This is a genomic window from Lentibacillus juripiscarius (genome assembly GCF_042685205.1).
Taxonomy (GTDB): domain Bacteria; phylum Bacillota; class Bacilli; order Bacillales; family Amphibacillaceae; genus Lentibacillus; species Lentibacillus juripiscarius.
Map to the genome: position 1 here is coordinate 57,672 of NZ_JBHUNA010000038.1, position 81,076 is coordinate 138,747.

The following is an 81,076-nucleotide window of genomic DNA, read 5'->3' on the forward strand; positions in this document are numbered from 1 at the left end:
GATGTTAAAGAAGAAAACAGCGAAACATTTGAGCAGGATTTTTCCACCTGGCACAGTGAAAATGAAAACACTGAAAAGCAGCAAAACTTTATGCAGTTCGAGCTGGAAGAGGGAACCCGTTCCAGCCTGATGGGAGAAGGCGCGCGTGAAACGGAAGAAGGCGACCAGGCGATGGCGTCGATTCAGGGATCCTCGGGAAAAAGTGAACAAAACGACTATTCCGACATGGAGGCAATGGAAAAAAGCCAGGACAATCAGGATGAAGCATCCTCCGGCGGCAAATTCGGACGGGAAAACAAATATGCCGTCAGCATCGTTAAACTCGCCGAAGCCCCCTCCGAGGAGGAAGAAAATCGCTACCGGATGTATGCCGAGGAAATCGCCCCATATCAGCGGCGGCTGTCCAAAACCATTGAGAAAGTGCTGGAACATAAACAGACAGCACCTCGCCAGAATTTGGCTGCCGGACGGCTTTCCAAAAAGCTGTTATCTGCAGTGACGGACGAATACCCGCGGCTGTTTTACAAAAAAAATGAGGAATCAAAGGAAATCGATGCCGCATTCACCCTGCTCGTCGACTGTTCCGCATCGATGATGAACAAGATGGAAGAAACCAAAAAAGGCGTCATCTTATTCCATGAGGTGCTTAAGGACTTGAAGATTCCACACACAATTATCGGGTTTTGGGAGGAAGCCACAGAAGTAAAAGACAACTATAAACCCAATTACGCGCATGTCATTCATTCGTTCAGCGACTCCCTCTACCAGCATCATGGCGCCAAAATTATGCAGCTGGAAGCACAGGAAGACAACCGTGACGGATTCAGTATCCGGACCGCAGCAGCAGAACTTGAAGCCCGTAACGAGAAAAACCGTTTCCTGCTTGTATTTTCCGATGGCCAGCCAGCGGCCTCAGACTACACGGATAACGGCATTATCGACACAACCAAAGCCGTGTTTGAAACACGCCGGAAAAACATCGACGTTATCGGCATGTTTTTGGCAGAAGGAGATATCAGCGAACAGGACGACACCCTCATGCGCAATATATATGGGCGCGAACGCATCATGGTCCCAACCGCCACCCAGCTGCCCGAGCACTTCTCCCCCCTGCTCAAAAAACTGCTCCTCCAAACCATCTAAAAAGGGGGGCGGGACGCGGGGAAGGCTCCTTGTCCCGGTTGCGGCGGCAAAGTGCGAGATGAGTGATCGTGCGGAGCGCCCTCTCCCCTGCCCGTCCGGTCATCCGGATAGAGCTCCACCAATCCGGGAAAACGGCTGAACCCTTCGCCCCGCCGCGCCCACACCTTTAGTTTACATTTTCTGGTGGGACAGCAGCGGGACCGTCCCCACGTCCCCCTAAAATCAGGTGTTCAAGTTCTTTTCGTTCGATTTTGTTGAATTCTGGTCCTTTGAGGATAAAAAAGCCAGTACCCAGTGCAATCCAGATGAATAGCGCAATTAGTGATGGTATTCCCATAAATGCTGGTGATACAGGAATGAGCAATAACGCAAGAAAAACAAACCCGATTATTGCCCCCAGTAGGCTGAATGTCTTTTTTACCGGTGCTGCCACAGATGGAAGCGCCCTAAATTGATCAACGAGTGAAGCTTCATTCGACCATTTAAACAACTTAAACGCAACCACACATGTATAAATATAGGCGATGGTGACACCGACAGACGACATATCGACAACCCATGTCAGCACTTGCCGACCGAACCAGGGGGAAATTAAACATACCGCACACGTGAAGAGAATGCCTGCATGAGGGGTTCCATGCTTTGGGTGAAGTTTTGCAAAAACATGAGGTATGATTTGTGCACGGCCCATTGCAAACAGAAGACGGCTGCTCGCCACGAAAAATCCATTAAGCCCGGTACAGACACCCATGGTTAATGCTGTGGCAAGAATGATAAGACCAAAAGTCCCCATAATACCGGTCATCGCATCCCCAGTGCCCCACTGCAAATTGGCCAGGTCCTGCCATGGTGCCGCAAGAGCCGTTGCCGTAATCATAAATATATACACAAGACCTGCACAGATAAGGGACAGAATGATCAGCATAAATCCTTTCTTAGGGGGAAAATTGAATTCCTCCGCTGCCTGGGGAATATTGTCAAAGCCAACAAAAGCCCAGGGCGCAATAGCCACAATCACGATAACGCTTGACCACATCGATACATCCGGCTTAAAAAGAGGATCAAGGTTGCTGAACGACGCGGACGGATGAGAAACTGCACCAATCGTTAAAATGCCAATACCTACAAGCATACAGATGACAAAAATAAACTGCATTCTTCCCGAAATTGTCGTCCCGCGAATATTCAAATAAGCAAACACCACTAAAGCAACACTTGCAATAATTACCTCCGCCAGATAAACATCCCAGCCTGCTAAGCTGTACATATACCCTTGTTCAGCAACGCTAGGCAGAATATATTTAATTAACAGTGACAAAGCGGATGCATTTAACGCAACAATACAAATATAGCCTAATACTAAAAACCATCCAGCTACATACGCGTGATTACGATTAAAACCCAGGAAAGCATAGGCAAATTCACCGCCGGATACCGGAAAATGCTCAATCAGAAAACCGTAGCTGACCGCAATAATCATCATCAGCGCAGCACCAATACCAAACCCAATAATGGCTCCGAGCGGACCGGACCCTTGCATCCATACAGAAGGCTGGACAAAGGCCCCCCAACCAATGGCCGATCCTAATGCAATCGCCCATACCCATTGAGGCTTTAACGTTTTTGCAAGCTGTTTTCTTTCCTTCATGCAAAAGTTCCCTCCAAATTTTTAATTCGACATCCATACTTCAGCCTCAGATCTGCTTCTAACAAGTCTGCAACAAAACTCCTGACGAAAAAGACTTGCTTACGAGATTCTTTTTCCTAACCTGCGACCGCCACCCTTTGATAGCGTTTACAATAACTTGTTTACCAACAAAAGGAAAACTTCACTTTCTTCTTGTTAAAATCTCTCTGCCGGAACATTCCAGCAGAGAGATTGGCTATATAACGCTTATTTCCCCCAAACGTTATAATCAAGGTGTTTATATTTAGCCAGCATGCGAGTTGGCATCTTCAATGCGTCTTTACGGAATGGCGGGGCAAGCTGTGTGCCATCGACGTAAATGTTTAGAACGGTCGGTTTCCGCTGTTTCATGGCATCTTCAATCGCCGGGGCAATGTCTTCCGGTTTGTCAATGCTGTACGCAAGTGCCCCCATCGATCGTGCCACTTCCGCAAATTCCGGCCCCTCAATATTGGAACCAATGTAACGGTCATCATAGTAATCGACCTGGTTTTTCTTTTCGGCAGCCCATGCCTCATTATTGAACACACATGCGATGACAGGGATGTTCTGTTCTACCGCCGTACTAACTTCATGAAGACTCATGCCCCATGCACCATCACCCACAATGGCGAATACTGGTGCATCCGGTTCCGCCAATTGAGCACCAAGCGCAGCTGGATAAGCGAAACCAGTATTACCGAACGTCAGCGCAGCGATATGACGACGAGTTTGCGTAAACTTCAGGTAAGCATTGGCCGTCGACGACACGTTGCCGATATCAGACGAAACAATCGCATTTTCCGGCAATGCTTTCGTCATTTCCAGCAGTGCACGGCGAGGATTGATTGGGTTTCCGTCCACCATGGCCAGATCAACCAGTTCCTGCTCCCAATCTTCTTTGCGCTTAGTGACGGCCTGCATCCGTTTCTCATCTTTTCCAGGCGAAGGAAGCGCCGACTGCAGCTGACGGAAAATTTCATCACTGGCTGCTTTGGCATCCCCAATAATGCCCACCTCAACAGGATGTGTGCGTCCAATCTGACGCGGGTTAATATCCACCTGAATGATGTCGGCATGTTTCGGGAAGTAATCAATGTCATAACATGGCAGTGTTCCGAATTGTGACAGCCTTGTACCGATTGCCAGCACTACATCCGCTTCCTGCAGGGAATACATTGCCGCCTTGGAACCCATATAGCCGATCGGACCAACTGCCAAAGGATGATCCGCCGGGAACGCGTCATTATGCATATAGGCGCATGCTGCTGGCGCTGACAGGTATTCGGCTATTTTCACGACTGAATCTACCCCATCGGCATCAACCGAACCACGGCCAGAAATAATCGCAGGTTTCTTAGCATTTTTCAATAGCTCCACAGCCCGTTCAATGGACTTCGGATCACCGCTTCCCCTTTTATCCGCACGGTATTGGTTCGGCTTTAGAATATAGTCCTCTGTTTCCCCGTAGAACAGATCGCGCGGAATATCAAACAGTACTGGACCACGCTCAGCATAAGCAATCCGGAAAGCCGTCCGCAGGCAATCCGCAACACGATTGGTGTGTGTCACCCGAACCGTCTCCTTGGTAATATCTTCAAAAATGGACACCTGGTTAGCTTCCTGGAATCCATCCATGCCAATAGCCGGTGTACCAGCAGACGGTGAAATAACGACCATCGGGCTGTGCGCCTGATTGGCTGCGGCTACGGATGTTACCATGTTGGTGATACCCGGGCCATTTTGACCAACAATCACTCCGGCCGTTCCAGACACACGCTCCTTCGCATCCGCCATATGTCCGGCCGATTGTTCGTGCCGCACCGGAACAAACCGAATCCCTGCCGTCGGAAATAAATCCAGCATATCCATGAATGCAGAACCGACAATACCGTATACTTCCTTCACATTTTCCGCCACGAGGGTTTCAACAATTGCCTCACTCGGTGTCATTTTCTGCTTTTGCTTGGCTACTACCTGCTGCATTTCTTCTTTTTGTTTTACCATAAATGAATACCTCCTAAAAATTCTATTATTCCTACAAACTGTCACCCATGCACAGCGAATCAGTCTATTATCACTTCTTCTTTCGCAATACTCCTTAATGTTTCCAGAAATAGCTCGGTTGCAGATTTCAGCACATGCTTTTCCCGGTATGTGATATAGAAGTTACGCTTCATCTCCAGGCCACTGACGCGATAAGCTTGCAAGAGACCCAATTCCTTTTCTTTCTGGATGGCATTTTTGGAAATGAAGGAAACCCCTAACCCTGATTCCACGACAGCTTTAATGGCCTCTGTACTTCCCAGTTCCATCACTACATGTAAATCATCTTCTGTCAGCCCCGCTTGCTCCATATAGTAATTGACGACCGCCCGTGTGCCTGACCCCTCCTCTCTAAAAATTATCGGTGTCTGTTGAATTTGTTTCAGCGACAGCTTATTATCCGTCATAAAATAGCCAGGGGGCGCAATCAGAACCAGTTCATCCTGCAAAAATGGCTCCATTCGCAGCTGATCATCCTCAATTGGCGTTTCAATCAATCCAACATCAATCAATTGGTCCTTCACCTGACTTACAACCGAATGAGAGTTGGCAATGCTCACTTGAATTTGTATCAATGGGTATGCCTCTTTAAAACGTTTCAGAAACGCCGGGAGGTAATACTCACCAATTGTCAGACTGCACCCCATGCCCAAATCACCATAGAACTCCCTTTCCAATTGGGTAATTTCTTTATGCGCGTGCTCATTCATCTGCACAATTTCTCTGGCGTATTTCAGTAAAATTTTTGCTGATGGTGTCATCTCTACTTTTTTAGTTGTTCGTTCAAATAACCTTGTATCCAATTCTTCTTCCAACGCCTTGATGTGGGACGTAATCGTTGGCTGTGTGACAAACAGCCTTTTTGCTGCTTCTGAAAAACTATTTTTCTCCGCAACTGTTATAAACGTTTTCAACCGATCATAATTCACATGTATACCCTTCCTATCTATTTAGTTGGCCATTAAGCAGACGGATTATTACATGCTGTGAATCACCGATTGGACCGTTTCTATAATAAAGTTCAGGTCCTCCTCTGTACTGGAAAGCGGTGGTGCAATGATGAGAATGTTATTGCCGCCGGGGACTGTCGCACCGTTTTTGCCGATGATAAGCCCTTTTTGTTTACACTTGCCAACAATTTCGCCCATTTTTTCCTCGGACAATGGAGTTTTGGATTCCTTATCCTCCACCATTTCCATTCCAAGTAAAAATCCGGCTTGGCGAACTTCCCCAACATTTTTGTGATCCGCTAAATCGTGCAGTTCTGATAGTTTTGTTTTTCCAAGCTGTTTAACACGGTCTACAATATTTTCTTCTTCAATAATTCTGATATTTTCCAAAGCCACCGCACAGGCTGCCGGATGACCCCCATAAGTGGAAACGTGCCGGAAGTAGTTGTCATTCCCCTCTTGCTTAAACTCTTTATATATTTCATTTCTTACTGCTGTCGCTCCAAGTGGCAAATATCCGCTGGTCAGCCCCTTTGCCATGGTCACGATATCCGGTTCCACACCGTTGGCATGCTTGAACCCAAACATTTCTCCCGTCCTGCCAAAACCAGCAACAACCTCATCCATAATGAGCAGCACCTGATGCTTCTTGCAGATTTCAACTACACGTTCGATATATTTCATGGAGGGGATAATAACGCCGCCACCCGAAATGAATGGCTCCATAATCACAGCAGCAACGGTTTCTTCCCCTTCCCAAGTAATCTTCTCTTCCAGTTCATCCGCAGCGCTCAAGTCCTTTTCCTCCGGCGTTCCGGCATAGAGCGAACGGTAACTATATGGCGGTGACACATGCAGGAAACCTGGTGCAGGCGGATCATATTTCACCCGGCGGTTCGCTTGCGCCGTCGCACTCATTGCACCTAGCGTTGACCCATGATAGCCCCGGTATCTAGAAATTACCTTATACTTCGTCGGATTCCCTGTCTGTATATGATACTGCCGGGCAATTTTAAAAGCAGTTTCATTCGCTTCTGAACCACTGTTGGAGAAAAATGTCTGGTAATCTGAACCAAGTAGATCACTTATTTTGTTAGCCAGCTGAATGGCTGGTTTATGGTTCATCGTCAGTGGAAAATAGGAGAGCTGTTTCATTTGCTCCGCCGCTGCATCAGCAATTTCCTGTCTTCCATACCCCAGATTCAGACACCACAGACCTGACACACCATCCAGATACTGATTCCCCTCTTCATCCTGAAACCAGGATCCCTTACCTGACTCCGCCACCATTGCTTTGGCATCGGGATCATGCTTGTGCATGGCGTTCCAGAGATGCGAATTCTCTGCAGCTGAAACACGATTCATCTCCGCTTCTGTTTTCATATTCAAATCCTCCTTTTTTCGTATACTTTTCAATATGCATGGAAACAGGTGCCTGCCCTGACAGAACCGATTGGTCCATAACTGAATATACGGCAAAACCTGTTTAGCATCAGTGGGGAAATCGCTTACAGTTCTAGCTAAAATTGTAGTTAAACGATCATGATGCGGGATTTTTAAAATGCATCTAATGGAGGAAAAAAGCAGCATGTCATTGTAACAGTTTTTACTACGGCTGGTCATAAAGTCAATTTTCCATAGGTACAGCCAGTCGAACTTTTCGACATCATGACGTCCGTACCAGTGATGAATGGATTTAATTTTAGTATATGTGAAGTCGGCTAGGATTTCAACAAAATTTTGTTAATTCTGTAATTTGAAAAGACAATGGCGGTTATAAGATTTTTTAATAAATGGCAAGATGGATGTTGGAAGAAGGAATTGGCAGGATGTTCCGGCGGGCTCTCGAAGTGGGTTAAATCCGGATCAGACGGGGGAAGGGCGGAAATTGAGAGCAGGGAGTTTTTCCGTTAGCCCTGCTGTTCTTCCGCATATAGATTTCACCCAAATTTTCGGGATAAATTGATTTTAAAATTGTACATATCACTTCGGTAATAAGCTTTTTCCAGCTCAATGATGGTACCTTCTATATCTTTAATCATGCGTTCTGCGTGTAACACAGGGGAGTTGGCTGGAACTTGTAAATACTTTGCGTCCTCTTCAGTGATAATACTGGTCCCAATCGTCTGACTCGCTTCCGCAAACCAAATGCCAAGTTCTTTTTCCTCAATTTCGTAGAGCGTCGCATTATCTAAATCATACTGGACAAGTGCTTCTCCTATGGAAATTGGATAATAATGACACTCTACACCAATCGGCACATCGTCTGCATAACGCACACGCTTGATAAAATAAGCTTCCTCAAAGCCAGTTTTTTCTTTAATGGAAGGCGAAGGTGTCATTTTGTAATGCGTGATTAATTTTGCACCCGGTTCCATGCCCATCTGTTTAATCGTTTCTGTCGTACTGCTGAGGTTTCCTAGCCATTCATGGATTGGTTTCAGGGAAACAAACGTCCCTGTTCCATGCCGTTTTTCCAATACGCCTTCCCGCACAAGTGCGCTCACAGCCTCCCGCACCGTACTCCGGCTGACATGGTAGGATTCCATAAAACTGCGCTCACTCGGAATCTGACCTGTAAGCTCCCCACTTTCTACCTGTTTCTCAATAATTTGTTTTAATTGAACATGCAGCGGTACAGTACCATCAAAATCTAGCTCCACGATGACAAAACTCCTTAGGGATGCGGGTACAGGCTCCTTGTCCCACTATCTTGGCGGGATAATGGACCTATCCCCATGTCCCGGTTTATTCGATTGCTTCCTTAACTTTGGTAGCGACTTCTTCAGGTACCCATTCGGTCCATAGTGCTTCTTCTTCTTTCAAGAACTTTATCGCGGCTTCATGTGCTGATGCGTCCTCATTTTGCATATAGTCGAGCGCATTATTGGCAATTTCACTGGTTGTTTGATAGTTTTTGAGGAATTCGGTTACCTCTGGCGCTCGTTCGGGCAGGCTTTTGTGGGAGACAATTTCGACGTTCTGCGTTGCAACAGTCGATAATGGTGTATCTTTCTTCTCAAGTAATGGTGTCATATCGTATTTTCCCATCACCCAGTTTGGTTCATAGTTGTATCCGACCCATGGTTCGCCATTTTTATACGCATCGGCCAGCGACGTATTAATGGCTGCTTCTGAACCCGGACGGAAATAGTTAAACTGCTCGTCCAGACCATACTCCTTCATCGTTTCGAATGTCAGCTCACTGACTTCCCATCCCGGGATAGCCCCGATGATACGACCGTTTTCTTTATCACCCGGATCCTGAAATAAATCCTCGTAGTCAGCCAGATCTGGAATATACTTTAAATTCGGTGCCATTGGTTCGATTCCTCTTTCCGGATCGCCTTCAATCACATATGTAGGCACGTACAGGCCCTGATAGTTATCATCAAAGTTGACCGACAGTTTGACGAAATCGCCGCTTTCAATACCATCATTATAAGTTTCTATATTATTTTGCTTCCATATTTCCATATGGACATCAATATCTCCTTCTCGAAGCCCAGTTAATAAGGCAGATGCGGAGCCTTTCCGCTGTTCTGTCTCATAACCATAACCGGCCTCAATGATGGTCCCGGCAATTTCATTATGGAAACGAAGGCTGGCCCAATTCTCATCCGCAAAAATAATTGGTTCTTTTTCATCACCCGATGCCTGACTGTTACATCCGCCAAGCAACATCATAGCAATTAGTAGCAAAATACCGCTAAATAATAGTGTTTTCTTTTTCAAAAAAACTCCTCCTGCTGTTCGTAGTCGATAAGCTGATGACAGGCGGTTTGCGAATGGTTCCGCAAACGCATTATACGCTTTAGCGATTTCCTCCCCTTTCAACTTATACTAATCATAGACCAAACAGAAAAGTCAGACAACCACATCTTCCCGTATCATACCGCCGAAAAGAAGAGGATCCATCAGCTATCAACAGATAACAACAATATACAGCAAAAAATCAGTTAATTCGCAGGACATGGCTATTTCAATGGTGGACGGGAACATGGGATATGGGGATAGGCGCAATCAATGACGCTTTTAGAGTTTCCGGTGATTCATGATAACTGCCTTACTGTCACCCCACCCAGGCTCTTTTTCAGTTCCATTATAACTGCAACACAACACCACAGTGAAGCCAAAAATAACTTTCCACCGAGTTGAAAAAAAGTTATGATAGAGGGACGCAGGGACTGGTCCATTGTCCCAACACGAAACTGTACAACTATGACAAAGGAGCATCCAACGTGATTGAAGTATACACAGATGGCGCATCAACGGGAAATCCGGGACGAAGCGGTGCTGGGGTTTTTATTAAAGCATATGGAGAAACGTACGAGTATTTATTTTCATTAGGCGAGATGTCGAACCATGAAGCTGAGTTCCATGCGGTCTTGAAAGCGATGGAAATTTGTGGAGACCATTTTCAAGGCGAAATTATTTCATTGCGGTCAGACTCCAAACTGGTCGCTGACACCATTGAAAAGGACTACACCAAGAACAATAAATTCCTTCCTTTCCTTCAAAAGTTTCGGGAAGCCGCGAATTATTTCCCACATGTTTTTATTAAATGGATCCCCGAAAAACAAAATACCCGGGCTGACCATTTAGCCAGAAAAGCACTTCGGGAATCGTGACCGGATGGATACCTTCAAACCGAATGGGACGAGGATCCCGTCCCCAGTCCCGTTAATGTGCTCTTTGTCGCTTGGCCAGGTTGTCTGCTGCGCCGGTGCCGAGGAAGATACCACATAGGATAAGGAGGAATCCGGCGATATGGTGAACAGTTATTGTTTCATTGAGGAATACGGCTGCACCGGTGATAGCAAACAGGGTGTTCATGTTGAGGAAAATCGCTGCCTCGGCCGGTCCTGCCTTTTTAATGGCGTAATTATATGTCATATGTCCAAATGCGGTGGCAAATACTGCACTAAATAAAAAGACGGATCCCAGCCGCCAGTCAGCTAGTTTCGTTATTTCCTGTATATTCGCCCCAAATGCCTGGCTCAGCAGGAAAATAAAAACCGATCCCACAACCAGCATATACCCTGTCACCAACCGCGGATCAAAAGTAGGCCGCAATTTACTAATCAGAACAAAACTGAATCCTTGCACAACAACACCCAAAAATACAATCAAATCCCCCGGCGAAACAGCTTTTATACCTCCTGCACCAGCCAGTGTCGTCACTGCTACACCCACAAATCCCAAGATGAAGCCAAGTATGCGCAGCCATCTTACCCGCTGGCGCAGAAAGATAACTGTCATCATGACCGTAACGAGCGGCACCATTCCAAGAATCAGCCCGGCATTGATTCCGGATGTTTTTGTCAACCCAACCGCCACAAACGAATGGTGCAAAATGACATTAAAAATTGCAATGAAGAAGATGGTAAACCATTCATCTTTGCGCGGCAAGCGGAATATCCCCATCGCCAAACAGATGATCAAAACCGCCACACCTGCCGTCATAATCCGAAAAGCCGTTAGAAGAATCGGATCAACAGCCCCCACAAGCACCTTCAATGCGGAAACGTTTAGCCCCCACATCAACATAACCAATAACAGCAGCATATAAATTCGCAGCATACATCCATTCCACCCTTTTTAGACTGAGTATTCCCAACTTTACACCAAAAATCTCCACCTGTCATCACCGGGGCTCGGGGACAGCGATTGTCCCATGCAAATCAATAGGAACTTAGTGGAAAAGACGTTATACTGAACCTAATATAGATGGAAAAGAGGGATCTACATGAGCAGTGGTATGGATGATGTCGCTCAGGGCTGGCTGCAGCATCGGATGGTGCTGGATGAGTTGCTCGCCCAGACAGAAGATGAGTATGTGGACTACAGACCGTGGGACGGCGCCATGTCGCTTGGAGAACTTGCCATTCACATTGTAACGGCGACCGACATGTTCATTAAAGGAATCAAGCAAGGTGAATTCGGGGCTCCGGCTGTTGAAAATAATTATAAGACTATTAACGACGTTCGCACGATTGTCGAACGATACACCGAACAGACAAGAGAGGATATCAAATCCATTTTTGACTTTCAGCTAAAAGGCTACATCCTGTTCAATGGTGTCCGGGCACCAGGTACATACTGGCTCTCAAACGCCATCGATCACGAAATCCATCACAAAGGCCAGCTATTCACCTATGTACGCATGACCGGCGCACAAAACCTGCCATTCTTCATGCGGCAGCCAAACGAAGTATAGGGACACGTGGACAGCGATCGTCCCTTTTTTATGGGACGCAGAGCCTTTCCCCCGCGTTCCAACACGTTATTTCATGGAGGGTTATGGATGTTTGAGTATATGGATGCAATTAGAAAACAGCTTGGGCTCTTGGAGGACAAAAATAAAGAAGAGCTGGAAAAGGTTTCGAAGCTAATTGGTGATGCGATAATGGATGATAAGCTGATTCATGTATTAGGAACCGGTCATTCGCATATGATTGGCTTGGAGCTTTTCATCCGTGCTGGCACCCTGGCCAATGTCAACACCATTCTTGATTCAACGGTTACGACAGCTGATGGCGCCATCCGAAGCAGCAAACTGGAAAGAATCAGCGGGATTGCCGATGTGCTATGGGAAGAACAAGCGATTGAAAACGGCGATCTGGTCATTGTTATATCGAATTCGGGCAGAAACGCACTCCCAATTGAATTTGCTATGCGCGCGAAAAAAGAAGGCCATACTGTCGTCGTTCTCACGTCGCTGGAACAAAGCAAAAAATACCCAAGCAGACACAGCAGTTCCAAAAAATTATACGAATTAGGCGATATTGTACTGGATAATTGCGTCCCTGCCGGTGATGGACTGCTTGAAGTAAACGGAATTCAGACCGGGGCACCTTCCACCATATCGGGTATGGCATTATTACATACCGCCGTTACAGAAGGAATGAAAATAGCTGCCAAAAACGGCGCTAAACTCCCCGTCTATGCCAGCCAAAATATTGACGGCTACAGCAACAGCGAACTATACGAGAAATATCAAGGAAGAATTAAACACATGTAAAACCGAACAGGCCATCGGGACAGGGGGACAGGCTTACTGTCCCGCTAAATTTTGGAAGTCAAGTTCAAACCTGGATAAATTGCCACCCAAGTAAAAGCAGCATGCCACCCTGCCCAAAACAAGCTTTCTTCGTTCTGCCTTTCCAAACCAGGACAATATCTGTCCCCACGTCCCATCTTGACGAATTCACTTAATTTTGATATATTTTAGAAAATTATTGTAAAGTGGCCGCTTCCTGTTGCGGAAATGGGGCGGTGCTTAGACCAGTAATAAAGGTGAAGGGATATTCTGCCGCTATGACTGTTTTTTAGACACAGTTATACCAAGTATCCAAATTACAAATGGGCCACCATTTTACGGAAGCATTACCATTGCAGATAGTTATATCAAGGCAGCAGCACTAGCCCTCCCCATACAGTCAATGTCTCAAAGTGGATGCTGCTGTTCGCACACACTTTTCGCCTGAACGGCATATTTCGTAGTACGTTATTTTTAGCGGGGGAGTGAGCATCCGATGCGAAAAATTTTTGTGAACGGGAATTTTTATACGTTTGATCCGACTAAGCCACGCGCGGAGGCTGTTGTCGTGGAAAGTGGCCGTTTTATTGATATGGGAGCGGCCGATAATATGCTCCTGCATTGGAAAAATCCGGATGCGGAAACGGTGGATCTGGATGGGAAGACTGTTACGCCAGGGCTGATTGACAGTCATCTGCACTTATCAGCAATTGCGCACAATTTCCTCAATCTCGATCTGACTGGTCTCACGTCTAAACGAGAGATACTGGAAAAAATACGCAATCACGCGAGAACGCTGCAGAAAGGAGAATGGCTGGTTGGTGAAGGCTGGGACGAGAATCTTTTCACGGATAGTGGCATTCCCGATATAAGCGAATTGGACCACGTTTGCCCGCACAACCCGCTGTTCATGCCACGCATCTGTCATCACGCATTTTTGGTCAACAGTAAAGCTTTGGAATTAGCTGGCTATCATCCGGAAATGTCCACCCCTGAAGGCGGGAGAATTGAGCTGGATGATGCCACCGGAAAACCGACTGGGCTGCTGCTGGAGTCAGCATCAGAGCTGATCACCCGTCACATTCCGGAACGTACATATGACGAGCTGAAAGATGCACTCGGCCAAGCGATTTCCTATGCGATGGCGAGAGGACTGACCAGTGTGCATTCGAATGACCCGCGTTTTTTAGGCGGACTCAGCCGGACATATAACCTTTATGATGAGCTTTTAAATCATGAACAACTCGGGCTCCGCTGCAATCTTTTGATTGATTATGATTTTCTTGATGACCTGCGAAATGAAGGTATGTATGCGGGTTTTGGCAATGAGACGCTGCAAATCGGTGCCGTGAAATTGTTTGCCGATGGTGCCATGGGACGACGGACGGCCTTGTTGTCCGAACCCTATAGTGATGCCCCGGACGAATATGGGGACGCGGTTTTGGACAAAAAAGCACTGCAGCAGATTGTTCAAAAAGCAAGGACGCTATCCATGCCCGTTGCCGTTCATACTATCGGTGATCAAGCGCTGGAAAACGTGCTGGACGTCCTCGACCAGTTCCCCTCAGTTGCGTACCGGGATCGGCTCATTCATGTTCAAGTGCTGCGGGAGGAACTTATTAAGCGGCTTGCTGCCCCGGACCGAATCGCTGATATTCAGCCGCGTTTTGTGGCCAGTGATTTCCCATGGGTACAGGATAGGCTTGGCCAGACACGGGCCGGACGTTCCTACGCATGGAAAACGCTCATGAATTCCGGTGTCATTTGTGCCGGCGGGTCAGATTGCCCGGTAGAGCCTATCGATCCGCTGTTTGGCATTCATGCTGCCGTTACAAGAAAGGCACCCGGACAATCCCATGCAGGCTGGAATCCGGACGAACGGCTTTCTGTTAACGAGGCTTTCCGCCTGTTCACGGAACTGGGAGCCTACCCAACCAATGAAGAAAAAATAAAAGGAACCATTTCACGAGGAAAACTGGCCGATATGACCGTTTATTCACAAAACCCATTCACCCTCAAACTCCCGGATCAGCTCACCGAAACCGAAATTGACATGACCATCATCGGCGGCAGCATAAAACATCAGCGATAAGCCGGAAACGAGGCAGAATGAGACGCGGGGACAGGCTCCTTCTCCCACACAAGAAGGGATTTTTATACATTGACATAAGTATCTGTTCCAGCAACAATGTGGAGGCACCAAATAGCCTCCACTTTTTTCTATGATGGAATGACGCTGACAGTCTTTCCCCTTCCGATAAACTGCATAGCAAGGATAGATATCTCAAAACTTCAGCCAACATTTTTTCCATCAGCAAAAGTAAGGCACCCCTTATGTCTTATCATCATTTGCTCTCCGGTGAATATTTTCTAAAAGTGCGTTTTATTAAATCACGTAAGTTACTTGCGTCCACCAGCATGAAACTGTAAACTCATCATAGAATTTCACGTTTGATTCACAGACAATCATATAGACTTACTGCTCGCACAGGTTTAATTTTTATCACGCCGGGAATCATCGGGCTATACAACAACGGTTTGTCGTCCAGCGATAAGCCGTTTTAATGATGTACATTAAGAAAGACGAGGAGCTGAAAATGATGACGAGACTATTGAAAGACATCCTTATGATTGTCGCGGGCACACTGTTATACGCCCTGGCACTCACCTTTTTGGCCATTCCGAACAACCTGGCCGATGGCGGTTTACCGGGATTGTCCATTATTCTGCACTATGCATTTGGCTGGTCACCGGGCATCGTGAACTTTATTTTAGCATCGATTATTTTACTGATTGGCTATCGTGTCCTGCCAAGGCGAACCATATTTTTGACGGCTATCACGGCTCCGCTTATTTCCTTTTTTATTTACATTACGGAAGGCAGGGCTGAGTCATTGGGCGATCCACTCGTGTCTGCTATTTTTGCTGGATTTTTCATTGGCATTGGTGCCGGGCTGATTTTCCGCACCGGCAGTTCCATGGGCGGAACGAGCGTCATCGCCAGAATGTTCAACCATAACCTCGGCTGGGATTTGACACGAACGAATTTTGTCCTTGACGCAGCCGTAGTGTCATCCGGACTGTTCATCATCGGTCCGCTCCATACGATGTATACGATTGTTTCCTTGTTTGTCGGAAAAAAAGCGACCGACCTTATTATCGAAGGGCTAGACACACGAAAAGCAGTCAGTGTGATCTCTGCCTATGCGCCAGAAATAACCGATGAAGTTGTATTGCAAATGAAAACAAGTGCAACCGTTTTTGAGGGATACGGCGGCTATTTAAAAGAAAACGCCGACATGGCCTATATTATCATTAACAAATATCAAATTATGAAACTCAAACGCATCATCAATTCCGTCGACGACAAAGCCTTCGTCGTCATCCACGACGTCCGCGACGTATTCGGCGGCAGCTTCTCCTGGCCAAAAAAATCCTGATGATCACTTTGGAAGTACAAGTGGGAGAAAGTATAAAATTGACATTGATAAACTGCCGATTCGCTAAAGTTCACAATGGATTCGCCAAAGTTCACAGTAAAAATGATAAAGTTCACAAGCGAATCCGCTAAAGTTCACAAATAAAATGATAAAGTTCACAATTGTCGGCTGAAGTTTTTCCCATTGACGTTTGAATCCCAGTCCAACTTAAAAAAATTTTAGTGGGGCAGTCAACCTGCCCCACTTCACTCTAATGCCCAGTATTTAGATTGGACTTGTTTTGCACGCTGGATGGCATCCATTTGATTCTGGTATAGCGGGCCCTCGTGCAATCCTTGATCAAACGGGTCGTTCACGCCGCTCTGTTTTCCGCTCAACGCTTCTAAAATCTTTATCGTACAAAACGGAACATAAGCTGTGCTGTAACCACCCTCATGACAAGCGACAAGGCGCCCGCTGCAATGTTTTTCCGCCAATGCTTTCACTTTTTCTGTGAGCTGATAAAACCCCTCCGCCGTCATCATCATACGGCCAATCGGGTCGAAGCGGCTCGTGTCCTGCCCCGCCGAAATGAAAATTAGCTCAGGACCAAATTGATCGATAACCGGCACAATCAGTTCCTCAAACGTCTGATTATAGCCCTCGTTTCCAGTCCCGGCTGGCAGTTCAATATTCACGTTAAATCCTTCCCCCTCACCTTCACCGGTATACGTTATCTCCCCGCGATTCCTTGGGAAAATATTTTCCTGGTGCACCGAAATGAACAGAACATCGGGGTCATCGCAAAAAGCACTTTCCGTTCCGTTGCCGTGATGAACGTCCCAATCGATAATAGCAATGCGCTTTAGGCCGTATTGGGCTTTTGCATGCTTGGCAGCGATCGCTACATTATTGAAAAGGCAAAATCCCATCCCCTCATGTTTTTCGGCGTGGTGCCCCGGCGGACGTGTCAGTGCATAGGCGTTTTTTGCCTGGCCTTGCATGACAGAATCCACCGAGCTTATCGCGCATCCAGCAGATGTGAGCGCAATTTCATACGAATCAGGACCGACAATAGCATGTTCTCCCGCATTTCCGCCGCCACGATCACTTAGGGATTTAACTCTGTCCATGTGTTCCCGGCCATGATTCATAGCAACCTCATCATTTGTAGCCGGACGCGGTTCCACTTGCTGCAATTGTTTCATAAATTTTGACCGATCAAGTAAATTTTTCACGCGCCGTTTTGATTCCGGACTTTCCGCGTGCACATCCTCCTGGACCCAGCCTCCGGAATCAATATTCAGAGCACCATTCCCCGTCTGATGCCAAAAACAACTCTCATCCCAAATAAATGCCGTCTGCTTTTCCAACTCCCAACCCCTCCAAAAATACATAATAATTGAATTCAACTTATCAAATATTCAAAATATAGTCAATTGAGACATGGCACAGGCCCACTGTCTTAAGCTCACGGTGTACAGAGAAACGTACGCGCCATACTACGAGAGTATTCAGTTTTCGTTTGTCCCCTTTTGTTCCGGCCCAGCCCTTAAATCGACTACTAAAAAATGGTGGGTATTTCATCACATGCAAGACACACGAACGGTTTACGGTAATGATGGCCTTTGCTTAACCAGTTTTAAATTAAACGTATACATAAAATGCACCAAATGATTGCGCTCTTCCATAATCTTGTACCTCGTATACTGGTAACGAGTGAGCGGGCTTACCAATACCTGGCAGACCACTACGGCCTGAAAGAAGGCTTTGTCTTTGAGATTGATACGGAAGAAAACGGAACACTAAAGCAAATCAAAAACCTCATATCCTTTATTGAAGACAATGATGCTCCAGTGTTATTTGGCGAATCAAACGTTGATCCAAGACCAATGGAGACCGTTTCCGAGGAATCAGGCGTTCCAATTTATGACAAACCGATTTATTCCGATGAAATTGGCGAACAGGGCGAGGAAATAGATACGTACGTGAATTATTTAAACTATAACCTGGAAGTGCTCTATGATGGCCTGACCCGGTAAAAACCAAACGCCTCTTTGCATATTTGTATGCAGAGAGGCGTTTTGCTAGTTCAAGGTGTATGAGTGGACATCCTTTAAACACTTTCTTTGACATCCCTAGGTTCATTCTATTTAATGGAAGGTATCGTATTGAAAACAATTCCTGAGGAGGTAAGCCTATGCCTACGGATACAAACGAGAACGACTTTAAACTTTCCGTTCTCGATTTGGCAACGATATACAATAATGAATCGGTAACGCAAACATTACAGAATTCGACCGAACTTGCTCAATTGGCGGACAAACTCGGATACACCCGTTACTGGTTTGCCGAACATCATAATACGAAACACCAGATAAGTACATCACCTGACTTGCTTGCAGCCCATGCCGCAGCACTGACAGAAAATATCCGCATCGGTTCCGGCGGTGTTATGCTGCCGAATCACAGCCCACTTAAAGTAGTGGAAAACTTCTCTCTATTAGAAGGACTGCACCCGGGCCGGATCGACCTTGGAATGGGCCGTGCGCCGGGAACCGACGGGATGACTGCATTAGCATTGCGCCGCTCCCGTGAGGCAGTCAACAGTGATCAATCCGGTGAGTTGCTGAATGAGCTACTTGCCTATTTTACAGGTGACTTTCCAGATGACCACCCATTTGCAACCATCACCCCGACACCGGATCGCTCTCTAAGACCTGAGCTATTCATGCTCGGATCAAGTGACGGTGGAATGAAAATTGCATCCCAACTTGGACTCGGCTATGCATTTGCCGCGCAAATCAATCCGGATTGGGCGGTTCCTGTTTTGCAAAACTACCGAAAACAGTTCCAACCGTCAGCATTCATGGCCGAGCCGTACAGCATCCTGTCCATAGTCGTCGTATGTTCCGAAACAGATGAAGAAGCGGCTTATTATGCAGGACCGGCCGAACTGCAATGGGTACGTTGGGGCACCGGCCAATTCCATTTTGCCCCGCCGACACTGGAAGAGGCAGCAGCCCATAAGTATACGCAAGAAGAAGAGATGGTACGCCAGCAAAACAAAGGACGTTTTATCATCGGCAGTGCAGATACGGTAAAAGAACAGATTCTACAACTGAAAGAAGATACGCAAATCGATGAGCTGATGGTTTTGGATATGATTTCCGATAAAGAAGCAAGACATAAATCCTTTTCATTACTTGCGGACGCCTTTCAATTGACCAATAACTAACATCCAGCTTGAGGAGGAATCCAGCCATGCAAACAATGAAAGCATTCGTACGAACTGATGCCACTAGCGGTAACGTAGAAATCGCTGACGTCCCGATACCTGCCGTTAATGATGACGAGGTTCTGGTACAAGTGGAGGCATTTGGCGTTGGTATTCATGACAGATATTTTATCCCAAGAAATGTAGACTTCCCCTTCCCAATCGGAATAGAAGGAGCAGGCAAAATTGTTCAATTGGGTAATCAGGTTACTGACTTTGCAGTCGGCGACCGAGTGATTTTTACGACCAGCTTCCAGCCAAAAGGCGGTTCATGGGCGGAATATGCTGCTGCCAATCAGGCGACACTCATTCCCATGCCTGATCATCTCACCTTCCAGCAAGGTGCAGCGGTTCATGTCGCCGGAAAAACAGCACTGGAAAGCATGCGTGCCCTCGACCTCAACAAAGGTGACAGTCTGTTTATCGCCGGCGCATCCGGAGCGGTTGGTACTTTTGTCATCCAGCTGGCAGCAGCCAAAGGCATTCATGTAGCCGGTTCAGCTTCAGCCAGAAATCATGACTACATGACATCCCTTGGCGCGGAAAAAACAGTCGACTACCATGACGCTGACTGGCAAAAGCAAGTCAACGAATGGGCAGATGGCGGCGTCACAGCAGCCTTAGCCATTCAACCAGGCACAGGAAAAGATAGTTTGCCCGTTGTCAAAGATGGTGGCAAGGTCATTACCGTGTCAGGTGATCAACTGGAGGGCGAACGGGGGATTACCGTCCAGCAAATGAGCCACCACCAAGATACCCATAAAGACGTCATCCAGCTTGTACACGACATTGCTGACGAAAAAATCAAGCTTGTTATCGAAAAAGAGTACCCGTTCGAGCAAGGCTTAGAGGCACTCAAGAAAACCGAAACAAGACATGCAAGAGGAAAATTAGTCGTTACAACGCCTTAGCAGGCAGGGATATTGGGGACAGGCGCCTTGTCCCTCTCCCCTATTTTGCCGAGCAATAGATCCCGTATCATGCCTTTTTCAACATTTGGAACCAATGGACCTGTCCCCGCGTCCCAACAAAATGGGAACGGGTTACGACTGCGATTTAATTTCCCTGGGTACCACTTGGAACGAACATCGCCTTTTCCTTTCCAAGCTTGTCGGCTGCCAGTTTCCCCAGCTCGATAACAGTTGGATCTTCTTCATACACATCGTCTCCAACCACCTCACTACGCAAATCAATCATGCAATTTCCCTCCAAAGCTACTATTATATTTACTAGCAGTCTAGCGTAAAATACGAGGTCCGGAAAGGGAAATGGTTTTCTGACCGGCATGCTTGTACAAAGCATACGTCGAATAGTATTATTTTAACGAAGACCAATTTTCCGGTTAAAATAATACCGAGACAAATGTTTAGCTTTAGCCGGCATTACGCCAACAATCGATATATTTGGAGGAAGAAAAATGAGCGAAACTGTTTCATTACGTGCGTTAAAAGCTTTGGTGGAGAAGAAAATGAAGAAGAAGATTCTTGTAAAAGTGATCTGGAATGAGCAGGAAAAATTGACGCTGTTCATAACACCGAATAGGAAGATCCAATCGTTTATTTATGACGAAAAAGAAGGCTATATTTTCTACGATCAGGAAGGAAAGCTCGTGACGCATGACATCCCGCTTATTGTGCCGGAAAATAATTTGGCTGACGGGAAAGTGCTGCTAAACGAGACCGGAAACCGCGGCTTATTACTGAACCAGCAGCCTTTATCCCATGAGGATAGATTATTTTTACAAGAATATTCGTTGTAGTAACATGAACAAAGAGTATTAACTTAAGGAGGAATTAGCTTGCGTTCATTAACAGTTATGGCCTTTCTATTGGTATTCGTTTTAACCGCGTGTACGGATGAATCGGCACCGGAAACAAATCCTGACAAGAAAGGCGATGCAACTATTGTCAAAGCGGATTTAACAAACTTTGAAAAACAATTAATGGACCTGTCCAATTACACGGCATTTGCCTATGACATTAATCTCCATAACCAGAAAGCAAAAGGACTACAAGTAACGGTGGATCACTATGAAAATGGCGAAAAAGTCAACGAGGTCATCAATGTTGAATCTGGATTAAAAGGGGTAAAACCATCTGATCATCTGAGGGTCGTATTTTTGCGGCAAAAGATGAATCAGGGAAAAGAAAAATGGATTGGCTCCATTATAACGGATAATGGCTATGGCAGCTCTGAAAACATCATTGATTCGCCATCCGCCGATTATACGAGCGTCACTTCGGGCGGCATCGGTTCTAAAACGTCATTTAACATAGGTAAGCGGCAGTACGCAGCAACCATTAAACATACAAACAAAACTAGTGTTTCACAACGGACCAATTTGAAAACAAAAGAAGACATCAAAAAAGCAACGAATTATGAACAGGTTTATTTGCTATCGGTAAAATTGAATGAAAAAACACGGGACGATAAAAAAAGTGGGAAATGATAATTCCGCCAAAAGGTGCAGTCACTAATAAACGTACACTCCCGCCAAAGTTCCTACATAGGATAATATCATCACCATTGAAAGGAATGGCAGAAAATGTACAATTATTCTTATTCTTACATGTACCCCTATCCATATAGTGTGAATCAGCCAATGTATCCTGCTGATATGCAGTACGCACGTTGGGTTTACCCGGGGATGGCTAAGCATAGTAGCTATTACCAGCCTGTGTACGGAACATATGACGCAGCTTTTGCCGATTTTGGCGGACAGCCGTATACCGTGAATATTAACCAGGCTTCTAAACAAAACAACACATTCCGTACCGCGATCTGGACTGGTGAACATTTACAGGTGACATTGATGAGCATTCCGATCGGGGGCGACGTCGGGTTAGAAATGCATACGGATGTGGATCAGTTCCTGCGTATTGAAGAGGGGCAGGGCTTTGTCCAGATGGGCGATCGTAAAGACCACCTGTATTACCAGCAGTATGTCTGTGATGATTCTGCCATTATGGTTCCGGCACGAACATGGCATAATATCACCAACACGGGGCATAAGCCGCTCAAATTATATTCTATCTACGCCCCGCCCGAGCATCCATTTGGCACAGTTCACCCAACCCAGAATATCGCTTTTGCCGAAGAACATCATTCATAGCAGGACGGTGTCCCCCTATATTTTGACATTCCCTAAGACGAGACCGTTTTCATATGGTTTTATATGAAAACATTTAGCAAACTTTAACCAAGAGGGTGTGTTTATGTATTATGTAAATGGGCCAGGGCATTACTATCCGCATCATTATCCTCACATGCCATACTGGTCGGATCGTCCGCAATACCCTACTATTGATACATCCCTTCTCCATCAATCAGCAAACGAAACAAAAAAGCTTATGAATGATGCAAACATTATTATTGACAGGCTGGCAGAATCACAACAATTTAGCACGGAGGTCATGAATGCTGCACAAATGTCCGATCACGAAAAAGTTAAAAGCTTAATGCATTCCACAGGTATTGCCTCTGACGTAGAAACCCAGTTCAATCCAGACGGTCTCCGTTTAATTTTTAAATCACAAATTGACGGCAAAGACTGCTGCAAACTAAGGATTGCATTACGCTGGCGATGATGGGGCGCGGGATAGGCGTCTGTACCACGCATTTTTACAATAGCGGGATGTTAAACCTATCCCTATGCCCTGGGCTAAAAATTTACATTGTGTGATGATTAAATAACACTCTTATTGTCCAAGTTCATTCAGGAGCTTATGCGGAAGAATTTCACCAGGATTATTTGGGAAAAATCCAAATTGCATGCTTGAAGATTTAGATGTTTTTGACGTGTACATGACCGTTACGCTTATACAAAACAACCCATACATGATACCATAAGAACGAAAATCTAAATCACATTTGCTATGGAGGTCTCATGCTTACATTTGAAGAAAAACTGACTATTATTGAATCCTTTCCTGAATTAACGCGTAACGACATCTCCCTTGGTCGTGTCAACTTCCACTTTGAAGAAAGTGTCAAAGATAAAAAGGTAGTCGTGTATCGCCTGCACCCAAACGGTAATGGTTTTGTCTATGCTGGAGAAATAGAGAATAGCGATTATGTAACTGATTCAAAAGGAATGGTCAACATACGTGACTTTACCGAAAAAGAGCTTCGTGATGTTATACAACAATCGATTGCGTCTTTATCGGAATCCGAGACTGTTACCGAAACATGGATAAACAATGAAGGCCAGACGCTTAAGTTAATAGAAACGTCTGGCGTGTGGAATATTTATGCAGGCGATGACTTAGATGCTACTCACGCAACATATCATGCAGCAGCTGATTACCTGTATCAAGAAGGTTTCCGGCTTTTATAAGTTACCGGGCTTTTTGAACAACCTTTATAAGAAAGAAACGTGCACCTCAACGATTCGAGGTGCACGTTTTATATAGATTCTGATTCACCAAGCAAGTCTGTTCGAATGATTATTTTCCTGCCTTTGTATGGACGATCGACCTGTCCCCCTGTCCCTATACCACACAGAATTCGTTTAACAGGTGTTTAGTGGTCTGCTTTACTAGTATTGGCAGTGTTTCAAAGGAATACGGTTTATACACGCGCTCCGTCCATTTATGCCCATCTTTTCCATATACGCCCATGTTGATCGATGGCAGGTTAAATTCTTTGATCGTTGCAAAAGGAACATTATAAAGTTTTTCCCATTCCGGCAGATTTTCCAGCAATGGCGTGAGCTGCTCTTCTGTTTCATGGCTGGAAAGAAAACTTCCATCAGCCAGGTAAGGAAAGAATTTTTTCACGGCAAATGTTTCGCCAGTTTCTTCACCGACAGCCTCTATGACGGATTCAACTGATTTTTTGATATGCTGGTCTCTTGTGCTCTCCTCTTTTAAATAGTTATGTGGCAAAAATGGCGGTGCAAAAAACAAGATGACGCGGGCTTTTTTGTTTGGATCCAGTTCCTGCAGTGCGCTGACAATCTCGAAGTTCAGCTCCCGCAATTCACTTGTCTCACTGTCCGCTAACACTTGATTAATGGCGGCACGTGTATCAATTACTTTATCCTCCAGGTATGCTACAAACTCACTGTACGTTGTTACCTCAATCTCCCATGATAAATCACGCGTCGGATAGCCTGTTTTTTCAATAAATGCATGAAACTGTTTCTGCAGGTATTGTTCGGCTTCGCTGCATACGTTTTGCGTTTCCGACAGCAGCTGGTCAAGAGCTTCTTCAGGTGTCGCTTCAAACAAAAAATAATTGAAATAAAGCTGACTGCTCGACGCTGTTTGTACCGTATACTGCTGTTTCGTATCCCGCTGATACAGGCATGTCGGCGGAAGCACGTACTCACCGGGGATTGTTTCGGCCAGTTCATAATTGTTATGGATTCGTTCGGTAATTTTTGCCGCGATAAAGTTTGGATCAATCCCAGCAAGTGTATCTCCGACATGTGCTTCTCTTCCATATATGAAGAAACTTGGCAGTATTTTACCCGCTGTGCCAGTGTACACATATTTGTTTACATCGCCATCGTATAGCGGAGTCGTAAAATCTGTATTAATAGCCACTATATACTCCAGCTGGTGCTTGTGCTGGATGCGCTTCAGTTCAGAAAGCGCGCCTGTAATCCCTTTATGCTCGCTTTCTTCATCACCATTGATAACCAGTAAAATATTTCCGCTCAATTCTTCGGGGTGTTCAGAAAAATAAAGCAGATTCGCAATGTGAACCGCTGCACCACTTTTCATATCGAGTGCCCCGCGGCCGAATAGCCAATCCCCTGATTGTGCCTGCTGTTTAAGTTCCTCATCATATTCATAGGAGCGAAAGAATGCTTCCAATGCATCTGGTGAAAAAGCCTTATCTTTCAGTAACCCAAAATCCTCCACCCCAACGGTATCGATATGGGCCTGATAAATAACCGTTTCTTTCGTTTGAGCGGCTCCTTCCACAAAAGCAAACAGATTTTTTCTTCCAGACGAATCTCCTTTAACATCCTGGATCCATAAATGATTGGCATGCTGCTGAAAATACGGAAAAGTATCCAGCAGTCTTTTAATCTCCTCCACAATAGCTGCCTCACCATCCGTACTATTAATACTGTTGATTCCAACCAAGTGTCTCGTTATCTTTTCTACCTGCTCCTTGGTCGAAAGAGATCGTAGTTGATGATACATAGCTGTTCCCTCCAGTAATTTTTAAATTATGTTTTGTTTTTTGCCAGCCGTCTGTTTATGATTCTTCTTAAAGTAGTCGTCTGTAATCGACTTCACCTGTTTGCTGAGTAGAACGACAGCGATCATATTTGGCAGTGCAATCATCGCTAACAATAAATCCAGGAATTGCCAAATGAACTGCAGGCCGCCAATCGCACCCAGCACAATGGCAGCTAAATAAACCCCGCGCATCACAATGGAAAACCTGTGCCCAAAGAGAAATTCCGCTTGTTTTTCTCCATAATAAATAATGATTAACACCGTTGTAATCACAAAGAAAAATAGAATAACAGATATCAGACTTCCAGCCAGCGAAGAACCAAACAGACTTGCGAAAGCGTTTGGCACCATGTCCGCCGCGTTATCTGGTCCGACTTTTGTCCAGGCGCCGGTGGTAATAATAACCAGTGCTGTCATCGTACAGACAACCATCGTATCGATAATAACTTTTAGAAAAACTCGGCATTTGCCCAACAAATGCCCTAGTTTTTCTTATAAGGTCATCCATTATTTATACTCTGTGACGTTACAAAGATTCCCCAGAACCCCTGCTTTGCTGGATGATTATTTTTTGCTGCGGAGTGTGCAATTGGCGCTGTTCCCATACCTGCCTCATTGGAATACAGCCCGCGCGCAAGCCCCCAGCGAATCGCAGCCGCTACCCCAGCTCCCAGGAATCCACCAGCAGCGGAAATCGGCTGGAATGCATATTCGAAAATCAGCCCGAATGCCCGAGGCACGTCTCCGATATTTACAGCCAAAACACTGATGACGCCAATCATATAAACAATCACCATAAACGGAATTAACTTTTCGGTTACGCGTCCAATCAGCTTGATTCCACCAACGATTACCATCCCAACAAGCAGCATGACAACCAATCCTGTCCAAACCGGCGCTATACCAAATGACCCATTCACCGTTTCTGCCACCGAGTTTGCCTGCACCATTGTACTAGCTACTATCTCCAGCATTAAAGCGAAGGCAAAGAAATAAGCAACCTTCTTCCAGCCCAGTCCCTTTCGAATATAGTACATGGGCCCGCCAACATATTCGCCTTTTCCATTTTTTTCACGGTAATGAATGCCCAGTACAACTTCCGAATACTTCGTGGCCATTCCAATCAGTGCCACAACCCACATCCAGAATATAGCACCCGGACCACCCAAGGCAATGGCTACCGGAACCCCGACAATGTTTGCTGCTCCCATTGTAGATGCCAGTGCACTTGTCGTAGCCTGAAATGGTGATACCGACCCCGGCGCATTACTTTTTGTAAATATTTTTCCAAAGGTTTGGTTAAGTATATGTGGAAGATGCTGAATTTGAAAAAAACCAAGCCTGAATGTCAGGTAAATCCCTCCGCCCAACAATAATAAAATCATTGGCAATCCCCATATAACTTCCGTAATTTCAGCTATAACTTGCGTGAATTTATCCATCATTACCCCCCTCTAACAAGGTCAACTAATTTAGAAATCGCCTTCAATATCGTGTAAAAATAAATAATTCCACATTGCGGATGTTTATCCGTATAATGAAATCATTGATTACTAATTATTTTATGTCATCTCTAATTATCTGTCAATATAGAAAATAAGTAACGTTCAATCGCCTTTTGAATCTCATTCCTGTGCTGGTATGTTAAAATAAAGATTAATTATTTGATAGAAAAGGGGGCTTGTTATGATTCAATCCATTGATCGTGCCATGAAAATCATTTATACACTGTCTTCTGCACCAAATGAACCATGGAATATTACGGACATAGCGGAGCACACAGAATTGCCGGTCAGTACTGTTTACCGGCTGATCGATACATTGGAAGCACACGACCTGATAACACCAATCCCTGATACCAAACAATTTAAATTGGGCTTCACATGGATAGAACTTGGGATGAAATTGTTCGAGAACCTCAGTTCAAAAGAAGTTGCCCGGCCCAGCCTCGAAAAACTGGCAATGGATGTGGAAGAAACAGTCTATCTCAACATACCTGCCAAGCGGGACTCCATTATCATTGACCGGGTAGACAGCCCAAGAAAAGTGAAGGTTATTGACTCGATTGGGGAACGGATTCCTTTTAATATTGGTGCTGCCAACAAAGCTATTCTGGCCAATATGGATAGGCAGAAAGTAATACCAGTATTGAAAGATTTATCTACTGGCGGAAAAGATGTGGAAGAATTAATCAAACAGCTAAACCAGACAAAAGTGGATGGCTATTCCACCAGCTACGGTGAGAAAACAAAAGGCACCATCGCAGTCGCAGCACCAGTTATTGGATTCCAAAACAAACTGCACGGAGCAATCAGCATAGAATTTCTTGAATACGAAACAACAGAAGAGGAAATCCAAACCATGGCCAAAAAAGTAAAACAAACAGCCCATACGATTTCCCAACAACTCGGAGGTGCATAGGGAGTGGGGACCCCGGGCTCCTTGTCCCAGTTTTGTGCGGCTAATGCAGGGTCCCAAGGCTTTCTGTCCCGGTTTTTTGCGACGGGGCATGGAGTTTGCCTAGCCGGGATGCGGGTCTTATGATTGGAGGTCAACACATGATTACGGTTATTTATAATGGAGAAATTTACGCTCCGGAGCCACTTGGAGTAACGTCCATTCTAGTTATCAATCAAACGATTGTTAAGATAGGGGATGCCAATGAGGAAGCTTTGAGGAATTTAGGAATTGAATATGAGGTGGTTGATGCAAACGGGTCGGTCGTCGTTCCGGGATTCATAGATCCTCATGTGCATTTAATTGGTGGTGGCGGAGAAGGCGGATTTGCTACCCGAACACCAGAAATACAGCTCAGTAACATGATCAAATCAGGTATAACGACAGTCGCGGGACTCCTGGGAACAGATGGCACCACCCGTCACATGACGTCCCTGCTGGCAAAAGCACGCGGACTTGAGGAAGAAGGAATGACGACTTTTATCTATACCGGGAACTATGCCGTCCCGACTCCTACAATCACATCAAACGTGAAAGATGACGTCATTTTGATCGATAAAGTTATTGGTGCAGGAGAGATAGCTATATCCGATTCCCGTTCAGGCCAGCCTTCTCTGCATGAATTAGCCAAACTGGTCGCTGAAGCGCGAGTCGGGGGTATGTTAAGCGGAAAAGCAGGTGTAACTCACTTTCACACTGGTCCAGGAAAAGAGTATTTATCGCTATTGCATCAACTGCTCGAAGACTACGAAATTCCGCCATCCCAGCTTTATGCGACCCACATTACCAGAAGCCGGGCACTGCTCGATGATGCTATTGCTTTAGCAAACAAGGGATCGTACGTGGATATGACAGCAGACAGCGAAACAGGCGAATCTATTCGGTATTACAAAGAGAATGGCGGCGACATGAGGAAGCTGACCCTATCCTCTGACGGGAATGGAAGTCTTCCTAAGTTTGATAAAAGCGGGGAGTTAATAGGCTTTGATGTAGCCAGCACCCAAACACTGTATCAGCAAATGACTTCTGCCGTAAACGATGATGGCATGGCTTTAGAGGAAGTCTTGCCGCTTGTGACAACGAATACATCAGATGTATTGCGGCTTACAAAAAAAGGAGGAATCCAGGAATCCAACGATGCCGATATAATAATTTTAGAAAAAGATTCCCTTTCCATTCAGCATGTGTTTGCCAAAGGACATCACATGATGAAAAATAGAGAACTGCTTGTAAAAGGTACATTTGAAAGTTGAATATCTAAGCGGGACGCGGGGACAGGCTTTCTGCCCCGCCGCTCCAACTCATTTCTAAAATTGGCGGAACGATGGACCTGTCCCCCCTGTCCCAACTCAAACCACGGCACAGAGTGATTTGCCGCCGTTCAGCACGCGTATGACTTCCTGTGCAATGAGCATGGCTGTCCGTGATTGCGATTCATCGGTCAGCCCGGCGATGTGCGGAGATAGATGGATAGATTCAATCTGGGACAGCAATGAATCCCTCTGGACAGGCTCCGTTTCGAGCACATCAAGGTAGGCACCAGCAATCTTTCCGGATTGGACAGCTTCAGCCAGATCCTGTTCATGTATGATTCCGCCTCTTGCTGAATTAATTACATAGGCATGAGACTTCATCAATGAAAATTTCTCTTTGTTGATCATGTGCCTGGTCACTTTGGTCAGCGGAACATGGACAGAAACGAAATCCGCTTCCGCAAGCATCTCATCAAGGGTTTCCACCGGTCTAACTCCAGTTTCTGCCAGTATATGATCGAAAGGTGTGACGAACGGATCATAGCCGATTGTTTCCATTCCGAAAGCGTTGGCCCGCTTGGCAACGCGGTGAGCGATTTCCCCCATCCCGATAAGACCGAGTTTTTTCCCATTTAATTCATACCCTGTAAAAAACTTGCGATCCCAGTTACCCCGGCGAACATCGGCATCCGCCTCAGCCAAAGGACGATACGCATCAAGCATTGCCGCCATCACATATTCCGCGACAGATGTCGCATTCGCATGTATCGCGGGAATGACCGGCATATTTCTTTCTTTTGCCGCCTCCAGATCAATGTTATCCAGCCCAACACCAAGACGGCCAATCACCTTGGCGTTTTTCGCTGCATCGAGCAGTTCAGGATCGACTTTTGTTTCATTCCGGACAATAAGCGCATCATAATTCGGCGCCAATTCCAGCAGCTCTTTTCTTTTCCGCCCCAGCTCCATATCATAATCCACGGAATAACCATTGCGCTTAAGCTCTTCCATCCCATCATTCCACATCAACTCCGTCACAAGCACCTTCATTGGACTTCACTCCCTTTTTTATAATAGTTCGCTTACCTATGTACCTATTCCTGACATCCCCGTCACATAAACACTTCTTGCCATTAGGCGCCGCACCTAACTGATTATATGCAAATCATGGCACCGGAATGCTCATGCCAGCCGGGACGCGAGGAACTGTCTCGCTACAACAATAGCTGGATGACGCGTTTTGTCAGGTTGGGGACGATTTCGAAAGAATAGGTCATTTCGGTTCTTTCCAGTTTTTTATGTGCATCCAAGCCATAAGGACCGATATTAATGACAGGAACGTCCAATTCCCGAATACCTTCATAATTAACATAATGTTTTGTTTCCCAGCCAGGATTATTATCAGAAACGGCTTGAATGTCTTCCTCGCCATCACTTATTGCTACAAAACTCATATCGGAAATATGCGGGAAAAAATTTCGTACGACAATCGGGTGTTCATACATAGGTGTCATCTCTTCAATCGCCTGATGCAACGCTCTCATTAATTCTTTTTCTCCCGGTTTTTCGCCTGTCATTTCAACCCTTGGTGAGTATAAAGAAGAATAAAATAGAATAATAGTCGGGCTTTTATCTTCCATCCACTTCCAGGCTTCTTCCACCACTTTGACGGCGAACATACGTGTATCTAATTGTTTATCCTGCAGAAGCGAGTCTTTGAACGCAGCCATATGCGATTGAAAGGATTCACCATTTTCCCTGATCAGCATATCTTCCATCTCTTTGTATATCAGCACTTTCGGTTTCCACGGGATACCCGGATATGTTTCACCACGAATGGTACAGTATTTCTCATATCTGTCCTCCAGTGTTGAAAGGGCATTTTCAAAAGCCAGATAAGCCTGTTTTTTCAATTTGTCCAAAACAGTTTTAGGGGACCAGGAGTAGATAAAAAAGTTATAATATACGAACGTGGACAGAGCAGTCTGGACGGTATAACTCGGTTTTAAATCCGCTTGTTTCAGGGAAACCGGGGGAACGGTCATTTCACCATGGGCTTCATCAGAAAGTTCCGGATTATAACTTATTTGCCTTGTCAATTCACTAGCGATAAAGTTTGGGTCTAACCCTTCAAAAGGGGAACCAACATGTGTTTCCGCCCCTGTAATAAAAAAGGTTGGCAGCAATTTTCCAACGGTTCCTTTATAAATATACCGATTTTCATCATTTTTATTGTCCGGGGAAACAAAGTCTGCATTAATAGCCGCCGTATAGGAAAAGCCATGTTCTTTTTCCCAGCGTTTCAGGATTTCTAAAGCAGACAAAATGCCGTGTGAACTGTCTTCCTCATCACATTCAGCAAGGAATACAATATTTCCATCCAATTCTTCAGGATGTTCAGCAAAGTATTTTAAAAGGTATAAATTGCTGGCAACACCGCTTTTCATATCAAGGACACCGCGGCCGAAAAGCCAATCGCCTGATTCCAAATGAGTCCTGGCCGAAGCAGTAAGTCGATCTTCCTTAAGACTTTCCATTAATTGATCAGGAAAAAATGCCTGATCTTGAAGAGAATTAAAATCACCAACCCCGACTGTATCCAAGTGACCCATCAGAATCACCGCCCGCTTACTTGTTCCCTTCGTCCCCTTAACAAAGGCCAAAACATTGTACCTTTCTAATTCATCAGCCGTTGTCTGAGCCAACACGACATTGGCAGGATTATTTTTAAAATAAGACCAGGAAGAAATCATCGAATAAAGCGATTCAGCAAGGGCTTTTTCCCCGTTCGTGTTCACGATACTTGCAGTTTGCATTAACTGCTTTGTGAAAGCCAGCATATCGTCCCGGCATGCCAACATAAATGCCACCCCCATATTAAAAAATACTTGACAAAAATATAACAATAGTAAGAAAAATAATCAAGCAGCACGCGGTGACAGGTTCCTTGTCCGAGATACAGCACAAGCTTGTTGGAGAGGTTTTTTTGCCGATACTAAAGCCCAGGGCATCAGTTGCAAAATCCCTTCCTGGTTCATCGATTTCCAAAACTTGGTGGGACAGTAAACCTGTCCCCTGTCCCAGAGTTGACGCACATTATAATTTTTGTTATATTTTAAAAAGTTAAAAAGTAATTTACAAGCCGCTTCTACAGACCTACATTCCTCTTCCAAAATAAAAGCTATCATCGAACATGCATAACCCAGCCCCAACAATTTATGGCAGCATCGCCTAATTAGAAAGGAGTATTTTTTATGGGGGAATTATTGGAATCAATTGCAGCATTTCTTTGGGGGCTTCCTCTCATCATTACCATTTTCGTCACCGGTATTTATTTGACGATCAGAAGCAAATTGTTTCAGTTTGTCCATTTGCCGCATATTCTGAAACAAGCATTTACAAACATGTTCAAAAAGAAGGATACCGATGATAACTCCAAAGGGATCATTTCGTCATTTGAGGCAGTGAGTACAGCGGTTGGCGGGTCGGTGGGAGTCGCAAACATTGGGGGTGTGTCCACTGCAATTGCTGTCGGCGGACCTGGCGCCGTGTTCTGGATGTGGGTATGTGCTCTGTTTGGCATGATTATTAAAACGGTTGAAGTAACGCTTTCTGTCCATTATCGGAATACAGACGAAAACGGGGATCCTTATGGCGGGCCGACCTACTACATGGAAAAAGGGCTCGGAGAAGAAAAAAATTTTACCTATTGGATGATACCTGCCATTCTTTTCGGGTTCGGGATTTTTATTACATTCTTTTTCACCCTGCAAAACTACACCATTTCGGAAGCGGTCAGCTCCACTTTTGATATCAGCATGATTCCCATCTCTATAACATTAATGCTGCTGACATATTATGTGATTTATGGCGGAATTAAACATGTTGGCAAAGTCGCATCTAAACTTGTACCGTTTATGGTGCTTTTTTACATTTTGGCTGGTATTTACATTATTGTAAGTAACTTCACACAAATTGATGATGTGCTTGCCGCCATCTTTCAGGGTGCATTTGGAGGAACAGCTGCGGCTGGCGGTTTTACCGGTGCGGCTGTGGCCCAGGCAATTCAAATGGGGATGGCCCGGTCTGTTTACAGTAACGAGGGTGGCTGGGGAACATCACCTATGGTTCACTCAACAGCTAAAGTCAATCATCCGGTTAAACAAGGTGTTTGGGGTGCTTTTGAGGTTTTTATCGACACTATCGTTGTCTGCTCCATCACGGCATTCGTTATCATCATTACTGGACAATGGTCAACAGGCCTATCCGGTGCACAATTGACCCTTTCCGCTTTTGAAGTCGGAGTCGGCGAAATCGGTCGCATTATAATTACGTTAGCCGTTTTCCTGTTCGGTTTAACAACCCTTACAGGCTGGTATGTCTATTATGAAGTTCTGCTTCGTCACTTGTTCCGAAACAAAAGTGCAAAACTGAAAAGTCGTTTCCTGACGCTCTATAACTGGATTTACCCCATCCCGGGCACACTCCTGGTTATCTACGCCGTCATTCAGGGTATGCCAGGTCAGACAGTCTGGTACTTCGCCGATGTTGCATCGGCCATCCCCACCTTTATCAACGTTGTCGTCATTCTGATTTTAAGCAAAAAATTCTTTGCACTACTAAGCGATTACAAAGCAAGATATATGGGAATCGGTGAAATCGACCCAACTATAGACATATTCTATGAAGACAGGGATGCGGGGTTGGGCTCCTTGTCCCAAGCGCCGCAAGACAAGGCACAAGAGGATGACAAAGCTAAGTGATGCTGCCGTGCAGGTTGTACTTCCCGCTGCTTGGGCCAGCCGGAACCCGTACGCACCGTGAAATCTTGTTAAAGAAAGGCTTCAGCTTCCACATAAGCCCGCCCCCTGTCATTTGTAAAAAACTGGTGGGACGAGGGACCTGCCCCCACGTCCCTCATGTCTCGGTTAGGCTTCTTGCAGGATGCTAACGGGGTTGAAGATTTCGTAATGGGTTTGTTCGTTTGGGATGCCCCAGTCGGTTAAGGCGCGGTCGACTGAGTTCATGAATGGGGCTGGTCCGCAGCAATAGAATTCGGCTTTGCTGTCATACTGTACAATGGACTGAAGCCACGCAAGGTCGACAAACCCTTCTTTATGGTAATTTTTCAGTGCCCGGTCCTCCGCGCTTGGGCTGTCATAGCAGACAAACGAGGAAATGTTTGAATGTTTCCGGGCAAGCTGTTCCACACGTTCTTTCATCGCGTGTGACGAACTGCTCTGTGTCGCATGAATAAACGTCACTGGCCGGTTAGGATTTGTTTCGGCAAGCGTCTCCAGCATCCCCATTACCGGTGTTATTCCAATTCCGCCACTCAGCAGAACGAGCGGGGCATCGTTGTTTGTTAGGACAAAATCACCAGCTGGTGCGGAGAATTCCAGCACATCGCCTTCCTTGACTTGGTCATGCAAATAATTGGAAACAATCCCATCCGGATGAAAGCCATCTCCTTTTTCCCGTTTCATACTTATTTTATAATAGTCTTTCCCGGATGGACCGGACAGGCTGTACTGACGCATATGTGTATATGGTTCTCCGGCAATGTCCGCTTTGATTGTCAAATACTGACCGGCCTTATAGTCTGCAATTGGGCCTCCGTCTTTCGGTTTCAGACATAATGACACGACATCAGCGGTTTCCTGAATTTTTTCATCCACTATAAATTCGCGGAACCCGTGCCATCCACCGGCTTTTTGTGCTGTATCCTGGTATTTTCGCTGTTCCAGTTCTATGAATAGATTGGCAATGTGATTATAGGCGGCTTTCCAGGCATCAATTACCTCATCCGTCGCGGAGGATCCCAGCACATCTTGGACCGCCTGGATGAGCACCTCCCCAACGACTGAATATTGCTCAGGCTTGATCCCAAGGGATACGTGCTTTTCCGCAATACGTTCGACCAGCTGCTCCAAATTCTCCAATTGGTCAATGTTTTCACCTGCCGCATACACGGCATAAACCAATGCTTCCTGCTGCAGGCCTCTTTTTTGGTTGGTCTGGTTAAATACATTTCGCAGTTCCGGAACCTCGGTAAACAGCAATTCATAAAAACGTCTCCCAATCGCTGTGCTATGTTCCTTCAAAACTGGTGCACTAGCCTTTACAATGGATAGCTTTTCAGAATCAAGATGCAATTACATTCCCTCCAGTATTGTTGTTTGTCACCAATTCCTAAGATGTTCGCAGGAATTAATTCCATAAACAACATGTTAATAGTATAAACACCTTTGCACCGTGATCTGTATCACACCAGCACGTGACAATTATGTGAAGGGACTTGTGGAGGGGGCGATTGCGGGGATAAGGGATACTTGCTGCTTGGGTTGAGCCTGGTCTCGCATGGTTAAAAGCCAGCCATGAATGCAACTGCATCCGGACGAGTAAAATCGGCGGACAGGTTCAGTGTCCCACAAAAATTTTCCAATGGTGGGAGCGAAGAACCTGTCCCCATGTTCCGCTCTCGTTTTAAAGCTGCTTCCAGCTGACAGGAGAACGGGTCATTATTTTTAAACGCTATCTAAGTATACACCTTAAATACTGTACGGTTTCTTTCCGATTGCGGGTGTTTATTTTGTGGTAAATAGCGCTGATGTAGTTTTTAACCGTCCCTTCGCCGAGGTACAGCTTCCGGGCGATGGTTTTATTCGTATCACCATTGATCATTAGATGAGCGATGTCCAATTCCCGTTTCGTCAAACTCATCCCGCGATTCTCCAGGCGCTTTCCAAGAATTTGTTCTTTATCGAGGGTTAATTCCCTTATATGGGTGACAAGAATTCTCGCTGCCTTCCCCGAAAGTACATACTGCCCGCTGGCGGCATTTCGTATTGACCGGGTCAGGTTGTCCGGATCCAAATCTTTCAGCAAGAACCCGTCCGCCCCGACATTGATTCCGCGTATTATAAGTTCATCATCAGCAAATGATGTCAGCATTACCACCTTGACCGATGGATAAAACTCTTTAATATGGACGGTCGTTTTAATCCCATCCATGCCAGGCATATGAATATCCATCAGAACAACATCCGGTGACTCGTTTTCAAGCGTCTCTATGGCTGATTCACCGCTATCCGCCACTCCAACCACCTGGATGTCCCCTGTTTCCCTAATTAAAGCTTCTACCCCTTCACGAAATAACCGCTGATCATCTACAAGCATCACCTTTATCAAAAAACCATCCTCCATCAGAACCTGAACGATTTATACACCCATCCTAACACAAACCCTGCACAAAAAAGTGCACACCCGGCGTGGGATGTAGGGACAGGTCCATTTTCCCAGTCGTGCGTGATGCTTGTCCAGCCCTAAAACTTTTTCAGCATTCCCTTCGAAAAAGACAGCATTGGCACGCGTTCCTCACTTTTGGGTAAAATTACCTATCTCCTCATTATAGCAGGTACATGAACAATATCGTAACCGTTATAAAGTAATTAAAAACTCACAACAAATACCAAAAAGTAATATATATGGGTTTTTTTGACAAAAGCCGATACCGGGATGCAAGGCCTGCTGCTGGGACATGGGGACAGGCACCTTGTCCCGGCAACAGGGCACTCCCAAGGTAAACGCGTTGCATCGAATGGAGCCAGCCATTGTTTTGGCACGGGCTTCACTTAGTAGGATCCCCCTTCTAGTAGGGCCTCGCTTACTTTTTTCCTATTTCTATTGCGGATTCTATCAAATTATGTGGGACTATGATATAATAGAATTACTTTATTTTTCTGAATGGGAGGGGAAGATATGGCGAATAGGAAGCTGATTATGTCGATGACCGCCAGTGCTGCGGTGGCGTCCGCGTTTGTCGCAGCGGATGATACTGAAGCACAAGCGTACAATGTAAAAAGCGGGGACTCGTTATGGTCAATCGCTCAGCAGTTTGATACAAGTGTTGCTGGCCTAAAATCGCTGAACGGGTTATCCGGAAACATTATTTATCCGAATCAAACATTGCAAACATCCAAATCATCGGAAAATACAAGTACATCCAGCAAACAGACCACGGATTCAGCCAGCAGCCAAACGTCTACATACATCGTAAAGCGCGGCGACACCTTAAGCGGGATAGCCGCAAAACACAATATTGCCTTGACTGATCTGATGAAATGGAACAATCTTGATTCAACGCTGATTTATCCGGGAAACGAATTTGTCGTGGTCAAACAAGACAGCTCCAGTAATGGAAACCAAAATACCGGCGGCACAACAGAAGATACCAGCCAGCCGAACACGAACCCGGCACCGGATAACGATGTAGCAGCGGCAAAAGTCTATACCGTTAAATCCGGTGACACGCTTTCAGCAATTGCGAGCAAGCACAATGTTACCGTAAGCGATTTAAAAAATTGGAACGCCCTGAAATCTGATATAATTCTAATTGGTCAAAAACTGAACATTGGATCGGATGCACCTGCGGACGAGCCAGGATCAGCCAGCAACGGCAGCAGTACCTCGCCCTCCGATATCGATTATGATGTTGATAAATTAATCCGTGTGGCGAAAGATATGAAAGGCGTTGGCTACGCGTGGGCAGGATCATCACCAAGCGGCTTTGACTGCAGCGGATTTATCCATTATGCTTACCGTCAGGCTGGAAAAGACCTTGCACGTCACTCCAGCGCAGGCTACTACAACCGCGCCTATTACGTAAACAAGCCTAAAGTTGGCGACCTCGTCTTCTTTGAAAATACGTATAAACAAGGAATTTCTCATATGGGGATCTACCTCGGCGGCAAGCGCTTCATTCATGCCGGCGCCGATGGAGTGGAAATCTCCAATTTGAACAATTCCTACTGGAGCAAACATTTCGACGGATACAAACGATTCTATTAATTCAAAAACCCCCGACACAATTGCAGGGGGTTTTTTGATTGGGACACGGAGCCTGTTTCCGCGTCCCGGCCTCTTGCTAGGCAGCTTCAAGGTCCATTTCAATTTCGTTGGATTTATTCTGTTTAGCTTTCCGGAAGAACCAGATGGCAAAGACGATGGTTAAGATGATACCGCCAATATGTGACACATCCAGTGAAAGGTTAAAACCAATTTGTGCGTTCAATATATAGACAAACACCATATCGGTAATAAACAATGCCGGAATAAGAGAAATCCAGTACCGCTTCCCTTTAACAAGCAGATACATGGTTGCAATCCAAAGCGCGAGTGATGCAGTCGTCTGGTTGGCCCAAGAGAAATAGCGCCACAGAATATCGAAATCAATTTGCGTTAGAATAAGAGAAATAACGAATAAGGGAACGGCAATGATTAAGCGATTCGTCACTTTCTTTTGATTGAATTTAATATAATCCGCTATAACAGAACGTGCTGCACGGAACGCTGTATCTCCAGACGTAATAGGAAGAACAATAACCCCAAGTACAGCAATTGTTCCGCCGACTGCACCAAGCAGAGTCGTAGCTGCCTCATTGACAACCGCTGAAGGTGTACCAGCATTAATCAGTTCGTTTAGCTGTTCCCCGTGGAAAAGGCTCATGGAAGCAGCAGCCCAGATCATAGCAATAACAGCCTCTGCAATCATCATCCCGTAAAAAATGTACCGCCCTTGGGACTCTTTTTGAACGGTACGAGAAATAATAGGTGTCTGCGTCGCATGGAAACCGGATAAAGCACCACAAGTTATCGTTAAAAATAACATGGGAAAGATTGCTAGTTTACCCGGATGCATATTTTCCAGTGTGAGCTCAGGAATTTCTGAACCATAACCAGAAGTAAACATGGTAATACCGACACCGAGTGTACCGATTAAAAGTGTTGCGCCAAGGATTGGATATATTCTCCCAATGATTTTATCAATAGGCAAAATAGTAGATAATAAGAAATAAAGAAAGATAATACCTATAATAATCCATAACGTTACCTGACCATCAAGTAAAACATGGAGCAAAGAGCCGGACGTTGTCGCAAAAACTGTCCCTACCAAAAGAAGAAGCAACAGTGCAAAGGCATTAACCAAATGCTTGGAAAAATTCCCTAAAAACTTTCCGGCTAGTTCTGGTATATGTGCCCCTTTGTTTCGAATTGAAATCATACCAGTTAAATAGTCGTGAACGCCCCCTGCAAAAATGGACCCCAAAACAATCCAAAGAAATGCAACAGGCCCAAATAATGCTCCCATAATCGGGCCAAATATGGGTCCTGTTCCGGCAATATTCAGTAATTGAATCATAGCGTTATTTTGTTTTTTCATAGGAACAAAATCCACACCGTCCTGATTAGCAATGGAAGGTGTTTTGCGTGAGTCATCTATTCCGAATGTCTTTTCAACAAATTTTCCGTAAATAAAATAGCCAAAAATTAATACAACAATGGATATGAAAAACGTTATCATGTCTCTGTCCCCTTGTTTAATCATGATGTGCAACCGGTTACATAAAGATTATACCACTATTTAACGACAAAAAACAACCATATTTTTATAGGGACGCGGTGACGGCCCACCAAATTTTATAGGTACCCATCAGGCAAAAGGAACGCGGGCTACCCGCGTCCCTACTCAAGTTGTCTACTGATCTGGTCATAAACGTCTTCTGTTCCGATTCCTGTCAAGAGTGACACGCCATCGATAACGGTTGCCTGAATGTGGTCTGGTACAATGGTTGTCGATATAATAAAGTCATAGTCATTCCATTTATGGGTTGTATCATTAATTTTCCCCTGATGAAGTTCCACTTGGTTCATCAGGTCATTTTCCAGCAGCCAATTTTTTACTTTTCCCGTGACGATGGTCGATGTCGCAACGCCCGTACCGCAAACGACCAGCACTTTTTTCATTATTTTCCCCCTCTGATTTTATTAACGTACACTAATCCGCTGAAAGCTAGTACACCAATGATTCCAATGCCGTACCAGTTTAATAGTTTTCCCAGTCCGGCAAATAATCCTGTCGTCCAAACGGCTCCGTCCACAAGTGCGGAAATGCTGGTATAATCCTCCATATCAAAGTCAGCAGCTGCTGCCATGTCTGTAAATAATGGTGTGATCCATGTTGCGATATACAATCCAACACCAATGTAGATCGTTGCTGCTATGACCGTTCGCAGTATATTCCCTCGAAAGACAGGCACCATCAGGCATACGAGAAATGGAATTGTCGCCAAATCACCAAATGGCAACACGGTATTGCCAGGCAACATGACCGCCAAAACCAATGTCACGGGGACCATGACGAGTGAAGCCGATAAAACAGCCGGGTGCCCGACCGATAAGGCGCTGTCCATGCCAATGTATAAATCCCTGTTTGGAAACCGCTTTTTAATCAAGTCACTTCCAGCCTCAGAAATAGGATTCAATCCTTCCATTAGCAGCGCCACCATTTTCGGCATTAATAGCAAAACCGCTCCTGTTTTGATGGCTAATTGCAGCGTATCCGTTACGTTATAACCTGCCAACACACCAATAATAAGACCAAGCAACGTCCCAATAACAGTTGAATCCCCCAAAAATCCAAACCGCTTTTGAATCGTTTCCGGACTAGCCTCAATCCTGTTCATTCCTGGAATGCGATCAAAAACAGCATCAAGCGGTTTTGCCAAAAAATAGGAAGGTGCAGAAGCCGCATGCGGAAAAGTAACCCGTTTAAACCCAAAGTATCCTTCAATATCTGATGCCAGCAAATCTGCTAACAAGAAAATAACGAGAACATGTACCACTATGGTAAACAGCCCTAAAGCAAAATCATTCGTCATCGCAAAAACGAGGGACCCGGTAAACGCACAATGCCAATAGTTCCAAATATCGACGTTTAACGTTTTCGTCAACCCGACTATGAGCAGTAAAAAATTGACCCCAAGCCCAACTGGAATAGCCAAACTTCCTAAGGCAGTCCCATAGGAAATAGCCGCAGCTGCCGGCCAGCCGACATCAATGGTATGCAGATCAAATCCAAAGTGGTCGACCATCGATTTTGCCGCCGGCCCCAAACTGGTGGTCAATAACTCGATAATCAGGTTCAATCCAACAAAACCAATCCCGACAGTCAGGCCCGAATAGAATGCATTTTTGGGCTTTGTTCCCAATAGCAAAGCAAAGATGAAAATAATAATTGGGAGCATGACACTTGCCCCCAAATCGACAAACCACTGTAAAACTTCCAAAGACTACCCCCTCTCAGCATTTTCTTCAACCAACTCCACCAGCCCCTTGCTCGTTTGAACGTTTTTTAATTCCCGGACAAACGAACGGTTCTGCAGGCATCCGAGTATGGTTTGCAGCAGTGTCAGGTGGGCATCCGCATCCTGCAAAGCAAGCATAAAAATAAAGGTAACCTGAATTTCACGGCTGCGATTGCCCATCTCCTGAAACACTACCGGATTCTTTAAAGAAGCAAATGCGAGTTGTGGCTTTAAAACATACGTTCCGTCTGTATGGGGGATGGCCACCCCATATGGAGTCACCGGCAATCCTGTCGGGAATTGCGCTTCACGCTGCAAAATAGCTGTGGTGTGCATGTCTGTCACAGCCCCTTTTTCCGCCATTAGCCCTGACAGGTGCCGCAATGCTTGTTCTTTTGTTTCAACATGAAGGTCTGTGGTCAAAAAATCAGCCGGATCCATCATCGTTGCTCCCCAATCTAACCAAGAAACCTGTGGTAAAGAGACCTCGCTTCCGCTGCATCATTTGTCCCGTGCACAAGCACACGGCCGTCCTTAAATAGAACCAGTCGATTTTTATCCGTTTTAAACTGGAGTAAAAATGCATTCTGTTCTACTTTTCCAAGTTTGGCTAAGTTGGCAGCAGTTACTTCCAGATCTCTTGTTTCTTTTGATGGCGGGCGGATCTGTACTGTATCCCGCCCGCAGAGCACTTCCGTTTTCGTGTGATCGTGATAAGCCAAAAATGGGTACATGGCTTCCGGTCCGCACGACGGACAAGCATCTTTTTTTAGCTTTTCGACGTTAATGGATGAATGGTGATTCGCCCATACATCGAAAGAGATCAGCTCCTGCCGCAAGTGACTCCAGTTTTCAGTAAGGATTTTCAGCGCTTCAGCAGTCTGATGCCCGACCACCAGCTGAACGACCGGACTGATGACCCCGCCCGTGTCACAGGTCAGCCCGCCAATGGGAATGTCACCCAAGAGACAATGCAGGCACGGGGATTTCCCCGGAATGACGGCATAACTCACACCATAACTGGCGACAATCGACCCATAAATCCACGGAATGCCGTATTTTTGAGCCGCGTCATTGATTATCATGCGGATTTCAAAATTATCGGTAGCATCCATGATTAAATCAACGCCAGGGACAAACTGCTCCATTTCAGCCGGCGTGATATCAACAATATGCGCCTCGATTGTCACATCAATGTTAATCGCTTCCAATCGTTCTTTAGCGGAAATGACTTTCGGGATATGGTTTTTGGCATCTTCCTCCGTATACAATTGCTGCCGCTGCAAATTGCTCCACTCCACGTAATCCCTGTCGACAATGGTCATTTTGCCGACACCGGAACGAACAAGCACTTCCGCATTTCCAGTGCCAAGTGCACCGGCACCAATCACCAGGACATGCTTGTTCCCGAGCAGGACCTGCCCCTCTTCCTGAATACCGGAAAATAAAATTTGCCTGGAATAGCGTTCCACCATTAGACACTGATTCCTTCCATTGGACTGCTCGCTGTGGCGTATCGTTTTGTTGGAATGCGCCCTGCTTCATAGCCAAGCCGGCCAGATTCTGCCGCAAGTTTCATCGCCTCAGCCATTTTGACCGGGTTGGATGCAGCAGAAACGGCCGTGTTCAGCAGCACCCCGTCCGCGCCAATTTCCATTGCGGTCACCACATCTTTCGGGGAGCCGATTCCAGCATCGACAATGACAGGAACCGTTAATTGCTCGATGATTAAACTTAAATTAAGCGGATTTATAATTCCCTGCCCGGATCCGATTGGGGAGGCACCCGGCATCACAGCATGTGCACCCAATTCCTCCAGCCTTTGCGCCAGCACTACATCATCGGACGTATACGGGAGCACCGTGTAGCCTTCTTTCACCAATTCCTCTGTCGCTTTTAATGTCTCCACCGGGTCAGGCAGCAATGTTTTATCACAGCCAATCACTTCTACTTTAATCATGTCACAAAGCCCGGAAGCATTAGCCAGCTTGGCGGTGCGCACCGCTTCTTGTGCTGTTTTGGCACCAGCCGTATTTGGCAGCAGACTGTATTTTTCTACATCAAGTTTTTCCAGAAAATTCGGCTGAGAAGGCTCAAAAATATTCATCCGGCGCACCGAAAACGTCAAAACATCTGTTCCAGAGACATTTACCGCTTCTTTTTGTACATCAAAGTCAGGGTACTTCCCTGTCCCCAAAAATAACCGTGAGTTAAATTGCTTTTCACCAACTGTTAACATTCAACCGCCTCCTACAAATTGTACTAATTCAATCTTATCTCCATCGGCCACTTCCTGTTGTGTGTGGTAGTCCTTATCCAGAATGTCGCCGTTATGTTCCACAATCACAACAGATTGGTCGATATTAAAATACCGCTTCACATCTGAAATGGTTTTCACTTTTTCCGGCACTTGAGCGCTATTGCCGTTGACAATGAGTCGCATACGTTCACCTCCTTAATAGATTGGCAGACAGTCACATGCTCCCCGAGCTGGCACACAAGTGGATTGTACATCCAAGTCAAAACACCCTCGCCCGCCAGATGCAAGCCCATCACCACACCGCTTTTTCGTCCCCTACAGCTGCTAATTGACGCCGGTAGCTCCTGACAGCTTCCAATGGGTTCCTCGCCAAAAGCACCCCAGATAGAACCGCAATACCACTGGCGCCGGCTGCCAGGACATCCCGTGTGTTTTCAGGCGTTATACCACCAATTGCAATAACCGGAACCGTTGTACTCTCGGCGACGTCCTGCAGATTTTTCAGTCCTCGAGGTGCCAACCCTGGCTTTGAACCGCTTTCAAAGATGTGTCCATACACCAGATAATCCGCCCCATGATCCGCGGCGTTTATCGCTTCATCTGTAGAATGAACCGAACAGCCTATCCGCAAGTGATCATAATAGTTTTTGACTTTCGGCAGGCCAATGCTTTGATGGGTCAGCTGAACGCCCCGTACTCCTGTGACATGTGCCACCGCAATCCGATTGTTCACAATAATCTTCTCGCTCGGTACGCCTTGGGACAAAAGTCTATCGATGGCTTCCACCATTTCTTTATCCGTCCACGTTTTTTCACGAAGATGGACAAAATCAATATACGGATGTATCTGTTTAAGAATAGAGACCAACTCACCAGCGGACTGCTGCCCAGTCGAAATAATATGGAATTCCCGAATCGCGCATCCCCCCTTTTGGCTTTGGATTGGGTTTGGATCTGGCCCGGCTAATAGTTTTCTGACAATACAAAAAACCACTTTCCATAGACGTCGGAAAGTGGTTTTCACGCTTATTCAACCATGAATGAAACGCTGCTCAACTACTTGCCACTTCCCTACGCCGGCCTTAACCGTCTCAAGTTCAAAGGGTCTCAAAGTCCATCACTTCGATCTCAGCCTTTTTAAAAGGCACCCCTAGTGGAATCTAAGGTTATAAAATTTTGTAAAAACAACATAGCACGAAAATTCAAAACTGTCAACGGGACGTGGAGGGGCCCCGCATCCCTTAACTTTTCTTCTTACCGAAGTACAAGAGCCCCATCAGCAGGCCTAAGAGGCACATGACGGCTGAAATAATGAGAAATGGAATCGGGCCGAATTCAAAGATGAGCGGTACGGACAGCGATGTTACAAGTCCGCCGCCAAGCAGTGGCTCAAAGACTAATTGTTTATAGCCAAAGCTTTCAAACGCGGGCGAATCATTTTTCGGATCAACCACACGCATAAGCAATAGTCCTGTTGCTGTTACACCCATTGATTGCCCGAAGTCCCCCATGGCACGTTCGAACCAATAGGTCGGAATAATACGCGGTGCTAACACAAGCACACCGAATATATTCCAGGTAATTCCCAATGCAGCTAGCAACAGGAATGGAATAATGTGGTTACCGATGACATCAAGCGAAATCGTACCAATTGCCGTCACGACTAATATATCCAGCGCAAATCCCTGGATACGGCTGATCATCGGCCGGTCCAATATATGGTTCTGGTCTAGTTTGCTGAAAATCAGCTGCACAATAATACCGCCTATCATGGCCAAAGGAAACAATGGAATATACGTCATAAATTCCGAGCCTGTCATAGCGCCCCAAGTGACGCTTTCCAGCCAAATCAAAAATTGCAGTATGAGATAGCCGACTAACACAGCAAGTCCAACAAGCGCAAAATGCAGTGACAGCGGTTCAATCGATTCTGTCCTGACCGTCATATTAGCGGCAGGTTCCCTGTTCTGAAATTCCATAATCCCTCGTTTTCGCAGATCAGAGAAACCTTCGACGTTTTTGATTACTTGTGTCTTATTTCTTCTGACACCCCAATTGATCAAAATAATGCCGGCAACGACACCGGATATTAAACCGACTGTCGCCAAGCCAATGGACAGATCATATGCTTCCTCAAAGCCAAGATCCTTGAACGTCTCGCCCATGCCTGCCGCTGTTCCGTGACCACCTTCGAAGGCAATTTCAATTAAGGCTCCGGTCATCGGCGGCAGTCCGAAAAGCGGCGATAAAACAAGAACAGCCAGCAATATCCCTAACACATATTGGCCCCAGCCCATCGTCCAGCCAAATGAAAGCTGTGCACCGGCTAAGCGCCAAATCTTTTTGATGCCGGGGATGGTCGTACCGAGGAATAAGGATGCAAACACAACATTAATCATCAGTCCGGGCAGCGTTCCCCAAACTTCTGTCACTTGCGGAGGGATGAGCCCATTATTTAACAATGAGTCACTACCGGCAAACATTCCTAAAATCTTCCCCAACACTTGAGGACCGACCAATAACGCCAAAAAACCTCCAATAATAGAAGAAGGCAAAAATAGATTCTGCGTCCACTTCACCCTGACGCGAATCCATTTACCAAGCAGTAAAAACAAACCGAGATAAAGCAATGTAAAGCCAATCTGTTCTGCTGACAAAATAAAAACCCCTTTATGATTGCTCATGGTGTTATCGTGTTACAGAGGGATAGGAAAACTAATCACAATTTTATATTATACCACGTTTCTACCAGATATGAAATCGTTTCACTAGATTTCTGGGACATGGGGACAGGCTTACGGTTCCACCAAATTTTGGAATCGAAACATAGGGGCGGGGTCATTTTCCCAGCGGCGCCATCACAGTCAGGACTGGCAGGTTGGGACAGATGCCGGATTGGCCGGGTCCCAGACGCCTCGATCAAGCCGGGACAAGGAGCCCGTCACTGAGCCCGTCCCCGCGTCCCGGTGCGCTGTCAGCTACCTGTTACATGCGGCCGGAGCGGATGATGGTAATGACCATGAGGATGAACATGAGTGTTGCGATGACGGCTCCGATTTCAATGATGGGCAGCTCCCAGATGACGGTGCTCTGGTCGGTGATGGCCGATCCGATAATTAAACCGGCCATCAGGATGCTGAATGCGAGCATAATAATGCTGAACGACAGCCGGTTGCTGATTTTATCAAAACGGTGAAGAAATCGCTCTGCCTGCTTCACATTGATATCAAGCCCAACACGGCCCCGCTGCAAGGTCGACATGACCTCCTTCACATCACGCGGCAGGCCAGTAATAATTTCGAGATTTTCTGCAATTTCACTCATGGAATTGCGCAGTATCCGCCGTGGGCTGTACCGTCGCTTCAGCACCTTGCGCGCATAGGGCTCGGCCGCTCGCATAATGCTGAAGTCCGGGTCCATTCGGCTAATAACCCCTTCCAGCGTCAGAATTGTTTTGCTGAGAATCGCCATTTCAGACGGAATATCAATATAATGGTAGTATGCAACCTGAAAAATTTCGATAATAATTTTTCCAAGACTCATATCCTTCAGCATAACGTTCGCATAACTGTCATGCAGCGCCTCCAAATCGCGCTGGAACGCATTGATATCGGTTTTTTCGCCAATCAGATCCATTTTAGAAAAAATCTTGATCAGGGCCTCCGCATTGCCGTTATGCAGATGGACGATAATGGAGGCAAAATGGTACGTCATCTCATCACTGATCCGTCCAACTTCGCCAAAATCGAGAAACGTAATCGTGTTTTTAGGCAAAATATACACATTGCCAGCGTGCGGATCCGCATGAAAAAAACCTTTATCAAGAATCTGCGCGAACATCGCATCGGCCAGCCGCTTAGCAATCAGGTGCCGGTCATAGCCTTCCGCATCAAGCGTGTCAACATCGGAAACTTTAATCCCGTTCACTTTTTCCATCGTCAGCACTTTTTTGGTCGTATAATCCCAATAGATCGTCGGCACACGTACGAACATCTGCTGCTGAAATTGCTTGGCGATCCGCTCGCCGCTGCGCCCTTCCATCAAGTAATCAAGCTCATTCCTTAATGAAATGGACAACTCATGAATGATGTCTTGCACCCGGTAGCGTTTCGCCCAGACCGTGCGTTCCTCCAGCATTTGCCCGATTTTTTCAAGTATCTCAAGATCCGTTTCCATCACAGGCTTTAAGCCGGGGCGCTGCACCTTGACCACCACTTCCTCCCCGGTAAAAAGCCTGGCCGTATGTACCTGCCCAATCGACGCCGTGGCAATCGGTTCCGGATCGACATGGTCAAACACATTGTCAAGCGAATCCTCAAGCTCTGACTCAATCGTGTTTTGAACATGATCGAACGAAAATACTGACACATGATCCTGCAGCTGCTCCAATTCCGTAATAATCTCCCGCGGAAGCACATCATGCCGTGTACTGGCAATCTGGCCAAGCTTAATGAACGACGGCCCAAGCTCCTGCAGCGTCAAGCGCAGCCGCCTTCCAATGCTCTGCAGATTGACATCAGCATCGCTAGGGACCTTCCCCCTCGACAAATCCCGGTCCGTAATCCCAACGCGAAACAAAAAGTAACCAAACCCATACCGAATAAACGCATTCACAATCTCCTGATACCGCCGCGTATGCCTCAACCTCCGCTCAAACACCCAAATCAGCTCCTCCGGGACACGGGGACAGGCTCACTGTCTTAGCCCCCACACGTGCGGGGACGTGGGGACAGGCTCCTTGTCCCAGTCATAAGTTCGTTACGAATAGTATACTATCTTAGCATAGTAAAAATTACGCTGCCACGCCACGAATTCCCTTTTAGAGGTAGATTCTAAACGGAAATGAATTGAGAAAGTGCCTGTCACCGCCCGAATTTTGTCGAATTTATTGAGTGGTATTGAATGGAATGAGTTCAAGTAAAGTCTGCTCGATCGATTTGGGTCGCGCGCCGCACAGGTTCAGCGACTGCGCTCTCACAAATTAAAGCCACTCCCCCCCTCATCTCAACAACCCAATTTTCTTTAATCCATGCCAAATTCCATCATCATTCACGTCTCTTGTAACTGCACTGGCTGAATCCTTCACAACATCGGGAGCATTGCCCATGGCGACGCTGTTTTCAATCGACTGAAGCATTTCGATATCGTTCAGCCCATCGCCAAATGCATAGACAGCCTCGGGAGAAATCTGCAGATGCTCAAGCAAACGATCGATGCCCGCTGCTTTGGAGCCGCCGGCGGGAATGACATCAACAGAGTAATCGTGCCAGCGGATAAACTCCAGCTGCTCGAATCGGCGCACGTACTCCGCTTCACTTCCATCCTCACAAAACAATAGCGCCTGATATACATCGCCCGTCTTGTAAAACGCCGGGTCATATATCACTTCCTGCTCAATCTTCAGCGAATCAATCGCCGTCTGAATATATGGGTGATGCTCTGTATTCGAATACCAATTATCATGGCTCAGATAAATCAACGGATGAGCCCCAGCCGCAGCATGGCTTTCCAGTTCACCCAGATCAGTTGCATACAGCGGATTTTTGTAAATAACCCGGTTATCATGCACCACATACTGGCCATTAATACTCACATACGTGTCCACATTCAGCTCGTCCAGCAGCGGCCCAAACGTAAACGGTGCCCGCCCTGTCGCAAACGTCACCATATGCCCTGCCAGCTGCAAATCCGCAATCGCCTGTTTCGTGGATACCGGTAGCTTTTTTTCATCATCAAGAAGCGTTCCGTCAATATCAAAGAAGATTAACTTTTGTGTCATATGCAACCTCGCTTTTAAAACTACTATTTTCCTACCATTCTATCACATTTCCCGGAACGCTGGGACAGGCAACTTGTTCCCGCATCCCGGCAGCGGAAAAACTGAACCTGTCCCCACGTCCCAAACAACTATGGCCACCACATAAAAGTGATGGCCATTAAATAGCTTACAAAACAAATCCACCATACACTAGAGTACCTAATATCACAAAAGCTGGATGGACTTTGAAACGTTCCATTAATAAATAACTGGCAACTATAAGAAACGCTGATTGCCATATCCCGATTCCTTCATATGATTCCGCAAAGAACCGCCATGCCATTAAACCGAGCAAAATGGCGATGACAGGCCGTACATATAAGGTCAATCTTTTCACTTTCGGGGAGTCCTTATATTTATATAAAATACCTAACAGGAAAATCATTAGTATCAGGGAAGGGGCTACGGTTGCAAACACACCTACGATCGCACCCGGAATACCGCCTACCTCATAACCAATATACCCCGACATTTTTGTGGCGATCGGTCCGGGCAGCGAATTTCCAAGAGCCAGTACCTCACTGAACTCCTGTACCGTCATCCATTCATAACGCTGGACAACTTCATTTTCAATCAGGGGAATGGAGGCAGGACCTCCCCCGTAACCTAGGATTCCGGGGATTAAAAAGGCAAGAAATATGTTCCAGTACAGCATCATGCTTGCTCACCTTCCCTTGAACGGCCAGGATCCCTTTTGAATAATGCCATGACTATCAACGCGGCTATGACAATTCCTGGATGGATGCCCGCAAACTGTAATAGAATCAAAACAACTGCACTCATTATAATCGTTTGTTTCCATCCCATACCCTTACCTGCTTTTTCAAAAAACTGCCATGTCAATACGGCCAGCATCACACCGACGACCGGGATAACAGCGGCTGTCATTCCCTGCACCCAATCAAAATCTCTAATGGAAGACAGCGACATCAGCAGGACAATCATTAAAATAATGGTCGGTAAGATCGTAGCAAATATAGCGTTAAACATGCCCAATAACCCGGATACACGGTGACCAATATAACCTGCCAATTTTGTCGCAATAGGCCCAGGGAGTGTATTGCCCAATGCCAGTATATCGCCAAACTCCTCATCACTAACCCATTTATATTTATCTACCACTTCTTTATGAATAAGTGGAATGGAACCGGGTCCTCCCCCATATCCCAGAATTCCCACTCGAAAAAAAGCCAGAAAAAGATGGAATTGATGCCGCTTGTTATTCTGATTTTCTTCGAGCGAGTCTTTATCTTTTACCAACACGAAACCGCTCCATCCGTCCGTGACTCCGTACCACCGATAAGCACACCAGTTTCCGTATCCCGCCAAATGATCTGGCCCCTTCCGAAACTGTTCGGCTCCAGCTGAATCGTCACGTCATGCATTTTTTCCGCCAGTCTTTGAGCTATGTGATGTGGGAAGCGATTTTCCACTTCGACTTTTCTGTCCTTATGCCATTGCCATCTTGGTGCATCCAACGCTGCCTGTGGGGTCAGATCAAAATCAACCGTATTCATCACAACCTGAACATGACCCTGTGGCTGCATGAAACCTCCCATAACCCCAAACGGTCCAACAGGCTGCCCTCCCTGACTCATGAAACCCGGAATAATCGTGTGGTAGCTTCTTTTGCCACCTGCTAGTGCATTGACATGATCAGGATCCATGGAGAAATTATGACCACGGTTCTGCAGCGCAATGCCCGTTCCCGGAACAACCAGCCCCGAGCCAAATCCCATATAATTACTCTGAATGAACGACACCATATTCCCTTCATTATCTGCTGTAGCAAGGTAAACCGTTCCACTCAAGGCAGGCTCTCCAGCATCCGGTATTTGGGCGGTCTCTTCGATTAGCTGTCTTCGATACTGAGCATATTCTTCACTTAGCAAAAACTCCGTAGAAAACCGCATGTGCTTTTCATCTGTAATATGAGCCTGACCGTCGGCAAATGCTAGCTTCATAGCTTCAATTTGCTTATGGTAGGTATCCACCGATTCTTTTTCGTTGAATGTAAATCCTTTCAAAATATTAAGTGCCTGCAATGCCACAAGCCCCTGACCATTTGGAGGGATTTCCCAAACATCATATCCCCTGTAGTTCACAGATATCGGCTCCACCCATTCAGACCGGTGGGACGCTAAGTCATCAAGAGATAAGTATCCCCCATTTTGCTCGGAAAACGAACGAATTTCCTCTGCCAGTTCGCCGCGATAAAACGATTCCGCATTGGACTCGGCAATCTTTTCTAATGTCCTGGCATGATTTTCAGATGACCAAATCTCGCCAGGCTCCGGTGCCCTGCCCTCGGGAGCAAATGTCTTAAACCATTCTGAAAACATTTCATCGGTCAAGTTTTCCCGAAAAACATTGTAAGCCCTCTTCCAAAACTTACTTAATGTCGGGGAAACTGGAAACCCTTCCCTGGCATAATCAATCGCCGGCTGCAAAATAGAACGAAACGGAAGCCTGCCAAACTTCTCCGACAGTTCAGCCCAAGCATCCGGAACGCCCGGAACGGTTACAGGAATCCAGCCATATTTGGGTATTTCCTGATGTCCTGATTCTTTTACACCATTGATCGAAATCGTTTCCGGAGAACGTCCGCTGCCATTCAGTCCATGCAACTTCCCCTTCGTCCAAACCAGCGCAAAAGCATCTCCTCCAATCCCGTTCGAAGTTGGCTCCACTACAGTCAGGCAGGCAGCTGTTGCAATGGCAGCGTCAATCGCATTGCCACCTTTTTTTAGAATATCAAGCCCAGCCTGGGAGGCGAGTGGCTGGGAAGTAGCGACCATCCCATTCTTCGCAAAAGCTGAGTTCTTCGTGGAAGAATACGGATAGTTAAAATGATTGAGATTTTTCATTCCAATCTTCCTTTCTGTTGAACTTCGTGACATGCCACAAAATGATTTTCCTCGACCTCTCTCCATTCCGGTATAACCTCTGCACAGTGTGCTTGGGCTATCGGGCAGCGGGTATGAAATGGACACCCTTTTGGATAGTCAGACGCACTGGGCAAATCCCCTTGTAATTTAATCCGCTCTGACTTATGTTTTGGGTTGGTCCGAGGGATAGCAGACAACAAAGCCTTTGTATAAGGGTGCAGCGGATTGTTGTAAATTTGCTGTGAGTCCCCCATTTCTACCTGTGCCCCGAGATACATCACAAGAACCCTGTCACTCATATGCCTGACCACACCCAAGTCATGAGAGATAAATAGATACGTTAAATTGTATTTTTCCTGCAGTTTTTTTAGAAGTTTCATAATTTGTGCCTGAACTGACACATCAAGGGCGGACACCGCTTCATCGCAAACAATCAGGGAAGGGTTAAGTGCCAGTGCACGTGCTATGCCCACCCGCTGTCTTTGTCCACCACTGAATTCATGAGGAAACCTGTCATAATGTTCCTCTTTCAACCCGACTTCCTTTAAGAGTTCTTTTACTTTCGATTGTCGTTCCGTTTTATCCATTTCGGAATGAATAATAAAAACCTCTTCCAGCGCATCACCTATTTTTTGCCGCGGGTTTAGGGATGCATACGGATCCTGGAATATCATCTGCAAGTTTCTTTTGTATTTTTTTAGTTTCCGATCCGGCAAATCACCGATAGACTCTCCATTAAAGAAAATCGTACCTTCTGTTAATTTTTCCAAACCTATGACAAGTCTTCCCAGTGTGGACTTTCCGCACCCGGATTCTCCAACAATGCCTAGCGTTTCTCCCTCAGAAACGGTCAAATCAACACCATTTACAGCCTTCACAAACGACTGTGGTCTCTGCAAAATACCACCTTTAATAGGAAAGTGCTTTTTTATATTTTTAACTTCGAGTAATTGCGCCTGAGTTTCCATCCTGTTTCACCTCCTGGAGCCAGCATTTACTGGAATGATCAGATGTAACTTCGAATAAAGGCGGTTCTTTTTGCTTGCATGTCTCCATTGCGAACGGACAGCGAGGGTGAAACCTGCACCCAGTGATTTCTTCATCAAGCCCTGGCATGGAACCTTGAATGACTTCCAGTTCCTGTGTTTCATCATCTACGTCCGGAACAGAATTAAGCAGACCCTTCGTATATGGGTGCTGCGGATTTTCAAATATGCTTTCAACATCCGCAATTTCCACGACCTCACCGGCATACATAACCATAACCCGGTCAGCTATTTCCGCAACAACGCCCATATCATGCGTAACAAAAACCACACCCATACCGATTTCTTCTTTAAGTTCATTCATTAAATCCAATATCTGGGCCTGTATCGTGACATCCAAGGCTGTGGTCGGTTCATCTGCAACCAATAATGACGGTTCACACGCCAATGCAATGGATATCATCACCCGCTGTCTCATTCCCCCGCTCAGTTCATGCGGGTATTGGGCCATCTTTTCCTTAGGATTCGGAATGCCGACCTTATCCAATAGTTCGATACTTTTTTTATTGGCTTCTTTTTTAGACATTTTTTTATGAATGATTAATGGTTCCCGTAACTGATAACCAATTGTCAGCACAGGATTCAATGCAGTCATTGGCTCCTGAAAAATCATCGAAAGCGTGTTGCCTCTTAATTTCTCCATTTCCTCTTCCGTTTTTTCAGTAAGATTGTCACCGTCCAAAAGAATAGAACCACTGGAAATTTCACCGTTTGGCGGAAGAAGCCCCATAATAGATAACGATGTAATACTTTTTCCACTTCCAGATTCTCCAACAATACATAACGTTTCCTCTTTATCCACGGAAAATGATATATTTCGAACAGCCGGCAGTTTGCCGTCGGCTGTTCGAAATTTGGTTTCCAAGTTCTCTACTTGCAATAATTGCGACATATCAACACCTACTCCCTTGTTACCGGATATAGAGACCACATACCGGTTGGATCAACAACGAGCCCTTCAACCGATTTATCATAAGCTAACGTCACCATGCCATGCTGCATTACGACCCATGGTGCATCCTTCATAGCGAGTACATTTGCTTCATGCAGCTTCTCTTTTCTTGCTTCCTGATCCACAGAAGTTCGGGATTCCTCTACCAGCTTATCAAATTCACTATTGCTGTAACGGGAATAGTTAGATGCCCCGATATTATCAGAATGAAGATTTGGATAGAGCAACTCACTTCCATCAGCAGTACTATTGGCCCAGCCAAGGAAAGTCATCTCGTAATCTCCCTGTCTGGCAGTGTCCAAAAAGCTCGCCCATTCCATCGTTTCTATCGATACATTTAACCCTATCTCCGTTAATTGCGATTCAACAATTTCAGCCATTTTCATATAATTGTCCCGATTGGCTGAAAAAAGCGTTATTTCCTGACCATCGTACCCATTTTCCTGAATGATCTGTTTTGCTTTTTCCGGATCGTATTCATAAGCTGAAGATGTTGCTTCTTCATTGTATCCAAATACTTTCGGGCCGATGATACTTTCGTTGTGGACGCCAATGCCGTTAAGCTGGGACACATATGCTTCCTGATTTATCCCGTAAGCGACAGCCTTTCTAAACTCCAGTTCATTGAAAGGTTCCTTCTCCATATTGAACCCTAAATAAGAAACCCTTGTACCTTCTGATTTTTGGACCTCCACATTACCAATTGACTCGACACGGCCTAAATGATCGGATGGTATCGCGTCAATGAATTGAACCTCACCTGTTTCGAGCATAGAAATAGCTGTAGACACTTCCGGCACTACTTTATAAGTAACGGTTTCAATCTCAGCAGGCTCTCTCCAATAATCTTCATTTTTCGTCAAGGTAATATGATCGCCTTCCACCCATTCTTCAAAAACGAATGGACCAGTTCCAACCGGTTCTTTGTTTATATCCCCTTCCTTATCCGCTGTCGGGCTTACAATCGCCGCATTGGTATGACTAAGTGCTGCTAACATAGGCCCATAAGGTTCTTTTGTTTTCAGTACAACTGTATATTCATCTTTAACTTCAATAGATTCAACCGGGTCAAGCAATGATGCACGTGGAGCAGCTCTATCCGGATCTTTCATCTGGTCAAATGTATATTTTACTGCTTCTGCATTAAATGGTGTCCCGTCATGGAATGTAATACCTTCTTTCAATTTAATGACCCATGTATTTTCATCAGGTGTCTCGTATGATTCGGCCAGCAATGGTTCAGGCTCAAGTGTTTCCGGGTTTTGAGTAAACAATGTTTCATAAACCTGATAGGTAACATTGGACGATACGGAATCATTCGTATCAATTGGCGACAGACCCGCCGCATCCGACGTAGTGGCGTACGTTATCTCGGACGGTGCATCACTTCCCCCGTCACTCTTACCACTGCTTCCCTCACTGTTGCAGCCGGCCATCACAAGTATTCCTGTAATGAAAAGTAATACCAGTCCGACAAATTTTATTCTCTTCATTTCATATTCCCCTCTCCATATTACGTATTTAAATCCATATTAGGATCCAAGGCATCCCTTAACCCATCACCGACTACATTAAAAGCAAAAACGGTCAGCATAATCGCTACTCCGGGAATGATTGCTAGATGTGGTGCTTCCCACATGAAATCCTGTCCCGCCGCTATCATGGCACCCCACTCTGGTGTTGGCGGCTGTGCTCCCAAACCAAGATAACTTAAAGCAGAAGTGGACAAAATTGCAGTCGCCATCCGCATGGTCCCATATACGATTAGAGGAGCAGTACAGTTCGGGAGTATATGTTTAAATAGGATCCTCCAATCACTCGCCCCTACAGATTTCATAGCGAGTATATATTCTTGCTTTTTAATGGATAAAACACTTCCTCGAACAATTCTTGCACAGCCCGGAATAGACCAGATACTAATCGCGATAACGACATTTATAAGACTTGTCCCAAGCATGGCAATAATCAGCATAGCTAATAAAATGCCAGGAAAAGCAAACAGTAAGTCCACAATTCGCATAATAATTCCGTCGAGTTGCCGATAATATCCGGCTAATAGACCAAGTATAATACCACCAATTAAACCAATTCCTACTGAACATATGCCAACCAGCAACGATATACTTGCACCATTCACGATCCTTGACCACATATCACGGCCGTAATTATCCGTGCCCAGAAAGTGACCTTCCGAACCTACTCCTAACTTCGTGCTTTGCAAATGTTGCTCATTAGGCCCGTAGCTGGAAAGGACTGGTGCAAATATTGCCGCAATTACAATTAAAAAAATAATAACCAAACCCACCGCTGCCAGTTTATTTTTGATGACACTTTTAACCGTTTTAATAAATCGGTTCTCACTGGACTTCTTTCTAGCCTTTTGTTTATCATCCGCAACTGTTGCAGACATGTAATCCCCCCCTTTTTCACTTAATAACCAATCCGTGGATCAATTAGCGCGTAAATAATATCCACAATCAAGTTAACAACGACAAACACCGCCGCCACCAACAAGACTGTTCCTTGTACAATCGGAAAATCACGTGCTGCAATCGCATCAATCATTAATCGGCCAACACCATTTATCGCAAACACCTGCTCCGTTATGATTGTGCCTCCAAGCAGCGTTCCAAAGTTAATCCCAATGACGGTCACAACCGGAATCATGGCATTTTTCAGTGCATGAATCCAGATAAGAGGTCTTTTCCTGACGCCTTTTGCCTTAGCAGTACGAATATAATCTGATCGAACAACTTCAAGCATGGACGATCTTGTCATTCTGGCAATTAAAGCCGCTGAAGCTGTACCCAGTGTAATGGACGGCAAAATTAATTCCTTTAATCCCTCTAACGTATAAAAAGGAGCATTCAGCCCTCCTACAGGCAATAGTTGCAGATTTACTGCAAAAACCAGAATCAGCATAGCTCCCAGCCAGAAGTTAGGGATTGAGACACCAGCTAATGCAAACGTTGTGCTTGTCACATCAATCCAGGAATTTTGTTTTCTTGCGGAAATGATTCCTGCAATAACGCCAATGATTATCGCAACCAGTGTACTGGATGCGGCTAACTTCACTGTAGTCGGGAATCTAGTAAGAATTGCCTCTGTCACTGCTTGTCCAGTTTGATAAGAGTAACCGAAATCACCTTGCAAAATGCCACCAAGATAATCGAAATATTGCACTAATACCGGACGGTCAAGCCCTAATTCTTCCCGGATAGCCTCTAAATCGGAGGATGTAGCATTTGGCCCGCCGATTATAGTAGCCGGATCCCCTGGAGCAAAATGCATGCTCATAAATACCAAAAACGAGATACCGAGCAAAAGCAAAAGTAATTGGAAGAAACGCCGGATTATTAAACTAATCATTTTCTCACCTCCGTATGGAAAATTTTCATATAATTCATTATAATTTAAAGATGATTTTACTTGTGAATTGTGGCAATGTCAATATAAATTTAAACAATTGTAAAAAATATTTCTGAATTCGCTTACACATATAAAGGTTTTTGGTAAAATTAGTTTCACAAGTAAAAAGTATGATATAATATTTTAAATATTAAGTAACCTAATTGTGGAGGAATAATATGGATATTGATGAAATAGATAAAAAATTGTTAGAAGAGCTAGTCGAGGATGGCAGGTTATCGTACGTTGAACTGTCCAAAAAGGTAGACATTTCACGTGTTGCTGTAAAGGAAAGGATAAAAAATCTGAAAGAGAAGGGAGTCATTGAAAAGTTTACAGTAATTATTAACTCAGAAAAGGCAGGAAAAACCGTGTCTGCATTTTTTGAGGTGGATGTTGAGCCATATCATTTTCAAGAGATTGCACAAAACCTGGCCGATCATCCAAATGTCGCCAGTATCTATCAGATGACTGGACCAAGCACCTTACATATGCACGTATTGGTCGACAACTTCTTAATGTTGGAAGACTTTATTAATGGTGAATTATATTCAGTAAAGGGGATTACAAGAGTAGAGAGCAGTGTTATCCTAAAACGCTTCAAAAGCAGGACAGGTTATAAACTATAGTTTCGTAGTGTATATCTGTTAAGGTATGTGACGCGGGGACAGGCGCCTTGTTTCAGTCCTCTGGCCCGTAAAGTGAGACTTCATTCAGTGGGGGTTCCCTCCCCCACTGAGTATTAGTTGACGAATCGGGAATTTACGACGCCCGGGACGTACTAGTGCAGGCGTTGCGACAGAACAAGGAAAGCTGCGACAGCAAAGCATCTTCGTGAGAAAAAATGCTTTCCTTTTTCGAGGACGTCGCGTTATTATCGGCCGGGCTGTTTATCCCCCACCTTCACGTATGGCTTGTCCAAGTTTAGAAGCGGATGTATTACAGCCCATTAAACAAACAAAGGCCAATTATACTTTTCCGCAATCTCTTTCATCCCCTGATCCGGATTAACAACAATAGGATATGTTACAAACTGAAACAGCGGGATATCGCTTTCACTATCGGCATAAGCCCAGACTTCAGTCGCCTCTTCGTCCGTCAGTTTCCCGGTCTGCTTCTCATATTTCATCCATTCCTGCACTTTTTTCACCTTTTCATTCCCGTTAATAATCGGACCAACTTTTCCTGTGCACTTGCCTTTTTGGTTGAACTGCAATTCCGTACTGATCACATGCACATCTAGCGCCAATTCTTTTGTAAAAGCTTTTAAAAATGGGTGCAGTGCACCGGACAAAACAATAATTTTATTTCCTTGGCGTTCATGTTCGCGGATTTTATGTATCAAGTCATGATGGGCATCCTGCTTGCCCAACGCCACCAACTTCTGGAAAAAATCATCTAACTCGCTGCTAGTTTTCCCTTTAAATGACTTGGCGAACGCTTTGAAAAATTCCAGCCGAAACGCATTCTTCCCTTTCAACATGCCTATGGCCGCTGCCTTTACGATGCCAGTGGCAACCACTGCCCACTGCTTCAGACCAAACTCCTTGTTCGCCGTCTGAAACATCAACTTAAACGAATTTCCCTGATAAAGGGTACCATCAAAATCAACCGTTACAACTCCCATTTGTTTCACCTCCGCATTCATTGTAAGCTAGACAGGAAGAGGTGCAAAGGCATACCCCTATCCTCTAATGGAAATTTTTACACGCGATAAAAGTGATTCAATCCCCGCCCTCAATTTCGAATGACGTTCTTTATATGCAGCATCGTTTCACTGTCAAAATTGTTAGAGAAACTTTCATTTACCCGAACAGCTTTTCCAAAATGATATTGTTCAGCAGCCAGCTTGTGATGAATATCTGCAATTGTCGCGGCATCAAGTCCTCCTCCCGGCATGATGCGCGGCCCACCGATATCCTTCTCCATTTCCGCCAGCATTTGAAGATGTTTCATACCAGCCATACAATCTTTTTTTCCGCCGGATGTGAGGATCCGCTTAATGTTCTTTTTATATTTTGCCAAAGTCTGGTAAGCATCTTTTAGCGATGGAACCTCGTCAAAAGCCTTATGAAACGTGATATCCAGCTGCGGAAACCTAGTAATAATAGCTTCCAGAGCGGTTTCATTAATGGTACTATCACGATTTAACGCGCCAAAGACAATCCGTTCCCCGCCCATGTCGATTAACGCCTCGATATCTTTCCAAATAATATCCAAATCACCCTTGGAATAGCAAAAATGAAAACTGTGCGGACGTATCATGACCTGAACCGGAATAGTTACATGCTCTAGAACTTGTTGGATGGTACCGTAACTGGGGGTCAATCCCCCTTCCGCAATTGCGGATACAAGTTCCACCCGATCCGCGCCTAATTTCTCTGCCTGTTTTGCTTCTTCGCCATTTTGAACAATCACTTCCAGTGTCATATGAATCTCCAATCTCTAGGTAATTTATTTCGCTGCAGGTTAGCGTATAGAACTGTTCGTTTTGCCATAGCATTGTTTCTCCCCTTTTTCCGATGTATGCCTGCTTACACTATTCAATATAACATAATTGAAGGGAGCGGGACGCGGGGACAGGCTCCTTGTCCCGGTCAGATGCGAAACCGGCAGGCTGAGCAGCCCGAACATCAAACCTCCTTCGCCATCATTGAACACGGTCATGCAAACGTGCTACACTTAAGCTCCTATTACTTTCGCCCCTGATGGGATGGTGTGTACATGAAAAAATTATGGGTTGGTATCGCCGCCTTAATCACAGTCATTATTGGTGTATTAGGCAAAGTGTATCGTGACACATATATATTCAAACAAGAGAAAGTGGCATTTCATAGCGGCAAATTGCCAAAAAACGCTACTTTTACCATTATGCAGATCAGTGACCTGCATAATCGCGTGTTTGGTTCCGACAACAGCCGTCTGGTTCGCATGGTGACAGCTGCGAATGCCGATATCATCGTGCTGACAGGTGACCTTATTGACCGGAAAACGAAATCTTTTGAGCATGTCTTTTCCCTTGTCGAACAACTGACGGCCATTCATCCGCATGTTTATTTTGTCACTGGTAATCACGAATGGGGCAATCCCGCCACCAGCATCTTTTTGCACGGCCTGCGCGAGCGGAATGTAACTATCATGGACAACCGGAACGTCCAATTCACAAAAAATGGCATCAGCGTAAACCTGGTCGGTGTTGCCGACGCGTCCGCCGAATTCGAGAATCTCGATGAGGCATTCCGCCAGATGAACACCGACCACTATACAGTTCTTCTGTCACACACGCCGAGCATCACCGAAATATATGAACAGATACCGGCCGATTTGATCCTGAGCGGGCATACACACGGAGGCCAGGTGCGCTTCCCGCTGATCGGTGCCCTCGTATCACCGGACCGGGGATTATTCCCGAAACTGGACAAAGGCACGTATCAGCTCGGCGCCGGCCTGTACCTTTATATCGATAGCGGCCTCGGCACAACCAGACTTCCCATCCGCTTCCTCAATCAAAGTCAACTAAGCCTAATAACAATTACCGGAACGCGCGAGCGAGTTTCCTCTCCCAGGGCCTGACAGGATGCGGGGACAGGCTCCTTGTCCCGGCTCATAAGGCCACCAGGAATGGGTTCCTCGCCCCAGTTTTTGAGCCCGCCGGTACAACCCCCTTCCCATAGGTAGGTTCCTTATCCTATCCTGCTGTGCGTCAGGGCCGGCCGTCAGCTATACCGTCCAGCTTTGGCACCGGGACAGTGAACCTGTCCCCATGTCCGGACACATCCATGTCCAGCATTTGCCTTTTTTCGTTTCTTCTGCATCATTCGCTCATTCTCTTTTCTGATGATTTACGTATTTTAACGTAGATTACAGAAAGGAGAATAGAGTATGTTAAATTTATCCATGATTGAGCTGATTCGTCGTAAGGGACGAAAGTTTGACAAGGAACTGAAGCGCCAGATGGTACATTTTTATCGGCCATTTCGCTTTGTTCCCTGTTTTTTGCATCGTCCACTGGAAAGCATTAGAAAAAGAAGAAAGAAGCTGCCCGTTATCATCAATTTCCACAATGATTCCTATGACTTTGGTTTAAACGATGTAAAGAAAGCCAAATGCCGCGGACTGAGAGAGTTTCCTTCCATATCCTCCTGTTCGGCTAAACTATCTGTTAAAAATATGGAAAAGTTAGCTGACAAATGCAGCCACATCAACAAAATCTACCACGACAGAAAAGTTACGGCCCTGCTTGATACGGCCACTCCATCAATAAACGCTGATCAATTACACGAAAATGGACTAACTGGAAAAGACGCAACGATTGCAGTCGTTGACACCGGGGTGCACCCGCATGACGACTTAAAAGGACGGATTACTGGATTTAAAGATTTCGTTAACAACAAAAAGGACGCCTATGATGATAATGGACATGGTACCCATTGTGCTGGTGATGCGGCTGGTGACGGTGCATCATCTGATGGAAAATATAAAGCACCAGCTCCCGATGCTAATGTAGTAGGTGTAAAAGTACTGAATAAAATGGGGGCCGGTTCGCTGTCGACAGTGATTGAAGGGGTTGAATGGTGTATCCAAAACAAAGCAGCACATGCGATTAACATTCTTTCCCTGTCCCTTGGCACAAACGCGACGGAATCAGCGGAGGACGATCCGGTGGTTAAAGCTGTGGAAGCCGCATGGGACAATGGTCTCGTTGTTTGCGTGGCGGCTGGTAATTCAGGGCCTGAGGAACAAACAATTGGAAGCCCTGGTATTAGTCCAAAAATCATAACAGTTGGTGCTGCCGACGACCAAGATACCACTGACCGCTCTGACGATACTATTGCCGATTTTTCCAGCCGCGGACCAACGATTGATGGCGTAACAAAACCCGATTTAGTGACCCCCGGCACCAATATCATTTCATTGCGCGCACCAGGTTCTTATATCGACCGTACCAATAAAATGGCACGCGTCGGTGAGAATTACTTTTCATTATCCGGCACCTCCATGGCCACACCAATATGTGCCGGAGCAGCAGCACAACTGCTTCAAAATGACCAAAGCCTCACCCCCGACCAAGTGAAAGAACGCCTAAAGAATGCAAGTGAAGATTTAGGACAACCACCCAACGTGCAAGGAAGTGGCTACCTGGATACGACAAAATTAGTATAAAAACTCGGGGCCCGGTCCCACGTCCCAGCCTCAGAACTGGGATGCGGGAACGGGTTCCTTGTCCTGGTTGTCTGTTATCGCGCGAGTTTGGCCCGGGCTCGCGCGAGTTTTTCGGTTTTCGCGCGACTTTCCGCCCGGTTCGAGCGACTTTTTGATTTTCGCGCGACTTTCGGCCTGGCTCGCGCGAGTTTTTCGGTTTTCGCGCGAGTTTCCGCCCGGTTCGCGCGAGTTTTTCGGTTTTCGCGCGACTTTCCGCCCGGTTCACGCGAGTTGGGGTTGATTGGGCGCTCTTCCTATGATGAGTGACCTTTTTGTGCTTTTTAGATCATTGTTCCGGTACTCTTTGCCCCGATAAGTGACCTTTTAACGCTTCCCGTACATTCTTCAGGCACTCATCGCCCTGACGAGTGACCCTTCATCCCCAATCGAATACCACTCCTCCTCCATCCGGGCCGAATAATACATTACCTGCCACTTAATCGCCCCCACTTCACAAGCTCATTCAAACTGGGACAATAAGCCTGTCCCCACGTCCCAAAATTTTCTCTAGATTTTGTTTTTACCATCTGTTATAATTTAACACATTAAAGTGGTAAATAGATAAACTGGAAAAGTGACAACGGAGGGGTTGACTTGAAAAGCGGGGAGAAAAAAGGGTTTGTTAATCGATTCTTGAATACTATTGAGAAAGCCGGGAATAGGCTTCCGGATCCGATTGTTCTGTTCATTATACTGATGGGGATTATTCTGGCGGGGTCTTTTATTGCGGGAAGCCTTGGCCTGAAAGCAAAAAATCCGGCTACTGGTGAGGTCATTGAGGCGGTTAACCTTCTATCCGGCGAGGGGCTGGTCAAAATTCTGACCGAAAGTATCAGCAATTTCAGCTCGTTTCCGCCGCTTGGAATGGTCCTGGTTGTTATGATCGGCATAGGCATCGCGGAAAAATCTGGCTATTTTGAAACCGCGATGAAACGTGTGATTGAAGTAGCACCACAAAAGGTCATTCTGCCTGTCATTATTTTTGTCGGCATTATCGGCAATGTTGCCGGGGACGCGGGCCCTGTCATCCTTCCACCCATTGCCGCAATGGTCATGTGGAAACTTGGCTACCATCCTTTTTCCGGGCTGATCATGGCCTATGCAGCAACGGTTGGTGCATTTTCGGCAAATATTCTTTTAGGCATGGCCGATGCTTTGGCAGCAGGCTTCACGGAGTCCGGAGCCCAGCTTATTGATCCGGATTATACGGCCAACATCGCGATGAACTACTATTTTATTGCCGCATCAGCGATTTTACTCATGTTTATCATCTATTTTGTTACCAAAAAGGTGACGATCCCAAGACTGGGTACTTATCAGGGTGCGTGGATGGACAACGAGCCATTGGACGAGACGAAAGTAAAAGCATTGCGCTGGGCCAATATTTCAGCGCTCGTCACAGCAGGCTTTTTCCTGGTTTTAGTCATTCCGGAAAATGGTCTGCTGCGCAATCCGGAAACCAATTCCATTTTGAATGAATCGCCTTTTATGGATTCGATTGTATTTATCATTACGATTCTATTTTTTGTCCCAGGTCTCGTCTACGGGCTGCGCGCAAAAACCATCAAGTCCAGCAAAGATTTCGGTGGCATGCTCTCGGATGCCATGAGCACGATGGGCAGCTATATTGTTCTTGTATTTTTTGCTGCACAGATGCTCGCCTATTTTGAATGGAGCAATCTCGGCCCCATTTTAGCGATTAAAGGTGCCAATTTTCTGCAGGCAATGGATGTATCCGGTATCCCTTTAATTATCGGTTTTATTTTATTGGCCGGATTAATCAACCTGCTTATCGGAAGTGCATCCGCCAAATGGGCGATTCTTGCACCGGTTTTTGTCCCGATGTTCATGTTCATGGGCTATGACCCGGCATTTACCCAAATGCTGTACCGTATCGGGGATTCTTTTTCCAATCCGATTACGCCGGTGCTCCCATATTTGCCATTGCTGCTGGCATTCGCGAAAAAATACGACGAAAATGTTAAACTAGGGACATTAATATCAAATCTATTACCCTATTCCATCGTCCTTTTTGTTGTTTGGACCTTATTTATCATTGTGTGGTTTGTACTCGGACTGCCGCTGGGACCAGGGGGACCAATTTACCTATCAAACTAACATGTTAAAGGAGCGAAAGAAATGACGATCCAAAACCAAATTGAAGCAGTTATGAACGACGTCTATCAATGGCGCCGCACGATGCACCAAAATCCGGAGCTTTCCTTCCAAGAGTACTGGACAAGCGATTATATTGCAGGCGAACTGGCAAAAATGGACAGCATCGAAATCAGCAGGCCAACCGAGACAAGTGTGCTCGGCATTATTAAAGGAACGCAGCCCGGCAAAAAAATCGGGCTCCGCGCTGATATTGACGCGCTGCCGATTACAGAAGAACGGGACGACATTCCGTTTAAGTCAAAAAATGACGGCATCATGCACGCATGTGGCCACGACGGGCACGCCGCCATTCTACTCGGCGCTGCAAAAGTACTTGCCGCCAATCAGGACGCCCTTGCCGGCGAAATATACCTTATTTTTCAGCATGCGGAGGAAAAACCTCCCGGTGGTGCCAGTGAACTCGTGGCAACCGGGCTGTTCGATGATCTCGACTTCATCTACGGTCAGCACCTGTTCACCCCTATTCCAACCGGAAAAATCGGCATCAAAAATGGTCCCATTATGGCCAACGCCGATGAGTTCGACTTGACCATTAAAGGTCGGGGCGGACATGCCTCTCAGCCCGAAAATTCGATTGATCCGGTCGTTGTCGGTACGCAAATCATCAATCAGCTGCAGACGATTGTTTCCAGAGTCACATCGCCATTGGATCCGGTCGTCATCTCAACGACAAAATTTCATGCCGGCACCATTAATAATATCATTCCGGACACTGCCACACTGGGAGGAAGCGTCCGGACCGTGACCGATGAAACCCGGCAGCTTATCAAGGAAAAAATCGAACAAGCGGTCAAACGTGTCTGCGAATTTTATGAAGCGGATGCTGATATAGAATACACAACCGGGTATGCGGCCGTCCATAACGACGAAGCCTCAACCGACCAAGTACGGGACATTGCCACCGGTCTATTCGGCGACAGGGTATTCGAATATCCCCTGGCCATGGGCAGCGAGGACTTCGGAGCATTCTCCCAAGCCATCCCAAGCACCTACGCATTTATCGGTGCCAGAAATACTGAAAAACAAATGGACTACCCGCACCATCATCCAAAGTTCGCCATCGACGAAGACAGCTTCATCGACGGGGTTACCATGATGGTTAACGTCGCCTTTCAAATGAGCCAGTAATGTGCGTTCCGGGACCGCGGGAACAGGTTCCTTGTCCCGGTTGTGGATTGTCGCGCAGGTTCGGACTGGCTCGCGCGAGTTTTGGGCCGGTTCGCGTGACTTTAGGTTGCTCGCTCGATTTGACGATGCTTTCGCTCGATTTATCTCGGCCCTCGCTCGATTTGGCGCTCCTCTCGCTCAATTTGAGGATGCTCACCCGGCTCGTCCGATTTCAGTAGACATAGGCCAAAAAAAAGACGAAAAAGTGGACGCGATGAATCACGTCCACTTTTTTCTGGTAAATGGCTGTTCGATAAGCCATTGATCGTTCCTGATTTACGTTTCACACCCAGCCAACCTTTACAACCTGAAATTTTAACCCCAATAAGCAACAGAACGCTTGTGAAGCATATCACGAAATTGCTGCGTTGATTTTTCCAAAACGTCACCTGTAGTCAAATCAATAAGTACGCCATATTGACGAATTAAATCCAGTTGGTTGATTTCCCCTTTTTTAAACAATTCACCTACATAGTGCATATCTTCCTGAAGCCATAGCTCTCTGTTGGTGCCAATATACTGTCTCATCTCTTTTGTGGCAGCATCATCTATCGTATATTGATCCAGTTCCGCGCTCACCTCATTAATGACGACACCATAATCTTTTTTAGCGCGTTCGATAGAAACATAGCGATCGATGACATCTTGTAAGACTCTCCCTGGTTCACGGTCCAGCGGGTCACCTAGTCCGCCTCCTCCAGCTGAAGGCCGGGTAAATGAATCACCCTCTTTAATAGAAACGCCGGAGAAAAAGGCCCCCAAGAATTGCTCGTCATCTCCTTCTGGCTTCAGCCATGTTCCGTGCGGATAAGATGGCAATCCTCCAAAAAGCCCCCATGGAACAGAACGGGATCGGTCACAACAAACGGAGATAACGCTATCATCAACATTCGTTAATGTGCCACCTTTTTCGATGCCGCAGCCACCTCGGTATTTTCCAGGTCCACCTGAATCTGTAATAATTTCATGCTTCGAAGTCACAACCGGTGTTAATCGTTCTTGACCTTCACACGGCTGGACACTTAATCCGATACCAAATACCGGGGAAATGGCATTAGCTCCGTCTCGATCAATACGACCGCCATGTCCGCCTGCCATCCAGTCATACCACATAAAAAAGCTATCCTCTTTGCTCCTCTTATCCTGTCCCCCTATTAATAAATATTCCAGATTAAAGGAGCAGGCAAGCGCTCGTTCAGGTACAACATACGACCATAATTCAAAACATGCATTCATAATTTTTTCATAAGGTCCCGAACAGAAACCGGTTACAGCTACAGGCCACTTTGCATTGACCACTGTATCTTCTGGCAGATTAGCTTCAATGACACGATAGAAACCTGAATTTAATGGAATATCTGGGAAAAGTGTCTTCGTTCCAGCATATAACCCTGAAAAAGCTGCACCAAAGGAGGAATTCAAAAAACAGCCGATAGCAGCGTGTGTCCCATCAAGGTCATAATAAATCTGGTCTCCCTCAATTGTCATTTTAACATTTATTGGAATCAAGCCGTCTCCCAGTTCCGGGTCCATATCAATATAATCGACCGTTTCCCACGTACCATCAGGGAGATCTCGCAGTTTAACCCTTGCAAGCTGCTCGACATAATCCTGCACTTCATCAAAAGCAGTTAAAACTGTATCTACTCCATATTTTCCGACGAGTCTCAGAAGTTCCTGTTCCGATACTTTGGTTGCCTCAGCCTGTGCCCGCAAATCGCCAAGACGCTCCTCAGGCACACGCATATTAGAGACCAGCAAATTTGCAACATCGTCTAAATACTCGCCCTTATGCCAAATTCGCGTTGGCGGAATACGCACGCCTTCTCCATAATGATCCTTAGAACTGACATCAAACGACCCGGGAACAGTACCTCCCATATCTGCCCAATGACCACACGACTGCATAATCGCAATCATCTTTCCATTATAAAATACAGGACGCAAGACACGAACATCATTAAAATGCGTACCACCGCGATACGGATCATTGATCAAAAACACATCACCAGGGTGTATATCATCTTTGAAATCTTCAAGCACTGCTTTTGCGGTAAAATGCAATGTTCCAACGTGGACCGCAATATCTTGTGTCCCCTGCATAATTGTATTACCTTCTGCGTCACACAAAGCATTGCTAAAATCACGATTATAAATGACAAACGAATAACAAGTCCTTAAGATCTGTTCAGCCATTTGGTCAACCAAATTGGAAAAACCATTCTTCAAAACTTCAAAAGTCACTGGATCGAGTTTACTCTCAAACGTTTTTTCCAAAGAATCACCTCATTTCATTAGAGAAATAATAATATTTTTATATTCGTCAATAGAAGCCTGGAATTCAGGAGGAATAACAACCGTTGAATCCAGCTGTTCAATGATCGCAGGACCATTAATCTTAGAATCAACTGGCATATCCACACGATTATAGATTGGCGTCTGTACAAAACCATCTGTTTCCTCAAAGTAGACGTCCCTATGTTCTTTTAAAGCATCTTCTAATGTTCCCTCTGCCTGTTCTTTAGGCAGTTGAGGCTTTGATACAGTTCCAACGGCTTCCACTCTTAAACCATAGACCTCCACACCTTTTTCAGGATCGGAAAACGCATAGGCCCGTTCATGCTCCTGGTGAAATTTTTCAACTGCTTTGTCCAAAGAATCCAGTGGCCGGCTGACAGCTACCTCCAATGATCGCCACTGGCCACTATAGCGCATTTCTAAATGGCGGATAAGCGTCATATTTTTAGGGGGTATTTTTTCTTTTTCTAATAGTCCAATAGCTTCTTCTTCCATTTGCTTATATTTTTCTTCAAGTTCCTCTTCTTTTATATCCTCCAGGTTGGCAACGTAGGTCTGTGTAATATCATGGCGGACATCCACAAGTAAACAGCCGAGTGCTGCGGAAACTCCCGGATGCGTCGGAACAATCACATTTGGAATTTCTAATTCTTTGGCAAGATAAGCACTTTGCAGGGCACCAGCGCCTCCAAATGCCACTAACGCAAAATCTCTCGGGTCATAACCTTTTTGAACGGATATCAAACGCAAAGCATCGGACATATTTGCATTCGCTACTTTCAATATGGCATTGGCCGCTTCATATTCATTAAAGTCAAATGTCTCGCAGATAGATTGAACAGCTTTCACAGCAGCTTTTCTGTCCAATGACATTTGCCCACCCAATAATTGATCATTTAACCGGCCTAATATAAGATTGGCATCCGTGTTCGTTGGCTCCTCAGCGCCCAGGCCATAACAAGCTGGACCTGGCTGTGCTCCTGCACTCTCAGGACCACTGCGCAACGAGCCTCCTTCATCGATATAAGCTAAGCTTCCTCCACCTGCACCAATTGTCCGCACCTCTACGCTAGGGAAACCAATCGGATAGCCATACTCAATATACCAATCTTTCGTTACCGGGAGATCACCTTCATACATGAGTGATATATCACAGCTTGTCCCGCCCATATCCAAACCGATTGCATTATTAAATCCGCATAGCTGGGCGATATGCTTACTGGCAATGGCCCCTGCTGCAATACCCGAACTGGCAACCCTTGCAGATAGACGCGGAACCATTTCCGAAGTCATCACACCGCCACCGGAATGAAGCACCAAAATATCATCCTTGTAGCCTTTTTCGTCCATATGATTTTCTAATTCTCCCATATACTGGTTCATGATTGGGCCAAGAACCGCATTGATAATCGTGGTGCTCATCCGCTCATGTTCAAATATTTCCGGTAAAACTTGACTGGAAGCACACACATACACATCATCTAGTTCTTCTTCTAAAAGAGCTTTTACTTTCCCCTCATTTTCGCCATTGACATAGGCATTCATAAAACAAATGGCGACCGATTGGATTCCTTTTTGTTTTAACGTTTGCGCTAACGCTTTAACATCTTCCCCCTGCACTTCCCGAAGGACATTCCCTTCATAATCGACCCGTTCATCAATTTCAAAACGGTTTCTTCTTTCAATGTAAGGCGGGGCAACATCCTTGTACGCGTCCCACAAATCCAATTTCGTTCCCCTGCGAATTTCCGTTACATCCCTGAATCCCTTCGTCGCTATCAAAGCTGTCTTGGGCAATTTTCTTTCAATTAAAGCGTTAGTTCCAACGGTTGTCCCATGTGATAACAGGCTGATCTCATCACCTGGTATACCAGCAGCCTCAATACCATTCACAACCCCTCTTTCGGGATTTTCAGGCATGGAAGGTGTCTTCGCTACATCAATTTCGTTCGTCTGTTCGTTAAAAACAAATACATCGGTAAATGTGCCTCCAGCATCCACGGCTACACGATATCGGCCCACAATGATCCACTCCTTTTACATAATGTACTGCTTCAGCTAATCAACAATGATGTAAGAATAATAGGCACTTTATTAATCTCGAACTTAAAAGGGTTAAATGTGCTATAGTTCATTATATTAGCGAAATATTGGCGATATACATTTAAATTGAAGCGTTACCAAAGCATCTGTACACTCTCCTATCAAAAAGGACAATCCGTTATCCTGCAGAGATAATCTTTCCTCTTCTTCTCATTAAATTTATAAGTAAAGAGAGTGATAAACCAGTCAGCAGCCCAAGAAAGATATCAACTGTTAATGTTACAAGGAATGTAGTGAGAAATAGAACAGCCTCGGATGATAAATTTTTACAATAATGGAGAATCAGTTTGACATCTATAAGATTTGAAACAGCCATAATGATAATAGCAGCGAGTGAGGCTTCAGGTAGATAATAAAACAATGGTGTGATAAAAAATATAGCCAGCAGCATAAAGAGCGCTGTTACTAATAATGATAGATTGCTTTTTGCGCCGGACTGATGGTTTACGGCTGTTCTGGAAATCGCCCCAGCCACTGGGAAAGCCCCAACGATGGAACTTGTCATATTCGCAAAGCCTAAGCTGTATAGCTCGTGGTTTGGATTGAGCTGCTCGTTTTCTTTACTCGCCAGCACCCTTGTAATCGCATAAGACTCAGCAAATGAAATGAATGCAATCATAAAGGCAACTGGAAATAACGATAAGAAAATTTCAACCGATGGGATATGTAACGAAAAATCAGGCAGCTGACGTGGAATCTCCCCTACAATGTCCACACCATTTCTATAAAACTGAAAATAGTTCACAACGACTATGGATGTCACAATCACAATAAGCGGACCCGGTGAAGCTAAGAATCTTTTTTTAATGACGATCAACAGAATTAGACTTCCTATACCTATTCCAATCGTGTATAGATTCGCATTAGTTGCATGATGCATAAGCTTTGATACATAATCAACAATATTGGTATAACCTGATAGCGATATCCCCATCATCGATTTGATTTGATTTAACGCAATAATGATAGCAGCAGCTGATGTAAAGCCACTGATGACGGCTAGCGAGACAAAACTAAAAAATGTTCCGAATTTTATCAAACCCAAAAACAGCTGTATTCCTGCAACCATTAAAGCTAACATCACCATTAATTCTAAAAAATGATGTGAGTTTGGCTGAGCGATAGCCGAAACACCTGAAAATGACATAAGTGATACAATCGATACCGGCCCAACGGATAAGTAACTAGACCCGCCAATAAATGCATAAATAATTGGTGGAAAAGCTGCAGCAAACAAACCAGCCGTAATCGGCACCCCCGCAATCATCGCGTAAGCCATACTTTGAGGTACCAATAACATCGCAACAGTCAACCCCGCCGTCATATCACCAGTGAAATGAAGACGGTTGTAATGGACAAGCCGCATCAACCCAGGCATTCGATTAAGCATAACGTTAGGGGCCTCCTAAACAATTTAACCTATACTTGTACTATATTTATTTATTTCATTAATAGCGGCAGTATGATTACTCATGTGTGTTATTGAATCCATTGATTGCTCACACCTATTTAAATTAACCAGTCAGCCAATCCAGCCGCCCCATTTCAATCCCATTTAAGAAAGCTGGTTTATCCCAAGGCTTAGTTGACTTATGCAACATAACAGCTAAAAAATGGCCCACCGTTGTCCGAATTAGAGACGTGGTGGGTTCTATGCCTTTAGTGCGTATTCAAAAAAATGAGGAAAAATAAAAAGGATCAAGAATTTCGGGTTCACACTGATATCATATCTCTACTCCAATTCTTCAATTGGCGCAATTGACTCTTATCGTTGATGTCATTAGAACGGTAAGTCCTCATCCAAAATGTCATTCGTTTTTTCGAATTGCTTCTCTTTTTGTGGTGATATTGTCTTCCTATTACTATTGATCACCTTACCAAACTTTTCTTCATATAAGTCACGTACCCAAACCTTTACGGGTGCTTTCCATTGCTGATTTGGCGCAGGAATATTTTTTATTAGGCTTTTCGGTTTCATACCAAGCTCCTTCGCCATTTGTATATCATCCTGATTCAAGCGACAGCGTTTTTTAGCTTCAGCCCACGTATTATTATTGTTCTTACTCTTTTTTCCCATGTATTTCAACCCTTTCCAAATAAATCAAAATCCGTCTAGTTCTACCAACTATCCTTCACCATTAATCTTATCCCACTCTGTTTTCTTGTACTTAACAAATTTGAGCATATCATTAATAAAATCCGGATTGTACTACCTATACAGCTGCTCCTCTGCCCATTCTTTTATAAACACATGGTCCGGATCCATCTCGTCGTGATAAACCTCCAAAAAGTCATAATAACTGGGAAGCGCGCCCACATCTTCCGGCGATGCTGTTCCGGCTCCATCAATGCGTGGGGTAGCCATATCATTCGTACTCCACCTTAGAAGATTGGAACGGAAAGCGTCCGCCTGAAGTGGAAACCAAACGCAATAACCCAATTGTTCGTATTTTAAAGGTAGATATTAAATAATTTCTGGCGACCCCATTGACCCGATCAGTTTGCTAAGTATCGGATACACCTTTCAAATTCTCGTTATCCTTATGCATATCATAGCCAAAAATCCAGCTTCAGACAAAGAAAAGAGACAAGGAGCCTGTCCCCGTGTCCACGTCCCCAAATCCCGTCAATTTATGATAAAATAATAGTACTGAATTTTTTAAAAGGCTGGTGGGGCCATTGGAGCGGTATTTATTCAAACTGGACAGAGAATTGCTGGATTTGCAAGCAATGGAAATGGATGATGCGTTATGTACTTTCTTTCAGCAGATGAATATCGCTGAAGAGAAATTTGATATGGAAAATGACCGGGGACTCAGAAGGAAGTTTACCATTAATTGGGGTGAACGGTTACTTCAGGGAAGAGGTATTAAAGGTTTCTTTTCCAGCTATGATTCGGATTACTTATGGATCACCCTGACAGACGATCAGAAAATAAAAGTCGCTGCACAAGAAGAATTGGTAACCAGTAGTGAATTACATAACCAGGAACATGCGAAGACTGTACTTCACGATTTAACAAATTTTATCAAGCATGATGATGCGTGGTTCCAACTTTATCAGTCTGCGGAAAAATTCCAGTTGAATCCAAATGACAATGAGCTGCTTTGTCTGCCATATATACGTGAAATGGAGACGTTTGATTACCAGACTAGGACGGTTAAATCGGTGCTGAGCCACTTTAAAGGCCGTGTCATGCTCAGTGATGAAGTTGGTCTTGGAAAAACTGTCGAAGCCGGGATGGCCATGCTGGAATATATCATGCGTGGACTAGCAAGACGGATCTTGATTCTTGTGCCACCATCCCTTGTGCAGCAATGGGAAAATGAAATGAAACGAAAATTTAACCAAGACTTTGTACGGGCAGACGCTCCGGAATTTAAAAAAAAGGGGAACGCTGCCTGGGGTCACTACCAAAAAGTAATTGCGTCGATTGATACCGCAAAACGGAAAAATCACCGAAGTACCATCAGTGAACAATATTATGATTTAGTCATTGTCGATGAAGCCCATCACCTAAAAAATAGACGAACGCAAAAGTGGCAGTTTGTTAATAGTATTAATAAGAAATACATCTTTCTTTTGACGGCCACCCCGGTGCAAAATCATCTGGAGGAGTTATACAATCTCATTACACTGCTGAAGCCAGGCCAGTTAAGCACGTACAGTTACTTCCGGAAAAATTTTGTGGAGGGTAAAGAAGGGATTGAGGCAAAAAACGTGGACAAGCTGAAAAGCCTGCTTGCCGACGTGATGGTGCGCAACAAACGAAATAATGTGGATGTAACGTTCACGAAACGAACGGCCTACACCAGAACGGTCACTACTCCCCCCCGTGAAAAAGCGTTGTATGATCATTTGAGTACATTTATCCGCAACAACTACGAGCGACAGCATAGTGTGTTAAACCGTTTTCGATTAAAGAATCTGCAGGAGCAAATTGGCAGCACCATTAACGCAGTCACTCCATCTTTGGAGGGTCTTATGGCCAATGATAAATTAGAAGCATTTGACAAAAAGGCACTGCAGCGGTTTCTGGATGAAGCACGCGCGATTGCCGGAGATGATACAGCAGGACACGAGAAGGCAAAAGAAGTGGCCTCTATTTTAAAGGAATTTGACGGAAAAATGATCGTCTTCACGAAGTTTTCCTCCACCCAGCGTTATTTGAGTGATTTCCTGCTGGAGAGTGGTTTTAAAGTGGCTGAATTCCATGGAGGTTTACGCCGTAAGGACAAGGAAGAACAGGTTACGTATTTCCGCGAAAAGGCTGATGTGCTAGTCAGTACCGAAGTTGGCGGAGAAGGACGAAACCTGCAATTTTGCAATGGGATGATTAACTTTGACTTGCCCTGGAATCCGATGGCGATTGAACAGCGCATTGGCCGTATTCATCGGATTGGACAGAAGCAGAATGTTTTTGTCTATAATCTGGTGGCTGAAGATACAATCGAATATTACATTCTCGATTTGCTTGACCGCAAGATTAATATGTTTGAGCTGGTCGTCGGGGAGGTCGATGCCATTCTTGGTGATATGGAAGAAAAAGAAGACTTCTCTGAAATGATCATGAAAGCCTGGGTCGATGCGGAAAACAACAAGGATGTAGAAACAGAACTGGATGAAATCGGTGAAACCATGTTGCAAAATAAGCAAAAATTAATTAAGCAGCGAAACTTGGATGATACGTTATTTTAAGCGAGGTGAGCATACAGCATGCAATTGCAGCAATTTGTAACCGAAACAGTCGAAAACTTAGGTGGGATGGTCATGCCGGTGGAATATGCATTGTGCCATGTGCTCATCCCAGAAACCTACGCATCCTATTTTCAAAATAAAACAGAACACAAGCTTTCCTTTGATTTTGAAGTTGCCCAGGAAAATCCCGACTCCGAATTCGTCACCTTTGGAAGTTATGTACTGGAGCAATTGTTAGCCATTGTTCGTGACAAGGCAAAAACGACCATACGGTATGCTGCGATTGAACGGCTGGAACTCGGGAACCCGCAGAAAAAGATTAAAGCTTATTTACAAGACGAACAAGGCAAAATAATAATTGAAGCTGAGCAACCAATTTTTGGCGTCTGGGCCGTTTTTCAATACCATACCGCGTTTATAGCAGATGAGAAAACAGAAAACACAGATCGAGTTTGGATCAACATGCTGACAAATGATGTTGATTCTGTTATGAAACAAAAACAAAATCACATTATGTACCAGCAACAACCGTCATACTCCTATCCAATCCCTTTTAAACTTGATATGGATAAAGCACTCCAGAAAGCAACATCATATGTTAAGGAAAAAAGTGAACAACAGAAAGATAAACAAATCGATGATCGTCAGATTGCCAAGGATATCGAACGAATCAATCATTATTATGATGCACTTGTCACGGAAAATGATAAACGCGCAAACCGAAAAGGCCTGAGTGAAGCAAAACAACAGGAAATTCACGCTAAGACCGAAACAATCAAGCTTGAACGCGACAAACAGCTGGAAGAAATCTATAACAAAGCAAACGGGGAACTGGAAATTAATCTCGAAAACGCTATTCTTTATTTTGTCCCATTATTGGAATATACGGTAAGTCGTCAATACAGAGGAAATCAGGAACAGACGACACTCTATTATAATCCGATCACGAAGGATTTTTTCACAGGGACATAGGGCAGGGACATTAGGGACAGGCTCTTTGCCCCTGTCGCCCCCTGAACAACAGCAGACGGGATAGTTAGCGAAAGAGTGATTAGGGTAGCTTGTTTGTTCTTAGTAAGTATGTTGAATGTGCGCATAGTAAGTGGCTGCCCTCCATGGATGAAGCATAGTTGGCTGAAATTGACTGCTGGGAAAGCGTCATACGGCGCTTCACTTTAAACCACCCTTCTGCAAAAAGCCAGCACATTCGCGACATACTTTCTACCATACACAGTTTTACGACAAAATAACTAGGGTCTATTCGACTTTATTTCCCGGGAAATAACATCATTACCTGTTATTCGTTTTTTAATGGGGCGTTTCACCGACCCCTCATATTATAACGTGAAAAACTGATAGGAAAAGCCTTTCCCCGCACCCCATCAAATAACTATTGCACCTCTGGCAACACTCCACTTCCCACGCCAATATATGGAAGGAACTGGTGGGACAGTAAACCGGGGATCCCCGCGTCCCAAAACCTCAAAAAATGACTAATGACTGTATTAATGCTACAATGGATTCTGAATGATGTTTCTGCATTTTTATGTATAATTCTTTCTTAGCTGATAAAGAATCAAAGCTGATGAGAAAGCCGATACTATTTGAAAAGGAGTGGAAATGTTGAATCAACATCAATTGGAAAGAATCAAGAATGGAAATGGTTTTATTGCAGCGCTGGACCAGAGTGGGGGCAGCACGCCGAAAGCACTCGCTGGTTATGGCATTTCAGAAGATGAATATTCAACCAAGGACGAAATGTTCGATCTAGTGCACCAGATGCGCACGCGAATTATCACATCCCCTGCTTTTGATCCGAAGCACATTTTGGGTGCTATTCTTTTCGAACAAACAATGGACCGCGAGATTGAAGGGAAATATACAGCCGATTATCTTGCTGAAGAAAAAGACGTGGTGCCTTTCCTTAAAGTAGATAAAGGTCTGGATGAAGAATCAAATGGCGTACAGCTGATGAAACCAATCCCGGATTTGGATGATTTACTTAAACGTGCAAATGATCGCCATATTTTCGGTACAAAGATGCGTTCCGTGATTAAGGAAGCTAATTCAGAAGGCATCAAAGCTGTCGTCGATCAGCAATTCGAGATCGGTAAGCAAATTATTTCTGCTGGTCTCGTTCCGATCATTGAACCAGAAGTGGATATCAACAGCCCGGAAAAAGAAAAATGTGAAGAAATGCTAAAAGCGGAAATCCGCGAGCATTTGGATAAGCTGGATGAAAACGAACTCGTCATGCTGAAACTATCCATTCCAACCGTCGCAAACACGTATAAAGAATTAATCGAACATCCGAATGTTGTTCGTGTCGTTGCGCTTTCTGGCGGTTACTCCCGCGACGAAGCGAACGAACTGCTTAAGAAGAATGACAATCTTATCGCAAGCTTCTCCAGAGCGCTGACACAAGATCTGAACGTAAGCCAAACGGATGAAGAATTTAACACTTCTCTTCAAAAAGCAGTTGAATCCATTTACGAAGCGTCCGTTTAATACCATCGCCAGAAAAAATGTCTGGTTATCTATGTAATACGTAAATAGCAATCCCACAGGTCGCAGCTAGCACCTGTGGGATTTTTGGGTGCGGAGGCGGTTCCAGCGTCCCATGTATACCCCTTTAAAATCGGGACAATGGACTGTCCGAGACCACTGAACATTGGCGGTCAACTTGAAGAGGATAGCAGGGGGTACTATCCTCTCAAAAAGCCAATTTTTTATTTGTTTTTGCCAAGTCACTGGAAAAAGTGGGGATAATTCGTTATCCCCACTTTTTTCGTGGGAAATCAGCCGAAAAAAAGTCCTTTTTTCAGTAGTCTCAACCTGTCCTCGCATCCCGCAGCAATAAACCCTGCTTCTGTCCCCATTAGGGACTGGAAGCAGGGTTTTCGTTTTACGAGTTATTTTCTTGTTGTTCTGCCGTTTTGTCTTCTGTTTTCTCTTCCGCTTGTTCGTTCGGCTCGTCGGCACTTTCATTTTCGTCTGCTTTTTCTTCTTTATTTTCTTGCTTATCGTTACCGTTGCCAAAGTCTTCATCATAAGCTTTCCCGTAACGATAGTCACTGGCGTCTATCGGTTCCCAGTCCTCATAAGGCTCATAGAACCGCAGCAGGTCACCGTTCAGAACCTCATCATTCAGACTTAGTTCGTAGTGAACCTGTTCTTTTCGTTCCTTCATTTGTTCTGTCGGTTCTTCAATCACTTCTCCCGACGAATTATCATAAAACTTACCTTTAACGTAGCTGTATTCTTCCGTCATGAAGTCGCCATTACGGAACGGCACAAATTCTTTATGCTCTTTGGAGAACATATCCGAACCGAACTGAATAAAGTTCTTGGCGTCAATTCCCAGCAAATGCAGCATTGTTGGCATGACGTCCACCTGACCGGTAAATTCATGATTGATGCCCTGTCCATCAACTCCAGGCACACGAATCATATAAGGAACCCGCTGCAAATTCGCATTTTTCAATGGTGTGATTTCTTCGCCCAGAACCTCTTTCATCGCCCGATTATGATTTTCCGAGATACCGTAGTGGTCCCCGTAAATCATAATAACGGAGTCTTCATACAGTCCTTTTTCCTTCAAATCCTGGAAAAATTGCTTAAGTGATTCATCCAGATAACGGGCAGTCTGGAAATACCGGTCAACCGTTCCATCACCAGTCTCGGCAGCTTCAATTGATTCCTCACCCTCATCCAAAACAAATGGATAATGGTGCGTTAACGTCATCATGTGTGCGTAAAAAGGTCCTTCCTTCTCATCCAATGTTTCAATTAGCGGCATGGATTGTTTGAAGAATGGCTTATCCTTCAGACCATAATTAATCACATTTTCCCTGCTCATATCATAATAGGAGGAGTCATAAAACTTATCCACGCCTAGATATTTGTAAATTTGATTCCGGTTCCAGAATGATCCCTCATCTCCATGGAACACCGCACTTGTATAATCCTGTTTTTGACCCATGATAGCTGGCAGCGATTGATACGTGTTCGTTCCTTTTGTTACAAATGCAGCACCCTGTGGAGTACCGTACAGCGAATTGTCCAGCAGGAACTCCGCATCAGCCGTCTTTCCCTGCCCCGTCTGATGGAAGAAATTATCAAAATACGTGAAATTCTTGCTCTCATCATGAACAAGCGAATTCAGGAATGGTGTTACCTCTTCCCCATTTAGCTTAAAGTCAATCAGAAATGACTGAAAGGACTCCAAGTGAATCTTAATAATATTTTTGCCTTTTGCCTTACCGAAGAATTCAGCATTCGGTTCAGCGTATTTTTTATTCGTATAGTTTTCCACTTCGGTGATGTCTTCACTGGAAGCCATCGACCGTTTTGCACTGGCCTTCACTGTCTGCATCGTATTGAAAACGGCAAAGTTAGGCGCACCGAGATATTTAACAATATAGTTATTATCAAACACACGCTCTAGCAGCTGCGGGCGGTCCATCTCTGCCAACCCTAAATTGACCGTAAACACAATCACACCAGAAGCCAGTACAGCAAACGGCTTTCTCAGACTCAGGCGTGCCGGGGACCAATTCACTTTCCATTTTGCATACAGCACACCCAAAACAATAAGATCCAGCAAATAAAGAAAATCGTGCCACTCAGCCAATCCAAGAAAACTTTTGCCGATAGTGCCGGCATTATCCGTCTGCATCAGCGTTTGCACTGTAATAAAGTTGCCGAAATCGCGATAAAAAATAACGTTGGCATACATAAACAAGGTCAGCAGCGTATCAATAATCAATAGTGTGATACCGAATCGCTTCCCCTTAAAAAATAACGCAAATCCCAGCAAAACCAACCCCGAACTCAACGGATTGATAAACAGCAAAAAGTGCTGCAGTACATTGCTGACTCCTAAATCAAACTCCGAAATATATATAATATACGTCTTCATCCAAAACAGGATTAATGCAAGCAAGAAAAATCCCATCTTAGCAGACCATAACTTTTTAATTTTATCCACTATTATTCACCTCAACTAATTAACTTGCTTAATCTATCCTTCGATGTTTATCCCATATTCTATGCTGACTGTGCCTAATCCTCTTACTATTAAGCAATGAAACTTTTAATAACAATACAACTAAACCAAACACTATTGTACACCCATAACGCAAATATGTTAAGACCCAATTTTAAGGAAGCAAATGGGACGTGGGGACAGGCTGACAGGCTCCTTGTCCCAGTTCACGAGATATGGGGACGGGTTCTGTGTCCCAGGTTCAACTGGCATGAAAATGGGACGATGGACCCATCCTCTTCCAATCGAACACCAACAAAAAAGTGCCACGCAGGACACTTTTTCTTTTCCAGAAACGATTGTAGCAGTAAACGAATCTCACAATTACATTCGACAAAAATCGGGAAGTGACAGCGTATAATGCAAAATAAGTCAAGCACCGTTTTTATTTAAAAATGGGTAACTTTAACTTAGC

At 45.2% G+C, this 81,076-nt stretch carries 68 protein-coding genes, 1 pseudogene and 1 riboswitch (1 of these 70 running past the window's edge); of the genes and pseudogenes, 26 read left to right on the plus strand and 43 right to left on the minus strand.

All coding sequences use genetic code 11. The annotated features are described in order from the left end of the window. A protein-coding gene (locus ACFSUO_RS14470) for a vWA domain-containing protein (protein WP_382395335.1) crosses the window boundary here: on the plus strand, positions 1 to 1,143 show its 3' portion. The gene continues 774 nt to the left of window position 1, outside the view; 1,143 of the gene's 1,917 nt are visible here — the last part of the coding sequence; its start codon lies beyond the left edge, outside the window; the stop codon is at positions 1,141 to 1,143. Between the two features lie 166 nt (positions 1,144 to 1,309). On the opposite strand, the gene ACFSUO_RS14475 is transcribed toward ACFSUO_RS14470, so the two are convergent. The 6 genes from ACFSUO_RS14475 to ACFSUO_RS14500 all read right to left on the minus strand — a co-directional run bounded on the left by ACFSUO_RS14475 (position 1,310) and on the right by ACFSUO_RS14500 (position 9,540). Further along, positions 1,310 to 2,791 (minus strand): APC family permease, encoded by a 1,482-nt coding sequence (locus tag ACFSUO_RS14475; protein ID WP_382395337.1) that lies wholly within the window; start codon positions 2,789 to 2,791, stop codon positions 1,310 to 1,312. 246 nt (positions 2,792 to 3,037) lie between these two features. Further along, positions 3,038 to 4,816, minus strand: coding sequence for a sulfoacetaldehyde acetyltransferase (gene xsc / locus ACFSUO_RS14480; protein ID WP_382395339.1), 1,779 nt, complete (start codon positions 4,814 to 4,816; stop codon positions 3,038 to 3,040). 59 nt (positions 4,817 to 4,875) lie between these two features. After that, on the minus strand, positions 4,876 to 5,784 hold the full coding sequence (locus ACFSUO_RS14485) for a selenium metabolism-associated LysR family transcriptional regulator (protein ID WP_382395341.1): 909 nt from the start codon (positions 5,782 to 5,784) through the stop codon (positions 4,876 to 4,878). Between the two features lie 48 nt (positions 5,785 to 5,832). Then, complete coding sequence (locus tag ACFSUO_RS14490) at positions 5,833 to 7,188, minus strand: aminotransferase (protein ID WP_382395343.1); 1,356 nt, start codon at positions 7,186 to 7,188, stop codon at positions 5,833 to 5,835. A 557-nt stretch (positions 7,189 to 7,745) separates the two neighbouring features. Continuing rightward, complete coding sequence (locus ACFSUO_RS14495; RefSeq protein WP_382395345.1) at positions 7,746 to 8,468, minus strand: GntR family transcriptional regulator; 723 nt, start codon at positions 8,466 to 8,468, stop codon at positions 7,746 to 7,748. Positions 8,469 to 8,553: 85 nt separating this feature from the next. Continuing rightward, positions 8,554 to 9,540, minus strand: a complete 987-nt coding sequence (locus ACFSUO_RS14500; RefSeq protein ID WP_382395347.1) for an ABC transporter substrate-binding protein — start codon at positions 9,538 to 9,540, stop codon at positions 8,554 to 8,556. Positions 9,541 to 10,046: 506 nt separating this feature from the next. Here ACFSUO_RS14500 and ACFSUO_RS14505 point away from each other — a divergent pair. Next, complete coding sequence (locus tag ACFSUO_RS14505) at positions 10,047 to 10,436, plus strand: RNase H family protein (RefSeq protein WP_382395349.1); 390 nt, start codon at positions 10,047 to 10,049, stop codon at positions 10,434 to 10,436. Positions 10,437 to 10,488: 52 nt separating this feature from the next. On the opposite strand, the gene ACFSUO_RS14510 is transcribed toward ACFSUO_RS14505, so the two are convergent. Continuing rightward, entirely contained in the window at positions 10,489 to 11,388 is a 900-nt protein-coding gene (locus tag ACFSUO_RS14510; protein WP_382395351.1) for a DMT family transporter, read from the minus strand. A 166-nt stretch (positions 11,389 to 11,554) separates the two neighbouring features. Between ACFSUO_RS14510 and ACFSUO_RS14515 the strand changes: the two genes are divergently transcribed. The 4 genes from ACFSUO_RS14515 (at position 11,555) to ACFSUO_RS14530 (ending at position 16,287) form a co-directional block, all read left to right on the plus strand. Beyond that, a complete protein-coding gene (locus tag ACFSUO_RS14515) occupies positions 11,555 to 12,025 on the plus strand; it encodes a DinB family protein (protein ID WP_382395353.1) in 471 nt (156 codons plus the stop codon). 87 nt (positions 12,026 to 12,112) lie between these two features. After that, positions 12,113 to 12,829: a sugar isomerase domain-containing protein gene (locus tag ACFSUO_RS14520; protein ID WP_382395355.1), complete on the plus strand. Its 717-nt coding sequence runs from the start codon at positions 12,113 to 12,115 to the stop codon at positions 12,827 to 12,829. Between the two features lie 514 nt (positions 12,830 to 13,343). Further along, positions 13,344 to 14,939: an amidohydrolase gene (locus ACFSUO_RS14525; RefSeq protein ID WP_382395357.1), complete on the plus strand. Its 1,596-nt coding sequence runs from the start codon at positions 13,344 to 13,346 to the stop codon at positions 14,937 to 14,939. Between the two features lie 475 nt (positions 14,940 to 15,414). Continuing rightward, the gene (locus tag ACFSUO_RS14530) at positions 15,415 to 16,287 is read left to right on the plus strand and encodes a YitT family protein (RefSeq protein ID WP_382395359.1); all 873 of its coding nucleotides are present in this window, start codon (positions 15,415 to 15,417) and stop codon (positions 16,285 to 16,287) included. Between the two features lie 245 nt (positions 16,288 to 16,532). Here ACFSUO_RS14530 and ACFSUO_RS14535 read toward each other — a convergent pair whose 3' ends face one another. After that, positions 16,533 to 17,639, minus strand: a complete 1,107-nt coding sequence (locus ACFSUO_RS14535; RefSeq protein ID WP_382395361.1) for a class II histone deacetylase — start codon at positions 17,637 to 17,639, stop codon at positions 16,533 to 16,535. 291 nt (positions 17,640 to 17,930) lie between these two features. Between ACFSUO_RS14535 and ACFSUO_RS14540 the strand changes: the two genes are divergently transcribed. The 3 genes from ACFSUO_RS14540 to ACFSUO_RS14550 all read left to right on the plus strand — a co-directional run bounded on the left by ACFSUO_RS14540 (position 17,931) and on the right by ACFSUO_RS14550 (position 20,454). Beyond that, positions 17,931 to 18,308 carry a metal ABC transporter solute-binding protein, Zn/Mn family gene (locus ACFSUO_RS14540; protein WP_382395363.1) on the plus strand — a complete coding sequence of 126 codons (378 nt, stop codon included), beginning with the start codon at positions 17,931 to 17,933 and terminating at the stop codon, positions 18,306 to 18,308. A 158-nt stretch (positions 18,309 to 18,466) separates the two neighbouring features. Continuing rightward, the gene (locus tag ACFSUO_RS14545; RefSeq protein WP_382395365.1) at positions 18,467 to 19,504 is read left to right on the plus strand and encodes an LLM class flavin-dependent oxidoreductase; all 1,038 of its coding nucleotides are present in this window, start codon (positions 18,467 to 18,469) and stop codon (positions 19,502 to 19,504) included. A 26-nt stretch (positions 19,505 to 19,530) separates the two neighbouring features. Next, positions 19,531 to 20,454, plus strand: a complete 924-nt coding sequence (locus ACFSUO_RS14550) for an NADP-dependent oxidoreductase (protein ID WP_382395367.1) — start codon at positions 19,531 to 19,533, stop codon at positions 20,452 to 20,454. Between the two features lie 148 nt (positions 20,455 to 20,602). Here ACFSUO_RS14550 and ACFSUO_RS14555 read toward each other — a convergent pair. Continuing rightward, positions 20,603 to 20,740 (minus strand): annotated as a pseudogene (locus ACFSUO_RS14555) (beta-eliminating lyase-related protein); the annotation flags it as partial. Positions 20,741 to 20,960: 220 nt separating this feature from the next. On the opposite strand from ACFSUO_RS14555, the gene ACFSUO_RS14560 reads away from it, so the two are divergent. The 5 genes from ACFSUO_RS14560 (at position 20,961) to ACFSUO_RS14580 (ending at position 23,879) form a co-directional block, all read left to right on the plus strand. Next, positions 20,961 to 21,302 (plus strand): hypothetical protein, encoded by a 342-nt coding sequence (locus ACFSUO_RS14560; RefSeq protein ID WP_382395369.1) that lies wholly within the window; start codon positions 20,961 to 20,963, stop codon positions 21,300 to 21,302. Positions 21,303 to 21,341: 39 nt separating this feature from the next. Then, the gene (locus ACFSUO_RS14565; protein ID WP_382395371.1) at positions 21,342 to 21,992 is read left to right on the plus strand and encodes a hypothetical protein; all 651 of its coding nucleotides are present in this window, start codon (positions 21,342 to 21,344) and stop codon (positions 21,990 to 21,992) included. Positions 21,993 to 22,088: 96 nt separating this feature from the next. After that, positions 22,089 to 22,655, plus strand: coding sequence for a cupin domain-containing protein (locus ACFSUO_RS14570; protein ID WP_382395373.1), 567 nt, complete (start codon positions 22,089 to 22,091; stop codon positions 22,653 to 22,655). Positions 22,656 to 22,758: 103 nt separating this feature from the next. Further along, entirely contained in the window at positions 22,759 to 23,130 is a 372-nt protein-coding gene (locus ACFSUO_RS14575) for a hypothetical protein (RefSeq protein WP_382395375.1), read from the plus strand. Positions 23,131 to 23,429: 299 nt separating this feature from the next. Beyond that, positions 23,430 to 23,879, plus strand: coding sequence for a hypothetical protein (locus tag ACFSUO_RS14580; protein WP_382395377.1), 450 nt, complete (start codon positions 23,430 to 23,432; stop codon positions 23,877 to 23,879). 154 nt (positions 23,880 to 24,033) lie between these two features. On the opposite strand, the gene ACFSUO_RS14585 is transcribed toward ACFSUO_RS14580, so the two are convergent. Genes ACFSUO_RS14585 through ACFSUO_RS14595 form a run of 3 tightly spaced genes read right to left on the minus strand, consistent with a single transcriptional unit; the run spans position 24,034 to position 27,182 of the window. Beyond that, positions 24,034 to 25,701, minus strand: coding sequence for a M20/M25/M40 family metallo-hydrolase (locus tag ACFSUO_RS14585; RefSeq protein ID WP_382395379.1), 1,668 nt, complete (start codon positions 25,699 to 25,701; stop codon positions 24,034 to 24,036). A 21-nt stretch (positions 25,702 to 25,722) separates the two neighbouring features. Next, a complete protein-coding gene (locus ACFSUO_RS14590; RefSeq protein ID WP_382395381.1) occupies positions 25,723 to 26,214 on the minus strand; it encodes an alanine:cation symporter family protein in 492 nt (163 codons plus the stop codon). A 26-nt stretch (positions 26,215 to 26,240) separates the two neighbouring features. Continuing rightward, on the minus strand, positions 26,241 to 27,182 hold the full coding sequence (locus ACFSUO_RS14595) for an alanine/glycine:cation symporter family protein (RefSeq protein WP_382395383.1): 942 nt from the start codon (positions 27,180 to 27,182) through the stop codon (positions 26,241 to 26,243). 244 nt (positions 27,183 to 27,426) lie between these two features. On the opposite strand from ACFSUO_RS14595, the gene ACFSUO_RS14600 reads away from it, so the two are divergent. Both ACFSUO_RS14600 and iadA read left to right on the plus strand, forming a co-directional pair. Beyond that, positions 27,427 to 28,161, plus strand: a complete 735-nt coding sequence (locus ACFSUO_RS14600; protein WP_382395385.1) for an IclR family transcriptional regulator — start codon at positions 27,427 to 27,429, stop codon at positions 28,159 to 28,161. A 137-nt stretch (positions 28,162 to 28,298) separates the two neighbouring features. Beyond that, positions 28,299 to 29,450, plus strand: coding sequence for a beta-aspartyl-peptidase (iadA, locus tag ACFSUO_RS14605; protein WP_382395387.1), 1,152 nt, complete (start codon positions 28,299 to 28,301; stop codon positions 29,448 to 29,450). Between the two features lie 96 nt (positions 29,451 to 29,546). Here iadA and ACFSUO_RS14610 read toward each other — a convergent pair whose 3' ends face one another. Next, the gene (locus ACFSUO_RS14610) at positions 29,547 to 30,500 is read right to left on the minus strand and encodes a hydroxyacid dehydrogenase (protein ID WP_382395389.1); all 954 of its coding nucleotides are present in this window, start codon (positions 30,498 to 30,500) and stop codon (positions 29,547 to 29,549) included. A 164-nt stretch (positions 30,501 to 30,664) separates the two neighbouring features. Continuing rightward, on the minus strand, positions 30,665 to 32,311 hold the full coding sequence (locus ACFSUO_RS14615) for a M20/M25/M40 family metallo-hydrolase (RefSeq protein WP_382395391.1): 1,647 nt from the start codon (positions 32,309 to 32,311) through the stop codon (positions 30,665 to 30,667). A 393-nt stretch (positions 32,312 to 32,704) separates the two neighbouring features. Here ACFSUO_RS14615 and ACFSUO_RS14620 point away from each other — a divergent pair, with 393 nt between their 5' ends. Next, a complete protein-coding gene (locus tag ACFSUO_RS14620; RefSeq protein WP_382395393.1) occupies positions 32,705 to 34,213 on the plus strand; it encodes an alanine/glycine:cation symporter family protein in 1,509 nt (502 codons plus the stop codon). 165 nt (positions 34,214 to 34,378) lie between these two features. Here the strand turns inward: ACFSUO_RS14620 and hmpA are convergent, their stop codons facing one another. After that, positions 34,379 to 35,605, minus strand: coding sequence for an NO-inducible flavohemoprotein (gene hmpA, locus ACFSUO_RS14625; RefSeq protein WP_382395395.1), 1,227 nt, complete (start codon positions 35,603 to 35,605; stop codon positions 34,379 to 34,381). Positions 35,606 to 35,984: 379 nt separating this feature from the next. Further along, a complete protein-coding gene (locus tag ACFSUO_RS14630) occupies positions 35,985 to 36,632 on the minus strand; it encodes a response regulator (RefSeq protein WP_382395463.1) in 648 nt (215 codons plus the stop codon). A 579-nt stretch (positions 36,633 to 37,211) separates the two neighbouring features. Here ACFSUO_RS14630 and ACFSUO_RS14635 point away from each other — a divergent pair. Next, positions 37,212 to 38,300, plus strand: a complete 1,089-nt coding sequence (locus ACFSUO_RS14635; protein ID WP_382395397.1) for a C40 family peptidase — start codon at positions 37,212 to 37,214, stop codon at positions 38,298 to 38,300. Between the two features lie 76 nt (positions 38,301 to 38,376). On the opposite strand, the gene ACFSUO_RS14640 is transcribed toward ACFSUO_RS14635, so the two are convergent. The 19 genes from ACFSUO_RS14640 to nikB form a co-directional block, all read right to left on the minus strand. Beyond that, positions 38,377 to 39,813, minus strand: coding sequence for a carbon starvation CstA family protein (locus ACFSUO_RS14640; protein WP_382395399.1), 1,437 nt, complete (start codon positions 39,811 to 39,813; stop codon positions 38,377 to 38,379). 161 nt (positions 39,814 to 39,974) lie between these two features. Further along, complete coding sequence (locus tag ACFSUO_RS14645; RefSeq protein WP_382395401.1) at positions 39,975 to 40,256, minus strand: PTS sugar transporter subunit IIB; 282 nt, start codon at positions 40,254 to 40,256, stop codon at positions 39,975 to 39,977. After that, positions 40,256 to 41,578: a PTS galactitol transporter subunit IIC gene (locus ACFSUO_RS14650; RefSeq protein ID WP_382395403.1), complete on the minus strand. Its 1,323-nt coding sequence runs from the start codon at positions 41,576 to 41,578 to the stop codon at positions 40,256 to 40,258. The genes ACFSUO_RS14645 and ACFSUO_RS14650 overlap by 1 nt, the downstream gene beginning before the upstream one ends. Before the next feature lie 3 nt (positions 41,579 to 41,581). After that, a complete protein-coding gene (locus ACFSUO_RS14655; RefSeq protein WP_382395405.1) occupies positions 41,582 to 42,037 on the minus strand; it encodes a PTS sugar transporter subunit IIA in 456 nt (151 codons plus the stop codon). Positions 42,038 to 42,054: 17 nt separating this feature from the next. Then, positions 42,055 to 43,071, minus strand: coding sequence for a MoeB/ThiF family adenylyltransferase (locus tag ACFSUO_RS14660; protein ID WP_382395407.1), 1,017 nt, complete (start codon positions 43,069 to 43,071; stop codon positions 42,055 to 42,057). Further along, positions 43,071 to 43,835, minus strand: a complete 765-nt coding sequence (locus ACFSUO_RS14665; RefSeq protein ID WP_382395409.1) for a thiazole synthase — start codon at positions 43,833 to 43,835, stop codon at positions 43,071 to 43,073. Before ACFSUO_RS14665 ends, ACFSUO_RS14660 begins: the two co-directional genes overlap by 1 nt. Beyond that, positions 43,836 to 44,039 (minus strand): sulfur carrier protein ThiS, encoded by a 204-nt coding sequence (gene thiS, locus ACFSUO_RS14670; protein WP_382395411.1) that lies wholly within the window; start codon positions 44,037 to 44,039, stop codon positions 43,836 to 43,838. It abuts the gene before it with no gap. A 109-nt stretch (positions 44,040 to 44,148) separates the two neighbouring features. Beyond that, positions 44,149 to 44,850 carry a thiazole tautomerase TenI gene (gene tenI, locus ACFSUO_RS14675; protein WP_382395465.1) on the minus strand — a complete coding sequence of 234 codons (702 nt, stop codon included), beginning with the start codon at positions 44,848 to 44,850 and terminating at the stop codon, positions 44,149 to 44,151. A 57-nt stretch (positions 44,851 to 44,907) separates the two neighbouring features. Then, positions 44,908 to 45,018: riboswitch (TPP riboswitch) on the minus strand. Between the two features lie 79 nt (positions 45,019 to 45,097). Next, on the minus strand, positions 45,098 to 46,513 hold the full coding sequence (locus ACFSUO_RS14680) for a sodium/glutamate symporter (RefSeq protein ID WP_382395413.1): 1,416 nt from the start codon (positions 46,511 to 46,513) through the stop codon (positions 45,098 to 45,100). A gap of 328 nt (positions 46,514 to 46,841) precedes the next feature. After that, complete coding sequence (locus ACFSUO_RS14685) at positions 46,842 to 48,515, minus strand: ABC1 kinase family protein (RefSeq protein ID WP_382395415.1); 1,674 nt, start codon at positions 48,513 to 48,515, stop codon at positions 46,842 to 46,844. Positions 48,516 to 48,855: 340 nt separating this feature from the next. Then, positions 48,856 to 49,635 (minus strand): Cof-type HAD-IIB family hydrolase, encoded by a 780-nt coding sequence (locus ACFSUO_RS14690; RefSeq protein ID WP_382395416.1) that lies wholly within the window; start codon positions 49,633 to 49,635, stop codon positions 48,856 to 48,858. 166 nt (positions 49,636 to 49,801) lie between these two features. After that, a complete protein-coding gene (locus ACFSUO_RS14695) occupies positions 49,802 to 50,329 on the minus strand; it encodes a chromate transporter (protein WP_382395467.1) in 528 nt (175 codons plus the stop codon). Next, a complete protein-coding gene (locus ACFSUO_RS14700; protein WP_382395469.1) occupies positions 50,329 to 50,934 on the minus strand; it encodes a chromate transporter in 606 nt (201 codons plus the stop codon). Before ACFSUO_RS14700 ends, ACFSUO_RS14695 begins: the two co-directional genes overlap by 1 nt. Further along, positions 50,928 to 52,541: a gamma-glutamyltransferase family protein gene (locus ACFSUO_RS14705; protein ID WP_382395417.1), complete on the minus strand. Its 1,614-nt coding sequence runs from the start codon at positions 52,539 to 52,541 to the stop codon at positions 50,928 to 50,930. The genes ACFSUO_RS14700 and ACFSUO_RS14705 overlap by 7 nt, the downstream gene beginning before the upstream one ends. Further along, complete coding sequence (locus ACFSUO_RS14710) at positions 52,538 to 53,530, minus strand: ABC transporter ATP-binding protein (protein WP_382395418.1); 993 nt, start codon at positions 53,528 to 53,530, stop codon at positions 52,538 to 52,540. The genes ACFSUO_RS14705 and ACFSUO_RS14710 overlap by 4 nt, the downstream gene beginning before the upstream one ends. After that, positions 53,499 to 54,500 carry an ABC transporter ATP-binding protein gene (locus ACFSUO_RS14715; RefSeq protein ID WP_382395419.1) on the minus strand — a complete coding sequence of 334 codons (1,002 nt, stop codon included), beginning with the start codon at positions 54,498 to 54,500 and terminating at the stop codon, positions 53,499 to 53,501. Before ACFSUO_RS14715 ends, ACFSUO_RS14710 begins: the two co-directional genes overlap by 32 nt. 8 nt (positions 54,501 to 54,508) lie before the next feature. Next, the gene (locus ACFSUO_RS14720; RefSeq protein WP_382395421.1) at positions 54,509 to 56,053 is read right to left on the minus strand and encodes a glutathione ABC transporter substrate-binding protein; all 1,545 of its coding nucleotides are present in this window, start codon (positions 56,051 to 56,053) and stop codon (positions 54,509 to 54,511) included. 20 nt (positions 56,054 to 56,073) lie between these two features. After that, on the minus strand, positions 56,074 to 56,970 hold the full coding sequence (locus tag ACFSUO_RS14725) for an ABC transporter permease (protein WP_382395423.1): 897 nt from the start codon (positions 56,968 to 56,970) through the stop codon (positions 56,074 to 56,076). A gap of 20 nt (positions 56,971 to 56,990) precedes the next feature. Next, positions 56,991 to 57,929, minus strand: coding sequence for a nickel ABC transporter permease (nikB, locus tag ACFSUO_RS14730; protein WP_382395425.1), 939 nt, complete (start codon positions 57,927 to 57,929; stop codon positions 56,991 to 56,993). A 218-nt stretch (positions 57,930 to 58,147) separates the two neighbouring features. On the opposite strand from nikB, the gene ACFSUO_RS14735 reads away from it, so the two are divergent. Next, complete coding sequence (locus ACFSUO_RS14735; RefSeq protein ID WP_382395427.1) at positions 58,148 to 58,597, plus strand: Lrp/AsnC family transcriptional regulator; 450 nt, start codon at positions 58,148 to 58,150, stop codon at positions 58,595 to 58,597. A 320-nt stretch (positions 58,598 to 58,917) separates the two neighbouring features. Here the strand turns inward: ACFSUO_RS14735 and ACFSUO_RS14740 are convergent, their stop codons facing one another. Together ACFSUO_RS14740 and ACFSUO_RS14745 are read right to left on the minus strand one after the other, a co-directional pair. Continuing rightward, a complete protein-coding gene (locus ACFSUO_RS14740) occupies positions 58,918 to 59,595 on the minus strand; it encodes an HAD family hydrolase (RefSeq protein WP_382395429.1) in 678 nt (225 codons plus the stop codon). Between the two features lie 110 nt (positions 59,596 to 59,705). Beyond that, positions 59,706 to 60,398, minus strand: coding sequence for a copper homeostasis protein CutC (locus ACFSUO_RS14745; protein WP_382395431.1), 693 nt, complete (start codon positions 60,396 to 60,398; stop codon positions 59,706 to 59,708). A 294-nt stretch (positions 60,399 to 60,692) separates the two neighbouring features. On the opposite strand from ACFSUO_RS14745, the gene ACFSUO_RS14750 reads away from it, so the two are divergent. The 4 genes from ACFSUO_RS14750 to ACFSUO_RS14765 all read left to right on the plus strand — a co-directional run bounded on the left by ACFSUO_RS14750 (position 60,693) and on the right by ACFSUO_RS14765 (position 66,476). Beyond that, positions 60,693 to 61,541 carry a metallophosphoesterase gene (locus ACFSUO_RS14750; RefSeq protein WP_382395433.1) on the plus strand — a complete coding sequence of 283 codons (849 nt, stop codon included), beginning with the start codon at positions 60,693 to 60,695 and terminating at the stop codon, positions 61,539 to 61,541. A 309-nt stretch (positions 61,542 to 61,850) separates the two neighbouring features. Beyond that, entirely contained in the window at positions 61,851 to 63,131 is a 1,281-nt protein-coding gene (locus tag ACFSUO_RS14755) for a S8 family peptidase (RefSeq protein ID WP_382395435.1), read from the plus strand. A 633-nt stretch (positions 63,132 to 63,764) separates the two neighbouring features. After that, entirely contained in the window at positions 63,765 to 65,288 is a 1,524-nt protein-coding gene (locus ACFSUO_RS14760; protein ID WP_382395437.1) for an AbgT family transporter, read from the plus strand. Positions 65,289 to 65,309: 21 nt separating this feature from the next. Beyond that, positions 65,310 to 66,476 carry a M20 metallopeptidase family protein gene (locus tag ACFSUO_RS14765; RefSeq protein WP_382395439.1) on the plus strand — a complete coding sequence of 389 codons (1,167 nt, stop codon included), beginning with the start codon at positions 65,310 to 65,312 and terminating at the stop codon, positions 66,474 to 66,476. A gap of 354 nt (positions 66,477 to 66,830) precedes the next feature. On the opposite strand, the gene ACFSUO_RS14770 is transcribed toward ACFSUO_RS14765, so the two are convergent. From ACFSUO_RS14770 to ACFSUO_RS14790, 5 genes are all read right to left on the minus strand, one after another. After that, entirely contained in the window at positions 66,831 to 68,792 is a 1,962-nt protein-coding gene (locus ACFSUO_RS14770; RefSeq protein ID WP_382395441.1) for a hydantoinase B/oxoprolinase family protein, read from the minus strand. Positions 68,793 to 68,801: 9 nt separating this feature from the next. Beyond that, positions 68,802 to 70,835, minus strand: coding sequence for a hydantoinase/oxoprolinase family protein (locus tag ACFSUO_RS14775; protein WP_382395443.1), 2,034 nt, complete (start codon positions 70,833 to 70,835; stop codon positions 68,802 to 68,804). 199 nt (positions 70,836 to 71,034) lie between these two features. Beyond that, positions 71,035 to 72,306, minus strand: coding sequence for a SulP family inorganic anion transporter (locus ACFSUO_RS14780; RefSeq protein WP_382395445.1), 1,272 nt, complete (start codon positions 72,304 to 72,306; stop codon positions 71,035 to 71,037). 390 nt (positions 72,307 to 72,696) lie between these two features. Beyond that, positions 72,697 to 72,993 carry a hypothetical protein gene (locus tag ACFSUO_RS14785; RefSeq protein WP_382395447.1) on the minus strand — a complete coding sequence of 99 codons (297 nt, stop codon included), beginning with the start codon at positions 72,991 to 72,993 and terminating at the stop codon, positions 72,697 to 72,699. A 132-nt stretch (positions 72,994 to 73,125) separates the two neighbouring features. Continuing rightward, positions 73,126 to 73,281 (minus strand): IS1096 element passenger TnpR family protein, encoded by a 156-nt coding sequence (locus tag ACFSUO_RS14790; RefSeq protein WP_382395449.1) that lies wholly within the window; start codon positions 73,279 to 73,281, stop codon positions 73,126 to 73,128. Positions 73,282 to 73,586: 305 nt separating this feature from the next. On the opposite strand from ACFSUO_RS14790, the gene ACFSUO_RS14795 reads away from it, so the two are divergent. The 3 genes from ACFSUO_RS14795 to ACFSUO_RS14805 all read left to right on the plus strand — a co-directional run bounded on the left by ACFSUO_RS14795 (position 73,587) and on the right by ACFSUO_RS14805 (position 78,122). Further along, positions 73,587 to 75,614, plus strand: a complete 2,028-nt coding sequence (locus ACFSUO_RS14795; RefSeq protein ID WP_382395451.1) for a DEAD/DEAH box helicase — start codon at positions 73,587 to 73,589, stop codon at positions 75,612 to 75,614. Positions 75,615 to 75,632: 18 nt separating this feature from the next. Next, on the plus strand, positions 75,633 to 76,586 hold the full coding sequence (locus ACFSUO_RS14800) for a hypothetical protein (RefSeq protein ID WP_382395453.1): 954 nt from the start codon (positions 75,633 to 75,635) through the stop codon (positions 76,584 to 76,586). A 648-nt stretch (positions 76,587 to 77,234) separates the two neighbouring features. Continuing rightward, positions 77,235 to 78,122 carry a fructose bisphosphate aldolase gene (locus ACFSUO_RS14805; protein ID WP_382395455.1) on the plus strand — a complete coding sequence of 296 codons (888 nt, stop codon included), beginning with the start codon at positions 77,235 to 77,237 and terminating at the stop codon, positions 78,120 to 78,122. A 397-nt stretch (positions 78,123 to 78,519) separates the two neighbouring features. Here the strand turns inward: ACFSUO_RS14805 and ACFSUO_RS14810 are convergent, their stop codons facing one another. Then, on the minus strand, positions 78,520 to 80,571 hold the full coding sequence (locus ACFSUO_RS14810) for an LTA synthase family protein (protein ID WP_382395471.1): 2,052 nt from the start codon (positions 80,569 to 80,571) through the stop codon (positions 78,520 to 78,522). Positions 80,572 to 81,076 lie beyond the last annotated feature (505 nt).

Coding starts and splice junctions, on each gene's coding strand:
- ACFSUO_RS14525 (WP_382395357.1), top strand. CDS start 13,344: ATGCGAAAAATTTTTGTGAACGGGAATTTTTATACGTTTGATCCGACT.
- ACFSUO_RS14665 (WP_382395409.1), bottom strand. CDS start 43,835: ATGTTAACAGTTGGTGAAAAGCAATTTAACTCACGGTTATTTTTGGGG.
- ACFSUO_RS14745 (WP_382395431.1), bottom strand. CDS start 60,398: ATGACACTGGAAGTGATTGTTCAAAATGGCGAAGAAGCAAAACAGGCA.
- ACFSUO_RS14705 (WP_382395417.1), bottom strand. CDS start 52,541: ATGAAAAATCTCAATCATTTTAACTATCCGTATTCTTCCACGAAGAAC.
- ACFSUO_RS14765 (WP_382395439.1), top strand. CDS start 65,310: ATGACGATCCAAAACCAAATTGAAGCAGTTATGAACGACGTCTATCAA.
- ACFSUO_RS14600 (WP_382395385.1), top strand. CDS start 27,427: ATGATTCAATCCATTGATCGTGCCATGAAAATCATTTATACACTGTCT.
- ACFSUO_RS14645 (WP_382395401.1), bottom strand. CDS start 40,256: ATGAAAAAAGTGCTGGTCGTTTGCGGTACGGGCGTTGCGACATCGACC.
- ACFSUO_RS14615 (WP_382395391.1), bottom strand. CDS start 32,311: ATGTTGGCATGCCGGGACGATATGCTGGCTTTCACAAAGCAGTTAATG.
- xsc (WP_382395339.1), bottom strand. CDS start 4,816: ATGGTAAAACAAAAAGAAGAAATGCAGCAGGTAGTAGCCAAGCAAAAG.
- ACFSUO_RS14725 (WP_382395423.1), bottom strand. CDS start 56,970: ATGTCTGCAACAGTTGCGGATGATAAACAAAAGGCTAGAAAGAAGTCC.
- ACFSUO_RS14520 (WP_382395355.1), top strand. CDS start 12,113: ATGTTTGAGTATATGGATGCAATTAGAAAACAGCTTGGGCTCTTGGAG.
- ACFSUO_RS14715 (WP_382395419.1), bottom strand. CDS start 54,500: ATGTCGCAATTATTGCAAGTAGAGAACTTGGAAACCAAATTTCGAACA.
- ACFSUO_RS14735 (WP_382395427.1), top strand. CDS start 58,148: ATGGATATTGATGAAATAGATAAAAAATTGTTAGAAGAGCTAGTCGAG.
- ACFSUO_RS14475 (WP_382395337.1), bottom strand. CDS start 2,791: ATGAAGGAAAGAAAACAGCTTGCAAAAACGTTAAAGCCTCAATGGGTA.
- ACFSUO_RS14740 (WP_382395429.1), bottom strand. CDS start 59,595: ATGGGAGTTGTAACGGTTGATTTTGATGGTACCCTTTATCAGGGAAAT.
- ACFSUO_RS14780 (WP_382395445.1), bottom strand. CDS start 72,306: ATGCTTAATCGAATGCCTGGGTTGATGCGGCTTGTCCATTACAACCGT.
- ACFSUO_RS14635 (WP_382395397.1), top strand. CDS start 37,212: ATGGCGAATAGGAAGCTGATTATGTCGATGACCGCCAGTGCTGCGGTG.
- ACFSUO_RS14805 (WP_382395455.1), top strand. CDS start 77,235: ATGTTGAATCAACATCAATTGGAAAGAATCAAGAATGGAAATGGTTTT.
- ACFSUO_RS14690 (WP_382395416.1), bottom strand. CDS start 49,635: ATGACACAAAAGTTAATCTTCTTTGATATTGACGGAACGCTTCTTGAT.
- ACFSUO_RS14545 (WP_382395365.1), top strand. CDS start 18,467: ATGCCTACGGATACAAACGAGAACGACTTTAAACTTTCCGTTCTCGAT.
- iadA (WP_382395387.1), top strand. CDS start 28,299: ATGATTACGGTTATTTATAATGGAGAAATTTACGCTCCGGAGCCACTT.
- ACFSUO_RS14575 (WP_382395375.1), top strand. CDS start 22,759: ATGTATTATGTAAATGGGCCAGGGCATTACTATCCGCATCATTATCCT.
- ACFSUO_RS14595 (WP_382395383.1), bottom strand. CDS start 27,182: ATGGATAAATTCACGCAAGTTATAGCTGAAATTACGGAAGTTATATGG.
- ACFSUO_RS14580 (WP_382395377.1), top strand. CDS start 23,430: ATGCTTACATTTGAAGAAAAACTGACTATTATTGAATCCTTTCCTGAA.
- ACFSUO_RS14560 (WP_382395369.1), top strand. CDS start 20,961: ATGAGCGAAACTGTTTCATTACGTGCGTTAAAAGCTTTGGTGGAGAAG.
- ACFSUO_RS14610 (WP_382395389.1), bottom strand. CDS start 30,500: ATGAAGGTGCTTGTGACGGAGTTGATGTGGAATGATGGGATGGAAGAG.
- thiS (WP_382395411.1), bottom strand. CDS start 44,039: ATGCGACTCATTGTCAACGGCAATAGCGCTCAAGTGCCGGAAAAAGTG.
- nikB (WP_382395425.1), bottom strand. CDS start 57,929: ATGATTAGTTTAATAATCCGGCGTTTCTTCCAATTACTTTTGCTTTTG.
- ACFSUO_RS14620 (WP_382395393.1), top strand. CDS start 32,705: ATGGGGGAATTATTGGAATCAATTGCAGCATTTCTTTGGGGGCTTCCT.
- ACFSUO_RS14515 (WP_382395353.1), top strand. CDS start 11,555: ATGAGCAGTGGTATGGATGATGTCGCTCAGGGCTGGCTGCAGCATCGG.
- ACFSUO_RS14660 (WP_382395407.1), bottom strand. CDS start 43,071: ATGGTGGAACGCTATTCCAGGCAAATTTTATTTTCCGGTATTCAGGAA.
- ACFSUO_RS14490 (WP_382395343.1), bottom strand. CDS start 7,188: ATGAAAACAGAAGCGGAGATGAATCGTGTTTCAGCTGCAGAGAATTCG.
- ACFSUO_RS14570 (WP_382395373.1), top strand. CDS start 22,089: ATGTACAATTATTCTTATTCTTACATGTACCCCTATCCATATAGTGTG.
- ACFSUO_RS14655 (WP_382395405.1), bottom strand. CDS start 42,037: ATGGATCCGGCTGATTTTTTGACCACAGACCTTCATGTTGAAACAAAA.
- ACFSUO_RS14750 (WP_382395433.1), top strand. CDS start 60,693: ATGAAAAAATTATGGGTTGGTATCGCCGCCTTAATCACAGTCATTATT.
- ACFSUO_RS14530 (WP_382395359.1), top strand. CDS start 15,415: ATGTACATTAAGAAAGACGAGGAGCTGAAAATGATGACGAGACTATTG.
- ACFSUO_RS14540 (WP_382395363.1), top strand. CDS start 17,931: ATGCACCAAATGATTGCGCTCTTCCATAATCTTGTACCTCGTATACTG.
- ACFSUO_RS14790 (WP_382395449.1), bottom strand. CDS start 73,281: ATGGCTACCCCACGCATTGATGGAGCCGGAACAGCATCGCCGGAAGAT.
- ACFSUO_RS14510 (WP_382395351.1), bottom strand. CDS start 11,388: ATGCTGCGAATTTATATGCTGCTGTTATTGGTTATGTTGATGTGGGGG.
- ACFSUO_RS14585 (WP_382395379.1), bottom strand. CDS start 25,701: ATGTATCATCAACTACGATCTCTTTCGACCAAGGAGCAGGTAGAAAAG.
- ACFSUO_RS14800 (WP_382395453.1), top strand. CDS start 75,633: ATGCAATTGCAGCAATTTGTAACCGAAACAGTCGAAAACTTAGGTGGG.
- ACFSUO_RS14810 (WP_382395471.1), bottom strand. CDS start 80,571: ATGGGATTTTTCTTGCTTGCATTAATCCTGTTTTGGATGAAGACGTAT.
- ACFSUO_RS14695 (WP_382395467.1), bottom strand. CDS start 50,329: ATGCTGTACTGGAACATATTTCTTGCCTTTTTAATCCCCGGAATCCTA.
- ACFSUO_RS14640 (WP_382395399.1), bottom strand. CDS start 39,813: ATGATAACGTTTTTCATATCCATTGTTGTATTAATTTTTGGCTATTTT.
- ACFSUO_RS14710 (WP_382395418.1), bottom strand. CDS start 53,530: ATGGAAACTCAGGCGCAATTACTCGAAGTTAAAAATATAAAAAAGCAC.
- ACFSUO_RS14720 (WP_382395421.1), bottom strand. CDS start 56,053: ATGAAGAGAATAAAATTTGTCGGACTGGTATTACTTTTCATTACAGGA.
- ACFSUO_RS14785 (WP_382395447.1), bottom strand. CDS start 72,993: ATGGGAAAAAAGAGTAAGAACAATAATAATACGTGGGCTGAAGCTAAA.
- ACFSUO_RS14550 (WP_382395367.1), top strand. CDS start 19,531: ATGCAAACAATGAAAGCATTCGTACGAACTGATGCCACTAGCGGTAAC.
- ACFSUO_RS14755 (WP_382395435.1), top strand. CDS start 61,851: ATGTTAAATTTATCCATGATTGAGCTGATTCGTCGTAAGGGACGAAAG.